The 115,343-nt window shown below is 71.8% G+C and carries 95 protein-coding genes and 2 pseudogenes (1 of these 97 running past the window's edge); 55 read left to right on the forward strand and 42 right to left on the reverse strand.

Annotated elements, in window-relative coordinates; translation table 11 throughout:
* Positions 1-310: 310 nt before the first annotated feature.
* From ACWDVW_RS04810 to ACWDVW_RS04855, 10 genes are all read left to right on the forward strand, one after another.
* Positions 311-1,012, forward strand: coding sequence for a tryptophan 2,3-dioxygenase family protein (locus ACWDVW_RS04810; RefSeq protein WP_449944886.1), 702 nt, complete (start codon positions 311-313; stop codon positions 1,010-1,012).
* Between the two features lie 44 nt (positions 1,013-1,056).
* Positions 1,057-2,316 carry a tryptophan 2,3-dioxygenase family protein gene (locus tag ACWDVW_RS04815; RefSeq protein WP_449944888.1) on the forward strand — a complete coding sequence of 420 codons (1,260 nt, stop codon included), beginning with the start codon at positions 1,057-1,059 and terminating at the stop codon, positions 2,314-2,316.
* On the forward strand, positions 2,313-3,491 hold the full coding sequence (locus ACWDVW_RS04820) for an aminotransferase class V-fold PLP-dependent enzyme (protein WP_449944891.1): 1,179 nt from the start codon (positions 2,313-2,315) through the stop codon (positions 3,489-3,491). The genes ACWDVW_RS04815 and ACWDVW_RS04820 overlap by 4 nt, the downstream gene beginning before the upstream one ends.
* Positions 3,488-4,519 (forward strand): methyltransferase, encoded by a 1,032-nt coding sequence (locus ACWDVW_RS04825; RefSeq protein WP_449944894.1) that lies wholly within the window; start codon positions 3,488-3,490, stop codon positions 4,517-4,519. Before ACWDVW_RS04820 ends, ACWDVW_RS04825 begins: the two co-directional genes overlap by 4 nt.
* 280 nt (positions 4,520-4,799) lie before the next feature.
* Positions 4,800-5,465, forward strand: a complete 666-nt coding sequence (locus ACWDVW_RS04830; protein WP_449944896.1) for a YceI family protein — start codon at positions 4,800-4,802, stop codon at positions 5,463-5,465.
* 139 nt (positions 5,466-5,604) lie between these two features.
* The gene (locus ACWDVW_RS04835) at positions 5,605-6,237 is read left to right on the forward strand and encodes an HNH endonuclease family protein (protein WP_449944899.1); all 633 of its coding nucleotides are present in this window, start codon (positions 5,605-5,607) and stop codon (positions 6,235-6,237) included.
* A gap of 133 nt (positions 6,238-6,370) precedes the next feature.
* Positions 6,371-7,312 carry an AEC family transporter gene (locus tag ACWDVW_RS04840; RefSeq protein ID WP_449944901.1) on the forward strand — a complete coding sequence of 314 codons (942 nt, stop codon included), beginning with the start codon at positions 6,371-6,373 and terminating at the stop codon, positions 7,310-7,312.
* A 277-nt stretch (positions 7,313-7,589) separates the two neighbouring features.
* Complete coding sequence (locus tag ACWDVW_RS04845) at positions 7,590-9,032, forward strand: family 43 glycosylhydrolase (RefSeq protein WP_449944903.1); 1,443 nt, start codon at positions 7,590-7,592, stop codon at positions 9,030-9,032.
* On the forward strand, positions 9,029-12,304 hold the full coding sequence (locus ACWDVW_RS04850; protein WP_449944905.1) for a discoidin domain-containing protein: 3,276 nt from the start codon (positions 9,029-9,031) through the stop codon (positions 12,302-12,304). The genes ACWDVW_RS04845 and ACWDVW_RS04850 overlap by 4 nt, the downstream gene beginning before the upstream one ends.
* 324 nt (positions 12,305-12,628) lie before the next feature.
* On the forward strand, positions 12,629-16,570 hold the full coding sequence (locus ACWDVW_RS04855; RefSeq protein ID WP_449944906.1) for a ThuA domain-containing protein: 3,942 nt from the start codon (positions 12,629-12,631) through the stop codon (positions 16,568-16,570).
* A 60-nt stretch (positions 16,571-16,630) separates the two neighbouring features.
* Here the strand turns inward: ACWDVW_RS04855 and ACWDVW_RS04860 are convergent, their stop codons facing one another.
* From ACWDVW_RS04860 to ACWDVW_RS04870, 3 genes are all read right to left on the reverse strand, one after another.
* On the reverse strand, positions 16,631-18,412 hold the full coding sequence (locus ACWDVW_RS04860; RefSeq protein ID WP_449944909.1) for a sugar ABC transporter permease: 1,782 nt from the start codon (positions 18,410-18,412) through the stop codon (positions 16,631-16,633).
* A 181-nt stretch (positions 18,413-18,593) separates the two neighbouring features.
* On the reverse strand, positions 18,594-19,637 hold the full coding sequence (locus ACWDVW_RS04865) for a phosphatidylinositol-specific phospholipase C (protein WP_449944911.1): 1,044 nt from the start codon (positions 19,635-19,637) through the stop codon (positions 18,594-18,596).
* 114 nt (positions 19,638-19,751) lie between these two features.
* Entirely contained in the window at positions 19,752-21,200 is a 1,449-nt protein-coding gene (locus ACWDVW_RS04870) for a thrombospondin type 3 repeat-containing protein (RefSeq protein ID WP_449944913.1), read from the reverse strand.
* A 131-nt stretch (positions 21,201-21,331) separates the two neighbouring features.
* Between ACWDVW_RS04870 and ACWDVW_RS04875 the strand changes: the two genes are divergently transcribed.
* Positions 21,332-22,762 (forward strand): helix-turn-helix transcriptional regulator, encoded by a 1,431-nt coding sequence (locus tag ACWDVW_RS04875; RefSeq protein WP_449944915.1) that lies wholly within the window; start codon positions 21,332-21,334, stop codon positions 22,760-22,762.
* A 174-nt stretch (positions 22,763-22,936) separates the two neighbouring features.
* Here ACWDVW_RS04875 and ACWDVW_RS04880 read toward each other — a convergent pair whose 3' ends face one another.
* On the reverse strand, positions 22,937-23,884 hold the full coding sequence (locus ACWDVW_RS04880) for an FAD-dependent oxidoreductase (protein WP_449944918.1): 948 nt from the start codon (positions 23,882-23,884) through the stop codon (positions 22,937-22,939).
* A 151-nt stretch (positions 23,885-24,035) separates the two neighbouring features.
* On the opposite strand from ACWDVW_RS04880, the gene ACWDVW_RS04885 reads away from it, so the two are divergent.
* The 4 genes from ACWDVW_RS04885 (at position 24,036) to ACWDVW_RS04900 (ending at position 28,678) form a co-directional block, all read left to right on the forward strand.
* Positions 24,036-26,513, forward strand: coding sequence for a M14 family zinc carboxypeptidase (locus ACWDVW_RS04885; protein ID WP_449944921.1), 2,478 nt, complete (start codon positions 24,036-24,038; stop codon positions 26,511-26,513).
* Between the two features lie 10 nt (positions 26,514-26,523).
* Complete coding sequence (locus ACWDVW_RS04890) at positions 26,524-27,051, forward strand: DUF1772 domain-containing protein (RefSeq protein WP_449944922.1); 528 nt, start codon at positions 26,524-26,526, stop codon at positions 27,049-27,051.
* A 117-nt stretch (positions 27,052-27,168) separates the two neighbouring features.
* The gene (locus ACWDVW_RS04895; protein WP_449944925.1) at positions 27,169-27,960 is read left to right on the forward strand and encodes a hypothetical protein; all 792 of its coding nucleotides are present in this window, start codon (positions 27,169-27,171) and stop codon (positions 27,958-27,960) included.
* A gap of 361 nt (positions 27,961-28,321) precedes the next feature.
* Positions 28,322-28,678: a DUF6193 family natural product biosynthesis protein gene (locus ACWDVW_RS04900; protein ID WP_449944927.1), complete on the forward strand. Its 357-nt coding sequence runs from the start codon at positions 28,322-28,324 to the stop codon at positions 28,676-28,678.
* A 233-nt stretch (positions 28,679-28,911) separates the two neighbouring features.
* Here ACWDVW_RS04900 and ACWDVW_RS04905 read toward each other — a convergent pair whose 3' ends face one another.
* Positions 28,912-29,130: a hypothetical protein gene (locus tag ACWDVW_RS04905; RefSeq protein ID WP_449944930.1), complete on the reverse strand. Its 219-nt coding sequence runs from the start codon at positions 29,128-29,130 to the stop codon at positions 28,912-28,914.
* A 762-nt stretch (positions 29,131-29,892) separates the two neighbouring features.
* On the opposite strand from ACWDVW_RS04905, the gene ACWDVW_RS04910 reads away from it, so the two are divergent.
* The 6 genes from ACWDVW_RS04910 to ACWDVW_RS04935 all read left to right on the forward strand — a co-directional run bounded on the left by ACWDVW_RS04910 (position 29,893) and on the right by ACWDVW_RS04935 (position 36,639).
* Positions 29,893-31,092 carry a helix-turn-helix domain-containing protein gene (locus ACWDVW_RS04910; RefSeq protein WP_449944933.1) on the forward strand — a complete coding sequence of 400 codons (1,200 nt, stop codon included), beginning with the start codon at positions 29,893-29,895 and terminating at the stop codon, positions 31,090-31,092.
* Positions 31,093-31,698: 606 nt separating this feature from the next.
* The gene (locus ACWDVW_RS04915; RefSeq protein ID WP_449944936.1) at positions 31,699-31,938 is read left to right on the forward strand and encodes a hypothetical protein; all 240 of its coding nucleotides are present in this window, start codon (positions 31,699-31,701) and stop codon (positions 31,936-31,938) included.
* 128 nt (positions 31,939-32,066) lie between these two features.
* The gene (locus tag ACWDVW_RS04920; RefSeq protein ID WP_449944938.1) at positions 32,067-33,263 is read left to right on the forward strand and encodes a helix-turn-helix domain-containing protein; all 1,197 of its coding nucleotides are present in this window, start codon (positions 32,067-32,069) and stop codon (positions 33,261-33,263) included.
* A gap of 564 nt (positions 33,264-33,827) precedes the next feature.
* A complete protein-coding gene (locus tag ACWDVW_RS04925; protein ID WP_449944940.1) occupies positions 33,828-34,115 on the forward strand; it encodes a hypothetical protein in 288 nt (95 codons plus the stop codon).
* Positions 34,116-34,237: 122 nt separating this feature from the next.
* A complete protein-coding gene (locus ACWDVW_RS04930; RefSeq protein ID WP_449944942.1) occupies positions 34,238-35,833 on the forward strand; it encodes a diguanylate cyclase in 1,596 nt (531 codons plus the stop codon).
* 275 nt (positions 35,834-36,108) lie between these two features.
* Positions 36,109-36,639: a hypothetical protein gene (locus tag ACWDVW_RS04935; RefSeq protein ID WP_449944945.1), complete on the forward strand. Its 531-nt coding sequence runs from the start codon at positions 36,109-36,111 to the stop codon at positions 36,637-36,639.
* Between the two features lie 3 nt (positions 36,640-36,642).
* Here the strand turns inward: ACWDVW_RS04935 and ACWDVW_RS04940 are convergent, their stop codons facing one another.
* Complete coding sequence (locus ACWDVW_RS04940) at positions 36,643-37,524, reverse strand: LysR family transcriptional regulator (protein WP_396742282.1); 882 nt, start codon at positions 37,522-37,524, stop codon at positions 36,643-36,645.
* A 68-nt stretch (positions 37,525-37,592) separates the two neighbouring features.
* Between ACWDVW_RS04940 and ACWDVW_RS04945 the strand changes: the two genes are divergently transcribed.
* Positions 37,593-38,495, forward strand: coding sequence for an EamA family transporter (locus ACWDVW_RS04945; protein WP_449944948.1), 903 nt, complete (start codon positions 37,593-37,595; stop codon positions 38,493-38,495).
* Between the two features lie 97 nt (positions 38,496-38,592).
* Positions 38,593-40,737, forward strand: coding sequence for an APC family permease (locus tag ACWDVW_RS04950; protein WP_449944951.1), 2,145 nt, complete (start codon positions 38,593-38,595; stop codon positions 40,735-40,737).
* 11 nt (positions 40,738-40,748) lie between these two features.
* Here ACWDVW_RS04950 and ACWDVW_RS04955 read toward each other — a convergent pair whose 3' ends face one another.
* The 3 genes from ACWDVW_RS04955 to ACWDVW_RS04965 all read right to left on the reverse strand — a co-directional run bounded on the left by ACWDVW_RS04955 (position 40,749) and on the right by ACWDVW_RS04965 (position 44,110).
* Positions 40,749-43,139 (reverse strand): ATP-binding cassette domain-containing protein, encoded by a 2,391-nt coding sequence (locus ACWDVW_RS04955; protein ID WP_449944953.1) that lies wholly within the window; start codon positions 43,137-43,139, stop codon positions 40,749-40,751.
* Positions 43,140-43,244: 105 nt separating this feature from the next.
* Complete coding sequence (locus ACWDVW_RS04960) at positions 43,245-43,655, reverse strand: VOC family protein (RefSeq protein WP_449944955.1); 411 nt, start codon at positions 43,653-43,655, stop codon at positions 43,245-43,247.
* 5 nt (positions 43,656-43,660) lie between these two features.
* Positions 43,661-44,110, reverse strand: a complete 450-nt coding sequence (locus ACWDVW_RS04965; RefSeq protein WP_396693755.1) for a helix-turn-helix transcriptional regulator — start codon at positions 44,108-44,110, stop codon at positions 43,661-43,663.
* A 154-nt stretch (positions 44,111-44,264) separates the two neighbouring features.
* Between ACWDVW_RS04965 and ACWDVW_RS04970 the strand changes: the two genes are divergently transcribed.
* Entirely contained in the window at positions 44,265-44,768 is a 504-nt protein-coding gene (locus ACWDVW_RS04970) for a VOC family protein (RefSeq protein WP_449944959.1), read from the forward strand.
* Positions 44,769-44,865: 97 nt separating this feature from the next.
* Here ACWDVW_RS04970 and ACWDVW_RS04975 read toward each other — a convergent pair whose 3' ends face one another.
* Positions 44,866-46,047, reverse strand: coding sequence for a hypothetical protein (locus tag ACWDVW_RS04975; protein ID WP_449944962.1), 1,182 nt, complete (start codon positions 46,045-46,047; stop codon positions 44,866-44,868).
* 165 nt (positions 46,048-46,212) lie between these two features.
* Between ACWDVW_RS04975 and ACWDVW_RS04980 the strand changes: the two genes are divergently transcribed.
* Positions 46,213-47,157 carry a hypothetical protein gene (locus ACWDVW_RS04980; RefSeq protein ID WP_449944965.1) on the forward strand — a complete coding sequence of 315 codons (945 nt, stop codon included), beginning with the start codon at positions 46,213-46,215 and terminating at the stop codon, positions 47,155-47,157.
* Between the two features lie 265 nt (positions 47,158-47,422).
* Positions 47,423-49,141, forward strand: coding sequence for an arginine--tRNA ligase (gene argS, locus ACWDVW_RS04985; RefSeq protein WP_449944968.1), 1,719 nt, complete (start codon positions 47,423-47,425; stop codon positions 49,139-49,141).
* 104 nt (positions 49,142-49,245) lie between these two features.
* On the opposite strand, the gene ACWDVW_RS04990 is transcribed toward argS, so the two are convergent.
* Complete coding sequence (locus ACWDVW_RS04990; protein WP_449944971.1) at positions 49,246-50,013, reverse strand: glyoxalase; 768 nt, start codon at positions 50,011-50,013, stop codon at positions 49,246-49,248.
* Between the two features lie 281 nt (positions 50,014-50,294).
* On the opposite strand from ACWDVW_RS04990, the gene ACWDVW_RS04995 reads away from it, so the two are divergent.
* From ACWDVW_RS04995 to ACWDVW_RS05005, 3 genes are all read left to right on the forward strand, one after another.
* Complete coding sequence (locus tag ACWDVW_RS04995) at positions 50,295-51,746, forward strand: glycoside hydrolase family 43 protein (RefSeq protein ID WP_449944973.1); 1,452 nt, start codon at positions 50,295-50,297, stop codon at positions 51,744-51,746.
* A gap of 170 nt (positions 51,747-51,916) precedes the next feature.
* A complete protein-coding gene (locus ACWDVW_RS05000) occupies positions 51,917-52,144 on the forward strand; it encodes a potassium transporter TrkA (protein ID WP_131053759.1) in 228 nt (75 codons plus the stop codon).
* A gap of 51 nt (positions 52,145-52,195) precedes the next feature.
* On the forward strand, positions 52,196-53,671 hold the full coding sequence (locus ACWDVW_RS05005) for a cation:proton antiporter domain-containing protein (RefSeq protein ID WP_449944977.1): 1,476 nt from the start codon (positions 52,196-52,198) through the stop codon (positions 53,669-53,671).
* 9 nt (positions 53,672-53,680) lie between these two features.
* Here ACWDVW_RS05005 and ACWDVW_RS05010 read toward each other — a convergent pair whose 3' ends face one another.
* The 3 genes from ACWDVW_RS05010 to ACWDVW_RS05020 all read right to left on the reverse strand — a co-directional run bounded on the left by ACWDVW_RS05010 (position 53,681) and on the right by ACWDVW_RS05020 (position 58,543).
* The gene (locus ACWDVW_RS05010; RefSeq protein ID WP_449944979.1) at positions 53,681-54,412 is read right to left on the reverse strand and encodes an MIP/aquaporin family protein; all 732 of its coding nucleotides are present in this window, start codon (positions 54,410-54,412) and stop codon (positions 53,681-53,683) included.
* Between the two features lie 178 nt (positions 54,413-54,590).
* Positions 54,591-56,207, reverse strand: a complete 1,617-nt coding sequence (locus tag ACWDVW_RS05015) for a xylulokinase (RefSeq protein ID WP_449944982.1) — start codon at positions 56,205-56,207, stop codon at positions 54,591-54,593.
* Between the two features lie 5 nt (positions 56,208-56,212).
* The gene (locus ACWDVW_RS05020) at positions 56,213-58,543 is read right to left on the reverse strand and encodes an aminotransferase class III-fold pyridoxal phosphate-dependent enzyme (RefSeq protein ID WP_449944985.1); all 2,331 of its coding nucleotides are present in this window, start codon (positions 58,541-58,543) and stop codon (positions 56,213-56,215) included.
* 123 nt (positions 58,544-58,666) lie between these two features.
* On the opposite strand from ACWDVW_RS05020, the gene ACWDVW_RS05025 reads away from it, so the two are divergent.
* A complete protein-coding gene (locus ACWDVW_RS05025; protein ID WP_449944988.1) occupies positions 58,667-59,860 on the forward strand; it encodes a PucR family transcriptional regulator in 1,194 nt (397 codons plus the stop codon).
* Positions 59,861-59,869: 9 nt separating this feature from the next.
* Here the strand turns inward: ACWDVW_RS05025 and ACWDVW_RS05030 are convergent.
* Positions 59,870-59,989: pseudogene (locus ACWDVW_RS05030) on the reverse strand (DUF4440 domain-containing protein); the annotation flags it as partial.
* 229 nt (positions 59,990-60,218) lie between these two features.
* Between ACWDVW_RS05030 and abc-f the strand changes: the two are divergent.
* Positions 60,219-61,856 carry a ribosomal protection-like ABC-F family protein gene (gene abc-f / locus ACWDVW_RS05035; RefSeq protein WP_449944991.1) on the forward strand — a complete coding sequence of 546 codons (1,638 nt, stop codon included), beginning with the start codon at positions 60,219-60,221 and terminating at the stop codon, positions 61,854-61,856.
* 67 nt (positions 61,857-61,923) lie between these two features.
* Here abc-f and ACWDVW_RS05040 read toward each other — a convergent pair whose 3' ends face one another.
* Positions 61,924-63,111, reverse strand: a complete 1,188-nt coding sequence (locus tag ACWDVW_RS05040; RefSeq protein ID WP_396751708.1) for a beta-1,3-glucanase family protein — start codon at positions 63,109-63,111, stop codon at positions 61,924-61,926.
* Between the two features lie 310 nt (positions 63,112-63,421).
* Between ACWDVW_RS05040 and ACWDVW_RS05045 the strand changes: the two genes are divergently transcribed.
* On the forward strand, positions 63,422-64,372 hold the full coding sequence (locus ACWDVW_RS05045; RefSeq protein WP_449944994.1) for a DMT family transporter: 951 nt from the start codon (positions 63,422-63,424) through the stop codon (positions 64,370-64,372).
* Here ACWDVW_RS05045 and ACWDVW_RS05050 read toward each other — a convergent pair.
* The 3 genes from ACWDVW_RS05050 to ACWDVW_RS05060 form a co-directional block, all read right to left on the reverse strand.
* Positions 64,359-65,405: a zinc-dependent alcohol dehydrogenase family protein gene (locus ACWDVW_RS05050; RefSeq protein WP_449944997.1), complete on the reverse strand. Its 1,047-nt coding sequence runs from the start codon at positions 65,403-65,405 to the stop codon at positions 64,359-64,361. The genes ACWDVW_RS05045 and ACWDVW_RS05050 overlap by 14 nt on opposite strands.
* A gap of 89 nt (positions 65,406-65,494) precedes the next feature.
* Positions 65,495-67,132 (reverse strand): bifunctional 3-(3-hydroxy-phenyl)propionate/3-hydroxycinnamic acid hydroxylase MhpA, encoded by a 1,638-nt coding sequence (gene mhpA, locus ACWDVW_RS05055; protein ID WP_449944998.1) that lies wholly within the window; start codon positions 67,130-67,132, stop codon positions 65,495-65,497.
* Between the two features lie 485 nt (positions 67,133-67,617).
* The gene (locus tag ACWDVW_RS05060) at positions 67,618-70,773 is read right to left on the reverse strand and encodes a BTAD domain-containing putative transcriptional regulator (RefSeq protein WP_449945001.1); all 3,156 of its coding nucleotides are present in this window, start codon (positions 70,771-70,773) and stop codon (positions 67,618-67,620) included.
* A 134-nt stretch (positions 70,774-70,907) separates the two neighbouring features.
* Here ACWDVW_RS05060 and ACWDVW_RS05065 point away from each other — a divergent pair, with 134 nt between their 5' ends.
* Positions 70,908-71,411: a hypothetical protein gene (locus ACWDVW_RS05065; protein WP_449945003.1), complete on the forward strand. Its 504-nt coding sequence runs from the start codon at positions 70,908-70,910 to the stop codon at positions 71,409-71,411.
* 19 nt (positions 71,412-71,430) lie between these two features.
* On the forward strand, positions 71,431-71,907 hold the full coding sequence (locus ACWDVW_RS05070) for an SRPBCC family protein (RefSeq protein WP_449945006.1): 477 nt from the start codon (positions 71,431-71,433) through the stop codon (positions 71,905-71,907).
* 46 nt (positions 71,908-71,953) lie between these two features.
* On the opposite strand, the gene ACWDVW_RS05075 is transcribed toward ACWDVW_RS05070, so the two are convergent.
* The 7 genes and pseudogenes from ACWDVW_RS05075 to ACWDVW_RS05105 form a co-directional block, all read right to left on the reverse strand.
* On the reverse strand, positions 71,954-72,823 hold the full coding sequence (locus tag ACWDVW_RS05075; protein WP_449945009.1) for an STM4011 family radical SAM protein: 870 nt from the start codon (positions 72,821-72,823) through the stop codon (positions 71,954-71,956).
* Positions 72,820-74,145: an STM4012 family radical SAM protein gene (locus ACWDVW_RS05080; RefSeq protein ID WP_449945011.1), complete on the reverse strand. Its 1,326-nt coding sequence runs from the start codon at positions 74,143-74,145 to the stop codon at positions 72,820-72,822. Before ACWDVW_RS05080 ends, ACWDVW_RS05075 begins: the two co-directional genes overlap by 4 nt.
* Positions 74,142-74,945, reverse strand: coding sequence for an STM4013/SEN3800 family hydrolase (locus ACWDVW_RS05085; RefSeq protein ID WP_449945013.1), 804 nt, complete (start codon positions 74,943-74,945; stop codon positions 74,142-74,144). Before ACWDVW_RS05085 ends, ACWDVW_RS05080 begins: the two co-directional genes overlap by 4 nt.
* Positions 74,933-76,030, reverse strand: coding sequence for an STM4014 family protein (locus ACWDVW_RS05090; protein ID WP_449945016.1), 1,098 nt, complete (start codon positions 76,028-76,030; stop codon positions 74,933-74,935). The genes ACWDVW_RS05085 and ACWDVW_RS05090 overlap by 13 nt, the downstream gene beginning before the upstream one ends.
* Before the next feature lies 1 nt (position 76,031).
* Positions 76,032-76,982 (reverse strand): STM4015 family protein, encoded by a 951-nt coding sequence (locus ACWDVW_RS05095; protein WP_449945018.1) that lies wholly within the window; start codon positions 76,980-76,982, stop codon positions 76,032-76,034.
* A 6-nt stretch (positions 76,983-76,988) separates the two neighbouring features.
* The gene (locus tag ACWDVW_RS05100) at positions 76,989-77,861 is read right to left on the reverse strand and encodes an STM4015 family protein (protein WP_449945020.1); all 873 of its coding nucleotides are present in this window, start codon (positions 77,859-77,861) and stop codon (positions 76,989-76,991) included.
* A 505-nt stretch (positions 77,862-78,366) separates the two neighbouring features.
* Positions 78,367-79,755 (reverse strand): annotated as a pseudogene (locus tag ACWDVW_RS05105) (LVIVD repeat-containing protein); the annotation flags it as partial.
* A 235-nt stretch (positions 79,756-79,990) separates the two neighbouring features.
* Here ACWDVW_RS05105 and ACWDVW_RS05110 point away from each other — a divergent pair.
* Both ACWDVW_RS05110 and ACWDVW_RS05115 read left to right on the forward strand, forming a co-directional pair.
* Positions 79,991-80,713 carry a DUF305 domain-containing protein gene (locus ACWDVW_RS05110; protein WP_350694837.1) on the forward strand — a complete coding sequence of 241 codons (723 nt, stop codon included), beginning with the start codon at positions 79,991-79,993 and terminating at the stop codon, positions 80,711-80,713.
* Between the two features lie 86 nt (positions 80,714-80,799).
* Complete coding sequence (locus ACWDVW_RS05115; RefSeq protein ID WP_449945023.1) at positions 80,800-81,336, forward strand: DinB family protein; 537 nt, start codon at positions 80,800-80,802, stop codon at positions 81,334-81,336.
* A gap of 119 nt (positions 81,337-81,455) precedes the next feature.
* Here the strand turns inward: ACWDVW_RS05115 and ACWDVW_RS05120 are convergent, their stop codons facing one another.
* The 3 genes from ACWDVW_RS05120 to ACWDVW_RS05130 all read right to left on the reverse strand — a co-directional run bounded on the left by ACWDVW_RS05120 (position 81,456) and on the right by ACWDVW_RS05130 (position 84,141).
* Positions 81,456-82,181: a DUF2306 domain-containing protein gene (locus tag ACWDVW_RS05120; RefSeq protein ID WP_449945025.1), complete on the reverse strand. Its 726-nt coding sequence runs from the start codon at positions 82,179-82,181 to the stop codon at positions 81,456-81,458.
* A 116-nt stretch (positions 82,182-82,297) separates the two neighbouring features.
* A complete protein-coding gene (locus ACWDVW_RS05125; RefSeq protein WP_449945358.1) occupies positions 82,298-82,900 on the reverse strand; it encodes a response regulator in 603 nt (200 codons plus the stop codon).
* A gap of 104 nt (positions 82,901-83,004) precedes the next feature.
* Positions 83,005-84,141 (reverse strand): sensor histidine kinase, encoded by a 1,137-nt coding sequence (locus tag ACWDVW_RS05130; protein ID WP_449945027.1) that lies wholly within the window; start codon positions 84,139-84,141, stop codon positions 83,005-83,007.
* Positions 84,142-84,298: 157 nt separating this feature from the next.
* On the opposite strand from ACWDVW_RS05130, the gene ACWDVW_RS05135 reads away from it, so the two are divergent.
* The 4 genes from ACWDVW_RS05135 (at position 84,299) to ACWDVW_RS05150 (ending at position 87,793) form a co-directional block, all read left to right on the forward strand.
* Complete coding sequence (locus ACWDVW_RS05135) at positions 84,299-84,769, forward strand: molybdenum cofactor biosysynthesis protein (RefSeq protein WP_449945030.1); 471 nt, start codon at positions 84,299-84,301, stop codon at positions 84,767-84,769.
* A gap of 139 nt (positions 84,770-84,908) precedes the next feature.
* Positions 84,909-86,006, forward strand: a complete 1,098-nt coding sequence (locus ACWDVW_RS05140; protein WP_449945033.1) for a calcium:proton antiporter — start codon at positions 84,909-84,911, stop codon at positions 86,004-86,006.
* A gap of 291 nt (positions 86,007-86,297) precedes the next feature.
* Positions 86,298-87,035, forward strand: coding sequence for a neutral zinc metallopeptidase (locus ACWDVW_RS05145; protein WP_449945036.1), 738 nt, complete (start codon positions 86,298-86,300; stop codon positions 87,033-87,035).
* Positions 87,036-87,145: 110 nt separating this feature from the next.
* Positions 87,146-87,793, forward strand: coding sequence for an HAD family hydrolase (locus tag ACWDVW_RS05150; RefSeq protein WP_449945360.1), 648 nt, complete (start codon positions 87,146-87,148; stop codon positions 87,791-87,793).
* 100 nt (positions 87,794-87,893) lie between these two features.
* Here ACWDVW_RS05150 and ACWDVW_RS05155 read toward each other — a convergent pair whose 3' ends face one another.
* The 5 genes from ACWDVW_RS05155 to ACWDVW_RS05175 form a co-directional block, all read right to left on the reverse strand.
* Positions 87,894-90,449 (reverse strand): ABC transporter permease, encoded by a 2,556-nt coding sequence (locus ACWDVW_RS05155; protein WP_449945038.1) that lies wholly within the window; start codon positions 90,447-90,449, stop codon positions 87,894-87,896.
* Positions 90,449-91,216, reverse strand: a complete 768-nt coding sequence (locus tag ACWDVW_RS05160; RefSeq protein ID WP_449945041.1) for an ABC transporter ATP-binding protein — start codon at positions 91,214-91,216, stop codon at positions 90,449-90,451. The genes ACWDVW_RS05155 and ACWDVW_RS05160 overlap by 1 nt, the downstream gene beginning before the upstream one ends.
* Before the next feature lie 282 nt (positions 91,217-91,498).
* Positions 91,499-92,185, reverse strand: a complete 687-nt coding sequence (locus ACWDVW_RS05165; RefSeq protein WP_449945362.1) for a response regulator — start codon at positions 92,183-92,185, stop codon at positions 91,499-91,501.
* 20 nt (positions 92,186-92,205) lie between these two features.
* On the reverse strand, positions 92,206-93,405 hold the full coding sequence (locus ACWDVW_RS05170) for a sensor histidine kinase (RefSeq protein WP_449945043.1): 1,200 nt from the start codon (positions 93,403-93,405) through the stop codon (positions 92,206-92,208).
* A gap of 79 nt (positions 93,406-93,484) precedes the next feature.
* Positions 93,485-94,399, reverse strand: a complete 915-nt coding sequence (locus ACWDVW_RS05175; protein ID WP_449945045.1) for a RecB family exonuclease — start codon at positions 94,397-94,399, stop codon at positions 93,485-93,487.
* 124 nt (positions 94,400-94,523) lie between these two features.
* On the opposite strand from ACWDVW_RS05175, the gene ACWDVW_RS05180 reads away from it, so the two are divergent.
* From ACWDVW_RS05180 to ACWDVW_RS05190, 3 genes are all read left to right on the forward strand, one after another.
* Positions 94,524-95,726, forward strand: a complete 1,203-nt coding sequence (locus tag ACWDVW_RS05180; protein ID WP_449945364.1) for a site-2 protease family protein — start codon at positions 94,524-94,526, stop codon at positions 95,724-95,726.
* Positions 95,727-95,767: 41 nt separating this feature from the next.
* Entirely contained in the window at positions 95,768-96,736 is a 969-nt protein-coding gene (locus tag ACWDVW_RS05185; protein ID WP_449945366.1) for a tRNA (adenine-N1)-methyltransferase, read from the forward strand.
* 98 nt (positions 96,737-96,834) lie between these two features.
* Positions 96,835-97,407 (forward strand): hypothetical protein, encoded by a 573-nt coding sequence (locus tag ACWDVW_RS05190; RefSeq protein WP_117227855.1) that lies wholly within the window; start codon positions 96,835-96,837, stop codon positions 97,405-97,407.
* 35 nt (positions 97,408-97,442) lie between these two features.
* Here the strand turns inward: ACWDVW_RS05190 and ACWDVW_RS05195 are convergent, their stop codons facing one another.
* The gene (locus tag ACWDVW_RS05195; protein ID WP_350694950.1) at positions 97,443-97,736 is read right to left on the reverse strand and encodes a ferredoxin; all 294 of its coding nucleotides are present in this window, start codon (positions 97,734-97,736) and stop codon (positions 97,443-97,445) included.
* 178 nt (positions 97,737-97,914) lie between these two features.
* Between ACWDVW_RS05195 and arc the strand changes: the two genes are divergently transcribed.
* The 6 genes from arc (at position 97,915) to prcA (ending at position 103,826) form a co-directional block, all read left to right on the forward strand.
* Entirely contained in the window at positions 97,915-99,696 is a 1,782-nt protein-coding gene (arc, locus tag ACWDVW_RS05200; protein ID WP_396751662.1) for a proteasome ATPase, read from the forward strand.
* A 343-nt stretch (positions 99,697-100,039) separates the two neighbouring features.
* Positions 100,040-101,557 (forward strand): depupylase/deamidase Dop, encoded by a 1,518-nt coding sequence (gene dop / locus ACWDVW_RS05205; RefSeq protein ID WP_449945050.1) that lies wholly within the window; start codon positions 100,040-100,042, stop codon positions 101,555-101,557.
* Positions 101,558-101,675: 118 nt separating this feature from the next.
* Entirely contained in the window at positions 101,676-101,891 is a 216-nt protein-coding gene (locus tag ACWDVW_RS05210; RefSeq protein ID WP_111218203.1) for a ubiquitin-like protein Pup, read from the forward strand.
* Positions 101,892-101,961: 70 nt separating this feature from the next.
* On the forward strand, positions 101,962-102,171 hold the full coding sequence (locus ACWDVW_RS05215; RefSeq protein WP_350694810.1) for an endonuclease domain-containing protein: 210 nt from the start codon (positions 101,962-101,964) through the stop codon (positions 102,169-102,171).
* The gene (gene prcB, locus ACWDVW_RS05220; RefSeq protein WP_449945053.1) at positions 102,090-102,929 is read left to right on the forward strand and encodes a proteasome subunit beta; all 840 of its coding nucleotides are present in this window, start codon (positions 102,090-102,092) and stop codon (positions 102,927-102,929) included. The genes ACWDVW_RS05215 and prcB overlap by 82 nt, the downstream gene beginning before the upstream one ends.
* A gap of 63 nt (positions 102,930-102,992) precedes the next feature.
* Positions 102,993-103,826 carry a proteasome subunit alpha gene (gene prcA, locus ACWDVW_RS05225; RefSeq protein ID WP_449945055.1) on the forward strand — a complete coding sequence of 278 codons (834 nt, stop codon included), beginning with the start codon at positions 102,993-102,995 and terminating at the stop codon, positions 103,824-103,826.
* 102 nt (positions 103,827-103,928) lie between these two features.
* On the opposite strand, the gene ACWDVW_RS05230 is transcribed toward prcA, so the two are convergent.
* From ACWDVW_RS05230 to rfbB, 6 genes are read right to left on the reverse strand one after another with little or no spacing between them, the layout of a single operon-like run.
* Complete coding sequence (locus tag ACWDVW_RS05230; RefSeq protein ID WP_449945058.1) at positions 103,929-104,957, reverse strand: glycosyltransferase family 2 protein; 1,029 nt, start codon at positions 104,955-104,957, stop codon at positions 103,929-103,931.
* Positions 104,954-106,252: a lipopolysaccharide biosynthesis protein gene (locus ACWDVW_RS05235; protein WP_449945060.1), complete on the reverse strand. Its 1,299-nt coding sequence runs from the start codon at positions 106,250-106,252 to the stop codon at positions 104,954-104,956. The genes ACWDVW_RS05230 and ACWDVW_RS05235 overlap by 4 nt, the downstream gene beginning before the upstream one ends.
* Complete coding sequence (locus ACWDVW_RS05240; protein ID WP_449945063.1) at positions 106,249-106,950, reverse strand: glycosyltransferase family 2 protein; 702 nt, start codon at positions 106,948-106,950, stop codon at positions 106,249-106,251. The genes ACWDVW_RS05235 and ACWDVW_RS05240 overlap by 4 nt, the downstream gene beginning before the upstream one ends.
* The gene (locus tag ACWDVW_RS05245; RefSeq protein WP_350694802.1) at positions 106,943-107,314 is read right to left on the reverse strand and encodes a DUF2304 domain-containing protein; all 372 of its coding nucleotides are present in this window, start codon (positions 107,312-107,314) and stop codon (positions 106,943-106,945) included. The genes ACWDVW_RS05240 and ACWDVW_RS05245 overlap by 8 nt, the downstream gene beginning before the upstream one ends.
* On the reverse strand, positions 107,311-108,189 hold the full coding sequence (gene rfbD / locus ACWDVW_RS05250) for a dTDP-4-dehydrorhamnose reductase (RefSeq protein ID WP_449945066.1): 879 nt from the start codon (positions 108,187-108,189) through the stop codon (positions 107,311-107,313). The genes ACWDVW_RS05245 and rfbD overlap by 4 nt, the downstream gene beginning before the upstream one ends.
* Positions 108,186-109,187 carry a dTDP-glucose 4,6-dehydratase gene (rfbB, locus tag ACWDVW_RS05255; RefSeq protein ID WP_449945069.1) on the reverse strand — a complete coding sequence of 334 codons (1,002 nt, stop codon included), beginning with the start codon at positions 109,185-109,187 and terminating at the stop codon, positions 108,186-108,188. Before rfbB ends, rfbD begins: the two co-directional genes overlap by 4 nt.
* Positions 109,188-109,271: 84 nt before the next feature.
* On the opposite strand from rfbB, the gene rfbA reads away from it, so the two are divergent.
* From rfbA to ACWDVW_RS05275, 4 genes are all read left to right on the forward strand, one after another.
* Positions 109,272-110,183 (forward strand): glucose-1-phosphate thymidylyltransferase RfbA, encoded by a 912-nt coding sequence (gene rfbA / locus ACWDVW_RS05260; RefSeq protein WP_449945071.1) that lies wholly within the window; start codon positions 109,272-109,274, stop codon positions 110,181-110,183.
* On the forward strand, positions 110,180-110,797 hold the full coding sequence (locus tag ACWDVW_RS05265; protein ID WP_449945074.1) for a dTDP-4-dehydrorhamnose 3,5-epimerase family protein: 618 nt from the start codon (positions 110,180-110,182) through the stop codon (positions 110,795-110,797). Before rfbA ends, ACWDVW_RS05265 begins: the two co-directional genes overlap by 4 nt.
* Before the next feature lie 69 nt (positions 110,798-110,866).
* The gene (gene pafA / locus ACWDVW_RS05270) at positions 110,867-112,225 is read left to right on the forward strand and encodes a Pup--protein ligase (protein WP_131052323.1); all 1,359 of its coding nucleotides are present in this window, start codon (positions 110,867-110,869) and stop codon (positions 112,223-112,225) included.
* 57 nt (positions 112,226-112,282) lie between these two features.
* Entirely contained in the window at positions 112,283-112,468 is a 186-nt protein-coding gene (locus ACWDVW_RS05275) for a hypothetical protein (RefSeq protein WP_449945076.1), read from the forward strand.
* 193 nt (positions 112,469-112,661) lie between these two features.
* Here ACWDVW_RS05275 and ACWDVW_RS05280 read toward each other — a convergent pair whose 3' ends face one another.
* On the reverse strand, positions 112,662-113,774 hold the full coding sequence (locus tag ACWDVW_RS05280; protein ID WP_449945078.1) for a DUF3866 family protein: 1,113 nt from the start codon (positions 113,772-113,774) through the stop codon (positions 112,662-112,664).
* A 170-nt stretch (positions 113,775-113,944) separates the two neighbouring features.
* On the opposite strand from ACWDVW_RS05280, the gene ACWDVW_RS05285 reads away from it, so the two are divergent.
* Both ACWDVW_RS05285 and ACWDVW_RS05290 read left to right on the forward strand, forming a co-directional pair.
* The gene (locus tag ACWDVW_RS05285) at positions 113,945-114,934 is read left to right on the forward strand and encodes a helix-turn-helix transcriptional regulator (protein WP_449945080.1); all 990 of its coding nucleotides are present in this window, start codon (positions 113,945-113,947) and stop codon (positions 114,932-114,934) included.
* Positions 114,935-115,042: 108 nt separating this feature from the next.
* A protein-coding gene (locus ACWDVW_RS05290; protein ID WP_350694786.1) for a helix-turn-helix transcriptional regulator crosses the window boundary here: on the forward strand, positions 115,043-115,343 show its 5' portion. It continues 704 nt past the right edge of the window; 301 of the gene's 1,005 nt are visible here — the first part of the coding sequence; its start codon is at positions 115,043-115,045; its stop codon lies beyond the right edge, outside the window.

Here is a 115,343-nt window from a genome sequence, read left to right on the forward strand (position 1 = left end):
CTGTTCTTCTACCTTGTCCCCGGCCCCGAGCCCCCCCCCGCCGCGCACGGGGGGGGGGGCACGCCCCCCCCCCCCCCCCGCCTCGCGCTGTCCGGCGCGCGATCTGAGCCGGACGGGTTGACTGGTTTTCGTCAATATGATAATTGACCGTCTTATTTGGATGACGACTCTCCTCCGCGCCGCCGACGGTTGACTCTCGGTGATTTTCCGGCGACGTCTAGCGCAAGCCAGATCCACGTTGGATAATATCCGGGCGTCAGTCGCCCAGCATTGCCAATTCGGGCTGTGCCGCCGGTGGAGGGACAATTCCGTGAAGCGTGACCAGTCACCTGTGCTACCTGGCGACGGTGCCACGGACTACGCACGTTATATGCGTACGGAGGCGTTGCTCGGGTTGCAGCGGTCCCCGGCGGAGATGATCCACCGCGACGAACTGCTGTTCCAGGTGGTGCACCAGTCCACCGAGCTGTGGCTGAAGCTGGCGGCGGCGGAGCTGGTCGAGTCGGTGGCTCGGGTGGACGCCGGTGAGGTGGTGGCGGCCGAGGCGTTGCTCGGCCGGGCCATCCTCGGTGTCCGGCTGGTCACCGACCAGATGGAGATGCTCCGGTACCTCTCACCAGCGGATTTCCAGGCCATGCAGCCCGCGCTGGGTAACGGCTCCGGTGCCGAGTCGCCGGGATGGCGGCAGGTCCAGACGCTCAGCCGCCGGCTCGGCCGGGCCTTCCACGACCATCTCGACGCCCGGGGCCTCGCCCCGTCGTCGCTGCCCGACCTGGACCCGACGGACCCGACGCACCGGTTGGCCGAGGCGATGGTCGAGTGGGACGAACGGGTGTCCTCCTGGCGGGTACGGCACTACCAGGTGGCGCTGCGGATCGGTGGCCACCCTCCGGCCGGCACTCCGGGCAGCCCGGCGAACATGCTCGCCAAGCTTGTCGGGCACCGATTCTTCCCGGAATTGTGGCAGGTGCGCCTGCACACCCCCGACGCGGAATCCGCCGCTCTGCACTGACGTTTCCTCGGCCCTCGGCCGACCCGATTGCGATCCTCTTCGGAATGTCGAGGTGCGGTTTCGTGCGCGAATTGACTGGCTGGTCGGCGGACGCAGCCGATCCCGATGAATTTCCCTACGACCAGGTGGTCGACGCATTTCACCGGGTCGGCAAACATTTCGTCGACAAGGAACTGCTCGCCCGGCTGGACGAGGCGCGCGCGAGGGTGACCGGGCACGACGAGCCGGCCCGGCTGCTGCGCGACTTCCTCGACGTCGCGCTGGACAAGTGGGACGGCCGCTACGACTACCGCAGCTACCTCGCGCTGCGCCTGCTCCGGCTGCCCGACGGGACCGACGATCCGCCGCCCGACACCGGGCCCGACGCCCGGCGGGCCCGGGACCGGCTGGTCGTCCGGCTGGTCGCCGACGCGGTCTCCTTCGAACTGTCGGCCGCCGCCAAGGTCACCGGACTGCTGCCGGAGCAGCGCCCGGGGCGGGCGGTGGTGGCCAAGCGCTGCCGGCTCGGCGTCCGCGCCGCTCTGCCCGCCCTGGGCCGCCTCGGCCTGCGCACGACGATCGACGACGACCCGCCCGCCACCGCCGCCACCACGCTGTCCGCCGTCGTCGCCGGCCTGGACACCACCGGCGACCCGTCGCTGCGGCTGAGCATGCTGCCGGTCCACGTCACCCACGACGAATACCTGTTCATCCGGGTGCTCCAGGCCTACGAGTGCGTCTTCGCCGGGGTCGCCGACGAACTCCGGGGCGTGGTCGCCGCCCTGTGCACCGGGCCGCCCGCCCCGGCGGTCGACCGCCTCGGGTACGCCCGCGACCTGCTCGGCACCGCCGGCACGTTGTTCTCGCTGCTGGCCACCATGCAGCCCGCCGCGTTCCAGACGTTCCGGCAGTACACCGAGGGCGCCAGCGCCATCCAGTCCCGGTCGTACAAGCTCGTGGAGTCGCTCTGCCGTACACCCGCACCGGACCGGCTGGACTCGGTGGCCTACCGGTCCGTGCCGGAGATCCGCGCCCGGGTGGTGGACGGCCAGCCGACCGTCGACGAGGCGTACCGTCGCGCGGTCCACGAGGGGCGGCTGGACGAACCGTCGCGCCGCCTGATGGAGGTCGGCATGGGCAGGTTCGCCGAGGCCCTGGCGCAGTGGCGGCGGACCCACTACGGGGTGGCGGTGCGGATGCTGGGCCGCCGGCCCGGCACCGGCTACACCGAGGGCACCCCCTACCTGGCGGCGGTACGCGACCTGCCGGTCTTCGACGCCGTCGGCCCGTACCCCTCTCGTCCGACCGGAGGTCGTCCCGCGTGAACCCCGTCGACCCCCTGCCCGGCCCCGACACGCCGGCCTGCCTCGACCCGGCCGTGCACGCGGCGCTGCGCGCCGAGTTCCCGCTGCTGGGCACCTGCGTTTACCTGAACAACAACTCCACCGGCGCGGTGCCCGCCGGTGCCGAGCGGGTGCTGCACGACTACTGGGACACGCTGCGCACCTGGCGCGACGACGCCTGGCAGGACTGGCACGTCGGCCTCGACCGGTACGCCGACTCGGTGGCCGCCCTGATCGGCGCGCCACCGGGCAGCGTGGTCACCGACGCCAACCTGAGTACGCTGCTGGCCCGGCTGGCCTCCTGCTTCGACTACCGGCCGCCCCGCGACCGGGTGGTCGTCACCGACCTGGAGTTCCCGACGGTCCCGTTCGTCTTTCGGGCGTTCGGTCGCTACGGCGCGCGGCTCGACGTGGTCGGCACCGGCGGACCGGACCTCGACCAGGACGCCCTGGAGGCCCGCCTGGACGAGCGGACGCTGCTGGTGTGCGTCACGCACGCCGCCTTCACCTCCGGCGCCACCGTGGACCTGCCCCGGCTGGTGGAGGCAGCCCACCGGGTCGGCGCGCTGGTGGTGGTGGACGCCTTCCAGACCGTCGGGGTGGTGCCGCTGGACGTCACCGCGCTGGGCGTCGACGCCGTCCTCGGCGGCGCGAGCAAGTGGCTCTGCGGCGTCGGCACCGCCTTTCTCTACGTCCGGCCCGACCTGGTGCCGCACCTGGAACCGGCGGCGACCGGCTGGCAGGCCGGCGACCGGGCGTTGACCTTCCGTGTCTCCACCGGTTGGGCACCCGGCGCGCACCGGTTCGCCGGTGGCACGCCGTACCCGCTGACCTCGCTGGTCTCCCAGGTCGGGCTGGACCTGCTGGCCGGGGTCGGCGTACCGGCGATCCGTCGGCACTCGCTCGCCCTCACCCAGCGGGTCCTGGACCGCGCCGCGCAGGCCGGCATCGCCGTGGTCAGCCCGACCGCCGCGCACCGGCGCGGCGGCGTGGTGTTCCTGGACGTGCCGGACGGCGAGGCGGTCAAGCGACGGCTGGCCGCGCAGCAGTTCATCTGTAGTTGGCGCGGCCACCTGCGGATCGGCCCGCACGCCTACAACACCCTCGACGAGATCGACGCGTTCATGGACGCGTTGGGCAAGGAGTTGGGTCGATGACCGTCACGCTCTCCCCGCGCGCGTTGATGAGCCTGCTCGCCAACGGGCCCAAGGCGATGGACGTGCTGGAGACGGCGCTCACGCTCGGGCTGCTCGACGAGCTGGAGCCCGGTCCGGTCCGGCTCGACACCCTGGCCGACGACCTGAAGGTGCGCCCGCTGCGGCTGTACAAGTTCCTCGACTGCCTGGAGAGTCTGGGTTTCCTCGTGCGGGAGGGCTCGGGCGGCGACATCGGCGCCACCCGCTACCGGGCGGTGCCCGGCCTGCGCGCGGCGGTCGAGGCGGTGGTCGGCCCGGACGCGCTCGAACGCGACCGGGACCGCTACCCGTGGCGGCTGCTGCACGGGCGGCTCGCCGACAGCCTGCGGGGCGAGGTGAGCATCGGCGACGACGACTTCGCGTGGCCGCCGAAGACCGACGAACAGACCGCCGACTTCGAACGCAGCATGGCCGTCGGGTTGGGACCGGTCGTCGAGGCGGTCCGGCGGCACGCCGACCGGCTCTGGTCGGGCCGGCGTCGGCTGCTGGACGTGGGCGGTGGCGACGGCACGCTGGCCGCGCACGTCCTGGACACCGCGCCGGAGCTGCGTGCCGACGTCTACAACCTGCCCGCGGTGGCGCCGCTGGTGGACCGCACCCGCGTCGCCCGGGGCCACCCGGACCGGCTCGGTTTCGTCGGCGGTGACTTCCTCACCGAGGAACTGCCCTCCGGCTACGACGCGATCTCCTTCGTCCGGGTGCTGCACGACTGGCCCGACGAGGTGGCCCGGCACCTCGTGACCCAGGCGTACGCGGCCCTGGAACCGGGTGGCCTGCTGCTGATCTGCGAGGAGTTCCGCACCCCCGACCGGCTGGCCATGCAGTTCTTCTGGAGTTACTTCCTGATCGGCGTCGACACCTGTGTGAGCCGGCTGCGTGAGGCCGAGTACTACACCGCGTTGCTCGCCGAGAGCGGCTTCACCGAGGTGACCGTCCTGCCCGGCACCTGGGAGTTGGTGACCGCCCGGAAACCGATCGTGCAGGGCTGACCGTCATCCGTCGGCGTCGCGGTGGGCGATGCATTCCCTCTCGTACGGCAATCGGCTTCGCACACCATTTGACGACCGATTCGCGGAATCGTCCCCCGCTGCCGGGCGGGCCCGCCGAGGGCGGCCGTGATTGTGCTCACGACCGGCACCCCGCAAGCGTGGGGGAGTGCCTTTGATCTCCCTATGCTGGCCAGACGATCGCCCGTTCCCGCCCGCCCCGCGCGGCGAGGCGGGCAGGTGGCGGGTGCCTTGCGCGAGGCGGGGGAGGAAGTGGCGAGCGATGACCAGCTCCACACGGATCTGGGACGGGCTGTCGATTCCCGCCCCCGGCACCTACCGGCTCGATCCGGCGCACAAGCGGATCGGGTTCCTCGCCCGACACATGATGGTCAGCCCGGTGCGGGGCGAGTTCCGGGACGCCACCGCGCAGATCGTCGTCGCCGAGGATCCGCTTGGATCGACGATCGAGGCGACCATTCAAGCGGGCAGTATCGATACGGCGAGTACGGATCGGGACACGCACCTGCGTAGCGCCGATTTCCTCGATGTGGAGACGTTTCCCACCCTCGAGTACCGCAGTACCGGAATTGCGCGACTGGAGAAGACCGATCCGATCTTCTACTGGGCGAAGCTCAGGAACCACCGCCTCGGCCGACGGCCGGCCCCGGAGGAGTCGGCCCGGCCGGCGAGCCCGGCGACCGCCCGGTTCGTGCTCGGCGGTGAGTTGACCGTCAAGGGGATCACCCGCCCCGTCGACCTCCAGGTCGAGTTCGGCGGTGCCCGGCGTGACCCGTACGGGCAGGACATCTTCGGCTTCAGCGCGACGGCCGAGATCGACCGCGAGGACTACGGCCTGGTCTGGAACGTGGTCCTGGAGAGCGGTGGGGTGCTGGTCGGCAAGAGCGTCCGCATCGAGATCGCCGGTGAGGCGATCCGGCAGGCGTAGCCTTCACGCCGCGTTCACCGCAGATTGACGGCGGATACGCATCCATTGATCGCGATGTCTGCGACAATCCGTCTGTCTCTGCCATCCCGTCAGGTGGGACCCCCGCCCACCGTGGCAGGTGACAGTCAGGAGTCGCCCCGTGGCTCACATCCGTACCGTCGCCCTCGGCGCGGTGGCTGCCGTCGCCCTGTCCCTCGTCGTGGCCCCGTCGCCGGCCGGCGCCACCCCGCCCAACATCCCGTCGCACAGCACGGCGGTGAGTCGGCTCGGCGCGCTCACCGTGGCCGCCGAGTCGCACCAGTCCAGCTACAGCCGGGACCTCTTCCCGCACTGGATCACCATCACCGGCACCTGCAACACCCGGGAGCAGGTCCTCAAGCGGGACGGCAGCAACGTGGTCGTCGACGCCAACTGTTATCCGACCTCCGGGTCCTGGTACAGCCCGTACGACGGGGTGACCCGGACGAACCCGGCCGACATCTCCATCGACCATGTCGTGCCGCTGGCCGAGGCGTGGCGGTCCGGGGCCTGGTCCTGGACCACCGCCCGGCGACAGACCTACGCCAACGACCTGGGCGGTCCGGAGTTGTGGGCGGTCACCGGCAGCGTCAACTCGTCGAAGGGCGACCGGGACCCGGCGGCGTGGAAGCCGCCGCGAGCGGCCTTCCACTGCACCTATGCGCGTGCCTGGATCCAGGTGAAGTGGTTCTACGGCCTCTCCGTCGACAGCGCCGAGAAGTCCGCGCTGGCCGGCATGCTCAACACCTGCTGACCTGGATGTAAGGAAGGGACCCCTACTAACGCCTCGTGTATAGGAAGGGTCCCTTCCTTGCATCCGAGCGGTCGCTTCGCGGTCAGAAACTGAATCCCGTTACCATTACTGCTGATCCACGGAGGGGGGCGGGGTGCAGGGCGTACTCACCGGTTTCGCCGTCATCGCCACCGTCATCGCGATCGGCTACCTGGTGGGGCGCATCGGACTGCTGGGGCCGGAGGGGCCTGCCGTACTCTCCCGGGTCTCGTTCTTCGTCGCGACGCCCGCGCTGCTCTTCGAGACCGTCTCCCGTGCCGACGTGTCCACCGTCTTCTCGTCGGCCCTGCTCGTCACGCTGATCAGCACCACCGTCGTCGCGGCGGTCTTCGTGGCCGTCGCGATGCTGTGGTGGCGACGCCCGGCGCCCGAGGCGACGATCGGCGCCCTCGCCGCCTCGTACGTCAACGCGGGCAACATCGGCATCCCGATCGCGGTCTACGTGCTCGGTGACGCCGCGCTCGTCGCGCCGGTGCTGATGTTCCAGGTGGTCGTGATGGCGCCCCTGGCGTTCGCGGTGCTGGAGTCGTCGGCCGCGCGGGATTCGTCGGCGGTGCGGGAACGTCGGTCGGTGATCCGGGCGGCGGTGCGGCCACTGCTGAACCCGATCACCGTCGCCTGCGGCCTGGGGGTGGCCGTGAGCGTCGCCGGCTGGTCGCCGCCGGAGCCGGTGATGCGGCCGGTGGAACTGGTCGCCGCGATGGCGGTGCCCGCCGCACTGCTGGCCTACGGTCTGTCCCTGCGGGGGGCTGCGCCGCCCGGCTCCGGCGACACCGCGTGGGACGTCCGGCTTGCCGTGGTGCTCAAGACGCTGGTCCACCCGGCGGTCGCCTACCTGGTGGCCCGCTACGGCCTCGGGCTGTCCGCGCCGCTGGTGCTGGCGTGCACGGTCACCGCGGCTCTGCCCACGGCCCAGAACGTCTTCGTCTACGCCGTCCGCTACGGCCGGGGCGTCGTGCTGGCCCGCGACGCGATCCTGCTGTCGACCGCGACCGCCGTCCCGGTGCTGATCGCGGTGGCGCTGCTCGCCGGCTGACCAGCGGCCCCGAAAGCAATTCGCATCCTTTTCGATGCGCGGCCCGAGGGGTCGTGTCGGTCGGAGCGCGCTCGACGACGCCTCGCCGGCCGCGTCACGAGGGCGGCCCGGGAGGCCTTGCCGAAATGGTTTTCGGGGCGCACGCTGTCGGCGGACAGTGATATCTGTCGATCATCTGTCGGTCGACACACACCGCGTCGACCTCGCGCCGGTGCCGCTTCCGCCGGTGCCGGCACACCACCCGCCCCCGTCCCGTCCCCGTCGACTGGAGACCTCGATGCGACGACGACCCGTTGTCCGCGCCCTGGCCGCCGGCTGCGCCGCCGCGCTGGCCGCGACCCTCGCCCTCACGGCACCCGCCACGGCCGCCAACCCCGTCATCACCACCATCTACACCGCCGATCCCGCACCGCTCGTGGTCGGCAACACGATGTACGTCTACGCCGGGCGCGACGAGGCGCCGGTGGGCACCAACAACTTCGTCATGCGCGAGTGGCACGTGCTCTCCACCACCGACGCGGCGAACTGGACCCACCACGGCGCCCGGGTCGCCATCGGCACCTTCGGTTGGGCCGGCGCCGACGCCTGGGCCAGCGAGGTCGAGCACCGCAACGGCCGGTACTACTGGTACACCTCGGTCAACGGCAACGGTCCCGGCTGGATGAACATCGGCGTGGCGGTGGCCGACAGCCCGCTCGGCCCGTTCACCGACGCCAAGGGCGGGCCGCTGATCAGCGACAGCACTCCGAACTCCTCGCCGCTGAACATCGACCCCACTGTCTTCGTCGACGACGACGGCCAGGCGTACCTGTACTGGGGCGGCTACTGGGGTGCCCGGGCGGTCCGGCTGGCCGGCAACATGATCGACACGGTGGGCTCGGTGGTCACCCCACAGGGGCTGACCCACTTCTGGGAGGCCCCGTTCATGTTCAAGCGCAACGGCCTCTACTACATGCTCTACGCGGCGAACGACACCCAGGGCTGCGTCACCTCGTCGAGCTACGCCTGCCAGCGCTACGCCACCGCCACCAACCCGATGGGCCCGTGGACCCACCGGGGCGTCGTGCTCGGCCAGGTCTCCTCGACCACCAACCACGCGGGCGTGGCCCAGCTCAACGGCCAGTGGTACATGGTGTACCACAACGCCAACGCGCCCGGCGGCGGCAACTTCCGGCGCTCCGTCGCGGTGGACCGGATGTACTTCAACGCCGACGGCACCATCCAGCCGGTGGTGCAGACCACCACCGGACCACCGCCCAACCTCGGCGGCGGTGTCGCGCCGCCGACCGGCACCAACCTGGCACCCACCGCCACCGCCTCCACCTCGCACGTCTCCGCCTGGGAGAGCCTGGCCGCGATCAACAACGGCGGGGTACCGGCCAGTTCCGCCGACCGCGGCAACCTGGCCTACGGCAACTGGCCGCAGCAGGGCACCCAGTGGATCGAGTACCGCTGGCCGACCGCGCAGAACATCAACCGCACGGCCGCCTACTGGTTCGACGACGGCCAGGGCATCGACCTGCCCGCCTCCTGTCAGGTGCAGTACTGGAACGGCAGCGCGTACGTCAACGTGCCGAACCAGTCGACCTGCCCGGTGGCCGGTGACACCTACAACGTCACCACGTTCGGCTCGGTCAACACCACCCGGCTGCGGCTGAACATCACCTCCCGTACCGGCTCCTCCACCGGAGTCCTGGAGTGGATGGCGTTCCAGTCATGACCGGGACCCCACGCGCGTACCTCGCCGCACTCGTCACCGCCGTCCTGGTCGCCGGCACACTGGTGCTTCCCGGCACACCCGCCTCGGCCGCCCAGACCATCGGCTATCCCACCTTCTCCGGGCCGGCGGTGCCGGCCCCGCCGGTCGGCTACACCACCGGCAACACCATGCGGGCCATCTACGACGCCGAGAGCGCCGGCACCGACTTCTGGATCGACCGGCTGCTGGCCCGCCCGGGCAACGACCCCGCCGGTCCCTGGCTGATGACCCGGGGACGCGGCCTGTTCATGTACACCCACAACCCGTCGGTGATCGGCTTCGGTGGCAACACGGCCTACTGGGACAACATCAGCAGCCAGGGCGCCTACACCGTCACGGTCGGCTCGGGCACCCTCACCGAGCAGGTGGCGCAGCGATGGCAGGCGCCCAGTCACTGGCGCAGCGTGCACACCGGAGGCTCGCTGCGCGTCGACGTCACCAAGTTCATCACCCGGCAGAACGTCGCGGTGACCAACCTGACCGTCACCAACACCGGCTCGACCAGCAGCACCGTGCCACTGCGGGTCACCTCCCCGTACGCCGCCACGGGCAGCGGCAGCGAGCTGACCGGCAGCCGGCAGGTGAAGAACAACCTCACCACCATCCGGCCCCGGCTCTCCGCCGACGGGTTCACCGTCAGCAGCGGCGGCCTGAGCCGGTCGGTGACCCTCGCCGCCGGGCAGAGCGTCACCACCAAGGTGCAACTGGGCGTGGTCACCGACGAGATCCCCGAGTCGCTGACCGAGTACACCGGTTACCGCACCGCCACCCCGGCCGCCGCCTTCGCCACCCACGTACGCGAGTACCACCGCTGGTGGGCGGAGAACGTGCCCTACATCGACGTGCCCGACCCGGCGATCAAGAAGAACGTCTACTACCGCTGGTGGCTGATGCGCTTCAACCACCTGGACGTTGACATCCCGGGCCAGGACTTCCAGTTCCCCACCTCGATCGAGGGGGTGACCGGCTACAACAACGCCATCGTGCTGACCCAGCCGATGCACGTCGACGACCTGAAGTACCTGCGCGACCCGATCCACTCGTACGGGCCGTGGCTGTCGGTCGGGCAGTCCTCGGCCAACGGCCGGTACGTGGACAACCCCGGTGACCCGGAGAACTGGTCGAACAGCTACACGCAGTACCTGTCCGAGGCGGGCTGGCGGGCGTACCAACTGCACGGCGGGCAGCCGGCGATGCTGCACAACTTCGCCCGCTACGCCGAGATGGACGTGAAGGGTCAGCTCGCCACCTACGACACCAACAACAACGGGGTGATCGAGTACGACTGGGGTGCGATGACCGGCAACGACGCCGACGCGGTGTCGTTCCACTGGCGCTCCGGCAACCTGGACCGGGCCGAGGGCGCGTACGTCTACAGCAACGCCCTGGCCGCCGCCCAGGCGTACACGGCGCTCGGCAACACGGCCAAGGCCACCGAGATGCAGACGCTGGCCAACCGGGTACGGGACGGCATCGTGAACGTGCTGTGGAACCCGAGCCGGCAACTCCTGGAGCACCGGCATGTCGCCACCAACACCCACGTGCCGTGGAAGGAGATCAACAACTACTACCCGTACGCGGTCGGGCTGATGCCGAACACCGCCACCTACCGGGAGGCGCTGCGCCTGTTCGACGACCCGGCCGAGTACCCGATCTTCCCCTTCTATACCGCCAACCAGCGGGACAAGGCCGCTGCGGCGGCGGCCGGCAACCCCGGCAGCAACAACTTCTCCACCATCAACTCCACCGTGCAGTTCCGGCTCTACTCCTCGGTGCTGCGCAACTACCCCAACCAGTGGATGACCGCCGAGCACTACAAGAAGCTGCTCTACTGGAACGTCTGGGCGCAGTACGTGAACGGCAACACCCAGTGGCCGGACGCCAACGAGTTCTGGTCCAACTGGAACGGTTCGTCGATCACCTACCGCTCCTGGATCCACCACAACATCCTGGGCAGCAGCAACTGGACGGTCGTCGAGGACGTGGCCGGGCTGCGCCCGCGCAACGACACCACCATCGAGCTGCACCCGATCCCGATCGGCTGGTCCCACTTCGCGGTCAACAACCTGCGCTACCGCAACGCCGACCTGAGCGTGGTGTGGGACGACCCGGCCGACGGGATCACCCGCTACCCGGGTGTCCCGCAGGGCTACTCCATCTATCTCAACGGCACCCGGGTGGCCACCGTGGACCGACTGACCCGGGTGCTCTACGACCCGGCCACCGGGGCGGTCACCCTGCCGGCGGGCGGCACCACCACCTTCAGCACCGCGTTCGCCGGGCTGCAACTGCCGCAGAACGTCAACCACACGGGTGCCCGGATGGTGGACATGTTCGCCAAGGCCGGCGTCGACCTGACCGCCACCACGCCGAACCTGGCCCAGGGCGCGACCACGTCGGCGTCGTACACCGCCTCGGGCACCTCCACCGGTGCGGCGGTCGACGGGTTCCCGACCAACGCGCCGATCTGGGGGAGCACCGGGTCGTCGAACGCCACCGACTGGTACGAGGTGACCTTCGGCCAGACCCGGACCGTCGACGACGCCTGGCTGTACTTCCGGGACGACCGGGCCGGCAACCGCTACCGCGCACCGGCGTCCTACAACGTCCAGTACTGGAACGGCAGCACCTGGGTCAACGCCGCCAACCAGGTGAGGACCCCGGCGGCGGCACGAGCCAACCACAACCGGGTCCGGTTCACCCCGGTCAGCACCCAGCGGATCCGGGTACAGCTCACCCACGCCTCCGGATTCCGCACCGGGCTGACCGAGCTGAAGCTGTACGCCCGGGGCGCTGGCCCGCCGCCGTCGGGCAACCTGGCCGGCTCGGCGACGCCGTCGGCGTCGTACACCTCGTCCTGGGAATCGGTGGCCGCGCTCAACGACGGCATGGACCCGCCGTCGTCGAACGACACGGTCAACCCGCGCTGGGGCACCTGGCCGAACCAGGGACAGCAGTGGGCGGAGCTGACCTGGCCCGCCGCGCAGACGCTGAGCGCGGCGGAGGTGTACTTCTTCGACGACAACGGGGGAGTGCGGTTGCCGGCGTCGTGGCGGTTGCAGTACTGGACCGGCACCGCGTACGCCGACGTGCCGGGAGTCGCCGCGTACCCGATCGCGCTCCACCAGTACAACCGGGTCACGTTCCCGGCGGTGAGCACGACCCGGTTGCGGGTGGTGTTGGAAAGCGGCGTCGGCTCGGTCGGACTGTTGGAGATCAAGGCGACCGGATAGACGGTCGGTGACGACGCGGCGGGCGGGTGCGACACCCGCCCGCCGCGTCCTGCGGTCGCCCCCACGGCGTCGCCGACGAACGGCCGGCCCGAAAAGCGTTATTCGATCTCGACCCGATCAGTCGCTTGTGACCTGCGGAGATAGCGCTCTCACGGATGGCGTCGGAACCCTTGACGGACCGCTGATGCAGCCATCACGATGAATGTCCTGTCCCGCATCTCGCGGCACCCGGCGACCCGTCGGGCGCGTCGCGACAGGGCAGGACTCCACCTCCATCACCTCACCAGGCGTGATCGGCGCACGCCCTCCTCGGAAGGACGTACCGTGCGCAGATCCCTGAGAGCCTGGCTCGGTGCCGCGCTGAGCGCGGTCCTCGTGCTGGGCGGCCTGGTCGCGGCGGCGCCGGCCGCCGTCGCCGCGCCGTTCAGCGTGCTGGTGTTCAGCAAGACCGCCGGCTTCCGGCACGGCTCCATCGGGCCGGGCATCACCGCCATCCAGCAACTCGGCGCCGCCAACGGGTTCACCGTCGAGACCACCGAGGACTCGGCCCAGTTCACCGACGCCAACCTAGGCCGGTTCGCCGCGGTGATCTGGCTGTCCACCACCGGTGACGTGCTCAACGCCGCCCAGCAGGCCGCGTTCGAGCGCTACATCACCGCCGGCGGCGGGTACGTGGGCGTGCACGCCGCCGCCGACACCGAGTACGAGTGGCCCTGGTACGGCGGCCTGGTCGGGGCGTACTTCGCCTCGCACCCGGCCGACCAGACCGCCACCGTGAAGGTCGCCGACCGGGTGCACCCGTCCACGACGAACCTGCCGCAGCGCTGGACCCGGCTGGACGAGTGGTACAACTACCGCACCAACCCCCGGGGCGACGTGCACGTGCTGGCGACGCTGGACGAGAGCACCTACACCGGCGGGAGCATGGGTGCCGACCACCCGATCTCGTGGTGCCACACCTACTCCGGCGGCCGTGCCTGGTACACCGGGATGGGGCACACCGACGCGTCGTACGCCGAGCCGGACTTCCGCCGGCACCTGCTCGGCGGCATCCTCGGCGCGGCCGGCGCGACCGAGGCCGAGTGCGGCGCCACCGTCGACTCGAACTTCCAACAGGTCGAGCTGGCCAAGGGGGCGGCCGAGACCGGCGAGCCGATGAGCCTGACCGTGCTGCCGAACCGGGGAGTCCTGCACACCTCCCGCAACGGCGTCATCCGCTACACCGACGCGGCCGGCAACACCAAGGTCGCCGCCACGCTGCCGGTCTACACCGGCGACGAGGAGGGTCTGCAGGGCATCACCGTGGACCCGAACTTCACCACCAACCGCTGGGTGTACGTCTTCTACGCGCCACCCCTGGACACTCCCGGCGGCGGTGCGCCGGCCACCGGCACCGCGGCCGACTTCGCCCGCTGGGCCGGGGTCAACCGGCTGTCCCGGTTCACCGTGAACGCCGACCACACCGTCAACCTGGCCAGCGAGACGCTGGTCCTGGACGTGCCCACCGATCGGGGCATGTGCTGCCACGTCGGCGGGGACATGGCCTTCGACGCGGCGGGCAATCTGTACCTGTCCACCGGGGACGACACGAACCCGTTCGACTCGGCCGGGTTCACCCCGATCGACGAGCGGCCCGGCCGCAACCCGGCGTTCGACGCCCAACGCACCTCGGCCAACAGCAACGACCTGCGCGGCAAGGTGCTGCGGATCAGGCCCGGCGCCACCGGCGGCTACACCGTGCCAGCGGGCAACATGTTCGCCCCGGGCACCGCGCGCACCCGCCCGGAGATCTACGCGATGGGCTTCCGCAACCCGTTCCGGATGAGCGTGGACAAGGCCACCGGCGTCGTCTACCTCGGCGACTACGGGCCGGACGCGGGCACCGCCGACCCGAACCGGGGACCGGCGGGCAACGTCGAGTTCGCCCGGATCGACCGGCCCGGTTTCTACGGCTGGCCGTACTGCACCGCCCGCAACGACGCCTACAACGACTACACCTTCCCGTCCGGACCGTCCGGCCCGAAGTTCGACTGCGCGGGCGGGCCGGTGAACAACTCGCCGAACAACACCGGCGTCACCCAGCTCCCACCGGCCGTCCCGGCCTGGCTGCCGTACGGCGGGTCCGGCTCGCCGCCGGAACTCACCGGCGGCGGACTGTCCCCGATGGGCGGCCCGGTCTACCGGTACGACCCGGCCAGCACCTCCGACGTGGCGTTCCCGGAGTACTACGACGGGACCTACTTCGCCGGTGAGTTCGGTCGACGCTGGATCAAGAACATCACGCTCGACTCCGCCGGCCAGCCCTTCAAGATCAACCCATTTCCGTGGACCGGCACCCAGGTCATGGACATGGAGTTCGGCCCGGACGGTGCGCTCTACGTGCTCGACTACGGCACCGGCTGGTTCAACGGCGACGCCAACTCGGCGCTGTACCGCATCGAGTACGCCCGCGACGGCCGCGCACCGAGAGCCGTCGTCTCGGCCACCCCGACCAGCGGGGTCGCCCCGCTGACCGTGCAGTTCTCCTCGGCCGGCTCACTCGACCCGGACGGCGACCCGTTCAGCTACGCCTGGGACTTCGACAACAACGGCACCACCGACTCGACCGCCCCGAACCCCAGCCACACCTACACCACCAACGGGGTGCGCACCCCGACGCTGACCGTCCGGGACAGCACCGGCAAGACCGGCACCGCCAGCACCGTCGTCACGGTCGGCAACAGCGCCCCGGTGGTGACCGTCAACACCCCGACCAACGGGCAGACCTTCGCGTTCGGCGACGCGGTGCCGTTCTCGGTCACCGTCACCGACGCCCAGGACGGCCCGATCGACTGCGCCCGGGTCACCGTGAACTACGTCCTCGGCCACGACTCACACGGCCACCAGCTCGGCAGCGTGCGGGGCTGCACCGGGGTCATCCAGACCTCGGTGGACGGCGAGCACGACACCGCGGCGAACATCTTCGGCATCATCGACGCCGAGTACACCGACCGTGGCGGAGGCGGCCAGCCGCCGTTGACCACGCACACGCAGGCGGTGCTGCAACCCCGGACCCGTCAGGCCGAGCACTTCGGGGACTCCTCCGGCATCCAGATCACCCGGCCCGGCAGCGCGCACGGCGGCGCGGCGGTCGGCTACATCGACAACAACGACTGGATCTCGTTCCGCCCGTACGACCTGACCGGCATCCGGTCGTTCAGCGCCCGGGTCGGCGCACCGGCCGGCGCCGGTGGCACGCTCCAACTGCGGGTCGACTCGCCGACCGGGCCGCTGATCGGCTCGACCACCGTGACACCGACCGGCGGGTACGGCACCTTCGCCACGGTCACCGGCGCGGTCACCGCCCCGACCGGCACCCGCACCCTGTTCCTGGTCTTCTCCGGTGGTGGCGGCATGTTCGACCTGGACGAGTTCACGCTCTCCACCAGCACCGGCGGTGGTCCCGGTCCCGGCCCGGACCCCGATCCGGGCACCAACCTGGCGCGCGGCAAACCGGCCCGGGCGTCCAGTGCCGAAGGCGCCTACGTCGCGGCCAACGCCGTCGACGGCGACCCCGGCACCCGATGGAGCAGCGCGTTCAGCGATCCGCAGTGGATCGACGTGGACCTCGGCGCCACGTACGCGGTCAACCGGGTGAAGCTGACCTGGGAGGCGGCGTACGGCAGCGGCTACCAGATCCAGACCTCACCGGACGGCGTCACCTTTACCACCGTCCGCACGGTCACCGGCGGTGACGGCGGAGTGGACGACCTGACCGGCCTGACCGGCACCGGCCGGTACGTCCGGGTCACCGGCACCGCGCGCGGCACCGGTTGGGGCTACTCGCTGTTCGAGTTCGAGGTGTACGGAAGCAGTGGTGGACCGACCGGCCCACCCGGCGGCAACCTGCTGCTCAACAAGCCGACGACGACCTCCAGCGACGAAGGGGCCGGCATGACCGGTGCCCAGGCGGTCGACGGGGACCTGACCACCCGCTGGTCGTCGGCGTTCTCGGATCCGCAGTGGATCCGGGTCGACCTGGGTACGGCGACGGCGATCGGCCGGGTCAAGCTGAGCTGGGAGGCGGCGTACAGCAGCGCGTACACCATCCAGACCTCGAACGACGGCACCACCTGGACCACGGTGCGGACGGTGACCGGCGCCGACGGCGGAGTGGACGAGCACTCCGGACTCGGTGCCAACGGCCGATACCTGCGGATCCACGCCACTGCCCGGGGCACCGGCTGGGGCCACTCGCTCTACGAGGTCGAGGCGTACGCGAGCTGAACCGTCGACGTGGCCGGCACGGACGCCCGTGCCGGCCACACCCGTCCGGCGCCGGGTCGGTCAGGAGTGCTCCGGTGCTCGACCGACCCGGATCGCCAGCCGGTCGAGGTAGCGCACCTGGAGCACGACCAGCGCGATCAGGAACAGCAGCAGCATCGGCAGCGGGAGCAGCGCGCCGAGGGCCAGTTCGTCGGCGGGGATCCGGCCGGTGGTGCCCTGCGCCAGCGCCTCGACCGGTGCGGTCCGGGTGCTCGGGGTCTGTGCCACGATCCACGGCCACAGCAGTTGCCCGGAGCTGACCAGCCAGGTCACCAGACCGGCCAGCAGCACCATCGGTACGGCCGGGGCGAGCATGGTGCGGCCGAACCCGCCACCCGCCCGCCAGCGGGGCTCCAACCCACGGAACAGCAGCGTGAACAGGAACAGCGCGGGGATGCTGACCCAGCCGGGCGGGATCACCCCCAGGAAGGTGTTGACCTGGTCGAAGTCACGGGTACGCAGGTAGGACTCGACGGCGAGCGGCCCGGTGCCGACGAAGAGCCACGGCGCGAACGGCAGCAGGAGCAGTTCGCTGAACCGGCCCAGGGGGCGCAGCCCGCCGATGGCGAAGCCGCCGGCCACCGCGACGGTGATCGTGACCAGCGCCGCGACCAGCGTCGGCAGCCAGGTCCAGATGAGCATGTCGGACAGAGCGGCGCCCGGCACCGGTCCGAGGTCGTTGGTGAACCGGAGGCTGCGACGCAACCACGGCCACGCCACCCACAGCATCAGGCCGACGGCGACCAGACCCACCACGGCCAGCCCGATCCGGGCCGGACCGCTGCCGCCGCCCGTCGGCCCGCTGCTTCCGCCCGTCGGGGCATCCGGCGGGGTGGACGCCGGCCAGGCCGGCATGGCGGTGGCATCGGACGCGGGCCAGGCCGACCCGCCGGTGCTGTGCGGCGTGCTGACGGCGTCGGACGTGGGCCAGGCCGGTGCGGCGGTCGCTGCCGGCGTGGACGGGGTGCGGCTGTCGGCGGCGTCGGCGAGCTCGATCCGGGCGCGGGTGACCAGCAGCAGCGTGGTCGCGGCCAGGCCCAGCACGGCCAGGACGGCGAGCAGCAGCACCGCGTCGGCGGAACCACGGCCGACGTCCATCCGGGCCAGGGACTGCACCACGATGGTCGTCAGCGGGAGCTGGGCGCGGTTGCTGGCGGCCAGCAGCGGTGCCACGAAGCTCTGCAACGTGGCCGCGACGATCCCGAGCACCAGCAGACCGGCCACGGTCGCCGCTGCGGGCAGCGCGTCGGCCGGGCGGCGACGGCCGCGCAGCGTGGCGAGGAAGGCGGTGGTGGCGACGGCGACGACCAGCCCGGCGCTGCCGACGGCGGTCAGTTCCACGAGCGTCGCGTACGGGCTTTCCACGGCCGCTCGGGGCTCGACGCGGTCGAGACGCCAGCCGAGCAGCAGCGCCACCGGGGCGTACCCGGCGACCGGCACGGCCAGCAGGGCGCGGGCCGCGAGCCGGGGCCCGCGACCGGCCCGGTCGGCGAGCAGGGCCAGCAGCGGGGCGACCAGCAGGGCCAGCACGAGCGGCACGAGCGTCAACAGCAGCGCCATCCGGTACTCGCCGACGACGCCCTGCTCGAAGCGCTGTCGATAGTGCTCGGCGCCGACGTCGGTCGTCGGCCCGAGCAGGTTGTCCCGGGTCGTCGACCGCGCGATCGCCAGCCCGGTGGGTAGCAGATAGGACCAGAGCAGGGCGAGGAAGGCGGGAAGCAGCAGCACGAGCCCGATGCCGACGCGGGCACCGGTGCCCAGCCGGTCGGAGGGCTTCGTCACGGAGAGTACCGGGCTGGTCATGGTGCTCCTCGCTTCGTCGGATCCCGGGCCGGGCCCGACGATAGGCGCAACGATCAAGCCGGGCCACCGGAGCGAAGATCTTTCGTCCGCACGGCCCACCAGCGGTGCCGATGCGGCGGGCCCACGCGCCGATCCGCAGGTGGCGGGGGAGAGAGGCGGCGGTCCGTGCCGGAGCGTCGACTCAGCCGAAGGCGTTGACCGCGATGATCCGGTCGACCAGGCCGCCGCCGGGGAAGTCGAGCATGAGCAGACCGGTACGACGAACCGGCGGGTGCACCTGCGGGCCCTCGTTGAGGTACGTCAGCAGGAACGGGTTGACGCCCTGCACACCGAGCGCGCCACCGGCCACCGCGGCCGGGGTGGCGAAGACGCTGGAGCCGCTGGCGAAGTTGACGTACATCCGGGTCGGGTCGCCGGCACTGGTGGCGTCGAGATGCCGGCGTACCCGGTCGCGTTTGGTGGCGATCGCCCCGACGTTCGGCACCTCGTAGTCGTCCTGCACGTAGGTGGAGGAGCCGTGGCCCCAGCCGGCGAACTGCGCCAGCCCGTACTGGCCGTACCGGCCGCCCTGAGGGCCGTGCAGCACCGCGAGGACGACCCGGCCGCGCACCGCACCGAGGGTGGGTACGGCGGCGCCGCCCGCCCGGTCGACCGACGGCGCCCAGAACAGGCCCGGCCGGGCGGCCCGGTAGCGGTCGAAGATGTCGGCGAAGCCGAGCTGACCGGTGGCGTCGGCACACGAGCCGACCTCGCCGGTGCACTCGTGCTTGAGCCGCATCACCACCGTCTCGCTGGGGCGGGCGGTCAGGAAGGTGCCGAGCACCCGCAGCACGTCGTCGAAGTTGGCCTGCTGGTAGGTGGCGCCGTGGTGGATCGTGAAGGTGTTGCCGCTGTTGATCCGGACCCGGACGTCGATCGCCCGGATCCCGGCGTCGAGCTGGGCGGCGAGGGTGGCGGCGCTGTTGCCGTGGTTCTCCTGGGTCTGGGTCCAGGCTCCACCGTGGATGGAGAGGGAGTCGTGGGTGCCGGGCAGGGAGAGCGAGGCGAGACCGGCGGAGTCGGGCAGGCGGCGCATCCAGTCCGGGTTGACGGCGGTGCGCAGTGAGCGGTAGGCGGGATCGGCGGCGAGCGCGGGAGTGGCCGGTGTCAGCAGCGTCCCGGTGAGAGCGAGCGTGCCCGCGAGGAGTCCGGCGGCGGTGCGGCGGCGGAGCGTGGCGGCGACCATGCGGTGAAGGATATCGATGCTATCCGGCTATCCTCCTAGGACACTCTACGGGGAGTGACCTCCCGCACCGGACAGCGCGCGGCCGGGCGCCGTGACGACGCCCGGCCGGCGGGTTCAGCAGAGGCCGTTGCAGCCATCCGGGTTCGGCGGCGGCGCACCGATCCAGGGCTGGGAGAGGCCGGGTACGTGCTCCGGCTGCGCCCCGCTGATCCGGGGCTCGGAGAAGACCGTGTTGTACGCGTTGGCGGTGTCGTCGACGTAGATGATCCCGCTCAGCTTGTTCTCCGGGATGGTGCCGTTGGCGTACGGCGGCGTCCAGTTCCGGACCGGCGTGATGTTCGCGCCGAGGAAGCGGGTGATGCCGTCGGCGCCGGTCAGCACCGAGATCACGTCGCCGGAGTAGTCGGGGTTGACGTACCCGTGGTCGCCCTCCTGGTCACCGTGGCCGCTGCCGTCGTCGCCCCCGTCGTCGCCGTGCTCGCCGCCGGTGTCGTCGTCGGAGTCGTAGTGGGTGTTGATGCCGTCGCCGCAGTTGCCGCTGGTGTCGCAGGTGGTGACGGTCTGGTTGCCGGAGCTGTGGGTCGAGCTGTTGAAGGTGACGCTCTCCACATGGACGGTGCCGGTCTTCTTCCCGTTCTGGTCATAGAGGTGCACGGTCGTCTCGGAGTGGGTGTCCGACTGGCCGTTCTTGGTGTGGCTCTTGGTGGTGGTCTCGCTGATCAGGCGGCCGTGCGGGTCGAAGACCATGACGGTCTGCTCGGTGTAGAGGTCGCCCGTCTCGCCGCGCTCCTCGTACTGGGTGAAGATGGTGTTGCCCGTGGATCCGTCGGCGTTGACGTGTACCCGCACCGACCCGCCCGGCACCAGGTCGACGTCGTCGCGCGACCCGTCGGCGTAGTGCAGCCGGTAGTCGGAGTCGCCGAACCACGGCTTCTCGGTCTTCACGACCCCGCCGTACGCGGCCGGGCTGTGCGTCGTCTCGCCCGGCTCGAACTCGGCGAACATCGACTCGAACGGCGTGATCAGCGGGTTGCCCTGCTCACCGACGGCCTGCGACCGGGTGCCCCGGCCGATCGCCACGCCGTCGCGCTGCACCGAGAGATTGAGCGCGTCGAACTGCTTGAGGTCGACGCCCAGCCGGGTGTAGGCGTCCTGCCGCACCGGAAGCGCGAAGACCCCCAGGCTGGGCAGGTTGGTGGTGGTCTCCCGGAGTTTGATCAGCTCCGCCGGGAACGCGATGAAGCTGCCCCGCCCGTACCCGAAGGACGGCAGTTTGTTCACCGAGGCCAGTTCCGCGGCGACCTCCAGGCTGGGCCGGCTCGCCGGGTCCCACGGGTCGGTGCCCGCCGCCACCTCGTCGGCGTCGCTGAAGCCGTCCTTGTCGCTGTCCACCACCCGCCAGGACAGGTAGCAGCCGGTCGGGTCGCAGATCCGGGCGTACGACAGCTTCTTGCGCGGCGGCTTGTCGGCGGAGGCGGCGGTGCTGCCGGCGGTCAACGCCAGCGGTATGGCGAGCAGCGGGGCGACGACCATCGCCACTCGCCTGCGGTTACGAAGGATCATGAGCGGTACCGTCGCACCCGCCGGGGCGCTCTCCAGTCGCTGAGTCGGCAATCAGTCGCCGGGTCGCGGCACCCTGGGGGGATCCCCAGCTAGGGTGTGGCTGCTGCGCTGGTACGACGAAGGTGACGGACGTGGACATCGACCGGTGCGGCCATCGGCCGGAGGACGCCGACCGACTGCTGGCCGCCGCCGATCGGGCCGCCGACCCCGTGACCGCCGCCCGGCTGGTGGCGGAGGCGTTCGTCGCGGTGTCCCGGACCGCCGACCCGACCGTCCTGCCGCCGATCGTCGCGCGGCTGGCGCGGCTGCGCACCCACCCACCCCGTCCCGAGATCGAGTTCCTGCACCACGCCGTCGGCTGCGCGGTGGGCGCCCGGACCGGGCGGCGGGTCGCCGTCCGGGAGACCGACGAGGCGTTGCGCCTGTTCACCACCGCCGGCTCGCACGACGATCCGCTCCTTCTGGAGTGCGCGATGATCGCCACGTTGAGCGCGCTGCGACCCGACCAGGTACGCCCGAGGTTCGCCGCCCTCGTCGAGCGCTGGGTGTCCGGCGAGGCGGCGACCGACCCCGCGCGGCGGGCCCGGTTCACCACCATGCTCGGGATGGGCGACGCGTGGTCCGGGGACCTGCTGCGCGGCCGGGCGACGCTGCGTCGTGCCCAGGCGTACGCGGTCGAGGCCGGACGGCTCGACCTCCAGGCCGAGATCGTGTCGTGGCTGGCCAAGTGCGAGGCGCTCTGCGGTGACCTGGCGCAGGCGCGGCGCTGTCTGGACGAGGCGCGGGTGCTGGCGGCCCGCTCGGGGTCGGCCTGGGTCGGGTTCCACATCGCCGAGTGCGCCGCCGCGCTGCACCTGGCCTCGGGCGACGTCGAGGCGTGGGTCGGTGTCGTGGGGCGGCTGGTCGCCTCGGCGGTCGGCAGTAGCTCCGGGCTCGTCTTCGAGCACCGGTGGGAACTCGCCACCCACCACGCGCTGGGCGGCGACGCCGAGGCCGCGCACGCCGTCCTCGCCGCCATCGCGGACCCGCCGCTGGACTGGCCGGGTGCGCCGGCCCTACCGGCCTGGCGGGCCTGGATCGCCGACCCGGCGGACCCGGCCGCGATGGGCTGGCTGGAACAGGCGCTCGCCGGGCTCAACCGGCCGGTGGAGCGGCTCTCCCGGGCCCGGCTGGCCTGGCTGCTCGGCGCCCAGCACGCGCGCCTCGGCCGGCGGGTCGACGCGATCCGGCTGCTCGAACTGGCCAGCAGCGAGTACGCGGCGACCGGTGCGGCGGGCCTGCTCGCCCGCGTCGCCGTGGACCTGGACGCGGTCACCGCCGGCCCGGTCGGTACGCCGTGGCAGTCGACCGGGCGCGGCCGACCGGCCGGTGCCGAGGCGGAGGTCCGGCTGACCGCGATGGAGACCAGAGTGGCCGGTGCCGTCGCCGACGGACTGAGCAACCAGGAGGCGGCCCGGCGGCTGTCGGTGTCGGCCAAGACGGTCGAGTTCCACCTCGGCAACATCTATCGCAAGCTCGGCGTCCGCAACCGCACCGAACTCGCCCGGCACCTGTCGCGCTGAGGCGTGGCCGGGCCGCCGAGCTGAAAGGAAGGGTCCCCGGCTAACGCCTCGTGCATAGCAGGGGACCCCTGCTAACACCCGCGCGCCCCGGCCTGTGGGTCGCGCCGGCACCGCCCCGGGTCCCTGCCCGCCGGTGCCGCCGGGTCCCTGCCCGCCGGTGCCGGCGCGGCCCGGTCAGTCGAGCGCCGCCACCAACTCGGTGACCTCGGCGGCGCAGCCGTAGGAGAGCGTCACCCCGGCTCCGCCGTGGCCGTAGCAGTGCACCACCGGGCCGTGCGCGGTCCGTTCGGTCTCCAGCCGGACGCTCGGTCGGGCGGGACGCAGCCCCACCCGGTGCGCGAGGACGCGGGCCGCGCCGAGCGCGGGGACGAGCGCCGTGCAGCGGGCCACGATCGCCTCCGCCGTCTCCGGGCGAGCGTGCCGTTCCTCGTCGCCCTCCTCGGCGGTGCCGCCGAGCAGCACCGTGTCCGTCCGGGGCACGACGTACCGCAGGTGTCCGGGGTCGGTCTGGTCGAGCAGCCACTCGTCCAGGCCGACCTGGGCGACCACGACGACCTGTCCGCGTACCGGGGTCAGGGAGGTGTCGCCGGTCAACTCCCGCGCCGCCAGGCCGGTGCAGTTCACCACGGCGTGCACGCCGTCGGTGAAGGCGTCGGCGAGGGCGGTCACCCGGCCGGGTCGGATCTCGACGCCCGCGCGCACCGACCGGTCCCGCAGCCAGGGCAGGTGCCGTGCCATGTCCACCACCGGCACGGTCAGCTCGTATCCGTCGACGTAGCCGGGCGGCAGCCGGTCACCGGTAACCCGGTCCAGTGTGGGCACCGCCGCCCGCCACCACGGCTCGGCGGTGGGCCGGCGGAACAGTTCCCGACCTCGCCGCAGCCGGACGCCGGTCGTCGGGTCGTCGGCCAGGCCGCACAACACCCGGTAGGTGGTGGCCGACCAGCCGGTCACCCGGGCCCGGGGGTGGGCCCGGTAGGGGTACCAGAGCGCGGCGGCGACCGACGACGTGGTCTGCTCACCCGTCCCGGCGGCGACCACGTCGACCCGGTGTCCGTCCTGCGCCAGGCGCAGGGCACAGGTCAGGCCCACCACGCCCGCACCGACGACCCTGACCCTCATACCCGGAGATCACACCACACCGTCGGGGTCGTGGGGAATCCTCAAGGTTTCCTCAACCGGGCAGGTCAAAATCCATCGATCCGCTCCGGCGCCGCTAGTTTCACCGCAACCGATGGACGTGCGTGACACGCCACAAGCAGGAGGAGGGGAGATGCGACGCACACGACTGCGCCTCGCGCTCTTCGCGCTGCCCGCCCTGGTGGGCGGAGTTCTCATGGCGGCGGCATCGCCCGTGCCGGTGGGCGCGGTGCCCGCCGGTACGGGTGGTCCGGCCGACACCCATCTCGACGAACCCGACCACGTCGGCCACGTCCGCGTCCACATGACCGGCGCCGACATGCTGGACAAGGTGGTCGCCGCCGGATTCGACCTCGAACACGGCCTCACCCGGGTGCCGGACGGCATCGAGGGCGAGGCGGCGGTGACCGCCGAGGAGCGCACCGCGCTGGAGGCGATGGGCGTACGGATCCTCGCCGACGACGAGGGCTTCGAGTGGAGCGACGAGGCCGACGGGGGCCTGCCGGCCGTCGCGGCCCGCACCCTGGCGGCGGCCGGCGAGGACAACGCGGTCCGGATCGCCCGCGCCGACTGGTTCACCACCAAGGGCCAGGGTTTCCTGTACGTCGAGGCGCGCACCACGCAGGGCCAGCAGACCACGCCGATCGTCGGGATGCAGGTGGAGAACGACTCGGGCAAGGGCACCGAGTTCGGCTTCGCCCGGACGATGAGCCGGTTCGTCGACTCCGGGCAGTACATGTTCCACCGGAACCTGTTCAAACTCGACACCCGCCCGGACCAGATCCGGGTGACCAGTTCGACCGGCGGCGTGGTCACCGGCCCGGTCTCGAACTGGCTGGAGGACGGTGCCCCGCCGCTGACCGCGAACCCCGGCTACCGGTCGGACTTCGTCGACGGCTACCAGCACCCGCAGCAGCTCTTCGCCCGGGCCAAGGAGATCGCCCGCGAGTACCCGCAGATCGCCGAGATCGTCTACTTGCCGCACCGCACCAACGGCTACCAGCGCAAGGCGCAGGCCACGATCGGGGGGACCGGACAGTCGGCGGTGGTGGTCAGCACGGCGGCGTGGGGGCACGAGGGCGGCAACGACGTCACCGTCGAGTTCGCGCACCAATCGGGGGAGAACCTCCCGCTCACCGTCGAGGTGACCGGCACGGCGGTCCGCGTCCTGCTGGGCACCGACGCCACCGGCGCGGCGGCGAGCACGGCCACCGAGGTGGCGCAGGCGTTGCGTACCCGGTCGCAGGGGCTGATCGACCGGGCGCACCCGTACCGCAGCAATGCCGGAACCGGCGTCGTGGCGGCGACCACCGGTCCGGTGGCGTTGACCGACTTCCTCGACCAGAAGCGGGTCGGCGCACCGGAGGGTGAGGTGCCGCGCGGCCCGGCCACCATTCCGGTGCTGCGGATCGGCAAGCACCGCGACGGCCGCAACCCGGGCGTGCTGATCCAGGCGCAGGACCACGCCCGCGAGTGGGTGCCGCCGACGACCACGCTGGAGACGGCCGAACGGCTGGTGCACAACTACCGCACCGACAAGGAGACCAAGAAGATCGTCGACAACACCGACGTCTTCCTGATCCTCTCCAACAACCCGGACGGCGCGAACTACAGCTTCTACAACTTCGCCTCGCAGCGCCGCAACATGACCAACCACTGCGCGGACGACAACGCCGACCCGGCCCGCCGCAACGCCTGGGGCGTGGACCTGAACCGCAACTACCGGGTCGGTTCGGGCCACGACGGGTACGCGGGCGGCTCGACCAGTTGCGTCAGCGACACGTTCCAGGGGCCGGAGAAGCTGTCCGAGCCCGAGTCGAAGAACGTCATCTGGCTGGTCGAGACGTACTCGAACATCAAGTTCATGATGTCCGTGCACTCCAACGGCGGCCAGTTGTTCTGGCAGCCCGGCGCGTACATCGCGAACGGGCGGATCACCACGCCCCGGCCGCCGCTGGGTGACGAGGCGTTCTACTGGCAGTCGGCGGCGCGGATCCTGTCGCAGGTGAAGGCGCACCGGGAGACCGTGGTGACGCCGCAGAACGTGGGCGGTTCCTCGGACGTCCTCTACTCCTCGGCGGGCAACGTCCGGGAGGACCTCTACCACACGTACGGCATCTACTCGTTCGGCTGGGAGGTCGGCGGCTCGATCTACAACCCGGCCACCGGCAACTGGCAGGGCGGCTCGTTCCAGCCGCCGTGGGTGGGCAACCCCGAGCTGGTCAGCGGGCACGCCGAGACGATGGAGTACGCCAACGGGATCATGGAGATGTTCCGGATCGCGGCGGACTGGGGCAAGGACAAGAAGAAGCCGACGTCCACGCTCGTGCCCGGCGGCGGCCGGTACGCGGGCCCGGTCGACGTCCGGTTCGAGACCAGCGAACCGGCCACCATCTACTACACGACCGACGGCAGCCGTCCGACCCTGGACTCGCCGCGCTACCAGGCGACCGAGTTCCGGGAGCCCGGTCAGGTGTTCCGCGTGACCGAGACGACCACGTTCCACTGGTTCTCGGTCGACACGGCGGGCAACGTCGAGAAGGGCTACGACCCGACGAAGAACGACAAGCGCAACAACTTCCGCAAGGCGACGGTCACCATCACCCGGTAGCCGGTCTTCGGTGACGCCTCGTCGGTGCGGGTCACCCCGCGCCGACGGGGCGTCGTCGTGCGCGCGTCGACGTGGACCGTCGCCGACGCGCGTCGGGAACACCGCACCGGGTACGCCCACGGGCGACCCGGCCCGCGCCTGCGGGCGGCAGACGGTGCGGGCCGCCGGACCCAGCGACTACTTCCCGCCGCTGGGTGCCTCGGTGATCCTCGGCAGTCTCGCCGCCACGGCGCTCACCTGGCGCGACCGGCGGCTGCGCTGGTGGGTGGCGGCCGCGACGGCGGTCTTCGTGGTCTGCGAGTTCCTCTTCTCGGCGGTCTTCTTCTGGCCGCGCAACGAGATCATGTTCGTGGAACCGGTGGGCACCCACTCGCCGGAGTACCTGCGCCAGGTCGCCGCCGAGTTCGTCGCCGGGCACCGGGTACGCCTCGCCGGCGGCGCGGTCACGGCGGCGCTGGCCTTCACCGCGCTGCTGCGTTTCGCCCGCGACACCGGCCGCGCGAGTAGTGACCACGGGGCGGTCCGGGCCGTCTCCTGACGGTCTGCGGGAGAGGATCGGCAGGCCAGCGCGGTGATGGGCTCGACGGCACGTGCTAGGAAGTAGGCGTGAATCGTGATCGTCTTTCCGCCGTGCCGCCGGTCCCGGTGACGACGCATGGCTGAGCGCAGACTCCGGACCGGCCTCGCGTTCGTGCTCGGTCTGACCGTGCTGTCCGGGTGCGCCGTCAACAAGGGCAGCGCCCTGGCCGCCGACTTCGAGGCCGACTGGGCCGGTACGCCCGACGTGGCGACTATCCACGCCACCGAGGAAAACACCCTGCCCTTCTTCGGCACGTCGACCGGCACCCTGACCGTGCAGGAGGGCACCTCGGCCGACCGGGTCAGCGAGCTGGCGGGCGAACTGCGGCAGTACGTCGCCGGCCGCGACGACGTCTCGGGCAAGATCAACGCTGCCGACATCACCTTCACCGTGGTCCCGGACAGCGCCCGCACCGACGAGGTGGTGTCGTTGTGGCGGTCGATGAGCACCGACTCCCAGGTGACGTCGGCCCACATCTCGCGCCCGTCCCGGGCCGACGTAAACCGATGGCGGATCGTCGGCACCGCGCCCAACGTCGTCGGCGCAATGGAACTCTTCGACGACCTGACCACCGGCGGCGGCCGACACGGCACGCTGACCGGCGTCACGACGGTGCTCATCGCCACCGACCGCACCGTCGAGCCGGCCGTCTCCGTGGAGACCGGTGCGGACGGTGCGGTCCCGGTCGAGGCGATCGCCGCGTTCCGGGCGGTCGTCGGCAGGTATCCGATGGTCCGGGCGTCCCTGCGGGTCGACCGGGTCAGCATCGTCCTGACGCGGCCCGAGGACCGGTCGGCCGCCGAGGAGGTGGCCAGGGCCCTGGCACCGAACCTCGGCACCGTCGAGGTGACCAGCCAGAACCGCTGAACCACGGCGGCCGGACCCGAGCCGGTGACGGTTCACACCGAAGAGATCACTGCTTCGATCCCAGGATCGCCCGCAAGTCGCCAGGTGTCCCCTGCCCGCAGAATGTGCGGACCAGGGGGCCTTGTCATTCCTGAAGATCCGCGCAACTTCAGCGATACTGCTGTCTCCGAGGGCACCTGAGGCAGCAGTATCCGTGAAGTTGCGCCTCAGGGAGCCGAGCCCCCGGATGCTCCACCTGCGGTGGTTCGCGTACGGGCTCTCGTATCGGCATGACAGGTTTGCCAAGTTGACTTTGTCGGTTACGGCCGGTGTTTCCAGCGGGAGAGACTCAACTCAACGACCAGGCGGTAGCCTCGCCAGCGTGCCCGAAGCGTCAGACATTCCGACTGCCTGGCGGCAGTTGCGGGAGATAAACCCGAACACTCGCCAGGGAGATCCGCTGATCATCGAAGCGGCCTACGCCCAACAACGCCTGCGTGAGCTCTATCCGTTCCCGACGCATGGAACCCTGCACTTTCTCCGCACCGCACCGCCTTGGAAGCCTGAGGACAAGGCTCTCGCCCTCATTGTCTGTGGCGAGCCGCCGTATCGGGTGTACACCGCCGGGTACGACCAGCTACTTGGCCTGGCGGCAACACCGGAAGAGGCAGTCGCGATCGTTGTTGCCCATCTGCCAGAAGCTTCAGCAGCCGAACCGGATGGTGAGGGTGCTAGTTGATCAAGGATGTATGGCCTGAACGTACGGTTGGTCGTGCGGGGCACTTCGGTAAGGAGCTTGATCGCCTCGTGGACGCGGAAGGCGACGTTTGCGTCTTCGACGGTCGGGTTCGACCGGCGTGGAGAAACGCTCCAAGCTGAAGCAGACTGCCGCATTTCTCGGTGAGAGCGGAAGGGGACCTGCTTGTCTACGTGCTGGCGGCGGCGATCAACCGAGGCATGGGCATGGGGTGACTACACCTCACTCCTGCTGGCGATGAGACCGACGATCGCACCGAACCCCAGCTTGAAGGTTGTCGAGCAAGCCTCCGCGAGGGTCGCCGCCTGCTCCGTCTCGATTCGCAGTACCACCAAGATGGCCTGCAAAGCAAGGGACAGCAGGGTGAGGGAGAGAACCGCGATAAAGATCAGCTTGAAACGCGGAGTGAGATCCGATCGGTTCTTTGTGGGCATGCGGACAGACCCCTTCGGGGCTATCCGACCGCGCCCCAGATCGATCGGAATCTTGCCGCAACCGCGACGAGGCAACCTAGAAGCGACTTTACAGGATCATCGAACAGGGAGCACCTGGGTCTTTCCCGTGAGGCGGGCCTTCTCGAACGGCTCCCGCAGGAGTCGAGCATCCAGGATCCCGGTGGTAAGCATCGTGATCCGTTTAATCCTGCTCGACGGATCGGCCATGCCAGTCCGAAGAAGCCGGCGGCTGCTGGTGGTCATGTGGTCCCCGTCCACCCGTCTGAAGTGCCGAGGGCAAACCTCAACCTCAAGGTCACCTGCAAAGTCCGCAGGTACCACTGCCTCGATCCTGTTGCCGGAACGCTTGGAGACCCAGATGCCGGCGGGGTCACCCGGAAGGCGTGGTGCGATCGCCTCAATGGTTCCGAGTAACTTGCCGCAACCTCGGGCACCGCAGCGAACCTCGACCAGGCGCACCGATCCTCCAAACAGCCGTAGCTAGGCCGCCGCCAGGCCGACAGGCGACGAAGGACTTTGAGCAATGTCGACCCTTGGTGACCCTGTCAGCCGAGTTTGCCATGAGTGGCCGCGCTGAGAACCGACCACTATGACACGGCCCTACCCGCACCCTCCTGGTAGTTGCGGTAATAGCCGTCGTGGTGGGGCGCGTGGGTGCGGTGGGCGGGGGTACCGTCGACTGTGGTGGTCTTCCGGTGTAGTGACTGGTGGGCCGCTGCCCAGACCGCTACCTGGGAGACGATGATGAGCGATTCCGCGACCTTTGGTGCGCGCCTTCGGATGTATCGCGAGCGTGCGGGGAAGACTCGGCCGGTTCTCGGCGGGCTGGTGGGGCGTAGCGCGGAGTGGGTCAAGGCGTTGGAGAATGGGCGGCTGCTGCCGCCCCGCCTGCCCATGCTGCTGCGGCTGGCCGAGGTGCTCGACATTTCGGATCTTGCGGATCTGACCGGTGATCAGTCGTTGCCGGTCGCGTCGGTGACCAGGGCCGGGCATTCCGAGGTCGGGAAGGTGGCGGCGGTGATGCAGCGGGCGTCGGTGCCGATGGGCGCGGTGACGCCGGTTGTCGTGATGCGCGACCTGGTGGATCAGGCGTGGGCATTGTGGCATCGGTCGACGACCGAGCGTTCGGCGGTGGCGGCGGTGCTTCCGGGGTTGCTGACGGATGCGCAGCGGAGTGCCCGGATGCTCGGTGGCGGGGACCGTCGGCTGGCGTTCGTGGAGTTGGCGCGGGTGTATCACCTGGTGCAGTTGTACCTGGCACACCAACCGTTGCCGGAGTTGGTGTGGCTGGCTGCCGACCGGGCGATGTCGGCTGCCCAGGACGCTGACGACCCGGCGGCGATGGCGGTGGCGGCCTGGTACTACGCGCACGTCTATCGGGGTGCGAACCAGATGGATGCCGCCGAGCAGGTGCTGGTCGAGGCGGCGGGTCTGGTCGATCCGGCGGCGGGTGGTGAGCAGTTGGCGCGGTGGGGTCAGGTGCAGCTCGGTATCGCGCTGGGCCACAGCAAGGCGGGCCGGGCCGGTCGGGCGTGGCGGGCGTGGGATGCCGCCGACTCGGCCACGAGCCGGCTCGGCGGTGGGTACGTCCATCCGTGGCTGATGTTCGGATCGGCGGCGTGTGCGGCGTACGCGGTCACCATCGAGACGGACCTGTGTCGTACGGGTGAGGCGGTGCGGAGGGCCGACGCCACCGACTACCGGGCGTTGCCTTCGCAGACTCGCCGGGCTGCCGCGCTGATCGATGCCGCTCGGGCTCACATGTTGGACCGTGGGGAGGTCGCGGCGGTGCACCTGCTCGGCCGGGCGCTGCGGGAGAGCGTCGACACGGTGCGCCACAACCCGTACGCCCGCACTGTCGCCCAGGAACTGTCGAACCGGCCGGGCACGGTCGGCGAGGACGCCCGAGAGTTGGCCCTCGCCATCGGCATGATCGGGTAACCCTCCCTCAGGTACAAACTCTCCCTCCCACAGCCGGTGACCGCTCGTAGCGTTCCCGTCACTGGCGGCGGCGAGCCTGTGCCTGCCTGAGACCCGATAGGGCCGGACGGAGTCTCGTCGCCGCTTCCTGTTTCGCGATCGAGGGGGCGAGTCTGTGGCGACCTGGTCTGACCTGCGCGCGTTGATGCGGTGGGTGTTTCGGCGGCCTCAGCCGCCGCCACCGCCCGGGACCGGGCAGCGCTATCAGGACGTCGAGCAGGCGGCGGCGCAGCAGCGTCTCCTCGACCACGCGAGGCAACTGCGGCGCTGCCAGGGCCATCACGAATCAGCCAGCACACGCCGACCGAAGGGCATCCGGTGACCCGACGCGTGGACATCGTCCGGCCAGCCAACCGTGAGCACCCGGCGCGTGTCGTATGGCGAGTACATCTCGGCCACCGCGTTGACCTTCGCCCGGCGGCATCGGCCGGTGTGCTCCTGGCAGCACTGGCGGCGCATCTGCAACTGCGGAGCCGACCTGCCGTGCCGAGCCCGGCACCGGATACCGATCAACCGAGGGCACTGGCCGCAGGCGGAGAATCAGCGGTGAGTAGCCACGGTCCGGTCATGCCGATCTGGAGCTGCGGGGGCTGTGACCTGCCGTGGCCGTGTCCGACGCGGCGGCGGGAGCTGCGCGCGGAGTACGCGGACGCGCCGGTGTCGCTGTCCCTCTACCTCGGGGCCTACCTCGTCCAGGCCGCCGAGGACATGCCCTGGGCACCCGCCGGCACCCTGCACCGCCGCTTCATCGGCTGGACCAGACAGCCGTCGGAAGCACAGCAGCGAACTACAGGTCGCGGACACTGACGGACCCCGCCGGACGGACGCTCAGAACTTGCAAGCGAGGGGTCCTCCACGCGCGACGTGTCGGGGTACCGTCCGACGAGGTGGTGACCGTTTGAGGTCGCCTGGCCTCTTGAGCTTGGAGCGGCGCTATGGCCTCGTCCGTCGACCCGCGCTTCGGTTTAGTCCTGCGTGAGTTTCGGGAGCGGCGGGGTCTGTCGCTTCGCGCCCTCGGGCAACTCGCCCATCGGAGTAAGAGCCATCTGCACGAGTTGGAGGCGGGGCTCAAGGCTCCGACTGTCGATACGGCTCGTCACCTGGACCGTGTTCTCGACGCGGGGGGTGTGCTTGCTCGGTTGGTGGAGGCGCCGATCGACCATGCGGCTGAGGCTGGCGAGTTGCGGGCGAGAGTCGCCGCCAGTGATGTCAGCGGCGATGTGCTCGATCGGATCGAGCAGGGCGTCGATGATCTTGCCAGTTTCTATCCGACGTTGGCCCCGGCGGATCTTCTGCCGTTGGTGCGGCGGCATCTCGCCTATGTCGGGCGGTTGTTGGACGGGCGGGTCACGCTTGCTCAACAGCGGCGGCTGTTGGTTGCCGGTGGCTGGTTGGCGGTGTTGCGGGCGACCGTGCACATCGACCTGCGGCAGAGGACCGCTGCGGCTGCCCACTTGCGAGCCGCCCGTGATCTCGCCGAACATGCTGAGCATGGCGAGATCCAGGCATGGTGTCTCGAAACCCGAGCCTGGGACGTGCTGACTCAAGGTGACTACCGGACGGCGCTAGATCTTTCCCGGCAGGCACAGCGGGTCGCTCCGAAGGGGAGTTCTGCCCGCATCCAGGCGACTGCTCAGGAGGCTCGTGCGTGGGCTCGGATCGGGGATGTCGGTGCGACCCGACGAGCGTTGGACCGGGTGGAGCGGCTGACGGCGAATCTGCCTGTTCCTGAGCGGGCCGAGCACCACTATCGCTACGACCCGGCCAAGGCCGCCGCGTACACGGCCACGACTTTGGCGTGGGCGGGGGACCCCGGTGCCGAGCAGATAGCGCGGGCGGTGCTGGCGGATCTGGATCCGTCCGGCGATGGGGGAGCGCGACCGCGCCGGTCCGCGTCGGCCCGTCTCGACCTTGGTCTTGCCCTGGTCGCTGCCGGTCAGCCGGATGAGGCGGTGGCTCTGGGTGCGCAGGCGGTGGCGTCCGGGCGGGTGGTGCCGTCGAACTGGTGGCGGGCTGCGGAATTGCTGGCCAAGGTGGAGCAGTCGGGGACACCAGAGGCGGCGACGTTGCGGGAGGCGTGCATCGAGTACGCACCTGGGCGGCGACCATCAGCGGACAGCACACGTAGTTAGCGGACGCTCACCCTCTGGCTCGGTGAGCGTGTCCGGCGTGACGCTGGACCTCACTGAAACCGGGCGCGGACGAGGCACCTCAGCAGGTGCCCTCCATGCCCTGAGGACGGAGGGCCGGCCACATGACGGTGAAGGTTCGACTCCTGCGGAGCGTTGTCAGCCGGTTCTTCCCGTCGTCGCCGTCGGCGGGTTGTGGCATCGGAGAACGCATCCAGGCGATTGAGCAGGAGGCCGCCCGACGACGGTTGTTGGATCTCGCGCGAGGCATACCACCGCACCCGGCGTTGGGCGGGGATGCCTTGTCCAAGCGGCGCATCTCGTACGACGAGTATCTGTCGGCCACGGCTCTGACCCTCGCCCGCCGGCATCGGCCGGTCTGGTGTTGGCGGCGATGGCGGCGGGTCTGTCGGTGCGGAGCCGACTTGCCCTGCCAGGCCCAGCACCGAATCCCGATCGAGCGCGGCCACTGGCCCGGGACCGGTGAGCGGTGACCAGCGGCGCGGAGCTGGCGATCCTGGCGGATCACCTTCGAGTGCGCGACGGCTGGTTTCTGGGCGGTGTGCGGTGACCGCCCATGGCCCGGTGATGCCGATCTGGAACTGCGGCGGCTGCGACCTGCCGTGGCCGTGTCCGACGCGACGGCGGGAACTACGCGCGGAGTATGCGGATGCGCCGGTGTCGCTGGCCCTCTACCTCGGGGCCTACCTCATCCAGGCCGCCGAAGACATGCCCTGGGCACCTGCCGGCACCCTGCACCGCCGCTTCATCGGCTGGACCAGACAACCGCCGGACATGCAGCAACGAGGCGCAGCAACCATGCGAACCGAAACCGAACGCCACCAGACCGGATGACCTCGTACGACACCCGATCCGACCGGCCTGCCGTGATCACATACCGAACGGCGGCGGATCGTGATGGCGGATTCATGTCGTAACATCGTCCTGTTTCTTTCCTGGGCGGTGCGGAGGACCGCATGGACGATGTGACCCTCCGGGCGCTGCGACTCGTCGAGGAGGCCCAGACCGGCGCCGCCGCCCCGGCGTTGGCGACCGCCGAGACGACGCTGCGCGAGGCCACCGGGGAGATCGCCGACGGACCGGCGGCGCTGCACTTCGCCCGGGTCGTGGCGCTGACCCGGCTCGGTGAGCTGCGGGCCGCCGTGGCCGCCGCCGACCTGATGCTGGCCGCTGCGGACCGCGAGGGCAGCGCCGGATGGCGGTCGTGCGCGCTGTCGCTGCGCGCCACCCGGCGGCTGCGCGTCGGTGACAAGGACATCTCCGAGTACGACGTGGAGACGGTGCTGCGGGATCTGGTCAGTGCCGAGACCGCCCTGCTCGTCGACGAACCCGATCCGGTGATCATGGGCAACGCGCACACCGGGATCGCCATCGGCTACGCGCAACTGCGGCTCTACGAGTTGGCTGCACCGCAGTTCGAGGCGGCCTACGAGACGACGCGGCACCCGGACTACCCGGACAACGGCAACCGGGCCATGTGGCTGTGTAACCTCGCCGAACTCAACCTGCTGTGGGCGCTGGAGTTGTACCAGGTGGGTCAGGTCGCGGTGGCGGAGCGGCACACCACCACCGCCGAGGCGCACGCGACCCGCGCGGCGATCGAGGCGTCCGGCCCTCAGGCAAGGGTGTGGCGGCTGTTGGCGCTGCTGTATGCCGCCTGCGCCCGCGCCGACCGCCAGGACCCGGCCGGTGCGGCGGCCGACATCCCCCGGTACGCGGCCCTGCTGGAGGACTCCGGTCTGCGACAACACCAGGAACTGCTGCTGTGTCGACCGTTCCACGCCGTCGCGTTGCGCCGCTCGGGGCGACCGGGTGAGGCGCTACGGGTCATCGAGCAGGCGGTGTCCGCCCTGCCGGTCGAGACCGACTGGCTGATCTCGGCGGCGCTGCACCGGACGCATGCGGTGCTGCTGACCATCAACGGGTCGTCGGATGCCGTACCGGGGCTCACCTACGGTGACGCGCTCGCCGAACTGCTCTGGCGGCAACGGCACCGCTGGCTGCACACGGCGATGACCATGCAGTCGTACGACGTGTTGCGCTGGCAGCACGAGCAGGCCGAACGGGCGGCGCAGACCGACCCGCTCACCGGCGTCGCCAACCGTCGGGGACTCGACGTCTTCCTGCGGAACCTGGCGGCCTCCGGCACCCCCGCCGACCGGCTGGTGGCGGTGCTGGCGGTGGACATCGACCGGTTCAAGCACATCAACGACTCGCTGGGCCACGCGGTCGGCGACGAGGTGCTGCGCGCCGTCGCGCAGGCGCTCACCGCCAGCGTCCGCAAGGGCGACTTCGTGGCCCGGCTCGGCGGTGACGAGTTCGTCGCGATCCTGCCCGACGCCGACACCGCCGACGGCACGAAGGTCGCCCAGCGGGCCGTGGACGCGGTGGCCGGGATGGCGGCGTGGCGCGCCCGGGTCAGCGTCGGCGTGGCCAGCGGACCGGCGTACTCCGTCGGCGACGCCCTCACCCAGGCCGACCGTGCCATGTACGCGGCGAAACGCGCGGGCGGCAACCAGGCGACCTTCCGCCCGGCGGTCGTCGAGCAGTGATCCGCGAACCGTTGGTCGACGGCGGCGACTACCGTGTGTGCGACAGTCGGCGACAGAGGAGGACCACGTGAAGCCCTGGCACCTCACCGCTGTGGTGATCACCGTGGCGCTGCTCGGATTCGTCGTCTGGGGCGTCATCGCGTTCCTCCAGGGTCGACGCGGCGGTCCGTCGGACCGGTGACGCCGGGCCGGTCGCCGTCCGGGCACCGGGCGGCCGGTGTGCTGACGCCGGGCCGCCGGTGCGGCGCGTCGGTCGCGACCGCTACCCTGCGGCGGTGGCTGTCGACGCGGAACGGTTGGCGGCGTCGTTGGCGGTCCGGCTCGACGCGGTCACCTTCACCGACCTGACCGTCGACCAGGTCACCGCCCGGCTGATCGACGAGGTCGTGCACTGGGCGGGGGAGCGGGGCTGGCGGGTCTATCGGCGCGCGCCCAGCGTGGTGCCGTTGCCGCCGCCGATGTCGGACCGGCAGTCGGTCCTGGACGTGGCGTGTGCCCGCCCGGACGGGCCGCCGGTCGTCGTCGAGGTCGACCACGGCACCCGACGGCGTACCTGGGACAAGCTGCTCGCCGAGGCCGACGCCGGGCGCGTACCGCTGTGGGTGCGGTGGGGTGCCGGCCGGTTCACCGCGCCGCCGCCGCCGATCCTGATGGTGACCTGCGAGGTGTCCGGGCGGACGGACCCGACCGGGGCACGTCTGCACAGCCGGCTGCCGCGCACCGACATGCGTCCACCGGCGCACTCCGCCACGCCGGTCGGGGAGGCGTCCCCCGTCGAGCTGCCGCTCCCGCCGCCCGGCTCCTGAGGGCTATCCGGCCTGCTCCGCTGCGGGTCGGCCGCTGCGGTACGCCTCGCACGCGAGAGTGACCAACTCGGTGAGGTGGGCCGGCGGGTCGTCCTTCCACCAGGCCAACCAGACCGGGATCGGCGGGGTGTCGCGGACGGCCCGGTACGCCACCCCGGGGCGGGGATTCTGGTTGGCGGTGGCCTCCGAGGTGATACCGACCGCCTGACCGGCCGCGATCAGGGTGAGCCACTCGTCGACGCTGTGCGTGGTGCGGATGGTGCCGGGTGCCGCACCCGGTGGGAACAGGGCGGGGGTGGTGGTGCCGGTGCGGCTGTCGATGGCGAACGGGTACCGGATCAGGTCGGTGACGCGTACCGACCGTCGTCGGGCCAGCGGGTTGTCGGTGGCCATGGCGGCGTAGCGGGACTCCGTCCCGAGCAGGGCGCTGTCGAAGCGGGGGTCGGTGAGCTGTCGCCGGACCACGGCGACGTCGGCGGTGCCCTCGCTGAGCCCGGCGGTCGGGGTGTTGCAGTGCACGAACATCAACGGCACCTGCGGGTGGGCGGCGGCCCAGGCGCGTTGCAGCCGTCGGGTGTGCTTGCCCAACGCCGCCCAGGCGTAGCCGAAACGCAGCTCGGCGCGGGACTCCTCGACGATCCGGTGCAGGTGGGCGACATCGTCGAGGACCCGGCGCGCGGCGGCGAGGACGCGGGTGCCGGTGCCGGTGAGCGAGACGTGCCGGGTGGTCCGCTGGAGCAGCCGGGCGCCGAGCGTGGCCTCCAGCGCGCCGATCGACCGGGAGACGGCCGCCTGGGAGACCCCCAGGACCCCCGCCGCGTCGGTGAACGTCCCGGCGTCGACGACCGCGACCAGCGTACGGAGCTGACGTAACTGCACATCCATACGCTCAGCGTATAGGTGAAGCGGTCGATGCATTTCCGGTATGAGTCGGGGCGTTCGACACTGCCCTCATGACGGTACGGACAGTGGAGCGCGACGACGTCACCCCGAGCGACGGTCGGGTGGCCGATGTCGGCCGAGGGCCGCTGGTGCGCGGGATCGCCACGATGACCGCCAGCGCGGCGAGCAACCAGGTCGGGGCGGCCCTGGGGGCGCACGCCTTCGGTGCCATCGGGCCCGCCGGGGTGGTGGCCGTGCGGCAACTCGTCGCGGCGGCGGTGCTGCTGCCGACCGTACGCCCCGACCTGCGTCGCTTCACCTGGGCGCAGTGGTGGCCGACCCTGCTGCTCGGGGTGGTCTTCGCCGCGATGAACCTCAGCCTCTACAGCGCGGTCGACCGCATCGGCCTCGGCCTGGCCGTCACCCTGGAGTTCCTCGGCCCGCTCGCGGTCGCGCTGGCCGGCTCCCGGACCCGCCGCGACCTGCTCTGCGCCCTCGGCGCCTGCGTCGGCGTCTACGTGCTGGTCCTGCCGGGCCCGGCCAGCGACCTGTTCGGGGTGGCGCTGGGTCTGCTGGCGGCGGCGTGCTGGGCGGCGTACATCCTGCTCAACCGGCTCGTCGGGGCCCGGCTGCCGGGGTTGCAGGCCCCGGCGGCGGCGAGCCTGGTCTCCGCCCTGCTCGCCCTGCCGATCGCGGTCACCCTGCTCGCCCAGGGCCGGCTGGCCGGCACCGCGCTGCTGTTCGCCGTGGCCGCCGGTGTCCTCGCCTCGGTGGTGCCGTACGCGGCCGACCTCGTCGCGCTGCGCACCGTGCCGGCCCGGTTCTTCGGCGTCTTCATGAGCATCCACCCGGTGCTGGCGGCGCTCGCCGGTCTGCTGCTGCTCGGCCAGGTGCTCCGACCGCACGAGTGGCTCGGCATCGCCATGGTCGTGACGGCCAACGCGGTGGCCGTCCGGTCCGCCACCACCGGCTGACACCACGAGCCGGTGTCGCTTGCGCCGATCGGCGTTGCCCGCACCGGGTTCCTGGAATGGTCGGTGGTGCGGGCAGCGGGCACGAGGCGGAGGCACGGTGGGCAGGTCGGGGCAGGACCCGGAGCAGGCGGCGGGGTCGGCGACCTTCAGCCCCTCCGCCGAACTGCCGCCGCCGTCTCCGGCCGACCTCGACGTGCTGCGGCGACTCGGCGCGCGGTGGCGGGTCGACGACACCGTACGGGCGCTGCCGGTGGATCCGCAGGCGGACGAGGTGCGGACCGTCGAGGGGGCGGGCCGGCACCGGGTGCTGTTCGTGCCGGACGAGGCGGGTCGGCTGACCGCCACCCCCACCGCCGAACGGCAGGACACCGTGGAGGGGCGGGCACTCGGCCGCCTGCGTCGACTGCTGCTCGGGCCGCCGCTGACCAGCGGGGCGATCCTGCGCGAGCGGATGCCGAAGTTCCTCGCGCTGCCGGTGCTCGCCTCCGACCTGCTCTCCTCGGTCGCGTACGGGCCGGAGGCGATGCTGACCGTGCTGGTCCTCGCCGGCAGCGGCGCCCTCGGGCTGTCGTTGCCGATCGCGGCGGGACTGGTCGTGCTGATGCTGGCGGTCGGCACGTCGTACCGGCAGACCGTGTACGCGTACCCGCACGGCGCCGGGTCGTACCTGGTGGCCAGCGACACCCTCGGGCCCCGCGCGGGCCTGGGCGCGGCGGCCGGTCTCGTCCTCGACTACGTGCTCACGGTCGCGGTGTCGGTGTCGGCCGGTGCCGCCGCGATCACCTCGGCGCTACCCGCCCTCGCGCCGTACAGCGTGCCGTTCGCGCTGGTCGTCATCGGCCTGCTGCTGACCGGCAACCTGCGCGGCATCCGGGTCGCCGGCAACGTGTTCGCCGCGCCGACGTACTTCTTCCTGGTCGCCGTGTTCGGGCTGATCGCCGTCGGTCTGGTGCGGGCCGCAGCCGACGGGTTCACCGTCGTCGCCCCACCGCCGACGCCGGCCGTGGAGGGGCTCGGGCTGCTCCTGGTGCTGCGGGCCTTCGCCTCCGGCGCGACGTCGATGACCGGCATCGAGGCGGTCTCCAACGCGGTGCCGGTCTTCCGTCCGACCGAGTGGCGCAACGCCCGTACGGTGCTCACCTGGATGGTCGGCATCCTGATCGCGATCTTCGTCGGTCTGGTGGTGCTGTTCCACCTCAACGGCCTGACGCCCCGCGCCGACCAGACGCTGCTGTCCCAACTGGCCCGACACACCTTCCCCACCGGCCCCTGGTACGCGCTCGTCCAGGCCGCCACCGCCCTCGTGCTGCTCCTGGCCGCGAACACCGCCTTCAACGACCTGCCGCGCCTGCTGTACTTCATGGCCCGCGACGGTTACGTCCCGCGCCGTTTCCTGCACCTGGGGGACCGGCTGGCGCTGAGCAACGGGCTGATCGTGCTCGCGGTGGCCGCCGCGGCGATCCTGGTCGCGTTCGGCGGTCGCACCCATTCGCTGATCCCGCTCTATGCGGTCGGTGTCTTCCTCGCCTTCACGCTGTCCCAGACCGGGATGGTCCGGCACTGGCGGCGACACCGCGAGCGGGGCTGGCGGCGGCGCGCGACCCTCAACGGCATCGGCGCGGCACTGTCCGCGCTGGTGCTGGTGACCGCCGCGGTCACGAAGTTCACCGAGGGCGCCTGGGTGGTGGTGCTCGCCGTACCGCTGTTGATCCACCTGTTCCGCCGGATCCGCCGCCACTACGACCACGTCCAGCAGGCCCTCGGGCTGCATCCGGTGGCACAGACCGGCCGTGCGGGGCCGACCGGGGACGAGCCGCCGTCGATCGTCCCGCAGCAGGTCCGGCACCTGTTCCTGGTCCCGGTGGCCCGGCTCAACCAGGCGGCCCTGCGTACCCTCGCCTACGTCGGCTCGCTCGGCCAACCGGCGCTCGCCCTGCACGTCAGCCCGGAGCGGGTCGAGGCGGACCGGTTCCGCGCGGAGTGGGCCACCTGGGGCGACCACGTCCCGCTGGAGACGATCCTCTCGCCGCACCGCGTGATCATCCCGCCGCTGGCCGGGTACGTCAGCGCGCTGCGGCGCAGCCGTCCCGACCTGACCCTCACCGTGGTGGTGCCCGACGTGATCGTGGAGCACCCCTGGCAGCGGCTGCTGCACTACCGCACCGAGCAGCGCCTGCGCCGGGCCCTGCGCCGGCACCCCGGCATCGTGGTGACCAGCATGCCCACCCACCTGACCCGCTGAGCCACCGACGGTCAGCGGCCCACGTAGGCCGCCAGGTGCTCACCGGTGAGGGTGGAGCGGGCGGCGACCAGGTCGGCCGGGGTGCCCTCGAAGACGATCCGGCCGCCGTCGTGGCCCGCGCCCGGACCGAGGTCGATGATCCAGTCGGCGTGCGCCATCACCGCCTGGTGGTGCTCCACCACGATGACCGACCGGCCGGCGTCCACGAGCCGGTCGAGCAGGCCGAGCAGGTGCGTGACGTCGGCGAGGTGCAGGCCGGTGGTCGGCTCGTCGAGGACCCAGACGCCGCCCTTGTCGCCCATGTGGGTGGCGAGCTTGAGCCGCTGCCGCTCGCCGCCGGAGAGCGTGGTGAGCGGCTGCCCGAGGCTGAGGTAGCCGAGGCCGACGTCCGTCAGCCGCCCGAGGATGGTGTGCGCGGCCGGGGTACGCGCCGCACCGGCGCCGAAGAACTCCCGGGCCTCGCTCACCGGCATCGCGAGCACCTCGCTGATGTCCCGATCGCCGAGCCGGTACTCCAGCACCGAGGCGTCGAACCGTCGGCCCTCGCACTCCTCGCAGGTGGTGGCCACACCGGCCATGATCCCCAGGTCGGTGTAGAGCACCCCGGCGCCGTTGCAGGCCGGGCAGGCGCCCTCGGAGTTCGGGCTGAACAGGGCGGGCTTCACGCCGTTGGCCTTGGCGAACGCCTTGCGGATCGGGTCGAGCAGGCCGGTGTAGGTGGCCGGGTTGCTGCGGCGCGAACCCCGGATCGGCGTCTGGTCCACCGACACCACGTCCGCCCCGGGCGGGATCGAGCCGTGCACCAGCGAACTCTTGCCGGAGCCGGCCACCCCGGTCACCGCCACCAGCACGCCGAGCGGGATGTCGACGTCGACGCCCCGCAGGTTGTGCGAGCGCGCGCCCCGGATCTCCAGCGTGCCGGTGGGCTTGCGGACCGACTCCTTCAGGGCGACCTTGTCGTCCAGGTGTCGACCGGTGACGGTGCCGCTGGCCCGCAGCCCCTCGACGGTGCCCTCGAAACAGACCGTGCCACCGTCCGCGCCCGCGCCGGGGCCGAGGTCGACCACGTGGTCGGCGATCGCGATGGTGTCCGGCTCGTGCTCGACCACCAGCACCGTGTTGCCCTTGTCCCGCAGCCGCAGCAGCAGGTCGTTCATCCGGGCGATGTCGTGCGGGTGCAGCCCGGTGGTGGGCTCGTCGAAGACGTACGTGGCGTCGGTGAGCGAGGAACCCAGGTGACGGATCATCTTGGTGCGCTGGGCCTCGCCACCGGAGAGCGTGCCCGCCGGCCGGTCGAGCGAGAGGTAGCCGAGCCCGATCTCCACGAACGAGTCCAGGGTGTGTCCCAGGGCGGCCAGCAGCGGGGCCACCGAGGGCTCGGCCAGGCCACGGACCCACTGCGCCAGGTCGCTGATCTGCATCGCGCAGGCGTCGGCGATGGAGACACCCTTGATCTTCGAGGAGCGGGCCGCCTCGCTGAGCCGGGTGCCACCGCAGTCCGGGCAGGTGGTGAACGTGACCGCCCGGTCCACGAAGGCCCGGATGTGCGGTTGGAGCGACTCCCGGTCCTTGGCCAGGAAGGAGCGCTGCACCTTGGGGATCAGCCCCTCGTAGGTGAGGTTGACCCCCTCGACCTTCACCTTCGTCGGCTCCCGATAGAGGAAGTCCTGCATCTCCTTCTTGGTGAACTTCCGGATCGGCTTGTGCGGGTCGAGGAAACCGGACTCCGCGTACGTCCGTACCGTCCACCAGCTGTCCGACTTCCAGCCGGGGATGGTGAACGCCCCCTCGGCGATCGACTTGGAGTCGTCGTAGAGCTGGCTCAGGTCGATGTCGGAGACCGAGCCGCGTCCCTCGCAGCGCGGACACATCCCACCGGCACGGGTGAAGGTCTGCCGCGTCGTCTTGCCGGCCCCCCGGTCGACGGTGATCGTGCCGCTGGCCTTGACCGAGGCGACGTTGAAGGAGAACGCGTTGGGCGAGCCGATGTGCGGTTTCCCGAGCCGGCTGAACAGGATGCGCAGCATGGCGTTGGCGTCGGTGGCGGTGCCGACCGTGGACCGGGGGTCGGCCCCCATCCGCTGCTGGTCGATGATGATCGCGGTGGTCAGCCCGTCCAGCACGTCCACCTCGGGCCGGGCCAGCGTCGGCATGAAGCCCTGCACGAAGGTGCTGTAGGTCTCGTTGATCAGCCGCTGTGACTCGGCCGCGATGGTGTCGAACACCAGCGAGCTCTTGCCCGACCCGGAGACCCCGGTGAACACCGTGAGCCGGCGCTTGGGGATCTCGATGCTGACATCCGCCAGGTTGTTCTCCCGTGCGCCGTGCACCCGGATCAGGTCGTGGCTGTCGGCGACATGCGCCGCGCCCGCCTGCGAGCGGCTCTTCGGGACCGTGCTCATCGTGTCTCCCTCTGTCTCACCGACCGGCGGCTGTCTCACCGCACCGGCGGCCGTGGCGCGCCCCGCTCCCGGCCGTCGGGCGTCGGCTCCCGGCCGGAGCGCGGCTCAGGCGATCTGCTGGATGCGGATCAGGTTGCCGGCGGGGTCGCGGACGGCGCAGTCGCGGATGCCGTACGGCTGGTCGGTCGGCTCCTGCACGACGTCGGTGTCACCGGCCTGCAACTGCTCGAAGGTGGCATCGACGTCCCTGGTCGCCAGCACGATGCCGGCGTACGTGCCCTTGGCCATCATCTCGGCGACGGTGCGCCGCTCGTCGTCGGTGACGCCCGGGTCGGCGTGCGGCGGGTGCAGGACGATGGAGGTGCCGGGCTGGTCGGGTGGACCGACCGTGATCCAGCGCATCCCGCCGTACCCGACGTCGTTGCGGACCTCGAAGCCGAGCGTGTCCCGATAGAAGCGCAACGCGGCGTCCGGGTCGGTCTGCGGGAGGAAGCTCGCGTGAATGGTGATGTCCATGCCGGTCACGTTAGTTGCGGCTGCCTGACCTGTGCTTCTCGATTCCTGATCGGTCTGGTGACCTGCTTCGACAGGCACGCCGGGATGCCCGCCGTCGCCTGGGCCGCCTCGCGCCGGTAGACGCTCGGCGGCACACCGACCAGCTCGGTGAAGCGGGTGCTGAAGGTGCCCAGCGAGGCGCAACCGACCGCGAAACAGACATCGGTGACGCTGAGGTCGCCGCGTCGCAGCAACGCCATGGCACGCTCGATGCGCCGGGTCATCAGATAGCCGTACGGCGACTCGCCGTAGGCGAGGCGGAACTGACGACTGAGGTGCCCGGCCGACATGTTCACCCCACGGGCGAGCGCCTCGACGTCGAGCGGCTGGGCGTACTCGCGGTCGATCCGGTCCCGGACGCGGCGCAGCCGCGCGAGATCGCGCAGGTGGGCCGCTTCGGCGGCGCTGCTGGTCACCCGCCGAATGGTGCCACGTCCCACCGACGTTGCCCAACACCGACAGCGCCGCGAGGGCCCGCGCCCGCGCTGTCGGGCCGGGCCTGGACCGGTGGGTCGCCGGTATGGTCGGGCGCGTGTCGCGGCCTGCGGTGCCGCGCCGAGGAGGAGGGGGATGACCGTGACGAGTCCGGGTGCGGTGCCGCCGGTACGCCAGTTGCGGCTGGTGGTCGAGGCCGAGGACTACGAGGCGGCCGTCCGGTTCTACCGTGACGTGCTGGGCCTGCCCGAGCAGGCGGCGTACTCCGGCGGCGACGGTGCCGAGGTGGTGATCCTGGACGCCGGACGGGCCACGTTGGAGATCGCCAACCCGGCGCAGAAGCGGATGATCGACGACGTCGAGGTGGGCCAGCAGGTCGCCCCGCGCATCCGGGTCGCGTTCGAGGTCGACGACGCCCGGGCCACCACGCAACGGCTGGTCGACGGTGGCGCCGCCGAGGTGGCCCCGCCGACCACCACGCCCTGGCAGTCGGTCAACGCCCGTCTCGACGCGCCGGCCGACCTGCACATCACCGTCTTCCAGGAGCTGCGCACCCTCGACGAGCGCGCCGCGCTCGACGGGTTCGGCACCGACGACGGCCCGGCACCGGTCGCGGACGACCCGCCACCGGCCCGCTGACCCCGCACCGGCCCGCCAACCGCGCCACCGGCCCGCTGTCCCGCCGCTGGTCCGCCGGCCACGCCACCGGCCGTGGTGCCGGTGGCGTGGCCGCCGCTCAGAGGCTGCGGTTCGTCCAGCTCCAGTAGCTGCCGTTCCACCATCGGCTCCACAGGTTGCCGGCGGTGTCCCTCAGGAAGATCGCCGGTCGGGTGGAGTTCTGCGGCGCGAGCACCGCCGTACCGGTCAGGGCGGGCCGGAACGGCGGACTCTGGTCACTCCAGTACCAGTTGGACCCGTCCCAGTAGTTGATCCACAGGCCGCCCCCGTCGGTGGCGAAGAAGGAGAACGGCGAGGTGCCGTTCACCGAGAGGGCACCGAGCGTGCCCGGGACCAGTTGCTCCGGCGGTGAGCCCAGGTTGTGCCACTCCCACTGGGTACCGGTCCACCAGCGCAGCCACGCGTTGTCGTCGCTGCCGGTGGCGAGCAGGTACGGCCGGGCTTCCGGTGCGACCTGCACCGCGCTGCGGGCGCCGAAGGGCGTACCCGCGTCGGTGAGCCAGACGCCAGGCGGCTGGCCGAGGTCGACCCAGGGCGCGGCCGTGTCGTCGAAGCGGGTCGTCCAGAGCCGGCCGACGTTGCTCACGGTGTAGACCTGCGGCGTGCCGTTCTCCAGCAGCACACCGACCGGGCCGGTGGCCGCGATGCCGTCGGGCGGCGAGCCGATGTTCGTCCAGTTCCACACCGCCCCGTTCCACCAGTTCACCCACACCGTCTCGTCGCCGTCGCTGCGGACGAAGAGGTACGGGCTGGTGTCGGCCACCGCGACGGCGGTGAAGCTCGGCCAGCTCACGAAATTGGCCCCCGGCGGACTGCCCTGGTTGCGCCACTGCCAACTCGTCGCCGACCGCCACAGGCTCCAGACGTTCTGGTCGGTGCCGAGGAGGAAGGCGTACGGGCGGGTGAAGCCGTCGACGATGGTCACACCGATCGGCATGCGCAGGCCGACCCCCGGCGGTGTGCCCATGTTCGACCAGTTCCACTGCTCGGACTGGTCCTGCCAGTTGATCCAGAGGTTGCCGTCGGTCCCGATCACGAACACGTACGGATACCGGTCGCCCACCGCGACCGCGCCGACGATCTGCCGGGTCGCCGGAGCCGTGCTCGCGGCGGCTGCGGTGAGCTGCTGCGTGCCGGCGGCGGCCGGTGCCGCAGCCGCCGGTGTGGCCGCCGACGCGACCCCCAGCGCGATCGTGGTCGCGACGGCCAGGAACCGGCGCGTGATGGTGCTGACTCGCATGCTGTCCTCTCGTGGCAGGAGCATTCCCCGCAGGGAGTATGAGCGCCGCTCGTCTTCCCGCTGCCGGGAAGGCGACCGGATCGCTTTCCCGACAACGGTTTGCGGTCCCGTCCACCCCGATCTCCCGCCACCGCACCGGAATCGGCGACTGCATAGGGTGGGCCGATGCTGCGGATCGGCCTACCCGGGGTGCTCGCCCTCGCGCACTGCACCGACGTCGACGGTGACCTGGTCGTCGTCGGCCCCGACGGGGGCGACGAGTTCGTCGTGGTCTGGGTGACCGAGACCGGCGTACGGGTGGTCGACCTGGACGTCACGCTCTCCGAGGCGCAGCGGTACGCCAACCCGACCGTGGTGGCGCACCCGGACGGCGGGGTCGTGGTGTTGGCCGGTGTCGACCGCGCCGTCTTCGTCGCCGGGCCGGACGCCGCACCGGTGCCGCTGCGGGTGACCGGTCTCGACCGGCTCGCCACCGTCCGTCCGCTGCCCCTGATGCACGGCGGATCTGCCGTCTCCGACAGCCCGGTCTGGCACCTCGTGCTCTCGCACGGCAACCTGATGGGCGATCTGCGGTACGCGGCCCCGCTGCGGGTCGACCTCGCGGAGCGCGCGGTGCACTGGGAGGCCGCGCCGTGGCAGCTCGCTCCCGACGACTTCCCGGTCGACCTGGCGGGCATCCCGGAGCGTGACCCGCACGTGTCGCTAAGCGCGACGCTGCTCCGGGCGGGCGTGCGCTACGTCTGCTCGGAAGGCTCCCGGATCCGGAACAACATCGGCTCCGGGGCGGACTTCTTCGGCTGCGTGACGCTGGCCGCAGACGGCACGGTGGCCGAGTGGATCCACCAGGCCGCCGGGTGGCGGCAGATCAGCGGCAAGTGGGCGATCCGGGGCCGGTTCACCGGCTGCGGCGAGTACGTCTTGCTGGCATCGGTCTTCCGTCGGCTGTGGAACGGGCGTACCCGGGTGCTGCGGCTGGCCGACGGCGAGCTGCTGACGCCACGGCTGCCGCGCGGCCTGACCACCGCCGAGATCCTCGACCACCACCCCGACCGGGGCTGGTGGCTGCGCCTGGACGACGAGGTCGTGGCGGTGCCGGACATCGTCGGTTGACGGGTCGCGCTCGGATGGGCATGACCGGTACGCCGGTCGCGACGGGTGGCGTGACCGTCGCCGCGTACACTGGTCGGCACCTGGCCGCGCTTCGCGGCCCTCGCGCGAGGCGGTGATGGACATGGTGCTGGTCACCGTCCGCCGCTCGCGCCTGCGACGACGATAGTCGTCCGCTTCTCCGCGCGTTCCATCCGTCGTGCCCGCCTCCGCGCGTGCGCGCGACGTGTCTCGTGACGATCCTGCTCGATCCCCACCGGGAGTCCCCGTGACCGTGCCTTCGCTGGCCTCGTCCTTGTCCGCCGCCGTCACCACCGCCGCCGCCGAGCTGCCGGGATTCGTCCCGCTGGTGCGCCGATCCGACCGGGCCGACTTCCAGGCCGACGGGGCGCTGGCGGCGGCGCGGACGCTGCGACGCAACCCCCGGGACGTGGCGGCGGAGATCGTCGCGGCCCTGCCGGCCGGTGGTCTGGTGGCCACCGCCGAGGTCGCCGGGCCGGGCTTCGTCAACCTCGCTCTGACCGACACGGTGTTGCTGTCCCAGGTCGCCGGTCGGCTCGCCGATCCCCGGCTCGGCGTCGGCACCCCCGAGGCGGGCGTCACCACCGTGGTCGACTACTCGCAGCCGAACATCGCCAAGGAGATGCACGTCGGTCATCTGCGCTCCACGATCATCGGCGACGCGCTGGTGCGGATCCTGGAGCACCTGGGCGGGACGGTGGTGCGACGCAACCACGTCGGCGACTGGGGTACCCAGTTCGGGATGCTGATCCAGTACCGGTCCGAGCATCCCGCGCCGGACGCGGAGGAGGCCACCATGCGGGGGCTGGCTCTGCTCTACCGTCGGGCCCGGGCGGCGTTCGACGCCGACCCGGCGTTCGCCGAGCGGTCCCGGCGGCGGGTGGTGGCGCTCCAGGGCGGCGACCCGGAGACGACGCACGCGTGGCGGCAGATCGTGGCCGAGTCGACGAGGTACTTCACCGAGGTCTACGACCTGCTCGGCGTACGGCTGACCGCCGCCGACGCGGTGGGGGAGAGCGCGTACAACGCCGCGTTGCCCGGGGTGGCCGCCGACCTCGCCGCCCAGCGGACGGCGGTGACCAGCGACGGCGCGCTCTGCGTCTTCTTCGACGACGTACGCGGGCCGGACGGCGAGCCGACGCCGCTGATCGTGCGCAAACGCGACGGCGGGTTCGGGTACGCCGCCACCGACCTCGCCGCGCTGCGGCAGCGGGTCAGCGAGCTGCACGCCGACCGGCTGTTGTACGTGGTCGACGCCCGGCAGGCCCTGCACTTCCGGATGGTCTTCGACACCGCCCGGCGGGCCGGCTGGCTGCCACCGGACGTGCCCGCCGCCCACGTCGCGTTCGGCACCGTGCTCGGCGCCGACGGGCGGCCGTTCAAGACCCGGGCCGGAGACACCGTCCGCCTGGTCGACCTGCTCACCGAGGCGGTGGACCGGGCCCGCGAGGTGGTCGCCGCCAAGAACCCCGGCCTCACCGACTCGGCACGCGACGAACGGGCCCGGCAGGTCGGCATCGGCGCGGTCAAGTACGCGGATCTGGCCACCAGCCGGACCCGGGACTACACCTACGACCCGGACCGGATGCTGGCGCTGACCGGCAACACCGGGGTCTACCTCCAGTACGCGCACGCCCGGGTGCGGTCCATCCTGGGCCGGGCCGACGGCGCCGACGAGACCGTCGACCCGGGTGTCGCGCTGGACCCGGCGGAACGCGCGCTGATCCTCGACCTGGACGCCTTCGCCGACGTCCTCGACGAGGTGGTCGCCGGGTACGAGCCGCACCGGCTCTGCGGGCACCTGCACCGGCTGGCGCAGAGCTTCACCACGTTCTACGAGCGGTGTCCGGTGCTGCGGGCCGAGCCGCCGCACCGGGGCAACCGGTTGGCGCTGTGCCGCCTCACCGGCGACACCCTGCGTACCGGCCTGGGTCTGCTCGGCATCGACGCCCCCGAACGGCTCTAGCGTCTCGTGCGGCGCAAGCGTCGTCGGGGTAGGGCTTCGGTGTAAGGAGGGGTCCCCTGCTATCGCCTGGTGTATAGCAGGGGACCCCTCCTAACACCCAACGCTCAGCGCGGCGCGGAGAGCCAGGGGTCGAGGCTGTCCGGTGCCGCGACGGCCTGCCGGACCCGCTCCTGTTCCGCCGAGGTCAGACGGAGGGACCGCAGCCGCTCGCCCCACTCGGGTACCCGCTCCGGCTCGTCCAGCGCGTCCGACAGCTCGATCAGGCAGGCCAGCGCCACCGCCTGCTCCACCGGTGGCGCGGCCTTGCCGTGCCGGCGCAGTCCCGAGTCGAGCGCCCGGAACGCCGCCCGGTCGTCGCGCTTGAACTCGCGCAGGATCCGCGCGTTGTCCAGCACCCGGGCCAGTCCGGTCAGCTCCTTCGCACCGCCGTAGTCGAGGTCCGCCGGCTCGTCGCGGCGGATGAAGATGACGGTGTTACCGGACGGGTCGACGATGCTGAACCGCGAGGCGCCGGGCCGGTAGCGGGTGATCCGGGGCAGTCCTCGGGAGAGCACCTTGCCGTAGGCGCGACGCATCGCCTCGGTGAACGTCGCGTGGTAGGGCGCGACCGAGTCGACCAACACCAGACAACTGCCGGTGTTCTCGGCCGCCGGGTCGAGGCCGCGCGGTGCCGGGCCGTAGTGCAGCTCGAAGCCGCTCCACCGGAAGGCCAGATAGACGTACGGCTTGCGCTGCTCGTACGTCACGGTGAAGCCGAGTGCCCGCCAGAAGGCGAGCATCTCCTCCGCCGAGGTGCAGGGCAGCAGGGGCACGGTGGTCTCGTTCGGGCGGACGCGGTCGTCGGGTTGCTCCTGCGGGCTCGGGTGCGACATGCCGGCAGTGTGCCAAGAGCGGCCGGGCCGGGTCGGCACACCTGGTGGTGCGGCGGGCCGACGCGATCTGATCTCGGGGCGGTCCGACGGGTGCTGTGGTGCACGCTCACACCGCCGTGTCGAGCGCGGCGCACGGCCGGGTCGACACCCGTCTTGACAGTCGGCGAAGGGGCGTCGAGACTTCGAAACAAGCCCGAAACAGTGATTCTCGCCGATCGGTTTCGAGTGGCTTGTTAACGCTCACAGTCGTTTCGATCCGGTGTGTCCGAGGAGAGTCGCCGATGCCGAGAGTCCTGGCCCGGGTGAGCGCCCTGCTCACCGCCTTCCTGCTGATGGTGTCCGCCGCGCCCGCGCCGCGCGCCGACGCCGCCGCACTCGACCCGTTCACCGGATACCTGATGGCGCACTTCATCGGGGAGTCGGCGAACGGCGAACAGCTCTACCTCGCCCACAGCCGCGACGGGCTGACCTGGCGTGACCTGAACAACGGCGCGCCCGTCCTGCTCTCCACGATCGGCACGAGGGGCGTGCGGGACCCCGCCCTGGTCCGCTCGCCGGCCGGTGACCGCTACTGGATCGTCGCCACCGACCTGCGCATCGCCAGCGGCACCTCGTGGAGCGACGCGGCCAACCGGGGCAGCACCAACCTGGTCGTGTGGGAGTCACGCGACCTGGTGAACTGGTCCGCCCCGTGGCTGATCAACGTCGCCGGGGCGATCCCCGGCGCCGGCAACGCCTGGGCACCCGAGGCGATCTACAACGCGGCCACCGGCGACTACGTCGTCTACTGGGCCACCAACTCCGCGCGCAACGGCGTCACCAAACACCGCATCTGGTACGTGCGGACCACCGACTTCCGCAGTTTCACCGCACCCCAGCTCTACATCGAACGTCCCGGCACCCAGGGGTTGATCGACACGCAGATCGTCGAGGTGCCGAACAGCGTCGGCGGCTACCGCTACTACCGTGCCTCCGCCGACGGGCACATCACCATCGAGGCCAGCAACTCGATCCTCGGCTCGTGGACCACCCTGGGCAACCTGTCGCACCTCGGCATCTCCAACGGCACCGGCGGCGGCAACGTGGTGGAGGGGCCGATGTGGGCCCAGTTCAACGGCCGCAACGAGTGGGCGCTCTGGCTGGACCAGTACGCCACCGGGCGCGGCTACATGCCGATCACCTCGACGAACCTGGGCAGCGTCAGCAACTTCCGGACCCGCACCGACTATGCCATGGGCGGCACCCGCAAACGGCACGGCTCGATCCTCAACCTGACCGCGGCCGAGGAGAGCCGGGTGCTCGCCCGCTGGGGCACCAGCACGCCGGTCAACCGGATCCAGGCGTACACCCACCAGGACCGGTACGTGCGGCACGTCAACTACGACGTCCGCATCGACCCGAACGTCAACCCGGCCCAGGACGCCCAGTTCCGGGTGGTGCCCGGTCTGGCGAACGCCTCCGGGAACGTCTCCTTCGAGTCCGTCAACCACCCCGGGTACTACCTGCGGCACTACGGTTTCGACTTCGTGCTGGCGGCCAACGACGGCAGCGCGGTGTTCGCCGCCGACGCCACCTTCCGGCAGGTCGCCGGGCTGGGCAATTCCTCCTGGAGTTCGTTCCAGTCCTACAACTACCCGGACCGCTACATCCGGCACTACGACTACCAGTTGCGGCTCGACCCGGTCGGCGACACCCAGGCGCGCAACGACGCCACCTTCCGCCTCACCTCCTGACCGGGCGGTGACAGGGGCCGTCGGCCCCGGCGCCACGACGGCGTCGGGGCCGACGGCTCGCCGTGGCGGACGAGCAGGTGGTGAATCCACCCTGCGGTCTATGTGCCACGGGAGGCCGGCGGGCTCGTACGATTGCCCCGGGATCGTGGACAGGACAGCGGGGAGGGGTCATGGGCAAGGGCATCTACGTGCAGGAACTGCCGGGCATCGGCAAGCGGTACGACGTCGACCTGGGCAGCAACACCCAGCGCATCTCGATCGTGGTACGCCGCGACGGCAACCGCGACCTGTACGTCTTCGCCGCCGGCGCGGACGATCCGGTGGCCGTGATCGAGATGTCCGAGGAGCAGGCCCGCAAGGTGGGCGCGCTGCTCTCCGGCACGTACTTCTCCGAGTAACCGGCGAACCGCCCGCTCCGCTCCGTCTAGCCCGCTCCAGGAGTCCTCACCGTGCACGCTGACCTCGTGGGCTTCGGTGCCCTTGTGCTCATCGCCGGGTTGCTGGCCCGCTTCGGTCGGCGGATCAACCTGCCGACCGTGCCGTTCTTCATGCTCGCCGGCATCCTGTTCGGGCCGGGCACCCCGGGCCCCGTGCTGGTCGCCCATCCCGAGGACCTCAGCCTGCTGGCCTCGCTGGGTCTGGTGCTCCTGCTGTTCCACCTGGGCGTGGAGTTCCCGGTCGAGCAGGTGCTCGGCAGCGGCAAACGGCTGTTCGTCGCCGCCGCCGCGTACATCGCCCTGAACGTCGGCGCGGGACTCCTCTTCGGGTTCGCGCTCGGCTGGGGCGGCTACGAGGCGTTCGTGATCGCCGGGGCGCTCGGCATCTCCTCGTCGGCCATCGTCACCAAACTGCTCATCGAGTTACGCCGGCTGGCCAACGCCGAGACACCGGTGATCCTCGGCATCATCGTGATCGAGGATCTCTTCCTCGCGCTGTATCTGGCGCTGCTGTCGCCGCTGCTCTCCGGTGCCGGGTCGGCCGGCGAACTCACGCTGCGCATCGGGCTGAGCTTCTCGTACCTGGTCGTCCTGTTCGCCGTCGCCCGGTTCGGTGCCCGCCTGGTCGGCAAGCTGATCGACAGCCACGAGGACGAGCTGCTGGCGGTCCTGATGGTGGGGCTGGTGGTGCTGGTCGCCGGCATCTCGGCCGAGATCGGCGTCTCCGACGCCATCGGCGCGCTGATGATCGGGCTGGTGGTGGCCCGTACCCCGATCCGGGAACGGGCCGAACGGCTGGTGCTGCCGCTGCGGGACGTCTTCGCGGCGGTCTTCTTCGTGGTCTTCGGCCTGAGCATCGATGTCGGCGACTTCGGCTCGGTGGCGCTGCCGGTGCTGGCGGCCGTCGCGCTGACCATCGTCACCAACGTGCTGGCCGGTCTGATCGCCGGGCGGCTGTTCGGGCTCAACCAGCGGGGTGCGGCCAACGTCGGCCTGACGGTGCTGGGGCGGGGCGAGTTCTCGCTGATCCTGGCCACCCTCGCCCTCGGCGCCGGCCTGGACGAGCGCCTCGGCCCGTTCATCGCCCTGTACGTGCTGGTGCTGGCGGTGGCGAGTCCGCTGCTCGCGGCGAACTCGCGCTACCTCGCCCGGATCATCCCGGACCGTTTGCTGCACGCCAGTTGGCGGTACGTGCGGGAGGAGACGATGAGCACCGCCTGCACCCACCTGGACCGCATCCAGATCACCGAGAGCGACGCCGAGGCGTGCCCGCAGTGCCTGGAGACCGGTGACGACTGGGTGCAACTGCGGATGTGCCTCACCTGCGGCGCGGTCGGCTGTTGCAGCGACTCGGCCAACAACCACGCCGAGGAGCACTACCGGCAGACCGGCCACCCGTTGATCCGCTCGCTGGAGGAGGGGGAGGACTGGCGGTACTGCTACATCGACGGCGCGCTGGTCCGGGCACCGATGGGCGCCGACCGGTGAGGCGGACGCTCAGCGTCCCGCCGGTCGGGGCGTACCGACCCGGGTGACGCCGGAGCCGTGCTCGACCAGCGGCGCGACCAGTGCGGCGAGGACCCCGCCGAGCAGCGGGAAGACGATGAACACCCAGAGCTGGCGGAGGGCGGTCCCGCCCTCGAAGATCGCCGGACCGAAGGCCCGCGCGGGGTTCACCGCCGCCCCGGTCAGCGCCACGCCGACCAGGTTCGCCACGGCGAGGGCCATCCCGATGGCCAGGCCGGCGAAGCCGGACAGGTCCGTGCTGCGCTTGCCCACCACCAGCACGACCAGGACGAACAGGAACGTCAGGACGGTCTCCAGCAGCATCGCGCCACCGGCGTTGATGTGCGTGCCGTAGCCGTTGGCGCCCAGCACACCCGTCTGGTCGGTCACTCCGCCCCAACGGACCAGCACCCAGAGCAGGAACGAGCCCAGGGCGGCACCGGCGAACTGCGCGATCCAGTACGCCACCGCCCCGACCGGTGAGATCTTGCCGGAGAGCAGGACGCCGAGGGTCACCGCCGGGTTCACGTGGCTGCCGGAGAGCTGCCCGATCGTGTAGACCAGCGCCAGCATGACGAACCCGAACGACAGCGCGACCACCACCACGCCACCCTCGACGCGGGCCGCGACGGCGCTGCCCACACCGAGGAACACCAGCAGGAATGTGCCGATGAACTCGGCCACGTACCGCCTGACGTCGACCATGGCGTCAGTCTCACCCACCCGGTCACCCGACACACCCGTTTTCCCTGATCACCCGCACTCCCACCCGGCCTGCTCCTCGTCGATCATGGAGTTGTGGTACCCCGCGAGATGCCCTACACCGGTGCAATTCGCTGACCACAAGTCCATGATCGACGGGGCGGGTGCCGGGCCCGCGCAGGTCTCGGTCGGGCGCGGGTCAGCCTCGGGGTGCGCGCAGCCGGTCCGGGCGGTTCAGTCGCCGGTAGACCGGTGCCAGCCGCCGGTGCAGTTCCCGGTAGTCGGCAAAGATCTCGTCGTAGGTGGCCCGCAGAGCCCGGTCCGGTGTGAAGATCCGGTCGGTCCGCATCAGGCCGGGGATGTCGGCGAAGGTGAGCAGTCCGGTGCCGACCGCGCCGATCCAGCCCGCACCCCGGGCGTTGACCGCCAGCGGCTGGGCGTCGCGCCGGATCTCCACGTCGAGCACGTCGGCGAAGATCTGGCACCAGGAGTCCGACAGCGCGCCGCCGCCGGTGATCGCCATCGAGGTGACCCGCGCGCCGAGGAACCGGTCCACCGCCCCGGCCAGCCAGCGGGTGTTGAAGGCGACCCCCTCGAAGACCGCCCGCAGCAGGTCGGAGCGGTTGGTGTCGAGCGAGATGTTGAGGAAGGCGGCGCGCAGGTTCGGGTCGTCGACGGGGGCGCGTTCGCCGTACAGCCAGGGGGTGTAGAGCACGCCGTTGGCGCCCGCCGGCACGGTCGGGATGATCGCGTCGAACGCGTCGAAGATGGTGCCCTCGTCCCGACTGACGTGCCCGGCGGCGAGCAGCGGGTCGTCGTACTCCACGATCTTGTCCCGGAGCCAGGTCAGGTTGGCCCCGGCGGTGGCCTGGAGGGCGGTCATCAGGTAGCGGTCGCCGATAGCGCACGGCACCGACGCGATGCCCGCCGCCACGTCGGTCTTCTTGCCCGGCACGTGCGCCGCGATCCAGGACGAGGTGCCGAGATACAGGTGGGGTTCGTGGTCGCCGGTGGTGCCCGCGCCGATGGCCGCCGCGGTGTTGTCGATCGCGCCGGCCACCACCTCGACCGAATCCGGCAACCCGAGGTGCGCGGCGGCGGCCGGGGTCAGCGTGCCGATGACGTCGGTGCAGGCCACGATCGGGGGCAGCTTGTCGGCGTCGATGCCGCAGTCGGCGACCAGGGCGGGGGAGTAGCGGATGTCGCCGGGCCGCCGGTTGTCGGTCACCCACGAGGTGAGGATCGAGTCGACGGTGGCCACCGTCCGCCCGGTCAGCTTCAGGTTGATCCAGTCGAGCACGTTGAGGAACGACGCGGTCCGCGCGTACACCTGCGGCATCTCGTCGCGGACCAGCAGCATGTGCGCGGCCGGGTCCTTGCCGGTGGGCGAGGGCATCCCGCCGGTGAGCCGCAGCCACCGCGCGATGCGGCGCACCGACATCCCCTGGTACGCCGGGAAGCCGCCGAACTGTCGACGCAGGTGGGGTGCGCCGCGCATGTCGAGCCAACTGATGCACGCCGTCAGCGGGTCCCCGGCGGCGTCCACCGCGATGGTGCCCTCGCCCTGCGTGGAGGCGCAGACCGCGCGGACCGCCCGCATCTGCTCCGGATGCGCCCGACCCAGCTCGGCGGCGACCTCACCGAGCGCGGTCCACCAGGCCACCGGGTCCTGCTCGGCACCGCCGCCGGGCAGCACGTGCAGCGGCACCGGCCGCTCGGCCCACCCGGTCACCGTGCCGTCGGCGGCGACCAGGGCCGCCTTCATCCCGGACGTGCCGAGGTCGATCGCCAGGATCTGCGGTGCGCTGGCGGCCACCCGCCTCAGACCCCCTCGACCTGCGCGAAGACCCGGTCGAACCGGGCCAGCGCGTCGTCGATCACCTCGTCGGTGTCGGCCATCGAGGTGTACATCCGGGAGCCGGCCAGCGTGACGATGCCGTGCGCGGTGTACGCGGCGCCCATCTGCTCCATGAGCCGCTTGCGGGCCTTGTTCTCGCGCAGCAGCTTCACCGGGTTGCGCATGTCCAGCAGCATCACGCCGCTGCACTCCAGGTGCACGATCGAGCCCTGGTTGTACGCGACGTACGGCAGACCGTACGTGTCGATCAGCCGTTGCAGGCCCCGGGTGAGCCGGTCACCGGCGCGGCCGGCGATCACCGGAGCGTTGGTGCGGGCCATCTCCTCGATCGCGAAGTACCCGGCCGCGCAGGACAGCGGGTTGGCCGACAGCGTGCCGCCGACCTGGATGTGCGCGCCGCTCTTGCCGTCCAGCCCGGAGCCGAAGACCGCCATCACGTCGGAGCGTCCGCCGACCCCACCGGCCATCGGGTACCCGCCGGAGACCGCCTTGCCCAGCACGGTCAGGTCCGGGGTGACGCCGAAGTAGCCGGCCGCGCCGCCCAACCCGAGGCGGAAACCGGTGACCACCTCGTCGAAGACGAGCAGCGCGCCGAACTCGTCGCACAGCTCGCGGACCGCGGCGTTGAAGTCGCGGGGTGCCGGCCGGGTGCCGGACTCCGGGCCGACCGGTTCCACCACCACCGCCGCCGTGCCGCCGCGCAGCCGGTTCTCCACCAGCTTGCGCTTGAGCTGCCCGAGGTCGTGCGGGAACGCCTCCCGGGTCCGGCTGGTCGCGCCGAACGGGATGCCCTTGGCGTTCATCCGGTACGTGCCGGGCACCCGTAGCCCGTACACCATCGTGTCGGACCAGCCGTGGTACGCGCCGCCGACCTTGATCACCATCTTCTTGCCGGTGAACGCGCGGGCACCCCGGACCGCCGCCATCACCGCCTCGGTGCCGGACCCGAGGGAGCGGTACATCTCCACGTGCGGCATGTATTGGTGGATGATCTCGGCGAGCTTGAGCTCGTACTCGTGGAACAGGCCGGTGACCGGCCCGGAGGCGCGGACCACCTCGGCCACCCGATCGTTGACCGGGCCGTAGTTGCTGCCCAGGATCGTCGGCCCACCGGCCTGGAGGAAGTCGATGTACGTGTTGCCGTCCCGGTCGACCAGGTACGCCCCGTCAGCCTTCTCGACCGCCAGCGGGAACGGGTAGTTGAAGGCCAGGTTGTGCTGCACCCCGCCCGGGATGCGCAGCTTGGCCCGGTCGGTGATCTCCCTGCTGGCCCGGCACTTGGTCTCGAAGTAGTTCAGCACGTCCAGCATCGCGTCGTGGCGTAGCCCGCGCAGCGGCTGGGCGGTCAGTGCCTTGAGCCGGCGCATCACGTCGTCGACGTCCGGGTACTCGCTGATGGCGTACCCGAGTCGGGCGGACTCCGCCCCCGGTGCCTCGACCTCGGCGGCGGCCCGGGCGTCGGTCGCCCCGGCCTCGGCTCCGGCGGCGTTCTCGGCCTCGGTGTCGGTCCGGGTGGCCTCGGTCCGGGCGGCGGCTGCGGTCTGGGCGGCGGCGGTCGCGTCGGCGCTGGGCAGGTCCTCGTCGGCGGGTACCCGCAGCGGCTCGACCGCCTCGGTGATCTGCGCGGCGATCCGCTTCTCGTCGGCGCGCAGCTTGCCGAAGGCGATCTCCCGGATCGCGGTCGGGATGGTGTAGACCTTGCCCGTCTCGCTGGTCAACGCCAGCAGGTACGCGATGGAGACCTTCTCCAGCAGCGCCATGTTGAACACCGCCCGGTCCGGGTCGGTGCCCACGGCCACCACGCCGTGGTTGGCGATGATGAAGGCGTTGTCCCCGCTGGCCACCTTCTTCTGCACGTTGCGGGCCAGGAAGCCGGTGCCGGACGGGGCGTAGTCGATGATCGCCACCTCCCGGCCGAGGAAGCGCACCTGCTCGTCGGTGAGCGCCGGGATCGGCTTGCGCAGGAAGGCCAGCGCCGACGCGTACGGCTGGTGGGTGTGCACGATCGCGTTGACGTCCGGGCGCTCCCGATAGATGTTGGCGTGCATCCCGCACTCGATGGACGGCTTGAGGTCGGCCCCGGAGCCGTCGGGCACGTGCTTGCCGTCGAAGTCGACCAGGCAGATGTCCTCGACCCGCATCCGGTCGTAGTCGTAGTTGCTCGGGGTCACCGCGTACAGCCGGTGGCCGGGCACCCGGACCGAGACGTTGCCCTCGGTGGCCTTGAGATATCCCCGGGCGAGCATCGTCCGGCACATGTCGACCACGTGCTGTCGGGAGAGTCGGTGCTGCACGGTGCGCTCCTCGGTCGGATCGGCGGCGTGCCCCATCCTCGCCTGGGGACGCGGATCGAAACACCGTCCCGTCGGCAGCGAGAATCAGCGGCTCTTTTATCCCGACGTGACAAAATCGGCCCGGTGAGCGCCCCCGTCTCCGCCACTCCCTGGCGGCGTCTCCCCGCCGACCTGGCCGCCTCCATGCGTCCGCACCTGCCCTCCACGGTCGCCGCCGTGGCGGGCGCGGTCACCGAGGCCACGCCCGCCTTCGCCGGCATCGCCGACGACAAGTTCGCCCGCGACGTGCACACCGCCGTGCAGGTGGCCCTCGACCGCTTCCTCGACCTGGTCGGCACCGACGAGCCCGCGCTGCCGCCCCGGATCCGGGAGGTCTTCGTCGCCCTCGGCGCCGCCGAGGCCCGCGAGGACCGGGGGCCGGAGGCCCTGCTCGCGGCCCTGCGGATGGCGGCCCGGCTGCTGCTGCGGACCGCCTCGCAGTCGCTGGCCCGGCTCCGCCCGGTCGACACCGAGGAACTGATCGACCTCTCCGACGCGGTCAGCGCGTACGTCGCCGAACTGGCCGCGGCGAGCACCGACGGGTACGCCCTCCAGGTACGCGAGCAGGCCGGCGAGGGCGACCGCCGCCGGCAGCTCGCCGAACTGCTGCTGCGCGGCGACGGCATGCCCAGCGCGGTGGCCGCAGCCGCCGCCCGGATCGGCTGGCCGGAGCTGGACACCGTGGTGCCGGTGCTCCTGCCGCCCGACCAGGCCCGCGACGCCCGGTTCCGCTACGGCGTCGACGGCCTGGTCATCGAGCGCGGCCGGGACGCGGTGCTGCTGTTGCGGGCCGGTCCCCGAGCGGCCCGCGCCCCGCTGGCCGAGGCGCTGGCCGGTCGGCGGGCCGTGGTCGGCCCCGAGTTGGACTGGCCCCAGGTGCCGGCCGCCGTACGCCTCGCCGAACTGACCGCCGGCCTGGTCGGCCCCCACCCCGGCCCGGTCTTCGCCGACGACCACCTGATCCCGCTGACCCTGCGCGGCGAACCGGGCGCCCTGGCGGTGCTCACCGCCCGCCGGCTGGCGCCACTGGCCCACCTGCGCCCGGCCCAGCGGGACAACCTGCTGGTCACCCTGCACTCGTGGCTGCGGCACTGGGGCTCGCGGGCCGAGGTCGCCGCCGTTCTGTTCGTCCACCCGCAGACGGTCAGCTACCGGCTCAAGCGCCTGCGCGACCTGTACGGCACCGACCTGGACGACCCGGCGACCCGCTTCGAGCTGCTGGTGGTGCTCACCAGCCACCTCAACGCCCCACCGCCCCGCGTCGGCCGACCGGATTGAACGGCGTGGGGTCGTCGGCGTGACGAACTCCGGTTGGTCGAGCACGCGCAGCCAGGAACCGTCGGGCTGCCGTCGGACCACCTGGGCGCGGGCACCCGCGCCGTCCCCCGGCGGGGTGGAGATGAGGGCGAATTGACGTGCGCGACCATGCTGTGCAGTTGTTAGGCTGGCTGGGCGCGGGTCAGCCGCGCGTACGCGGAACGAGGAGCGCGACATGCTGTCGGGGGACGACGACATCTCAGGGTGAGTGTGCCCGCCGCCGACCGGCCACTGCCGGGGCGGCCTGTCACGTCACCGCCCTGTCTGTCCGACCGGGGCGCCGGTCGCGTCCCGGCCTTCCTCCCGAGGTCTCACTGCCATGTCCGACGTCTGCGTCGTCTGCACCAACCTGTCCTTCTCCTGGCCCGACGACACCCCCGTGTTCCAGGATCTGTCCTTCACCGTGCCGCCCGGCCGCACCGGCCTGGTCGCGCCGAACGGCGCCGGCAAGTCGACCCTGCTGCGCCTGATCGCGGGGGAACTGGCCCCCACCGGGGGCGGGGTGACGGTCGAGGGGGTGCTCGGCTACCTGCCGCAGGACCTCCCGCTCGCCGGTGAGCTGACCGTCGCCGAGGTGCTGGGCGTCGCCCCGACCATCGCGGCGCTGCGGGCGATCGAGGCCGGCGACGCCAGCGAGGAGAACTTCACCGTCGTCGGCGACGACTGGGACGTCGAGGAACGCAGCCGCGTCGAACTCGACCGGCTCGGTCTGGACGAGGTGGCGCTCGACCGGCCGCTGCACACGCTCAGCGGCGGTCAGGTCGTCTCCCTCGGCCTGGCCGCCCAACTGCTGCGCCGCCCCGACGTGCTGCTGCTCGACGAACCCACCAACAACCTCGACGTCGACGCCCGGCACCGGCTGTACTCGGTGCTGGAGAACTGGCCCGGCTGCCTGCTGCTGGTCAGCCATGACCGGATGCTGCTAGACCGGATGGACCGCATCGCGGAACTCGACGGCGGGCAGGTCCGGTTGTTCGGCGGGAACTTCACCGCCTACGAGGAGGCCGCCCGGGCGGCCCGGGAACTAGCCGAGCGCACCGTGCGCAGCGCCGAGGTGGAGGTCAAGCGGGAGAAGCGGGAGATGCAGCAGGCCCGGGAGCGGGCCGAGCGCCGGGCCGGCAACGCCGCGCGCAACCTCGGCAACGCCGGCCTGGCCCGGATCGTCGCCGGTGGACTCAAGCGCAGCGCGCAGGAGTCGGCCGGCCGGGCCCAGCAGGCGCACGCCAGCCGGGTCAGCGATGCGCAGGGACGCCTCGACGAGGCCAGCCGGGCGCTGCGCGACGACCAGGCGCTCACGCTGGACCTGCCGGAGACCGACGTACCCGCCGGTCGCACGCTCGTCGAGGGGCAGCGGATGCAGGTGCGCCACGACGGCCGTCCACTGTTCCCCGGTGACGGTCTGGAGCTGACCATCCGGGGCCCGGAACGGATCGCGCTCACCGGCCCCAACGGCGTCGGCAAGTCCACCCTGTTGCGCCTGCTCACCGGCCAGACCGCGTCCGAGGGCGGGCAGGTGCGTCGGGCCGACGGCCGGATGGCGTACCTGTCGCAACGGCTGGACCTGCTCGACCTCGACCGTACGGTGGCGGAGAACCTCGCCGCGTACGCCCCCGAGCGACCGCAGTCGCAGCGGTTGAACCTGCTGGCCCGCTTCCTGTTCCGGGGCGCCCGGGCCCAGTTGCCGGTCGGTGTGCTCTCCGGCGGCGAGCGGCTGCGGGCCACCCTCGCCTGTGTCCTCTATGCCCAACCCGCCCCGCACCTGTTGCTGCTCGACGAACCCACCAACAACCTGGACCTGGTCAGCGTGGCCCAGTTGGAGCAGGCGTTGAACGCCTACCGTGGCGCGTTCGTGGTGGTCAGTCACGACGAGCGCTTCCTGCACGCCATCGGCGTACGGCGGTGGCTGCGCCTTGACGGTGACGGCCTGCGCGAGGTGCCGGCCCCGGACGCCGAATGAGTGAAGGTGGGTGGATTTGTTGTCGCTAGAGCGACAACAAATCCACCCACCTGAGGGTCGGTCGGGATCAGAACGGGCTGAGTACCAGGCCGGCGGCGCGCGGGTCGCCGTCGTGCACCAGCGACTCGAAGGCGCCGACGTCGTCGAAGGCGAAGGCGTACGCCTTACCGTCGCGCATGTTGGCGTGGATGATCCGGGCGTACTGGTTGGTCGGGTTGCTGCGGTAGAACTCGGCGGCGTTGGTGCTGGGCTGGGTGTGGATGGTGCCGAGGGTGCCCCGGTTCAGTGCGGCGCAGAGGGTGCGGGAGATCGGCCCGACCACCTGGTCGTTGGGGGCGGGCAGGTCGCCGTCGCAGCCCCAGACGCTCGCCGACGAGGGGCGGTTGAACGAGGCGACGACCTGTCCGGCGCTGTTGGTGAAGGTCATCACCCGGCCCGAGGTGCGCCCGAAGTAGCGGACGTCGGGACGGTCGCCGAACGGCACCACGGTCAGCGTGCGGCTGGTGTACGCGTTCCACGCCGAGGCGATGTAGGAGTCCAGGTAGGTGCTGCTGAACAGCCCCGCTCCGGCGGCCTTGCCCGGTGCCAGCACCCGCAGCACGGTGCCGTCGGCGCGGGTGTACACGGTGTTCGCCCAGCCGGACTGCGACCGTACGCCGTTGATGATCGCGGTGCGGCCGTTGGCGACGACGTCGCCGGTCCGCTTGGTGACGCCGTTGGCACCGGTCACGGTGACGGCGTGCGGCACCGCGAACATGTCCACCTGGGAACTGTTGAGCCAGAGCCCGGCGTCGTTGTAGGTGAACTCGCTCCAGTCGAACAGGATGTCGCGGTTGGCGTCGCCGGCCGCCCACGGGGCGGGCTGTACCAGGCCGGTCGGGGTGAGGAAGAACTTGAGCTTCTCGCCGAAGGAGAAGTAGACCCGGCCGGAGAAGCCGCGCGGGAAGCGGACGGTGGCGCTGGCACCGTTGGTCGGACCGGGGATCGAGGCGTCGGGCGCGGGTGACGGCGGGATCTGTCCGCCGGACCAGGGGATGAACGTGCCGGCCTGGTTGACGTAGCCGAGGCGGCCGGAGGAGAGCTGTACGCCGATGACGTACACGTGGACGGCTCCGGACCGGCCGGTGTTGTTGGTGACGGTGACGGGCAGCAACGCGGGGCCGACGGCCTGGGCGGGCGCGGCGGCGACGAGCGCGGTCGGGACGGCGGTGATCAGGGCGGCGGCGACCGCCAGCAGTCTTCTTCGGACAATCACGGGTACTCCTCCGTTCGGTGGTGACACGGGGTGAGAGAGCGCTCTCTCAGACTCTGACTGTTAACTACGTTTGTCAATAGATGCACGGCGATGCCGTACGGTCGGGGGCGGATCCCTCACGGCCGGTAGCGGCCCGTGTGCGGACCGGGCGGTACGCTGCGCCGGTGACCTTCTCCGTCGCGTCGCCGCCACCCACCCGGTAACGGCGTTCTCGCCGACCCGGCTCTGACGATTCGAGCCCGGGGGCGTCCGTGCTGCCCGGGCGGTGACGACAACGGAGAATCCTGTGCACACCACCATGCCCCCGTCCGTGGGACGGGGAGTCTCGTACATCCTCATCGCGGCGGTCGCCTGGGGGACCGGCGGAGCGGTCGCCGCGATCCTCTACGACATCAGCGGAATGGGACCCGTCGCGGTCTCCTTCTGGCGGTTCGCGGGCGGCGTCCTGCTGCTCGCCGCCGGGCATCTGGTGCTCCGCCGGCGGCGTCCGGGCCGATCGGTCGGCACGCCCGCGCGGGCCGCCGGTCATCGACCGGACGACCGCTGGCGCACGCTGGTGACCACCGGCATCGGCCTGGCCGTCTACCAGACCGCCTACTTCGCCGCCGTCGGGTACGCCGGCCTGGCGGTCGCCACCGTGGTGACCCTCGGCGCCGGGCCGGTGTTGATCGCCGTCGGATCAAGGCTGACGATGGGGGAGCGGTTGGGGCGTACCGGTGCCCTCACCGTGGCCTCGGCGCTGATCGGACTGCTGCTCCTCGTCGGCGGCGGCAGCGCGAGCACGGCATCCGCGCCGCTGCGCGGTCTGGCCTGCGCGTTGCTCTCCGCCACCGGGTACGCCCTGGTCACCCTGTTGCACCGCAGGCGTGGCCGGGACGGCACCGGGGCAGCCGCCGGCACGACCGCGTTGGGCGGCTTCGCGGTGGGGATGCTCTGCCTGCTGCCCCTGGCGTTGATCGAGGGGATCCTGCCCACGGCCGGCGACGTCGGCCGGGTGCTGGGTCTGCTCGCCTACCTCGGGGCGGTGCCCACCGCGCTGGCGTACGCGCTGTTCTTCGCCGGCCTGGTCTCGATCCGGGCGACCACCGCATCGGTGATCGCCCTGGTCGAACCCGTCACCGCTGCGGTCATCGCGGTGCTGTTCCTCGACGAACGGCTCACCGCGGCGGCCACCGTCGGATCGGCGGTGCTGCTCGGTGCCGTCGTCGTGCTGACCCTGGGTGAACGGCGGGCGGCGTCGGCCGGTGTCAGGGCCGGATGAGACACATCCCGCCACCGGTCGGACCGTCCATGGTGGCCAGCGCGTGCGGCACGTCGGCGAGCCCGATGGTGCGGGTGACCAGCGCGGCCGGCCGCAGCACCCCGGCGGTGACGAGCCGGAGCAACTCCGGATAGGCGTGCGCCGGCATGCCGTGGCTGCCGCGCAGCTCCAACTCGTAGGCGATCACGAGATCCATCGGCACGACCGGGTGTCCCTGGGCGGCGGGCAGGAGCCCGACCTGCACGTGTCGTCCCCGGCGGCGCAGGCTCCGGACGGAGGCGGTGCAGGTGGCGTGACTGCCCAGCGCGTCGAGAGACAGGTGGGCGCCGCCGCCGGTCGCCTCCCGGACCGCCTCGGCCACCGCGTCCGGCCCGTCCAGGGTGCGCCCGTCCAGACAGACCGCCGCGCCGAGGCGCCGGGCGAGGTCGAGCGCACCGGGCGCGACGTCGACGGCCACCACCCGGGCCCCGCACGCCAGCGCGATCATCACCGCCGACAACCCCACCCCGCCGCAGCCGTGTACGGCCACCCACTCGCCGGCCGCGACCCGTCCCTGCGTGACCACGGCCCGGAACGCGGTGGCGAACCGGCAACCGAGCGCGGCGGCGGCCGGATGGTCCAGCTCGTCGGGGAGCCGGACCAGGTTGACGTCGGCGTCGCGGACGGCCACCTGTTCGGCGAACGAGCCCCAGTGCGTGAAACCGGGCTGGCTCTGCCGTTCGCAGACCTGCTGGTCGCCCGCCTGGCACGACGGACACCGCCCGCAGGCGCAGACGAAGGGCGCGGTCACCCGGTCACCCGGTCGCCAGCCCCGCACGCCGGTGCCGACGGCGGCGACGACACCGGCGAACTCGTGCCCGGGTACGTGCGGCACGACGATGTCCGGATCGTGTCCCTGCCAGCCGTGCCAGTCGCTGCGGCACAACCCGGTCGCCTCGACCCGCACGATCGCGCCACCGGGCGGCGGCGTCGGGTCCGGCACGTCGCGGACCTGCGGCGGGGCACCGAACTCGTCGAAGATCACGGCACGCATGGCCGCATCCTGGCACGTCACCGGTCCGTCCCGGAACACCCGGCCGGCAGGACCGCGCCCGGACCGGGCGGGCCGGCGACGTGACGCGGCTAACCGGTGGGCTGGCGGGAGGCGGTCGCGCCGAGTTCGACCGCGAGCGTGCGGGTCACCTGGTCGATGCCGCCGGCCTGCGCGGTGGCGAAGACGAACCGGTCAGGTCGCAGCAGGACCGCGTCCGTCCGGTGCCGCCGTAGCCAGGCGTCGACGGTCCCGTCCAGGTCGACGACGTGGACCTGGGCGGCGGCATCGCTCGCCGGCAGGCGCGCCGGGTCGGTGCCGGCCGGATGCGTCACGACCACCCGCGCCGACCTCGGCAGCCCGGGCAGTTCCGCCGGGAGGCCACGCCCGACCAGTGCGAAGCCGTCGCCGAGCACATCGTCGAGCAGGCGGGGCGTCGGATCGTCTCCGACAGCCACCCGGGGCTGCGGGAACATCGCCCCGACGGCACCGTCCCGCCGGCCACCCGCGAACAGCCCCCGCTCGTACGCGGGCAGCGGCTTGAACTCGAAGTGCCGCACGAATCGGCGTACCCGGGGCACGGTCTGCACCGCCCGCAGCACGCTGTCGCGGACCCACGCGGCCCGCCGACTGCGGGCCAGGAACACCCGACCCAGACGGACGCTCGTCTCCGCCATCGCCGCCGTGTGCGGCCGACGTTCCGTCTCGTACGTGTCGAGCAGCGCCGGGGCGGCCCCGCCGGACAGCACCAGCGCCAGTTTCCAGGTCAGGTTCGCCGCGTCCCGCAGTCCACTGCACAGCCCCTGCCCGAGGAACGGCGGCATCTGGTGGGCGGCGTCGCCCAGCAGGAACACCCGTCCCTCCCGCCACCTGGCGGCGATGAGGTGGTGGAACGTGTAGACCACGGCGCGGGTGACGGTGAAACTGTCCGGGTCCACGTACGGCGACACCAGCTCGGCGATCTTCGCCGGTTCCCGCATGTCGGCCTCGGTCTCGCCCGGTTGGAGCATGAACTCCGCCCGATAGCTGCCCCGCGACCCGGGGGAGACGAACGCGGGCCGCCGCCAGTCACAGACGAAGGTGGTGTGCGGCGTGCGGATCCCGTCCGGGGCCACGTCACCGGAGACCGCCAGCCACGGCTCGGCGTAACTCGCCCCCGCCAGCGGGATCCGCACCGCCGTGCGGGTGGTGCTCCGCGCACCGTCGCAGCCCAGCACGAACCGGGCCCGCACCGGGTACGACCGGTCGGCCACCACGTCCCGCACCACCAGATCCGCGCCGTCCTCGTCCTGCCGCAGGTCGACCAGTTCCGTGCCCAGCCGCAGCGTCACGTGCGCGAACCGCTCCAGGCCGGTACGCAGCGCCTGCTCCAGCAACGGCTGGTCGAAGAAGTTCAGCGGGGCGTGCCCGAACCCGAAGTCCACCTCGTCGAAGGCGATGGTGGCGAAGCGCCGGCCGGCGGCGTTGACGTAGTCGGCGCGTACCGGTTGGTGCAGGTCGCCGACGATCCGGTCCAGCAGGCCGGCCTGCTGATAGATGCGCAGCGCCTCGTCGTCACAGGAGAACGCGCGCGGCTGCCCGTGCGGTTCCGTGCTCCGCTCCACGACGAGCGTCCGGACGCCCCGCATGCCGAGCAGGTTCGCGGCCAGCGCACCGACCGGACCACACCCGACGATGACGACGTCGACCTCCTGGACCTCGCCGGGCGACGACGACTGGGCCGGGTTCATCTCGTTCCTCCACACCTGGCCGCCCGGGGTGGCCGGGCGGGGACTGTTGACTGGTTCAGCACAGCGGGCGGGTGTGGAGGTTTCGTAGATTTCCGGTTGGGGTTCTGGTTTCTCGTGGGTGGGGTTTCCGGCAGGCCCGACCCGCGTGTGGTGGGTTTTCGGCGGGTCCGAGCCGCTTGCGGTGGGGTTTCCGGCATCCCCGACCCGCTCCGGGCGGTCAGGCTTGATCCCTGCGCGGGTCGGGCCTGCCGGAAACCTGACCTGGTTGGTCTGGGGTGGACGGCTCGGCGCCGAGACACTCGGCTGCAACGACCGGGTGGAGCTGGCGGGGTTGCGGCGGCTTGCCGGAGATTCTGATTCGGTGGGTCTGGGGCGGACGGTTTGACCTGTGGGAATTCTGATCTGGTGGGGGCTGGCGTCAGGGGCTTGGTCGGTCGGGAGTCTGCTCTGGACGGTCTTGGTCTTGGGCTTGGTGGGGTGGGTGGTCAGGGGTGGGGGTGGGTGGGGAAGCGGGATTGGAGGAGGGTGTTGCCTTGGGTGGCGGCCAGGTGGGCGCCGGTGGCGAGGGCGGTGGGGTCGCGGCGGGCGATGCCGCGGATGCGGTGCAGTTCGGGGGCGAGGACCGACTCGCCGAGGCGGTCCGCGACCGACAGTCCCTCGTCGGCCAGCTCCGCCGCCGTCGACGGATCACCCGCCACCAGGTACGCCTCGGCCATCGCGCTGTACGTGACGGTGCGGGTGGCCCGCAGCCCGGGGCGGTAGATGCCCTCCACCGCGGCCCGCATCGCCGGGAGCCGGTCGTGCTCGCCGCCCCGCGCGGCCGCCCACTCCAGGAAGAAGCCACCCGTGGTCACGAAGTGCGGCATGCCGTTGGCGGCACCGATCTCGCGGCACCGGTGCGCCGCCGCGCGTACCGCCGCCACGTCGCGTTCCTGCATCCCCATCCAGGCCGCGAAGAGTGCCGCGTTCGCCCGGCCGTACGGGTCGGCGAGCCGCTCGGCCAGCCGCTCCGCCTCGGCGATGTCCCGCCGGGCGTCCTCGGTCGCACCGCGCAGCGACCGGACCAGGGCCCGGAAGTTGTACGCGGCCAACACCGGCAGCCGACCGACCTGGCGGCCCAGCAGATCCGGGTCGACCGTGCGCAGCCGATCGACGGCGGCGGTGAGCCGCTGGTCGGCCTCGACCAGCGCGCCGGTGAAGTAGCCGACCACACCCCGCAGGTACTCTCCGGCCGCCGCGATCAGCCCGGTGCCGTCGTCGGCCCGGACCAGCCGCTCAGCCAACTCCCCGCAGCCGGCGTAGTCGGCCTGGTTGGCGGCCAGTTCGCCGAGCGCCCACAACGCGGGCCGTACGTCGGTCTCCGCGCCGACCAGCGCCAGCAGCTCCCGGGCCCGGGCGCAGACCTCGTCGACGGCGTCGGCTCCGACGCCGACCGTCATCTGCAACAGGGCAGCCCGGTGCAACTGGACGGCGAGTTCGGTGGCCGCCGCCGACGGTGCGGTGCCGGCGAGCGGCGACAGTCGCCGGGCCGCCCGGTCCAGGTGGCCGAGCGCGTCCTCGTACGCGAACCGCCGCGTCGCGTCGTCGGCCGCCGCCAGTGACCAGCGCAGATGGTCCTCGCCGTGCCCGAGTCCGATCGCCTGCCCGAAGTGGTGGGCCAACTCGGCCGGGGCGACACCGCCGATCCGCTGGTACGCCAGGGCCAGCCGGGCGTGCAGCGCGGCGCGTCGGGGTGGCGGCAACTGCGCGTACGCGACCTCGGCGAACAGCGGATGACGGAACCGCACCGCACCCGGCCCGGCCTCGGCGACCAGCTCCGCGGCGTACGCCGCCGTCAGCCCCTCGGTGAGGTGCGCCGCCGAGACCTCCAGCACCGTCGCCATCGTCTGCGTGTCCAGGTCGCGTCCGGCCACGCCGAGCAGTTCCAGGCAGTCGCGGGCCGCGTCGGGCAGGGCACCGAGGCGCAGCCGGACGGTGTCCCGGACGCTCGGCGGCAGGTCCGCGTCGGCCGGGTCGGTGCCGGCGCGCAGCAGCTCGGTGATGAAGAACGGGTTGCCCCCGGTCCGGGTGGTCAGGCGCGCCGCCACCTGCCGCTGCGGGGGCGTGCCGGTGCGTCGGCGGACCAGGTCGGCCACGTCGGTGTCGGTCAGCCCGGTCAGCCGCAGGTGGCGGAAGCCCGCACCACGGGCCAGGTCGGCCACCGTCGCCACCAGCGTCGGGTGGTGCTCGTAGGGGCGCATCGTGGCCAGCACGAGAACCCGGGCGTCGGCCAGGGTGGTGGCGAGGAACCGCAACAGCAGTAGCGAGTCCGGGTCGGCGGCGTGCAGGTCGTCCAGCACCACCAGCAGGCCGTCCGCACCGGCGACCGTCCGCACCAGGTCCGCCACCGCCTCGTACGCGCGGAACCGCGCCGTCGGGTCGGGTGCCGCGTCGCCGGTCGACCCGTCCGCCGGTCCGGCCGCGAAGCCGTCCAACCGGCGCGTCGATCCGGTCGTGCCCGCCTGCGGCATCGCCGCCAGCGTCCGCACCACCTGGTTCCACAGCCAGAACGGCGGCGTCTGCCCGACGTCGGGGCAGCGGCCCCACACCGCCGGTACGCCCCGCGTCCCGGCGAGCGTGGCGGCGAGCGTGGTCTTGCCGATCCCCGGCTCGCCCACCACGACGGCGACCCGGCCACCACCGCCGGTGGCGGCCTCGGTCAGCGTCGTCATCAGCTCGGTCAGTTCGGCGTCCCGGCCGACCAGGGAATCCGAACGCGCCGCCGGAGCCGGTCCGACCACGCTGGTCGTCCCGTGGGCCGGTCCGGGCTGGTCGGCCGGAGTGGACGCGGACGGGCCGACCACCCCGGTCGGCGTGGCGTCCGGCGCGACAGCGGTAAAACCCGTGGCCGTCGGCGGCGGCACGGACTGGGTCAGGATCCGGCCGTGCAGCCCGCGCAGCTCCTCGCCCGGGTCGATGCCGTACTCGCCGGCCAGGACCCGACGGCCCTCGTCGAAGGCGGCCAGCGCCTCGGTCTGTCGCCCGGACCGGTAGAGCGCGAGCATCAACTGGGCGCGGGCGGTCTCGCGGACCGGGTTCGCGGCCACGAACTGGCGCAGCTCGGCGAGTACGGCGGTGTGCCGTCCGGCCGACACGGCAGCCGTGAACCGTCCCTCCTCGGCACCGAGGCGTGCCTCGGTCAGCCGGGCGGCCTCGGGACGCACCGCCGTCAGCTCGGCCGCGCCGGTCAGCGGCTCGCCCCGCCAGAGCGCCAGCGCCTCGACGTAGCCCCGTTCGGCCGAGTCGGCGTCGCCCGCCGCGAGCGCGTGTGCCGCGTACGCCGCCAGCCGCTGGAAGCGGACCGCGTCGATGGCCTCCGGCTCGACGCGCAGTTCGTACCCTCTGGGGTGGCTGCGCAGCACGCGGGCCGGCTCGCGGTGGCTGCGCTGCGGTTCGACCGCGCGGCGTAGTCCGGCCACATAGGTGCGCAGCGTCATCTCGGCGCTGGCCGGCGGCCGTCCGTCCCAGAGCGCGTCGACCAGCCAGTCGGTGGCGACGAACCGGTTCGGGCGCAGCAGGAAGAGCGCGAGCAGCGCCCGCTGCTTCGGCCCACCGAGCGGCACGGTGTGCCCGTCCCGGACGGCCTCCAGCGGTCCCAACATGCGGAACTGCACCTGACCACCACACTGTCCGGTCCCCACCTGGTCGGGTCGAGTATGCCAGTCCTCCGCACCTCGACCGGTGTGCGCTGCCGGCCGGAGGCCGGTGTCGGTGCGATATAACGGTGGCCGTGGATATGGCGGAGATCGAGACCGAGGTGGCGGACCTGGACGCCCGCTACCGCTCGGTGGCGAACAAGCCGGTCGACGTCACCGCACTGGACCGGATGGCGGATCTGGGCGCCATTGTCGACGCGGAGCTGACGGCGCTGGGTGTGCAGGACCGCGCCGAGCGGGTGCTGCGCGCCATCGTCGACAGGTACGCCGCCGACGAGACCGCCCGGGTCGAAATCCGGCGGATGTTCGACCGGTACCCGTCGTTCCGCTGGGCGGCGCACCTGCCCACCGACTGCCGGACGGCCGAGGAGTTCCGGGACGACCTCGTCCATCTCTCCGCCCGTGACCAGGGCGCCGACACCCGCGACGAGATCATGGCGTTGCAGGCCGTGTGCGACCGGGCCCGGCGGGCCGGGATCGACGTGGATCCCGTCCTGGCGGAGGTGGCCGCGATGTCCAGCGACGAGGACCGGTACGGGATGGGCTCCCTGCGCGACATCATCCTGCGCCACCGCACCCGGTGAGGGCGTGGCAGGATGAGGCGTGCCCGATGATCGGAGACCGTCGATCACGTTCGAGACGAGCTGTGTCGTCGCCGCGTCGCCGGACGAGGTCTACCGCCACCTGACCGACCCGCACAGCTACATCGGCTTGTCGCCGCTGATCGTGGCGGTCTCCGACGTGCGGACCGGCCGGGACGCCGACGGCCGCGCGGTCACCGACTACGTCGCCGTCGAACGGTTCCGGATGGTCGGCCCGCTGCGCTGGGACAACCACATTCGGGTGCGGATGGTGGCGACCCGTCCCGGCAGCCAGATCGTCAGCGACGTGCGGAGCCCGGGGTGGGTGTGGCTGCGCGCGGTGGTCGACCTGACGCCCGAGACCGACGGTACGCGGATCCGGGAGTCGGTCACCGCCGGTGCCCCGCTGCTGCTGCGGCGCTTCGTGGCGGGACAGGCCCGTCAGGTCGCGGCGTTCCGGGCGACCGAACTGACCCGCCGGATGGCGACCCGACCCTGATCGCAGCGGCCTCCGCAGTGTTCACCGTCGGCGGTGACGCTCCTGGTCAGACCGACCCGGCCGGCCTTCCCGGCCACCCGGCCGGGATGCGTTCCAGCACCCCGCCCGCAAAGACGTCCCGCAACCCCAGCGGCTTGAGGTGGACGTAGCCGATGTGGCAGTCGCAGATCGCGTTGCTGCACGGCCGGGGCGCCAGCGCGGCCCGCCACGACCCGTCGTACAGGTTGCCGATCGGGGTGTCGATGAAGTGGCAGCGGCGGACCGTGCCGTCGCCGCGCACGGAGATCGCGGTCTCTCCGGCGTGGCAGGGCCGGTCCAGGGACAGGTGCGGGCGCACGCTGTAGCCGAAGTGCGGGTCCAGCTCCGTCCAGGTCGCCGCCTCGGCGGCGTCGTAGCGACGTCCCTCGGCGGCGTTGACCCACAGATAGACCTCGTCGGGCAGCAGCGCCCGCAGCGCCCGCGCCTCGGCCAGGTGCTCGGGCAGCCCGACCACCCCGACCGAGTACCGGACACCCAACTCGGACAGGCGGGCGCAGCGTCGCAGGAACCGTTCCCGGGTGACCTGCCCCGGGTGGTACGTGGTCCAGAGCGCGGCGGCGCTCGGGTCGGCGTCGTCGAGCCAGTCCACCCGGGCCGCCAGGTTGGTCTGGATGACCACCCGCTCCACGTGCGGCAGGTGGGACAGCGACACCATCGCGTCCCGGTACCAGCGCCGGGTCAAGCCCTCGCCCCAGGGCGTGAACAGCACCGACAGGCGTACGTCGGTGGTCGCGCCCACCCAGTCGGTGAACCGCGCCAACGCCTCCCGGTCGGCACGGAGCAGCTCCGGCGGGTCACGGCGCTTGGCGAACGGGCAGTACGGACAGTCGTAGTTGCAGCTCGCCAGCGGGCCACGATAGAGGATCGCCAGGTTCATCGCGGCACGTACCCGGCCATCGCGTGCTGCACCTCGGCGGAGGTCAACCAGGGGCCGACGGCGTCGGAGCGGGCCAGCCCCGAGGGGGTGAGGCGGAGCCCGCCGTCGGTGGCCCAGCCCCGCTCGACCAACCGGTCGAGCTGCGGGAAGTCCTCGCCCGGCGGGCGACCGAACCGGGCCCGGTAGGCGTCCGGGTCGACCCCGTCGACGCGCAGCAGCGACTTCAGCAGCCACCGACGGCGCTGCTCGGTGCCGTCGAGGTGGTACCCGAACTCGGCGTACCGGAAGTCGTCGGCCGGTCGGGCCAGGTAGTCGTCGAGCACCGCGCGCACCTGCGAGACGCTGACCGCGTAGTCGAAGGAGTAGTGCAGCGCGGTGGTGTACGAGCGGGCGCCGCAACCCAGTCCGACCATGCCGTCGTCCTGGCAGCAGTAGTCGGGGCCGTCGGGGGCCGGCACGTCGGCCCGGCGGAACTGGCGCATCGACTCCTGCCGGTAGCCGGCCGCGCCGAGCGTCTCCACCGCCTGCCGGTAGAGCGCGAGGCGCTGCGCGTCCCAGTCCGCGCGGGCGTGCGTGCGCCGGCCCAGACCGGTGAGCGGCCGGACGTAGAGCGGATAGAGGTACAGCTCCTCGGGACGCCACGTCAGCGCCGCGTCGAGGCTCTCCCGCCAGGTGTCGGCCGTCTGCCCGTCGATGCCGTAGATCAGGTCGATGTTGAGCACCGGGACACGGGCGTCGCGGATCGCCGCCAACGCCGTCTCCACCTCCGTGCGCCGTTGCGGTCGACCGGCGGCGCGGGCCTCGACGTCGAGGAAGCTCTGCACCCCGATGCTGACCCGGGTGGTGCCGTACGCGGCCAGCACCGCGAGCCGGTCCGGCGTCGCGGTGGCCGGTGACGTCTCCACCGACAGCGGTACGCCGGGCAGCCGCGCCCCGAGGGTCGTGGTGGCGATGTCGAACAGCTCGGTCAGCTCGTCGGCGGTCAGATGGGTGGGGGTGCCGCCGCCGAAGGCCGCGCGGGCATACCCGGTCGAGCCGCCGAGCGCCTCGGCGACCTGCTCGGCCTGCCGACGAAGCTGCCGCAGGTAGGCGGTGACCTGCTCGGCGGGTGCGTTGGCCCGGGTGAACAGGTTGCAGAAGCCGCAGCGCATCTCGCAGAACGGCACGTGCAGATAGAGGAAGAGGGCGTCCCGTGCCTGGTCCCGCCACACGTCGGTCAACGACGGGCGGGGGCGCAACGCCCGGTACGAGGTCTTGTGCGGGTAGGCGTAGAGATACTGCTGGTACGGCGAGCCGTCGAGACTCGCGTCGGTGCTGGTCACCATTCTCCAGGGTGCAGGGTGAAGTGCGCGTACGGGACGGTCCACACCACGTCGTGGCCGATCCGGTGCCCGGTGTGCCCGTCCTCGCCGTACGCGGTGCCGTGGTCGGAGCAGATGATCGTGAACACCGGCCGCCCTCGGCCGGTGACCAGGCCGAACAGTCGCTCCATCCGGCCGTCCACGTACTCCAGGGCGGCGGCGTGGCTGGCCAGGTCGTCGTCGGCGGCGCCGGGCAGGTGGTGCCGGTTCGGCTGGTGCAGGGCGGCCACGTTGAGGAAGGTGAACAACGGCCGGGTCGGCGGCAGATCGGCCACCACCGCCGCCAACCGGTCGAGCTGGGCGTCCACGCAGGTGGGCGACGTGACGCCGAACTCCGGCTCCCAGTGCGCCTCGCGGAACAGCCCCGGCAGGACCGCCCCGAGCGGGCTGCGTCGGTTGAAGAAGCCGACGCCGCCCAGGCACAGCGTGTGGTAGCCGACGTCGGCGAGCGCGGTCGGCAGGTCCGGCGCGTCGAACACCCACGTGTCGGCACCGGAGGTCTCGCTGCCCGGAAAGGCCGCCGCGTACAGCCGTTCGTGTCGACCCGGGGGCACCGGCGTGGGCAGGAACCCGGCGAAGAAGGCGTGGTGCGCGGCGTAGGTGAAGCTGGCCGGGGAGTGCCGGCGTTCCCACCGGCCGCCCGGCAACGCCCGCGTCAGGTGCGGCGTCCGGCCGGCCGCCGCCAGCTCGGCCGCCACGTCGTAGCGCAGCGTGTCGAGGGTGACCAGCAGCAGGTCGTGGTCACCGATCAGGCTCCGCATCCGACCACCTCCGGCGACGCGGCCGGGCCCGTCCGACCGGGACGCCACCCAGCGCCGGTCAGGGCGTGCACCTGGGCGGCGTAGCTGTCCCGGCCGTCGGCCAGCACCCCGGGCAGCAGGTCACCGAACGCGTTGACCTCGGCCACCGCGTGCCGCCGCCAACCGACCAGGAACATCAGGTCCACGCCGACGTGCAGCGAGTCGGGGAAACAGGCGGCGGCCCGCTCGCACGTCTCCATCGCCGCCGACCACTGCCGGGCCCCGGCCGCCCGCCGCACCTCGTCGAGATCACCACGCGCGTTGCCCAGGTGCAGGTTGGTCAGCGGCCCCCGCGCCGCCCGGACCACCACGTGGTCGGGCCGACCGGCGATCACCAGCACCCGCAGGTCGACCACCCGGTCACCGATCCCGGCCTTGGGCAGCCACTGCTCCACGTGCAGACCTTCCGGCGCGAGCCGGTCCACGATGGCCGCGATCTGCGTCTCGTCGGTGTAGCGGCGTAACCGCAGCGAGTTGAACAGCGCCTCGGGGGTGTGCTCGATGGTGGTGACCGCCTGCACCCGGCCGGCGCCGACCGCCAACGCGATGATCCCGGCGGCCGAGGAGCCGTGCGCCGGCTTGACGAACACCCGGCCCCAACCGGCCTGCGCCATCGCCGACCGCAGCTCGGCGTAGCCACCGACCTGCGGCAGCGCGTCCGGCACCGGCACCCCGGCCGCCGCCAGCCGCGCGTGGCAGCGCCGCTTGTCGCAGAGCACCGCGACGTCCTCCGGCGGGTTGAGCAGGGTCGCGCCACCGGCGGCCACCCGGGCCATGCCGTCCACCAGACCGGCGTACCCGTCGGCGAGGCCGACCAGTTCGCCGGGCCGCGCGACGGTGGCCGACCGGCGCAGCAACTGGTCGACCCGGGCGTCCTCCCCGGGCGAGTCCACCCGCACCAGCGTGCCGGCCGGGGGCGGTGCGGCCCCGGTCAGCACCTCGACCCAGGGCAGCACCTCGGGCCGGGGCAGACCGGCGGCCAGCACCGCGTCGGTGAACATCGACACCCGACGGTTGCCGGGATTGCCGACCACGGTCAACCGCATGTCACTCCGAGACCGCGGTGTAGCGGTAGCTCTCGCCGTCGTCCTCCTCGTCCGCCTCCTGCGGGTCGGAGACGTTCACCCGGACGTCCGGCAGGGCGGCGACCACCGACGCGGCGACCTCCTCGGACAGATAGTGGTGGTGCAGGTCCAGCACCGTCAGGTGGGTCAGCGGCTGACCGGCGAGCAGCGCCTCCGCCCCCTCGTCGCTGAGAGTGCCGTTGGACAGGTCCAGCACCTCCAGGCGGCGCACCACGGGTGCGGTCGCCAGGGCCCCCGCGATGTCGTCGGTGATCATCGAGTTGCACAGGCCCAGCCGGCGCAGCGCCGGGAAGCGCTCGTCGGCCAGCAGCGGGGCGAGGTCCGCCAGCTCGGTGGTGCCGCCGTAGTCGTCGGTGCCGAGCCAGAGTTCGAGGTCGGCCAGCTCGGGCAGGTCGGAGTCGAGCACCGCGCCGACGAACTCGCGGGACAGCCCGCCGCTCTGCACCACCAGTTCGCGGAGGTTGTCGTGCTTCACGGGGGAGAAGTCGAACTCCTCGCCTCCGCGCACCCACAACACCTCCAGGTCCGGGTACGCCGTCAGCAGCGGACTGACGTCGCCGACCTTCATCCAGGAGACCTCGCACTCCTCGAAGATCATGTCACCGAGGAACAGTGCCCGCAGTGCCGGCAGTCGATCGGCCGCCGCGCAGATCTGTGCGATCGGCGCGGGGTTGAAGGCCGCGTACCCCCAGGCGCCGATGACCAGCGACTCCACCGTGTCGCCGACCTGCGCGACGAACCGCTCGAAGGTGGCGGCGAACTCCTTGGAGAGCGCGCCTTCCTTGGTGTCGTCGAACTCCGGATGGGTGACGCGCCACGAGACCGGGCCGGTCACGGTCGGCAGCGGCCCCTCGAGCGGAAACTCGACCACCGGACGGTCGGCGAACTCGGCGAGGTGCGAAGAGAACGTCATGTCTGCTCACTCCCCGACTGCGGTGAAGCGGTAGGTGCGGCCGCTGTACACGTCCGGGGTGCGTCCCTCGGACACGTCCACGCGTACGCCGGGCAGGGCCGCGACGACCCGCTGTTGCGCCGGCTCGGACAGGTAGTGGTGGTGCAGGTCGAGCTCGGTCAGGTGGGTCAGCGGCTGCCCGGCCAGGAGCGCCTCCAGACCCTTGTCGGTGAGGTTGCCCATCGACAGGTCGAGCACCGAGAGTCGGGGCACCACCGGTGCGGTGGCGACCGCTCCGGCGACCACGTCGGCGATCTCGGCGTTGCGCAATCCCAGTCGCCGCAGCTCCGGCAGTCCGGCACCGGCGAGCAGCGGGGCGAGGTCGTCGAGGGTGGTGTCGCCGCCGTAGTCCGATCGACCCAGCCACACGTCCAGTCGCTCCAGGGTCGGCAGGTCGCACTCGCCGACCGCCCGCACCACCGCGCCGGGCAGGCCACCGGACTCGAACCGCAGCTCCCGCAGGCCGGTGTGCGTGACGGCGTCCAGCCGCAGACCCTCGCCGCCGCGCACCCACAGCGTCTCCACCTGCGGGTAGGCCGCCAGCAGCCCGGTGATGTCGTCGTGGGTCAGCCAGGAGAGCTCGCACTGCTCGGAGACCAGGTCGGCGAGGAAGAGCGCCCGGAGCCCGGTCCACTGCGAGGCCGCGTTCACCAGGAGGTCGACCGGCAGCGGCCGTTCGTACGCCATCCCCCACTCGCCGACCACGACGGCGCGGACCGACTCGGCCGGGACCTCCTTGAGCATCGCCTCGACCAGCGCGACGAACACCTCGGGCTCCGGCTCGTCGTCGAGATCCCCCACCTCGAGCCGCCAGGCCACCGCCGACGGATCCGCCGGCATCTCCATTCCCGATGTGAACGGGAGCACCGGAAGACCGGCGAACGACGACACGTGCGTTCTGAACACTCTCAACCTCCGACCTGACCGCGATGGCGGCGAGACCGTAACAGGCCGCTCCGACAGGTCCGGTCCGGTAGGTCCTCCGCCGTCCCCGGGGTGGGACGGGCTCCGGCCCGGCGGAGACCGCCGGGCCGGAGGTGGTGCGGTGCACGGGGTGTGCGGATCAGCTCGTCCGCACCGACCCGTTGACCTTGGTGTCACGGATGGTCGCGCCGACGGCGTTCACCGAACCGTTGACCCGGCTCTCCACGATCGAGACCACCGAGGCGTTGTGCGCGTGGATCGCGCCGTTCAGGTTCGAGTTGAACACGATCAGCCCGGCACCCGGGTTGACCTTGATCGCGCCGTTCTGGGTGACCCCGTCCATGCAGGTGATGCCGGTCTTGATGGTCATGCTGCCGTTGTGCCGACCGCGCAGGACGGTGGTGCACTCCGGGTAGCTGGGCTGGGTCTGCACGTTCAGCTCGTCGAAGGCGACGACCGCGCGGGCGTTGTTCGTCAGCGGGTCGTCCAACTTGAGGACGTCAAGTCCCTTCTGGATGTCGTTGGAGTAGATGTAACCGTTGTGGTAGTACGTCGACCAGGCGCCGCCGAGGATCCGGCGGGTGTCCGACAGCGGGCCCCGCTCCCAGAAGGCGATCTCGACCGGGTTGGCCGAGTCGGTGAAGTCGATGACCGAGATGCCACCCTGGTACCACGCCTGGACCATGATGTCGCGGCCCATCGCCGGGATCAGCGAGCCGTTGTGCGCCACGCAGTTCTCGAGGGCGGAGTTCTCCCGCGGGATCTTGAAGTAGCTCTTGAAGACCAGTCGACGGTCGGCACCGGAGCCGACGATGTCGTACAGCGCGTTCGCGCCCTGGTTGGCCCGGTAGGCCGGGGTGCAGATGGCGCCGCTGCCGCCGCCGAGCTCGTCGGTGAAGACGACCTTGGTGCCGGCGTTGTTGAACGTGGCCGAGTGCCAGAACGCGAAGTTGGTGTCGCGCACCTGGCTCAGGACCACCGGGTTCACCGGGTCGGAGATGTCCATCAGGACGCCGTCACCCATGCAGGCGCCGGCGGCCAGGTCCAGGTCCGGGTAGGCGGTGATGTCGTGGCAGCCGCTGGTGTTGGTGTTGCCGCCGTCCGGGAAGAGGACCGGGGTGGCGACCACGGAGGCGCTGGTCGGGTTGTCCAGCGGCACGTCGATGATGGAGATCTTGTCGTGCGGCGGCTTGCAGTAGAACGCGTTGTTCGACGGGCTGTACGACTGGACGTACACGTAGACGCTCTTGTCGTCCTTGCTCGGCACCAGCGTCAGGGTGTGCGAACCGCAGTCGGTACGGACCGACTTGATGTAGCGCGGGTTCGCCTTGTCGCTGATGTCGAAGATCCGGACGCCCTCCCAGGCGCTCTGCTGGGCCACCGAGCCGGCGCTGCTGCTGCACGAGTCGTCGCTGCGGGGCGAGTCGACCGCGAGGAACAGCAGGTCCCCGTAGACCGACGGGTCGCCCTGCGCTCCGACGCAGACGACCTGGCTGACCACCTGGGGTGAGGCCGGATTGCTGACGTCGAAGATGCTGAACCCGTTGTAGTTGCCGGCGATGACGTGGTTGTCCTGGAACGCCAGGTCCGAGTTGTACGCGGCCTCGCTGGCGAACCCGCCGAACTTTGGGACGTTGGCGATCTGGGTGAGGTTGGGGCTGCTGACGATCTCGTCGACGGCCGGGATGGTGTTCGCGGTCTCGGCGGCGCTGCTCGATGGCGCCACCGCGACACCGGCGACGAGAAGGGCACCTGTGGCGGCCAGGCTGATTCCCAGCCTTCGGCTCCCTCGTGGGGTCGGTCTGAACATGTAGGAACACCCTTCGTCAGGGGTGAGCAGGGTTAGCGGAGGTTAACCCTGCGGTGGGTGCTCGATCGTCGGCCATGTGGTCACGGTTCAGCAACACGACCGCCGATGTCTCGGCGCAAACTGCCGCAGGTGGGGCTAAGCGATCGTTCTGCTGTTCGCAACCCTCCCGTCGCAGCTCAGGCCCGCGCTACCATCCCGGCCAACTGTGAACGGCGGGAGTCGAGTTGTGCTAGGTGTGCGGATCCGTGGGCTGCTGCGGCAGTCCCGGAAGCTTGTGCTGATCGAGTTGGCCGTGCTCGCGGTGCTGGCCGTCGGGATCGCGGTGGCCGTGTCGTGGCCGGACAGCGAGCCCCCGGCGCCGACGGCGCAGACGAACGAGCCACCGCCGCTCGACCTGCCCGGCATCCCGGACGCCACCGCACCGGTGCTGATGCCGGGCGGCCCCGGCGAACCGGCGAAGACCCTGTCGGCCAACGAGATGTCGCCGATGGCCCGGCCTCCGCACAACAACGCCGACACCCGGTTCGTCACCATGATGATCCCGCACCACGAGCAGGCCCTGGTGATGGCCAAACTGGTCGGTGACCGGGCCGAGAACTCGAACCTGAAGATCATCGCGGACCGGATCCTGGCTGCCCAGGACCCGGAGATCAAGACCTTGGAGACCTGGTTGACCGACCGGGGGCTGGACCGCAACTCCGGCGACGGGCACCGCCACGAGATGGCCGGCATGCAGACGGCGGAGGCGCTGAACCGGCTGACCGCCGCCCGGGGCGCCGAGTTCGACCGGATGTTCGTCACGATGATGACCGAGCACCACCAGGGCGCCATCGCGATGGCGAACGAGGTCCTGACGCTGGGCACCGACATCATCATCAACGAGTTCGCCAGCAGCGTCGTCGTCGAGCAGGGCGTCGAGATCAACCGGATGCGCGAGGTGCTGACCGGCCGCCGGTAGCCGTGGCGCGGTCCCGCCCGTCCGACGTCCCGGAGTTGTCGGTGGTCACCGATAGCGTCGGGCGGACGCCGACGAAGGGACCAGCCATGGCGGGGAGCAGCCCACACTCCGAGAGCAGCCTGTCGCCCGAGCGCGCGGACCTGCTACAGGCCTTGCGTCAGCAACGCTTCTTCCTGCGCAACACCGCGCGGGAGCTGACCGACGCGCAGGCGGCGACGTGCAGCACGGTCAGCGCGTTGTGTATCGGTGGTCTGATCAAGCACGTCGCGGACGTCGAACGAGGCTGGGCCGACTTCATCGTCGACGGCCCGGCCGAGGCGCCGGACCACAATGACCCCGCCGTCCACGAGCGCCACGCACAGTCGTTCCGGCTGCTGCCGGGCGAGACCCTGGCCGGCGTGCTAGCCGCGTACGACGAGGTCGCGGCCCGCACCGACGAGCTGGTCCGGAGCCTGCCCGACCTGGACGCCAGCCAGCCGTTGCCCGCCGCACCCTGGTTCGAGCCGGGCGCCCGCTGGACGGCCCGACGGGTGCTGGTGCACGTCATCGCCGAGACGTCGCAGCATGCCGGGCACGCCGACATCATCCGGGAGGCGATCGACGGCGCGAAGTCCATGGGCTGAATCGGCGGCTCGACCTCAGCAGCGGTCTCCGCCCGCCACCGTTCGCGCCCGGCCCGTCCAGGTCCGGCCCGTCGGCGTTTGGCCTGTCCGCGTCTTGCCCGTCCGGCGGGCCGGTCCGCTCACGTTCGGCCCGTCTCCGCTCGGCCCTGGAGCGTTTCGCCCGTTCGCGTCCGGCCCCGGCGCGAGACGGCCGGCGCGGGGGATGCCGGTCCCGCCGCTCCGGCGCGGATGATCCACTCGGCCACCGCCAGGTTGATCAGCCAGCCGGCGGCGTGCAGCCACGCCCGGGTCAGCTCGCCCGGCGGTTCGGCGACCACGAGCCACGGCAGATGGGTCAGGAACTGGGTGCCGGCGCCCTGACCGATGGCGTACCCACGGATCATCCACGCGCGGTGCCGGCTGACGTCCCGCCGCAGGATCGCGCCGAGACCGAGGACGATGCAGCCGGCCATCGCGCCGCCGAAGAACAGCCGCAGACCGATGAGGAACGCACCGTCGATGGGCATGAGGGGATAGCACGCGGCCATCCACATGCCGGAGAGCGCGGCGAGGATCCCGGCCGGCACCAGCAGCCGACCCGCGACGCGGTGCCATCCCGGTCGCCGACGCCGGAAGCCGGGCATGAACTGGAAGGCGCCCAGCAGGCAGTACACGCTCGCCGTGACGATGTGCACCAGCACCGGCACCGGATCGGCGACGAAGCGGGCGTTGGCGGGCGTGACCGCCGGATCGCCGGACAGCTCGACGGTCCGGACGGCCCCGGCGACCACCGGGACGAGCGCGAGCAGGATCAGGCCGGTGGGTATCGCCCACTCGTGTCTGCGGAGGAAGCGGTTCGTGGACATGAATCGATGCTGGGTTCGCGACGGCGCGAACTCGTCGGTGCATGGGCTCGGGCCCCGTCGGTCCTCGGAGTGAGCCGACGCTCGTACTTACGGCGTCCGCGCCGGCCGGCGGAGCGCTACCGGCCGCGTACCCGGTGCGTCTCGTACGCCCAGATGGCGATCTCCACCCGGTTCCGTGCGCCGAGCTTGGCCATCAGACTCGCCACGTGCGTTTTCACCGTGCTGAGACTGACGTGGAACTCGCCCGCGATCTCGCTGTTGGTCCGCCCCCGGGCCACCGCCGTCAGGATCTGCTCCTCCCGGTCGGTGAGCGGGTCGACGGGTTGCCGGGGCGGCGCGGCCGGTCCGGCGTCGGCGAAGGCGCGCAACAGGCGGGTGGTGACGCTGGGCGCGATGAGCGCGTCACCGTCGGCCGCGGCGCGGACCGCCTGGGCCAGCAGCGCCGTGCCGGCGTCCTTGAGCAGGAAGCCCCGTGCTCCGGCGCGCAGCGCGGCATAGACGTACTCGTCGAGGTCGAAGGTGGTGATGACGACGACGGCGAGCGGTTCGGTGACCCGGGGCCCGGCGAGCCGCCGGGTCGCCTCGATACCGTCCACACCGGGCATCCGGATGTCGAACAGGCACACGTCGGGACGCAGCCGCCGGGCCAGTTCCACAGCGTGGTGACCGTCGGCGGCCGTACCGACGACCTCGATGCCCGGCTGGGCGTCGAGGATCATCGTGAGTCCGCTCCGGATGATCTCCTGGTCGTCCGCGACGACCACCCGGATCCGCCGGTCGCCGTCGTCGCCGGACGGGTCCGGTCGTCCCGTGGTCGGTCGGGTCACGCGGGTGCCCCGGCCCGGGGCAGCACCGCGTCGACGATCCACCCCTGTTCGGGACCGGGTCCGGCGGCACACCTGCCGCCGAGCAGCGCCGCGCGTTCGGCCATCCCGGCGAGTCCGTACCCGGAACCGGGAAGCGGTCCGGCCGGGCTCTCGCCGTCGTCGCTGACACGTAGCCGTACCGAGGCGTCGTCCACCTCGACGCGTACCCGGATGCGGGTCGCGTGCCGCGCGTGCCGGCGGGCGTTGGTCACCGACTCCTGCACGAGCCGGTAGACCGCGCGGTCCACGGACGGGGCGAGGCTGCCGGCGTCACCGACGATCTGCACCTCCACGACCGGGCCGTCCGGTGCGTCCGCCGCGAACCCGGCCAGGTCCGCGATGCGCGGCGTGGGCGCCAGCGCGGCGGGCTCGTCGGTCCGCAGCACCCGGACGAGGCCGCGCATCTCGGCCAGCGCCCGCGACGCCTCGGCCTCGATGAGCTGCAACGCCTCGATCGCCGCCTGCGGATGGGTGGCCGCCACGGCGAGCCCGGCCTGGGCCCGGATCGCCATCGCCGACACGTGGTGCGCGACGGTGTCGTGCAGGTCTCGGGCGAGACGTTCCCGTTCGAGCAGCGTGACCTGGTCCAGCTCGCGCTGCCGGGCCCGCGCCCGGTACCGCACGCTGGTGCCCAGCGTGGCGGCGGCGAACAGGACGACGAAGGCGGCGGCGGTGTCCGCGAGACCGGCCTGACCGGCGGCGACCCACAGTCCCAGCTTGCCCACCACGACCAGACCGCCGAGCACGACCTCCTGCCCGGAGCCCCAGCGGAACAGGGCATACACCAGCAGCAGGACGAAGGCCAGGACGTCCTGTTGGAGAGCGTCCCGGTCGGTCAGCAGCGGAACCAGCCCGCAGACGCCGAAGGCGAGCGCGACCATCGGCAGCGGCCGGGTCCGGCGCCAGAGCACCGTGGCCGTCAGCGCCACCGCCACGGCCACCGACAGCGGTCGCCAGGCCAGCTCGGGCCGGACGATCCCCTCGACGAGCGCGACCGGCGCGAGAATCGCGAGCAGCAGCCAGTCCCGCCACACGCGACGCGGCGCGCCGGGCGGGGCGGGTTCCTCCCACACCGAGCGCAACAGAGCCGACACGAGTCCATCGTAGGAACGGGACGGCTCCGCCGGATCGGCCCAAAGTACGAGCGGCCGAATCGTTCACGTCCCCGGCCTCGGGGATCCGAAACGGTGTGCCCCAGCCAGATCCAACGGTCGGCGCGGGGTGGGCGTCGCCCGCCCGTACAGTCGTGCCATGCCGGAGATCGTCGAGCTGCTGGCCTCGCCCACGCACCGTTACGTGGGGCGACCCTCGGACGGGCCGGCGCCCGCGCCCGACGGCGAGTCGGTCGACGAGATCCGGGTACGCGCGGAGCTGGGCATCGTGGGCGACCGTTACTTCGGCAAGCCGGCACACCGTGGGGCGAGCGTGACCGTCATCGCGGTCGAGTCGTTGCCGCCCGGCGCGGGGCTGACGCAGGTCCGGCGCAACGTCCTGATCCGTGGTGTCGACGTGGACGGCCTGGTCGGGTCGGTGCTGGTGCTGGACTCGGGGCAGGGACCGGTCCGGCTCCGGGTCAACCGGCCGGCGCACCCGTGCGCCTGGATGGACGTGACGATCGGTCCCGGCGCGTGGCGCGGGCTGCGCGGGAAGGGCGGCGTGCGCTGCACGCCGCTGACCGACGGCGTGCTGCGGCTCGGCCCCGTCGATGCGCGGGTCGAGTGAGGGCCGCGTGTAAGGAAGGGCCCCCTACTAACGCCTCCGGTATAGGAAGGGTCCCTTCCTAACATCAGGGCCGGGCGCGGTCGGGGGAGTCTTCGCCGGTTCGCCGCTCATGATCATTGTTGCTGGCAGGATCCAGATCATGCCCGCGTTGCGCCGCGCCATGACCACCTGGACCGTCTCGGTGCCCATCGCCGCGCTCCTGGTGCTGGGGCTGACCTGGGACCGCAAGCTCACCGGCGTGATGGTCATCGTGGTGGCGCTCTTCCTGGCCGGCGCGGTGCTGGCGGCCGTGCACCACGCCGAGGTGGTCGCGCACAAGGTCGGCGAGCCGTACGGGTCGTTGGTGCTGGCGGTGGCCGTCACCGTCATCGAGGTGGCGCTGATCGTCACGCTGATGATCAGCGGCGGGGAGAAGACCGAGTCGCTCGCCCGGGACACCGTCTTCGCCGCCGTGATGATCACGTGCAACGGCATCCTCGGCCTGTCGCTGCTCATCGGCGCGTTGCGCCGCCGGCTGGCCGTGTTCAACCCGGAGGGGACCGGTGGTGCGCTGGCCACCGTGGCCACCCTCGCCACCCTGTGCCTGGTGGTGCCGACGTTCACCATCGGTCGTCCCGGGCCGCAGTTCAGCCCCGCCCAGCTCACCTTCGCGGCGGTCGTGTCGCTCGCGCTCTACGCGCTGTTCGTGATGGTGCAGACCGGTCGCCATCGGGACTACTTCCTGCCCGTCGGCAGTGAGGGGGAGGTGCTGCCGGAGGAGGCGCACGCCGACCCACCGTCGACCCGGCAGGCCATGGCGAGCCTCGGGCTTCTGCTGGTCGCCCTGGTGGCCGTGGTCGGCGACGCCAAGTCGGTCTCCCCGGCGATCGAGGCGGGTGTGGCCGCGGTGAACCTGCCGCCGGCGTTCGTCGGCGTCATCATCGCGTTGCTGGTGCTGCTGCCGGAGACGCTCGCCGCCGCCCGCGCGGCCCGCCGGGACCGGGTGCAGATCAGCCTGAACCTCGCGCTCGGCTCGGCGATGGCCAGCATCGGGCTGACCATCCCGGCGATCGCGATCGCCTCGATCTGGCTGGAGGGGCCGCTGCTGCTCGGCCTGGGCGGTACCCAGGTGACCCTGCTCGCGCTGACCGTGGTCACCGGCGTCCTGACCGTGGTGCCGGGTCGGGCCACCCTGCTTCAGGGCGGGGTGCACCTGGTGCTCCTGGCCGCCTTCGTCTTCCTCGCCGCCAGCCCCTGAGGCCAGGCCGCCGACCCTGCGGACGAGACGCGAGGCCCGGAGGCCAGACCGAAAGGCCCTGCGGCCCAGCCCTGCGGCCCAGCCCTGCGGCCCAGCCCTGCGGCCCAGCCCTGCGGCCCAGCCCTGCGGCAGCCGCGCCGCCAGCCCTGAGGTCACGTCGCGCACGGCGGAAAGGATCAGGTGGACGGTGCGCCGGTGAACCGGACCGGTCGGTACGGCGTACCAGACGGTGACGGGCGTGACGGTCCTACCGTCGGGGTACTGGTCCGGCGTCGAGGCGGGAGGCACAGGGTGCGGGTAGGTGCGGGGCAGCGAAGCCGGGGCAGGCTCGCCGGTCTGGCGGTGGCGCTGGTGGCGGCCACCGCGTGCATGGTGGAGCCGGTGGGCGCGCCGAACGAGCCCGCCGAGCCACCGGCACCGGCGTCGCCGAGCACCGAGGTGACCCGGGCCGACGGCACCGACACGGTCGAGGAGTTCGAGCAGGACATGGCCGACGCCACGCGCCTCGCCGAACGGTACTGGGCCGAGTACTTCCGGGCCTCCGGCCGGTCGTTCCAGCCGATCCGCCGCATCATTCCGTACGAGCGGGACGGTGAGATCTCCTGCGGCGGGCAGGAGGTGCCCCGCAACAACGCGGTCTACTGCACCGTCAGCGACTACATCGCCTACGACGTCAACTGGTCGTTCCGGGCGTTCCGGCAGATCGGCGACGCGTTCGTGTTCTATCTGCTCGGGCACGAGTACGCGCACGGCGTCCAGACCCGGCTCGGCATCCGCTACGAGTTCACCATCCAGCAGGAGTTGCAGGCCGACTGCATGGCCGGGGCCTACCTCGGGGATTCGGTCCGCGCCGGCACGCTGACCCTCGACGAGGGTGACCTGGACGAGTTCAACGAGGGCCTGCTGGCCGTCGGCGACGACCCCGGCCAGCCGTGGTTCGCCGAGGGCTCGCACGGCACCCCGGAACAGCGCTCCGAGATGTTCTTCCGGGGTTACGAGCGCTCCCTGGCCGCCTGCGATCTCGGTTGACGAACGTCACCGTGCCGGGCGTCGCGCGACAGGCGGCTCCGGCGGGCTGGAAGGATCGACCGGGTACCCGACCCGAGGAGGATCCGGTGAGCAGCGCCCGACCGGCCGCAGTGCTCTTCGACATGGACGGCACGCTGGTCGACAGCGAGCGGTTGTGGGACGTCGCCCTGCAGGAGCTAGCGGAGAGCTACGGCGGCACCCTCTCCGCCGAGGCCCGTCGCGCGATCGTCGGCACCGGGATGGCCGACTCGATGCGTATCCTGCACGACGACCTGAGGCAGCCGCACCGGGATCCACAGGTGAGCGCCGAGTGGATCAACGCCCGCATCCTGGAGCTGTTCCGCACCGGCCTGCAGTGGCGTCCCGGCGCGCTGGCGCTGCTCGGCGCCGTCCGGGAGGCCCGGATCCCGACCGCGCTGGTCACCTCCAGTGGCCGGGCCCTGGTCGAGATCGCCCTGGACACCCTGGGCCGGGACAGCTTCGACGTGGTGGTCTGCGGTGACGAGGTGGACTCCACCAAGCCGCATCCGGAGCCGTACCTGACGGCGGCACGGTTGCTCGGCGTACCGATCGAGGAATGTGTGGCGATCGAGGACTCGGCTACCGGGGTGGCCAGCGCGGTCGCCGCCGGGGCGGCGGTCCTGGCCGTGCCGGCCGAGGTGCCGCTGAGCCCTCGCGACGGCGTACACCAGTTGGAGAGTCTGCTCACCGCGGACCTGGACCTGCTCGCCGCGCTGCTGGTGCGATCGCGGGCCTGACACCCGCGCCACGGGAACGACCGGGCCGGACGCCCGCGCCACGGAGACGACCGGGCCCCGACACCACGTCGCCGTGGTGTCGGGGCCCGTGACGTGCCGTTCAGTCGTGGGCGATCGCGCCCAGGACGTTGATCCGGGCGGCCCGGATCGCCGGCAGGACGGCGGCGATCACCCCGATGATCGCGGCCAGGCCGAGGAAGAGTCCCATCTGGCCCCAGGGCAGCACCAGCTTGTTGATGCCCTCGCTGCGCAGCGCCTCGACCACCGCGGCACCGAGGCCGGTGCCGACCACCACGCCGAGCAGCGCGCCGAAGACCGAGATCACCACCGCCTCCACGGTGATCATGCCCATGGTCTGCGACCGTCGCAGGCCGATGGCGCGCAGCAGGCCCAGCTCGCGGGTCCGCTCCAGCACCGACAGGGCAAGGGTGTTGATGATGCCGAGTACGGCGATCACGATGGCCAGCGCCAGCAGGATCTGGATCATCGTGAGCAACGTGTCGAGCTGACCGGCCTGCTGCTCCACGAAGGCGTTCAGGTCGACCACCGACACCTCGGGGCTGTCCGCCAGCAGCGTCTCGATACGTGGCTGGACGTCCGCGACCGACGTGCCCGGTTCGAGCTGGATGAATCCCTGGCTCGGCTGCGGCACGGTGAAGTTGCGGGCGATCTCCGTCGGCAGCACCATCTCCACACCGGTGAACAGGGGAGTGTCCTCGAAGATGCCGGTCACCGTGTACGTGCTCGGCTCGCCCCGGGCCAACTGCACGGACGTCGTCGAACCGACCGACAGCCCCCGCTCCTTCGCGGTCTCCTCGCTGACCAGCATCTGCCCCGCACCGATCCGGTCGATGTCACCGGCGGCGGCGTTGAGGCTGTAGACCTGGCGCAGGGCGGCCGGCTCGGTCACCGCACCGACGAAGGTGCGCTCGTCGTCGACCATGGCCAGGTCGCCGTAGAGACCGTCGGCGACGCGTACGCCGGGGATCGCCTTCGCCTCCTCCAACACGGCCGGGTCGAAGGTGGGCGGACGGGGTCCGCTCTGCGCCCCGGCGATCACCAGTTCGGCCTTGATGCTGTCCCGGGCCAGGCCGCTGATGCTGCTCTTGGCCGAGTCCAGGATCACCGTGATGCCGGTGACCAGCGCGATACCGACCATCAGCGCGGCGGCGGTGATCGCGGTGCGGCGCGGGTTGCGGCCGGAGTTGAGCCGGCCCAGCTTGCCCGGCACCCAACCGGAGAAGACCCAGCCGAGCGCCGCCACCACCGGCTTGCTGATCAGCGGCGTCAGCAGGGCCACCCCGATGAATGCGAACAGCACGCCACCGAGGATGGTGGCCAGGGTGTTGCCGCCCGCGTGACCGCCCAGCCCGAGGAAGAGCAGGACGGCACCGATCCCGGTCACCAACGCCCCGGCGATAGTGATCTTGGTGAGCGGGCGGTCCGGGGTCGCCACGTCCTGCATCGCCGCGATCGGGGGGATCCGGGCGGCCCGCAGCGCCGGCAGCAGCGCCGCCAGCACGGTGATCACCAGACCGACCGAGAACGCGCCGATCACCGCCGAGGCGGGCATGCTCAACCCGGTCAGTTCCAGCCCACCGGCGACGGAGCTGAACAGGTACGCCAGCAGCGCGCCGACGCCGAAGCCGGCCGCCAGGCCGAGCACCGAGGCGATCAGGCCGACGGCGATCGCCTCCAGCACCACCGAGCCGATGATCTGCTTCCCGCTGGCGCCCACCGCCCGCAGCAACGCCAACTCGCGGGTCCGCTGCGCCACGATGATCGAGAACGTGTTCAGGATGAGGAACGTGCCGACCAGCAGCGCCACCGCGGCGAAGCCGAGCAGGATCCGGTTGAAGAAGGTCAGCCCCTCCTTCAGCCCGGCGGCGGCGTCGGCGGAGAGCTGCTCGCCGGTCTTGACCACGTAGTCGTCGCCGAGCGCCGTGGCCACGCTGTCGCGCAACGCGTCGTCGGTGACGCCCGACGCGGAGGTGACCGTGATGCTGTTGAACACGTCCGGCTCGCCGAGCATCAGCCGTTGGGCCGTCGGGGTGGTGAACATGACCTCGTTGACGCCACCGAGGGAGTCCCGGTCACCGCTGTAGCCGAAGACGCCGACGATGGTGAAGTCCTGCCGTGGGCTCAGCGTGAGCACGCCCACCCGGTCACCGACGGCGACCTTGCCCGCGTTCGCCAACGACTGGTTGATCACGATCTCGTCGTCGGCCTGTGGCCCGCGCCCCTCGCGCAACCGCACCAGGTCGCTCTCGCCGAGCCAGTTGCCACCGAGCTGCGGCGGCCCGAACGAGGCGACGACCTTGCCGTTGCTGCCGATCATCCGCGCGCCGTCGGAGACCACCACACCGGTGGCGTCGGCCACGCCCGGCACCGCCCGGACGGTCTCCACCGTGTCGGCCGGGAAGGGTGCCTGGACCTGCTCGCCCTCCATCTCGTTGACCGCGAGCTTCGGCTTCGCCGACACGCTGACGTCGACCTCCTCGTACGCCTCGGCGAAGAGTTGGTCGAAGGTGCGCCCGAGCGTGTCGGTGAGCACGAAGGCGCCGGAGACGAACATGACGCCGAGCACCACGGCCAGGCCGGACAGGACCAGTCGGACCTTCCGCGCCAGCAGGCTCTTCAGAGTCGCCCGGAACATCAGCCGGCCACCTCGGCGGGCGTGTCCAGCTTCTTCATCGTGTCCAGCACCGTGTCGGCCGTCGGCTCGATCAGCTCGGAGACGATCTGACCGTCGGCGAGGAACACCACCCGGTCGGCGTACGCGGCGGCGGTCGGGTCGTGGGTCACCATGACGATGGTCTGGCCGTGCTCACGCACCGAGTTGCGCAGGAAGTTGAGCACCTCCGCGCCGGCCCGCGAGTCGAGGTTGCCGGTCGGCTCGTCCGCGAAGATCACCTCGGGACGGGCCACCAGCGCTCGGGCGCACGCCACCCGCTGCTGCTGACCGCCGGAGAGCTGCGCCGGCCGGTGGTCCAGCCGGTCCCGCAGGCCGACCGTGTCGATCACCACGTCGTACCAGGCCGGATCGGGCTTGCGGCCGGCGATCGACAGCGGCAGCAGGATGTTCTCCTTGGCGGTCAGCGTCGGCAGCAGGTTGAACTGCTGGAAGATGAAGCCGATCTTGTCCCGGCGCAGCTTCGTCAGGCCCGCGTCACCGAGACCGGTGACCGTCGTGTCGCCGACGTGCACCGTCCCCCGGGTGACCGTGTCCAGCCCCGCCAGGCAGTGCATCAGCGTCGACTTGCCGGACCCGGACGGGCCCATGATGGCCGTGAACCGGCCACGCTCGAACTCGGCGCTGACCCCCCGTAGCGCGACGACCTGGGCCTCGCCGCTGCCGTACACCTTCCACACATCGCTCGCCCGGGCTGCGGCCGGTGCCGACTGGCCTGTCGTAGCGGTCACGTCTCGTACCTCTCCGTCGGTCTCGAATCGCGCCGCCCCCGCTGGTCCGGCACGAGTCCATCTTCTGTGCTGCCCGACGCGGATCCGTCCGACTCCGGGCGGAGACGAGGCGGATTTCCGGGTGCGGGTACCCCCTAAGCGCCGTCAGGGTTGCCCCCGACGCCGCGCCGCTCGGCCACCCCCTCGCGGCCAGGCGAGATCATCGTGAACGGTGCCGCCGGGTGAGGGTCAACCCTTTTCCGCCACCGGCGGTCACTGTAGGTGACCAATGCAACGCGGGCGTTACGCGCCGGGCCGGACCAGACCCGACTCGTAGGCCAGCACCACCGCCTGCACCCGGTCGCGCAGCCCGAGCTTGGTCAACACGTGCCCGACGTGGGTCTTGACGGTGGTCTCGCTCACCGACAGCGCCCGGGCGATCTCGGCGTTGGACAGCCCCCGGGCGACCTGCACCAGCACCTCCCGCTCCCGCTCGGTCAGCGTGCTGAGGCCCTTCGGGGGCGTCGCCGCCGGGTCGGGCAGGGCCTCGGCGAAGCGGTCCAGCAGCCGCCGCAGGATGCGCGGGGCCACCACCGCGTCGCCGGCGGCCACCGTACGGATCGCGGTGACCAGGTCCTCGGCTGGTACGTCCTTGGCCAGGAAGCCGCTCGCGCCGGCCCGCAGCGAGCCCACCACGTACTCGTCGAGGTCGAAGGTGGTCAGGATCAGCACCCGGACCGGCAGCCGCGCGTCGACGATGGCCCGGGTCGCGGTGACCCCGTCCATCCGGGGCATCCGGATGTCCATCAGCACCACGTCGGGAAGCAGCCGCCGGGACAGGTCCACCGCCTCCGCACCGTCGCCGGCCTCGGCCACGATGTCCAGGTCGGTCTCCGCGCCGAGCACCATCCGGAAGCCGGTACGCAGCAGCGGCTGGTCGTCGGCGAGCAGGATCCGGATCGGTCGGCGCGACGGCGTCGCTTCGGTCATCTCGTCCTCCACGTTCGCCGTCACCTGGACGTCCCCGCGTCCAGCAGGGTCTCCACCGGGATCCTCGCGTGCACCCGGTAACCACCGCCGGGCCGCGCGCCGGTGCGCAGGACACCACCGTAGAGGGCGACCCGCTCCCGCATCCCGACCAGTCCGTGCCCGACCCGGTCGGTGTCCGGCGTCGGGCCCCGACCGGTGTCGGTGACCTCGACCTCCACCGCGTCGTCGGCGAAGCTCACCCGGACCTGCGCGGTGGCCGTTCCGGCGTGCTTGAGCGCGTTCGTCAGCGCCTCCTGCACGATCCGGTACACGGTCAGCGCCTCGCCCTCCGCCAACGCGGCGGGCGCGCCCCGCACCGTCAGCGTCACCGGCAGACCCGCCTCGCGGACCTGCTCGGCCAGCGCCTCGATGCCGGCGATCCCCGGCTGCGGGGCCAACTCGGCCGCCGGCTCCGCCTCGGTACGCAGCACGTCGAGGAGCCGGCGCAGCTCCCGCAGGGTGGCCCGGCTGGTCTCCTCGATGGTGCCGATCGCCTCCTCGGCGGCGTCCGGGTCACGCCGCAGCACCCGCCGTACCCCGGTGGCCAGCACGCCCATCACGCTCACGTGGTGGGCCACCACGTCGTGCAGCTCCCGGGCGATGCGCCGCCGCTCGTCGGCGACCGCCTGCTCGGCCAGGGCGCGCTGGGTGGCCTCGGCGATCCGGGCCCGCTCCCGCAGCGCCTGGGTGCTGGCCCGCCGGGCGTGCACCGTGCGGCCCACCGAGAACGACACGATGCCGATCAGGAGGTTGTTCGCCACCAGGTAGGCGGAGTTGACCTGCGGCATGGCCTCGAAGGGCGTCAGCGTGGCCACCAGCGCCACCGGCAGCCAGAGCACCACCGCCGCGACCACCGCCGGGCGCACCGGCCGGTACGCGGCCATCGTGTAGGTGAGCACCACGAAGGTGAAGCTCTGCGTCGCCGGGGAGATCTCCAGCGTGAGTGGCAGGGCCAGGGTCGCCAGCGAGGCCAGCACCGCCGGCCACGGTGCCGTCCGGCGCACCAGCACCGGCGCAGCGCAGACCAGGCTCCAGCCCAGCGCGGCGAAGAGCGGCCGGGGCCAGAAGTCCCGGGGCGTCAGCAGGGTGAGCACGACCTCCGCGACCGCCAGCCCGACCACCAGCAGCCCGTCGGCGGCCAGCGGGTGCCGCCGCAACCAGTCCCTCGGATCCGTACCCACGCTCCGACGCTATCCGCCCGTTCGGGCGAAAGATCGTCTCCTGCGGTGACCTGGTCTCCTCCCTGGGGAGGAGAGGTCCCTACTCGTCGGCGCCCGGAGTTGCCGGACGGGACCGGGCGTCGCGCAGCGGGTCCGCCGCCGCCACCTGCTCGGGAAAGGGCGGCGGGGTGCCGCCGAAGGTGGGGCACAGGGCCTGGTGGCTGCACCAGTCGCAGAGCCGGCTCGGCCGGGGACGGAAGTCCTGGTTGGCGGTGGCCTGCTCGATCGCCCGCCACAACGCCACCACGGTGCGCTCGAAGCGCACCAGCTCCTCGGCGTCGGGCGCGTAGTCGCACACCTCGGCGTCCTTGAGATAGAGCAGCCGCAGCACCTTGGGCACCACGCCCCGGGTCCGCCAGAGCACCAGCGCATAGAACTTGAGCTGGAACAGGGCGCGGGCCTCGAACGCCTCCCGCGGTGCGCCGCCGGTCTTGTAGTCGACCACCCGCAGCGCGCCGTCCGGCGCCACGTCGAGCCGGTCCAGGTAGCCCCGGATCAACAGCTCGTCGTCGACCACCGCCGAGATCAGACTCTCCCGCTCGGCCGGCTCCAGGCGGCGCGGGTCCTCCACCGTGAAGTAGCCCTCCAGCAGCGCCGCCGCCGAGGTCAGGAACTGCGTCACGGCGGCCGGTTCGTCACCCTCGAAGATCCCGGACAACTCCGGCTGCTCGGTGACCAACCGGTCCCACTGCGGCGCCACCAGGTCACCGGCCGCCTCCGGGGTACGCCCGGCGGACGGCAGGTCGAACAGGCGCTCCAGCACCGCGTGCACCAGCGTGCCCCGGGCCTGCTCCACGGTGGTCCGCTCGGGCAGGCGGTCGATGCTGCGGAAGCGGTAGAGCAGCGGGCAGGTCTTGAAGTCGGCCGCCCGCGACGGCGAGAGTGAGGCGCGCACCGCCGCCGGCAGTTGCGTCGGAGTCGGGGCCTGTCGAGTGATCACCGGATCCGCCGTCATGCCCGGAAGGTTAGGGCACGAGTGTGACAGGACCACCGGCACCGCACCGGGAGGTGATCTCCCGCCGCGTAGCATCGGGCCGGTGGAACAAGGGAGTCGACCGCGCGCCGGCCGGCGTACCGGCATGCGGGTGGGCCGGGTCTTCGGGGTGCCGCTGTACCTGAACGCCTCGATCCTGCTGCTCGCCGTGCTGATCATCGTGCTCTACGGGGAGCTGGCCGGCCAGCGCCTGCAACTCTCCCCACTCGGCGGTTACCTGGTCGGCGCCGGGTTCGTCGTGTCGCTGCTCGGCTCGGTGCTCCTGCACGAACTCGGGCACGCCCTCACCGCCCGACGCTTCGGCATCGGGGTGCGCGGGATCACCCTGGAACTGCTCGGCGGGTACACCGAGATGGACCGCGACGCCCCGTCCCCCCGGGTCGACCTGTACGTGTCCCTGGCCGGTCCGGCGGTCTCCGCGGTGCTCGGTGCGATCGCGGTCGCCGCCACGCTGGCCCTGCCCGACCGCACCGTGGCCGACCAACTGGCGTTCCAACTGGCGGCGAGCAACATCATCGTCGCGGTCTTCAACATCCTGCCCGGCCTGCCGCTGGACGGCGGGCGGGCACTGCGGGCGGTGATCTGGGCGGTCACCCGCAACCGGCACGCCGCCACCGAGATCGCCGGCTGGGCCGGGCGGATCCTCGCCGTCGGCACCGCCCTGCTGGTGGCGGTGCTATACGCGGTGGACGTGCTGAGCCTGCTCGCCCTGCCGCTGACGGCACTGGTCGCGCTCACCCTCTGGCACGGCGCCGGGCAGTCGATCCGGATGTCCCGGATCGGCCGACGGCTGCCCCTGGTCGACCTGGCCCGGCTGGCCCGACCGACCTTCGGCGTACCCACCGGCACCCCGCTCGCCGAGGCACAGCGTCGCGCCGCCGAGGCGGCGGCGCAGCGGTCCGCGACGGTGCAGCCGCACGCGACCGGGGTGACCTCGCCGGACATCGCAGCGTCGACCGCCGTCGGTCCCGACGAACGCCCGCGAGGGTCGAGTGCGGCGCTGCTGGTCACCGACTCGGCGGGCCGGCCGGTGGCGGTGGTGGACCCGGCCGCCGAGGCGGCCGTGCCGGAGGCCCGCCGCCCCTGGATCGCCGTCGACGCGGTGGCGCGTTCCCTCGCCGACCTGCCCACCCTGCCGGTCGAGACCGACGGGGAACGGGTGCTGGAGGGGGTGCAGGCCCACCCGGCCGCGCAGTACCTCGTGACGGCAGGCGAAGATGTCGTCGGCATTCTGCACATCGCGGATCTGGCGCGACTGCTCGAACCTCACCGGAAGATGAACACGTGACCGTGACCCACTCCGCCGGCCCGGCCACCCCGGGCACCGAACTGCCCGCCGAGAGGGCGGAGCCGCCCGCCGTGCACCGTGGGCCGTTCCGCCCCGGTGACCGGGTGCAGTTGACCGACCCGAAGGGCCGGATGCACACCGTCACCCTGGAGCCGGGCAAGGAGTTCCACACCCACCGGGGCATCCTCGCGCACGACGCGCTGATCGGCCTGCCCGACGGCAGCGTGGTCAGCACCTCCGGCGGGGGCACCGCCTTCCTGGCGCTGCGGCCGCTGCTGTCGGACTACGTGCTGTCGATGCCGCGCGGCGCCCAGGTGATCTATCCCAAGGACTCGGCGCAGATCGTCGCCATGGGCGACATCTTCCCGGGCGCGAAGGTCCTGGAGGCGGGCGCCGGCTCCGGCGCGCTGAGCTGCTCGCTGCTGCGGGCCGTGGGCGCCTCCGGCGAGTTGCACTCGTACGAGGTGCGGGACGACTTCGCCCAGATCGCCCGGCGTAACGTCGAGGCGTTCTTCAACGGGCCGCACCCCGCCTGGCACCTGCACGTGGGCGAGGTGGCCGGGTGTCCGGAGACCGGCTTCGACCGGATCATCCTGGACATGCTGACCCCGTGGGAGAACCTCGACATGGTCGAGCGGGCGCTGCTGCCCGGCGGCGTGTTCATCGGCTACGTGGCCACCACCCCGCAGTTGTCCGAGCTGGTCGAGGCGCTGCGCGAGCGGGGCGGCTGGACCGAGCCGCGGGCCTGGGAGTCGCTGGTGCGGGACTGGCACGCCGAGGGGCTGGCGGTCCGGCCCGACCACCGGATGATCGCCCACACCGCCTTCCTAGTCTCCGCGCGTAAGCTCGCCCCCGGAGTCACCGCCCCGCCCCGCCGACGCAAGCCCAGCAAGGGCAGCGAGGCGTACGCGCAACGGCGCCAGGCGCTGCGCGCGGCGGAGGAGGCGGCCCGACAGGCACCGACCGACGGTGCCGAACCCGACACGACGCAGGAGACGGACAGGCCGTGACGGCGGATTGGGGCGGCGCGGAGTGAACGGGCTGATCCTCGACGCGGGTCGACGTGGGCCGGTGCCGCCGGTCCGGGCCGGCGGGGTGGGGTGACGGCATGAGCCGTCCCGGTTTCGGCGGTGGCGACCTGCCGGCGGTCTTTCCGGACTGGTCCCCCTACACCGACCTCGAATCGGCGGCCCGCGCCTACCTGCGGGACCCCGACGTGGCCCTGGAGGCGCTCGGCGGCGTGCTGCGCGGCGCCTCGGTGCTCGGCTTCACGCTGGAACGCTTCGTCAACGAGGTCAACGGGGTGTGGCAGGAGGTCGTCGTCTGCGACGGCAGCCGGCTGGTGCTCTGGCACGGCGAGGACGTGCCACCGGGGGAGGGCCCGCCCGGTTCGATGACCTCGTCCCTGCGGGTGGTGCCGGTCTCCTCGGTCACCGAGGTGGGTTGCCGACGTCGGCTGTTCCGCCACGACAACGGTGAGATCCGCGTCGACAGCATCGACGTCTACCTGCTGCTGACCTCGCTGGACGAGTCACCGCCCAGCGAGGAGGCCGCCGGTGGGCCCCGGCACGACGCGCTGCGGTTCGGCAAGACGCTCGACGACGGCGGTGCCGGGCAGATCGCCCGGCTGGAGGAGTTCGCCCGGCTGGTCGCCTCGGTGGTCGGCCGGCCACTGCTGTAGCGGCCGGTCGACCGGCCGTCGCCGTGCCGGGCCGGTCAGTCCTCGGCGTCCGGGCCGGCCACCTCGACGCCGTCGCTGCCGCGTACGACGTGGATGCACTCGCCCGGGCACTCCTTCGCCGAGTCGATCACCTCGAGGCGCAGGTGCTCCGGCACGTCCACCCGGGCGCCCGGGGCCTGTTGGAGCTCGCCGTCGGGGCCCTTGACATAGGCCAGGCCGTCGACGTCGAACTCGAAGACGTCCGGCGCGTACTGCACGCACAACCCGTCACCCGTGCACAGGTCCTGATCCACCCAGACCTGCAGTTGGTCGGTCGCGACCTCGACCACCGGTGCACCCCCCATGTTCTCCCGTCCCACCCCACGACGGTACCCGAATGCCCGTACCCGCCCAGCTACCCACCCTTGGCGATCAAGCTTCGGTGACGGGCGCGTTGCGGAGGACCGAATCGGGCTCATAGCGGCTAGTGTTAGGGCAGAACGTTCGAGCCCCCCGGGGAGGTGGGACGTGGCACGCAGCGACGACGCGGACTCGCGCGCCGCACGGTGGGAGAAGGAGGCCCACGATCTCTCCACGCAGGTCGCGTTCCTGCAAGAGGAACTCGCTCTCGTGCGGCGCAAGTTGACCGAAAGCCCCCGACACGTCCGGCAGCTCGAAGAGCGGCTGGCGGCCACCCAGGCGCAGTTGGCGCGGCTGACCGAGAACAACGAACGGCTCGTGGGCACCTTGAAAGAGGCCCGCGCGCAGATCGTGACGCTCAAAGAGGAGATCGACCGTCTCGCCCAGCCCCCCAGTGGCTACGGCGTCTTCCTGGCCCGGCACGAGGACGGCACGGTCGACGTCTTCACCGGCGGGCGCAAACTGCGCGTGGCCGTCTCACCCTCGCTGGACGTGGGTGAGCTGCGACGCGGCCAGGAGGTCCTGCTCAACGACGCACTCAACATCGTCGACGCGTTCGGGTTCGAGCGGGTCGGCGAGGTGGTCATGCTCAAGGAGGTGCTGGCGGGCCCCGACGGTGTCCCGGGTGACCGGGCGCTGGTGGTCTCGCACTCCGACGAGGAGCGGATCGTGCACCTGGCCGAGACTCTGATCGGCAGTGCGATCCGGGCCGGCGACTCGCTCATGATCGAACCCCGCTCGGCGTACGCGTACGAGCGGATTCCCAAGAGCGAGGTCGAGGAACTGGTCCTGGAGGAGGTGCCGGACGTCGACTACGCCGACATCGGCGGCCTGCAGTCCCAGATCGAGCAGATCAGGGACGCGGTGGAACTCCCGTTCCTGCACGCCGACCTGTTCCGGGAGCACCAGCTCCGGCCGCCGAAGGGCATCCTGCTCTACGGTCCGCCCGGCTGCGGTAAGACGCTCATCGCCAAGGCGGTCGCCAACTCGTTGGCGAAGAAGATCGCCGAGCGGCGGGGTGAGGAGAAGCACACCAGCTTCTTCCTCAACATCAAGGGTCCCGAGCTGCTCAACAAGTACGTCGGCGAGACCGAGCGGCACATCCGGCTGATCTTCCAGCGGGCGCGGGAGAAGGCCGGCGAGGGCACTCCGGTGATCGTCTTCTTCGACGAGATGGACTCGATCTTCCGGACCCGGGGCTCCGGTGTCTCCTCCGACGTGGAGAACACCATCGTCCCGCAGCTCCTCAGCGAGATCGACGGTGTCGAGGGCCTGGAGAACGTCATCGTCATCGGTGCCTCCAACCGGGAGGACATGATCGACCCGGCGATCCTGCGGCCGGGTCGGCTCGACGTGAAGATCAAGATCGAGCGTCCGGACGCCGAGGCGGCCAAGGACATCTTCTCCAAGTACATCCTCTCCGGCCTGCCGCTCTCGGCGGACGACCTGGCCGAACACGGTCAGGACGCCCAGGCCACCGTCGCGGCGATGATCGACGCGGTGGTGCTGCGGATGTACTCGGAGACCGAGGAGAACCGCTTCCTCGAGGTCACCTACGCCAACGGCGACAAGGAGGTCCTGTACTTCAAGGACTTCAACTCGGGCGCGATGATCCAGAACATCGTGGACCGTGGCAAGAAGATGGCCATCAAGGAGTTCCTCACCTCCGGTCGCAAGGGACTCCGCCTGCAGCACCTGCTCGACGCGTGCGTCGACGAGTTCCGCGAGAACGAGGACCTGCCCAACACCACCAACCCCGACGACTGGGCCCGCATCTCCGGTAAGAAGGGCGAGCGGATCGTCTACATCCGCACGCTCGTCTCCGGCGGCAAGGGCGCCGAAGCCGGTCGCTCCATCGAGACCGCGAGCAACACCGGTCAGTACCTCTGACCGGTCGCGCCACCGGGGCCCGTGACGTGATGTCACGGGCCCCGTCGCGTACCTTCCCTTCGTCGAACCGGGTCGGACCTGGCAGATGCTGCACGCGACGCCCCGGCCGGATCCGTCTGGTGGCCACCGACTCCGGCGCGCGCTCCCGGGCCGGAGGACCGCTGCGTTCGCTGCCCGAGACACGCGAGCGGGCCACCATCGAGCCCATGATCGTCGAGCGGTCCGGGGGCGCAGCGGCGCGACCCGCGGCGTTCCGACCCCACCGGCACGCCCCCGCGTGCGCGAGCGGCGACTACGCTCGACGTGACGGGGGACCGGTCGGGCAAGCGAAGCGGGTAGGTCGATGAGCGTAAGACGGATCATGGGCACCGAGGTCGAGTACGGCATTTCCGTGCCCGGTCAGGCCGGTGCCAACCCGATGGTCACCTCCTCCCAGGTGGTGAACGCCTACGGCGCCCGCCCGGAACTCAACCGGGGCGGTCGGGCCCGGTGGGACTACGAGGAGGAGTCACCGCTGCGGGACGCCCGCGGCTTCACCTACTCCGGGGCCGCGTACGACCCGGCCGAGGCGCTCGCCGACGACGACCTCGGGCTGGCCAACGTGATCCTCACCAACGGGGCCCGGCTCTACGTCGACCACGCGCACCCCGAGTACTCCACTCCGGAGGTGACCAACCCTCGGGACCTGGTGCGCTGGGACAAGGCGGGGGAGCGGGTGATGGCCGAGGCGGCGCGCCGGGCGGCCACCATCCCGGGCAGCGCGCCGATCCACCTCTACAAGAACAACACCGACAACAAGGGCGCCAGCTACGGCGCGCACGAGAACTACCTGATGCGCCGGCAGACCGCCTTCGCCGACATCGTGGCGTACCTGACCCCGTTCTTCGTGACCCGGCAGATCGTCTGCGGCGCCGGTCGCGTCGGCATCGGGCAGGACGGCGGCCAGAGCGGCTTCCAGATCTCGCAGCGGGCCGACTTCTTCGAGGTCGAGGTCGGGTTGGAGACGACGCTCAAGCGGCCGATCATCAACACCCGGGACGAGCCGCACGCCGACGCCGACAAGTACCGCCGCCTGCACGTCATCATCGGCGACGCCAACCTGTCGGAGATCTCCACCTATCTCAAGGTGGGCACCGCCGCGCTGATCCTCACCATGATCGAGGAGAAGGCGCTCGGCCCCGACCTCGGCATCGCCGACCCGGTCGGTGAACTCCGCGCGGTCAGTCACGACCCGTCGCTGACCCACCGGATGCGGCTGCGCGACGGCCGCCGGTTGACCGCGTTGGACGTCCAGTGGGCGTACCTGGAGCGGGTGCGGGCCTTCGTGGAGGACCGGTACGGCAGCGACGTCGACGAGCAGACCACCGACGTGCTGGACCGGTGGGAGAACGTGCTGGACCGGCTCGGCCGCGACGTCATGCTCTGCGCCGACGAGCTGGACTGGGTGGCCAAGCTGCGGCTGTTGGAAGGCTACCGGGAGCGGGAGAAGCTCGGGTGGGGCTCGCACAAGCTCCAACTGGTCGACCTGCAGTACTCCGACGTCCGCCCGGAGAAGGGGCTCTACCACCGCCTGGTCTCCCGGGGGGCGATGAAGACGCTGCTGCCCGAGGCCGAGACGCAGGCCGCGATGACCGAGCCGCCGGAGGACACCCGCGCCTACTTCCGGGGCCGCTGCCTGGCGCAGTACCCCTCCGAGGTGGTCGCCGCCAGTTGGGACTCGGTGATCTTCGACGTCGGACGGGAGTCGCTGGTCCGGGTGCCGATGATGGAGCCGGAGCGGGGCACCCGGCAGCACGTGGGCGCGCTGTTCGACAAGTGCGCCAGCGCCAAGGACCTGCTGGAGACGCTGACCGGCGGCTGAGCCGTACCGGCCGTGCTCTCGTTCGGTGCTCGCGCGCCGGTCCGGTACCGGCGCGCGACGGGCGTTTCGTCGTTCCCGCGAGGTAAGTTCATCGCAGGCGATCGTGGAGGAGGCAACAGTGGCCACTCGTGACAGCGGCGGTCAGTCGCAGACGGGCAAGTCCCGTCAGGGTGAGGAGATCGAGGACGTCACCGTCGAGGCGAACCCGGAGGTCGCCGAGCGGCACGCCGAGATCACCGAGGACGTGGACGATCTGCTCGACGAGATCGACTCCGTCCTGGAGGAGAACGCCGAGGAGTTCGTGAGGGGGTACGTCCAGAAGGGCGGAGAATAGGATCTAGTGTCCGGTTCTCCGGCCCTGCGGCAACCGCTGCGCGGTCTGTGGTGAACCCGATCCGGAACTTGTGGACCACGATCATCGCACCGGGTGGGTGCGCGGGATAATCTGCTTCAACTGCACCGGTGGTCTTGGCCAGTTCCGGGACAGTCCTACGAGGCTGGCCAGGGCCATCACGTACCTGAGAGGAACCACGTGGCAGCGGGTTTTGATCCATCCGGGCGTCTACCAGATGTGTTCACCAACGCGGGGACGTCCTCCTTCACCACGTTCCTGAGCAAGGTGGCCCCCGAGTTGCTGCCCGGCCGTCGGCCGCTGCCGCCGGGCATGGCCGCCGACCTGGCCCCGCACGCCACCACGATCGTCGCCATCGTCGCCGACGGCGGTGTGGTGATGGCCGGCGACCGGCGGGCCACCATGGGCAACCTGATCGCGCAGCGCGACATCGAGAAGGTCCACCCCGCCGACGCGTACTCGCTGGTGGGGATCGCCGGGACCGCCGGGATCGGCATCGAGCTGATGCGGCTGTTCCAGGTGGAGCTGGAGCACTACGAGAAGATCGAGGGCGCCATGCTCTCGCTCGACGGCAAGGCCAACCGGCTCGCCGCGATGATCCGGGGCAACCTCGGGGCGGCGATGCAGGGGCTGGCGGTGATCCCGCTGTTCGCCGGGTTCGACCTGGCGGCGAAGGACCCGGCGCGGGCCGGGCGGATCTTCAGCTTCGACGTGACCGGCGGCCCCTACGAGGAGACCGGCTACGACGCGATCGGCTCGGGCTCGCTGTTCGCCCGGTCCGCGTTGAAGAAGCGGTTCCGGCCCGGACTCCCCGTCGACGACGCGGTCCGGCTGGCGGTGGAGGCGCTCTACGACGCGGCCGACGACGACACCGCGACCGGTGGCCCCGACCTGACCCGGCGGATCTTCCCGGTGGTGATGACCGCGACGGCGGAGGGGACGTACCGGCTGACCGACGCGGAGACGGCGGCGCTCGGTGAGAGCGTGGTCGCCGGTCGGATGGAGAATCCGGGCGGCTGAGCCCGTCCCCACCCCACCTGAACGCAGTTCCCCCAGCACAGCGCCCGAAGGAGAGCCGCCGCCGTGGCCATGCAGTTCTACGCCTCGCCCGAACAGATCATGCGCGACCGTTCCGAGCTGGCCCGCAAGGGCATCGCCCGGGGACGCAGCGCGGTGGTCCTGAGCTACGCCGGTGGGGTTCTCTTCGTCGCGGAGAACCTCTCCAGCACCCTGCACAAGGTCGGCGAGATCTACGACCGGATCGGCTTCGCGGCCGTCGGTCGCTACAACGAGTTCGAGAACCTGCGCCGGGCCGGGGTGCGGATGGCCGACCTCAACGGGTTGAGCTACGACCGGCGTGACGTCACCGGCCTGGCACTGGCCAACACGTTCGCGCAGATCCTCGGCACGATCTTCACCGAGCAGTCCAAGCCGTTCGAGGTGGAGATCTGCGTCGCCGAGGTGGGTGCCACGCCGGCGGACGACTCGCTCTACCGCCTGACCTATGACGGTTCGGTGACCGACGAGCCGGGCCGGATGGCGATGGGCGGGCAGTCCGACGCCATCTCCGGGGTGCTCAAGTCGAACCACCGGCCGGACATGTCGCTCGGCGAGGCGGTGAAGGTGGCGGTGCAGGCGCTGGGCAGCGTCGGTGGCGAGGGCGGTGCCGCCCGGACGATCGCCGCCGACCAACTGGAGGTGGCGGTCCTGGACCGCAACCGGGTGGGGCGTACCTTCCGACGGATCACCGGTGCGGCGCTGACCGGGCTGCTCGACGGCGGCGCGGAGGGCGAGGCGGCGGCGGAGGGTGACCGGGCGGAGACCCCGACCACCCCGACCGAGGAGGCGCACAAGCCGACCACGTCGGCCGGCTCGGCGGACCTGGAGGACAAGCCGGGCGACAAGCCGGACGCCTGACGCCGTACCCGATTCTGGAGTTCCCCGGCGCCCGACAGTTCCGACTGTCGGGCGCCGTGCCGTTCCCGGAGCACCCGATCGTGACCTTCGTCGGGCGGTGGCTCAGCGACGCGCGAGCAGCGGCCGCACCAGCGCCCACCAGGCGGCGGCGAGGGCGTTGAAGACACCCGTTCCCGGGGGAGCGGCCACGTTCGAGGGGGCCACCCGGGCGGTCATCAGGTCGGCGATCACCCCGTCGCCGACGGTGCGCTCCGACTGCAACCGGCGGCGACGGGCGCGTACCCAGTCGCGGTGCCGCCAGAGCCAGCCCCAGCCGCGCGTCTTCTGCCGGGACCAGCCGCCGGCGAGCGCGGCGGCCAGCATGGCGACCTCGGTGAGCAGCAGCATCGGCGCCAGCAGCGCCAGGGTACGGCCCTGGTAGGCGGTGAGCAGGGTCAGCAGCCGGTTGCGTTCGACCAGGTAGAGCTTGAGATCGTTGCGGGAGAACTCGTAGTGGTGCCGCACCACGGCGTCCGGCACGTACTCCAACCGCTGGCCGCGTTGCCACAGCCGCAGGCTGAGTTCGGTGTCCTCGTGGTAGGCGAAGTACTCGGTGGGGAAGCCACCCAGATCGGTCCAGCGGGACCGGCCGATCACGAAGCAGCAGCCGCTCAGCGACGGTACGACGGTCCGGCGGGCGTGTTCGCTCGCGGGTTCGCCGTTGCCGCCGGCCCAGGACAGGCCGGTGAAGTGCAGCGGGTTGCCGGAGGTGTTGATCAGGTCGGGATCGTGGGCGAGCCGGATGGAGGCCATCGCGGCGCCCACGCCCGGTTCGGCGGCCACCGCGACCACCTTCGCGAGCGCGTCGGGGGCGACGACCGCGTCGGAGTTGACGAAGGCGAGCCAGTCGCCGGTGGCCTCGGCCGCGCCGACGTTGCACCCGCCGGAGTAACCGGTGTTCTCGTCCGGCCGGATCACCTGGACCCCCGGCAGGCCCTTGACCACGTCGATGCCGTCACCGGTGCAGCCGTTGTCCACCACGACCAGGTCGAGGTCGACGCCGGTGCTGGCCAGGACGGCCTCGGCGGCGTCGACCAGCCAGGGCTCGGGGCCGTAGGCGAGCATCACCGCGGTCACGCGGGGTGGGCTCATCGGATGCCTCCGGGGGTGCTCGCGGACACCGGGACCGCGACGGGCGGGGTGGGGGTGGTGCCCCGACGCAGCCGGGTGAGCATCACCGCGACGACCACCAGGGAACCCACCGTGTAGCCGAGTTCGACGCGCAGCGCGACACTCAGCGGGGCGAGGGTGGCGACGACCAGCGCGGCGACCCCGACGATCCACGCGACGGCCTGCGCCTGGTGCTGGTCGCGGGCGAGCAGCGCCTGCCCGAGGACCATCGCCCACAGGTAGGCCAGAGTGGCCAGGCCGAGCCAGGCGAAGTCGCCGTGACCGAGGACGTCCGGGGCGTCGAAGAGGACCTGGACCAGCCACGGGCCGAGCAGCGCGGCCAGCACGCCGCCGAGCACGCCGAGCGCGGTGACGACGGCCAGGGCCCGGCGCAGCAGGGTGCCGAAGGCCGCCTGGTCGCCGGTGGCGGCGGCGGTGGACAGGCCGGGCAGCAGCGCGGCCTGCATCGAGCCGAACACGAACAACGGGATGCGGACCAGCACCAGCGCGGAGAGCAGCGCGCCGGCGGTCGCCACGTCGGCCGGGGCGAGCAGCCGTACGTTGATCACGCCGACGTTGACCACGACCTGGGCGAGCAGGCTGGAGACGGTGAGCAGGGCCAGCCCGCGCAGCAGGGCCGGCCAGGGCAGGGCCGCGCCGCCACCGGCCGCCCGGATCACCGGTGGCACGGTCGACGCGACGCCGACCAGCGGGGCCACGACCAGCACCAGTGCGTACGCCATCGGCGAGTCGACCCCGGCCAGGCCGAGGAGGGCCACCAGCCCGATGCGCAGCCCGCCGTCGATCCCGAGTTGGCTGCCGTACCAGCCGAACTGCCGCAGCCCGGAGAGCACGCCCCGGGTGGTGTGTGCCACGGCCAGCGCGGCGAGAGCGCCGCACAGCGCCCACACCAGCCCGGTGTCACCGGCGAAGAGGCGGTCGGCGAGCACGTCGGCGGCCGCGACGCAGACCAGCACCAGCAGGCCCAGCGTGACGGCGGCGACGGCGGCGCCCCGCGCCAGCACCGGGCCGGGCGGCAACCCACGGGTCCGGCGGGCGGCGACCAGCCGGGCCATTTCCTGCTCGACCGGCAGGAACACGCCGAGGCCCACGGTGAACACGAAGGACCAGAGCACCGACAGCGACGAGTAGTCCCCGGCGGTGAGGTTGTGCCCGGCCACCGCCAGGTGCACGTACGCGGCCAGGCCCACGATGGCCAGACCCGCGCCGACCGGGACGGTGCCGGGCGGGACGAGACGGAGCAGGCGACCGATCACCGGCGGATGAGGGCCAGCGTGAGCACGGCCAGCGCCCGGCCGAGATAGATCATCGCCCGGGCGGGGGAGTGGCTCGGGGTGCCGGCCATCCGCCGCCGCATCGCCACGGGCACCTGGTGGATGCGGTAGCCCCGGCGGGCGGTGTGCACCAGCGTCTCGACGGTGTCGCCGAGGTACTCGGCGGGGTACCACTGGGCGAACATCGCGATCATCCGCCGGTTGGCCGCGCGGAACCCCGACGTGGTGTCGGTCAGCGTGGTGCCGGACAGCCTGGAGAGCACCATCGACAGCATCCCCATCGCCCAGCGTCGGGGCCCGCGCACGGCGTACTCGCCCTCACCGGCGAACCGGGCACCGATCACCAGGTCGTGCTCGTCGAGCAGGTCGACCAGCTTCGGCACGTACCGGGGGTCGTGCTGGCCGTCGGCGTCGATCTGCACCGCCACGTCGTAGTCGTGGTCGTACGCGTACCGGTAGCCGAGGCGCATGGCCCCGCCGACACCGAGGTTGTACGGCAGCCGGGCGACCCGGGCACCGGCGGCGGCGGCGACCGCCGAGGTGCGGTCGGTGGAGCCGTCGTCCACCACGAGGACGTCGACGCCGGGCAGCTCGCCACGGACCTCGCGGACCACGTCGGCGATCGACCCGGCCTCGTTGAGCGCCGGGATGACGACCAGGAGGCGCTTGCCGTTAACCATCGCGGGACACCAGCTCGTCCCGTGCCGCCCGGTCGGCCTCGATCTCGGCGCGGATCAGCGCGATCTCTTCGGCGAGCGTGCGGGTCTCCTCCTCCAGCGCACTGACCTCCCAGCTCAGGTGGATGCAGACGAGCAGGAGGAAGACGATGCCGAGGAAGAGCACGAGGCTGACGCCGGAGGCCACGCCGAGCAGGTCGGCGACGCCGTCGAGCAGCCGGGGGAACAGCGACAGGGGGATGACCACGAACAGCAGCCCGAGCCAGAGCATGCCGTACTTCTCGCGGAGCTGTCGACGGCGCAGCAACTCGACGATCGTGGCCAGCAGGACCAGACCGGTCAAGCCGGTGACCAGGGTGAGCCTCATGCGACCTTCCACGGGGAGGGTGGAGCGGCGAGGGCGAGCGCGTCGCCCAGTGTGGTGTGCCAGTCCGGGAGAGGTGACAACCCGGCGGCGGCCCATCGGTCGTGCCCTAGCACACTGTACGCCGGTCGGGCGGCGGGACGCGGGAAGCGGTCGCTGGTGGTCGGCCGGATCCGGTCCGGATCGAGCCCGTGCAGGGCGAACGCGGCCCGGGCCAGGCCGTACCAGGTGGTCTCGCCGGCGCAGGTGCCGTGGTAGACGCCGGGGGCCGCCTGACCGGCCAGGGCCGCCCCGGCCAGGGCCACCAACTGCCGCGCCAGCGCGTACGACCAGGTGGGCTGGCCCCGCTGGTCGTCCACGACGTCGAGGAACTCGCGCTGGGCCGCCAGGTCGAGCATGGTGCTGACGAAGTTGCGGCCGTGGGTGCCGTACAGCCAGGCGGTGCGGACCACGTGACCGGCGTCGGGCAGGAGCCGGGTCACGGCCCGCTCCCCGGCGAGCTTGCTCCGGCCGTACGCGTTGATCGGCGCGGTGGGCGTGTCCTCCTGGTACGGGGTGGCCGCGTCGCCCGGGAAGACGTAGTCGGTGGAGAGGTGGATCAGGCGGGCGCCGTGCGCGGCGCAGGCCGTGGCGAGGTGCGCCACCGCCACGCCGTTGACGAGGGTGGCCGCCGCCTCGTTCGACTCGGCGCCGTCCACGTCGGTCCACGCGGCGGTGTTGATCACCACGTCGTGACCGGCCACCGCGGCGTGCACGGCGGCGGCGTCGGTGATGTCGAGGTCGGCCCGGGTGGCCGGGGTCACCCTGTGCGCGGCGGTGAGGACCTCCACCAGGTCCCGGCCGAGCATCCCGCCGGCACCCGTGACCAGCGCCCTCACGCGGACTGCGCCCGGGTCAGCGGTTCCCACCAGGAGCGGTTGTCCCGGTACCACCGGACGGTGTCGGCGAGGCCGGCCTCCAGCGGGATGCTGGGGGCGTACCCCAGCTCTTGGTTGATCTTCGAGATGTCCAGCGAGTAGCGACGGTCGTGGCCCTTGCGGTCGGGCACCGCCACCACCCGGTCCCAGTCGGCGCCGCACGCGTCGAGCAGCAGCGCGGTCAGCTCCTTGTTGGTCAGCTCGGTGCCGCCGCCGATGTGGTAGATCTCGCCGGCGCGGCCCTGCTGCTGCACCAGCGCGATGCCCCGGCAGTGGTCGTGCACGTGCAGCCAGTCCCGCACGTTGCCGCCGTCGCCATAGAGCGGCACGGTCCGCCCGTCGAGCAGGTTCGTCACGAACAGCGGGATGACCTTCTCCGGGTACTGGTACGGCCCGTAGTTGTTGGAGCAGCGGGTCACCACCACGTCCAGACCGTGGGTACGGTGGTACGCCAGCGCGAGCAGGTCCGAGCCGGCCTTCGACGCCGAGTACGGCGAGTTGGGCGCCAGCGGCCAGTCCTCGGTCCACGAACCGTCCGCGATCGAGCCGTACACCTCGTCGGTGGAGACGTGCACGAACCGTCCGGTGCCGTGCCGCAGCGCGGCGTCGAGCAGCGTCTGGGTGCCCAGCACGTTGGTGGTGACGAACGGCGCGGCCCCGGCGATCGAGCGGTCGACGTGCGACTCGGCGGCGAAGTGCACGATCACGTCATGCCCCGGAACGACCTCGTCCACCACCTCGGCGTCGCGGATGTCGCCCCGCACGAACCGGAACCGTGGGGCGTCGCGGACCGGATCGAGATTGGCCGGGTTGCCGGAGTAGGTCAACGCGTCCAGCACGGTGACGCCCGCCGGCTGCACCGGGGAAACTCCCTGCGTGCTGCCGCCCGGCACGCCCAGCAGCAGCCGGACGTACTCCGAACCGATGAATCCGGCGCCGCCGGTGACCAGGATCCTCACGGATCCGAAAGTCTACGCGAAACAGCCGCAAACCAGCGGTTGCGCCGCGTGCCCTGTGCCGGTTCCTCCCGGTACGCTCCGCAGGTGCGTGGAATCCTGCTCGCCGGTGGCACCGGAAGCCGACTGTGGCCGATCACTCGGGCGGTGTCGAAGCAGCTCATGCCGGTCTTCGACAAGCCGATGATCTATTACCCGCTCTCCACCCTGGTGATGGCCGGGGTGCGGGAGATCCTGGTCATCACCACCCCGGAGGAGCAGGGCCAGTTCCAGCGCCTGCTCGGTGACGGCAGCCAGTTCGGGCTGCGCCTGGAGTACGTCGCCCAACCCCGCCCGGAGGGCATCGCCCAGGCGTTCGTGCTCGGCGCGGACTTCATCGCCGACGAGGCGGTCGCGCTGATCCTGGGCGACAACATCTTCCACGGCGTCGGCCTGGGCGGTCAGCTCGCCGCCGCGGGCGACCCCGTCGGCGGGCGGATCTTCGCCTATCCGGTGGCCAACCCGCAGGCGTACGGCGTCGTGCACTTCGACGACGACGGTCGGGTGCTGTCGATCGAGGAGAAGCCGGTCCGGCCCCGGTCCCGGTACGCGGTACCCGGCCTGTACTTCTACGACAACCGGGTGGTGGAGATCGCCCGTGGCCTGACCCCGAGCGCCCGGGGCGAGCTGGAGATCACCGCGGTGAACGAGGCGTACCGGCGGGCCGGGGAGCTGTCGGTGACCGTGCTGGACCGGGGCACCGCCTGGTTGGACACCGGCACCTTCACCTCGCTGATGCAGGCCGCCGAGTTCGTCCGGGTCATCGAGGAACGGCAGGGCATGAAGATCGGCTGTGTCGAGGAGGTGGCCTGGCGGGCCGGTCTGATCGACGATGCGCAGCTGCGGAGGCTGGCCGAGCCGTTGACCAGGAGCGGCTACGGCGACTACCTGCTCGACCTGCTCGCCCGCGAGCGCGGCGACCTGATCGACCGGACCGTGCCGGTGCAGGTGACCCCGTGAAGATCCGGCCACTGGGCATCGAGGGAGCCTGGGAGATCGTCCCGCAGCAGCACGGCGACGCGCGCGGGCTGTTCCTGGAGTGGTACCGCTTCGACCGGCTCGCCGAGGCGGTCGGGCACCCGCTGCGGCTGGCGCAGGGCAACCTCTCCGTGTCGGCCCGCGACGTGGTGCGCGGCATCCACTTCGCCGACGTGCCGCCCGGGCAGGCCAAGTACGTCACCTGCGTCCGGGGCGCGGTGCTCGACGTGGTGGTGGACCTGCGGATCGGCTCGCCGACCTTCGGCCGCTGGGAGGGCGTACGCCTGGACGACGTGGACCGACGCGCGGTCTATCTGGCCGAAGGACTCGGCCACGGCTTCTGCGCGTTGACCGACGACGCGACGCTCAGCTACGTCTGCTCGACCACCTACAACCCCACCGGCGAGCACGCGGTGCACCCGCTCGACGAGGAGCTGGGCATCGAGTGGCCGACCGGATCACCGCAGCTCTCCGCCCGTGACGCCGCCGCGCCGAGCCTCGCCGAGGTGCGGCGACGGGGGCTGCTGCCGGACTACGACACGTGCCGCGCGTACACGGCGGGCCTGGCCGGCGCGGGGCTTCCCGGGGCGTCCTGACCTGGCCTCATCGACGCGTACGGGCCGCGACAGTGACGAACTGGGCCCCGGTACGGCTAATGTCTCATCATGGAGCGGCGAATCTTCGGTCTGGAGACCGAGTACGGCGTCACCTGCACCTACCGTGGGCAGCGGCGGCTGTCCCCTGACGAGGTAGCCAGATACCTGTTCCGCCGAGTGGTGTCCTGGGGCCGGTCGAGCAACGTCTTCCTCCGCAACGGCGCACGCCTCTATCTCGACGTCGGCTCGCACCCCGAGTACGCCACCCCGGAGTGCGACTCGGTGGTCGACCTGGTCGCCCACGACCGGGCCGGTGAGCGGATCCTGGAAGGGCTGCTCATCGACGCGGAGAAGCGGCTGCACGACGAGGGCATCGCCGGTGAGATCTACCTGTTCAAGAACAACACCGACTCGGCCGGCAACTCCTACGGCTGCCACGAGAACTACCTGGTGTCCCGGCACGGGGAGTTCGGCCGGCTCGCCGACGTCCTGATCCCGTTCCTGGTCACCCGGCAGTTGATCTGCGGCGCCGGCAAGGTGCTGCAGACACCGCGCGGTGCCGTCTACTGCCTGTCCCAGCGGGCCGAGCACATCTGGGAGGGCGTCTCCTCGGCGACCACCCGCAGCCGCCCGATCATCAACACCCGGGACGAACCGCACGCCGACGCCGAGCGGTACCGCCGCCTGCACGTCATCGTCGGCGACTCCAACATGAACGAGGTCACCACGCTGCTCAAGGTCGGCACCGCCGACATCGTGCTGCGGATGATCGAGGCCGGGGTGGTGATGCGCGACCTCACCCTGGAGAACCCGATCCGGGCCATCCGCGAGGTGTCGCACGACATCACCGGTCGCCGCAAGGTGCGGCTGGCCTCCGGCAAGGAGATCAGCGCCCTGGAGATCCAGCAGGAGTACCTGTCCAAGGCCATCGAGTTCGTCGAGCGGCGCGGCGGCGACCAGACCGCCAAGCGGGTGGTCGAGCTGTGGGGCCGCGTCCTCAGCGCGGTGGAGTCCGGTGACCTGGAGCCGGTCTCCCGTGAGATCGACTGGGTCACCAAGCTCCGGCTGATCGAGCGCTACCAGCGCAAGCACGACCTGCCGCTGTCGCACCCCCGGGTGGCGCAGATGGACCTCGCCTACCACGACCTGCGGCGCGGGCGCGGGCTCTACGCCCTGCTGGAGCGGCGTGGCGACGTGGATCGGGTGGCCACCGACCCGGAGATCTTCGAGGCGAAGGAGACGCCGCCGCAGACCACCCGGGCCCGGCTGCGGGGCGAGTTCATCCGGCACGCCCAGGAGAAGCGGCGGGACTTCACCGTCGACTGGGTGCACCTCAAGCTCAACGACCAGGCGCAGCGCACCGTGCTGTGCAAGGACCCGTTCCGGGCGTACGACGAGCGGGTCGAGCGGTTGATCGCCAGCATGTGACCGGTCCCGCCCGGGCCTGTCCGCGCGTCGGACGGGCCCGGGTAGGCTGGTCGGGCCATGCTTCCTCCCGAACCCCCCACCCCCGGCACCGAGCGGCAGAGCTGGATCGAACGCCGCCGCGAGAAGGTGCGCGCCGAAGTCGAGCGCAACCGTCGAGGCGAGTACACCGTCCCCACCTGGGTGCTCGCGCTGGCGCTGGCCGCGATGATCGGCGGCTGGCTAGCCTTGATCATCTTCGCTTGAGGTGTACGCCTGAGGTGTAAGGAAGGGCCCCCTGTTAACGCCTGCGGTATAGCAGGGGACCCCTGCTAACACGCTCTGCGAATCCCGCTCACGCCGTTGTCCGCGTGGGATGCCAGCAGTCGCTGGCGCGATCCGTCTCGCCGCGCCTCCCGGCCCCGGGTGCCAGCACGATGCGCTGGCGGCATCGGGTGCCTCAGGAGGCGGTGGGTGGTGGGGGCGTCGTCGACGTGAGGCGGGCCGCGTACCGGCCGGCTGCCGCGGCGGCCAGGAAGTAGGCATGATCGGCGTCCAGGCCGCGTCCCATCGTCGACAGCGGCACCGGGCTGCGCCGCAGCGCCGCGTCCAGGCCCGCGTCGTCGACCCGTACCAGCGTGTGCCGGTCGGCCAGCGGCGCCAGCGCGGCGTCGACCTCGGCCGTGAGCGTCGGGTCCAGGCCGTCGGGCACCACCAGATCCGCACGGGCCAGCGCCACCCGCCCGTACGAGGTCAGGCTGTGGTGTGAGACGCCCCGGTGTCGGGGGCGGGGGTCGGCGTCGGAGATCCGGAGTGAGCCGATCGGCCGCCCGCCCAGCGCGGCGATCGCGTTGACCGCCTCGCCCACGGCGACCCCGGAGAAACCCCAGCGGGTGCCGGTGCCCAGGTTGCCCGGGCCCTGCGCCACCACGGCGACGTCGGCGTGCAGGACGTACCGGGCCGCGAGCAGCCCGCTGTGCAGGGTCGACGCCTCCAGGTCGCCGCCGAATGCCTGCCCGACGCTGATCGTGCCGACCAACTCGTCGCGCAGCCCGGCCAGCGTCCGGGAGAACCAGGCGGGCAGCGCCCCACCGTCGGTGAGCAGGTACGCCACCCGCGCGTGCGGCGCGTCGGCCCGGATGCCGGCCAGGATCGCCGGCAACGCCGAGTGCAGGTCGGCGGTCACCACCGGCAGGCCGCCCAGATCCTCGGCGGCGGCCAGCACCTCGCGGTACGGCGACGCCTCCTCGTCGACTCCGAGCAGGATCGGCTGCAACGGGGTGTAGCGCGCCTTGACCAGGTGGCCCGCGTCGCGGGAGTCGAGAGCCTGCGGCGGGTCCGGCGGCAGCCGGTCGGGCACCGCCACCACCAGGGCGTACCCACCGGTGCCCAGCCCCATCAGCAGTGCTCCGGCGTTGAGCAGCACCCGGTCACCGGGCTCGGGCTCACCCACCAGCTCCGGGTACGCCAGCGCGCGCATCGATGTGCCGTCGGTCAGCTCGACGTCGAGTTCCACGGCTCCGGTCCACCGTCGCCGCAGTGCCGCCACCACGCCCGCCCGCCATCGCACCATCCCCGAACGCTAACCTCCGTCCCGTCGCCCGCTGACGTCCGGGTACGGATGTTAGGAAGGGACCCTTCCTATGCACGAGGCGTTAGTAGGGGACCCTTCCTTACATCCGGAAGCATCCGGGGGCGGCGCGGGTGCGTGGCGGAAGCGGCGCGGCTGCTAGCGTCTACGCCGTGTCGCGAAGTCGCACCGAACGCCTGGTCAACCTGGTGATCTGCCTGCTGTCCACGCGGCGGTTCCTGACCGCTGCGCAGATCGCCGCGACCGTGCCCGGCTACGAGCACCACCCCGACGACGCCCGGGAACACGAGGCGTTCCAGCGCAAGTTCGAGCGTGACAAGGCCGAACTGCGGGAGCTGGGCGTACCGCTGGAGACCGGGACGGCGAGCGCCTTCGATACCGAGCCGGGTTACCGGATCGCCCAGCGCGAGTACGCCCTTCCCGACATTCCCCTGAAACCGGACGAGGCCGCCGCGGTCGGCATCGCCGCCCGGCTGTGGCAGCACGCCGGTCTGGCCGCCGCCGCCTCCTCCGGGTTGGCGAAGCTGCGTGCCGCCGGGGTGGACGTGGACCCGCAGGCCACCCTCGGCCTGGAACCCATGGTGACGGTTGACCCGGCGTTCGCCCCGCTGACCGCCGCCGCGCGGGACCGGCGCGAGGTCCGCTTCGACTACCGGGTACCGGACCAGGACGCACCCACCCGCCGCCGGCTGCAACCGTGGGGGGTGGTCTGCTGGCGTGGCCGGTGGTACGTGGTCGGCCACGACCTGGACCGCGACGCCACCCGCTGCTTCCGGCTGTCCCGAGTCGCCGGTGCGGTCCGGGCCACCGGCTCCTCGGGCGCCTACCAGCCACCGGCCGACGTCGACCTGATCAGCCACGTGGCCCGCTGGTTCGGCCCGACCGAACGGCCCGGTCGGGCCACCGTGCTGGTGGCTTCGGGGCGGGCCGCCGGGCTGCGCCGCTGGGCGGTGGAGGTGACCGCCGGGCCGGAGGGCGACCGGCTGGTCCTGCCCTACGCCGACGCCGAGTCCCTGGCCGGGCACCTGGTCGGCTACGGGCCCGACGTGCGCGTGCTCGACCCGCCGGAGGTACGCGAGGCGGTCATCCAGCGCCTCAAGGAGATCGCCGTCCGGCACGACGACATGGCGGTCTCGCGGTGAGCGCGAGGAGTGAGCTTGCGAGCCCCGCAGTCGTGAGCGGAGGGTCGGTTCGGTGAGCGCGAGGAGTGAGCTTGCGAGCCCCGCAGTCGCGAACGGAAGGCCAGCTCAGTGAGTGCGAAGACCTCTTCCCGTACTTCCGCCGACCGGCTGGCCCGGCTGCTCAACCTGGTGCCGTACCTGCTCGCCCGGCCCGGCATCGAGATCGCCGAGGCGGCCGGCGACCTGGGCGTCACCGAGCGCCAGCTCCGCGAGGACCTGGAGCTGCTGTGGGTCTGCGGGCTGCCCGGGTACGGCCCGGGTGACCTGATCGACATGGCCTTCGACGGCGACCGGGTGACGATCACCTACGACGCCGGGATCGACCGGCCGCTGCGGCTCACGCCCGACGAGGCGCTGGCCTTGGTGGTGG

Source organism: Micromonospora sp. NPDC003241 (assembly GCF_053589795.1).

What these genes read in the sequence shown, in the direction of transcription:
- ACWDVW_RS04815 (WP_449944888.1), top strand. Translation starts at nt 1,057, where the DNA reads ATGTCGAGGTGCGGTTTCGTGCGCGAATTGACTGGCTGGTCGGCGGAC.
- ACWDVW_RS04825 (WP_449944894.1), top strand. Translation starts at nt 3,488, where the DNA reads ATGACCGTCACGCTCTCCCCGCGCGCGTTGATGAGCCTGCTCGCCAAC.
- ACWDVW_RS04830 (WP_449944896.1), top strand. Translation starts at nt 4,800, where the DNA reads ATGACCAGCTCCACACGGATCTGGGACGGGCTGTCGATTCCCGCCCCC.
- ACWDVW_RS04845 (WP_449944903.1), top strand. Translation starts at nt 7,590, where the DNA reads ATGCGACGACGACCCGTTGTCCGCGCCCTGGCCGCCGGCTGCGCCGCC.
- ACWDVW_RS04850 (WP_449944905.1), top strand. Translation starts at nt 9,029, where the DNA reads ATGACCGGGACCCCACGCGCGTACCTCGCCGCACTCGTCACCGCCGTC.
- ACWDVW_RS04860 (WP_449944909.1), bottom strand. Translation starts at nt 18,412, where the DNA reads ATGACCAGCCCGGTACTCTCCGTGACGAAGCCCTCCGACCGGCTGGGC.
- ACWDVW_RS04865 (WP_449944911.1), bottom strand. Translation starts at nt 19,637, where the DNA reads ATGGTCGCCGCCACGCTCCGCCGCCGCACCGCCGCCGGACTCCTCGCG.
- ACWDVW_RS04870 (WP_449944913.1), bottom strand. Translation starts at nt 21,200, where the DNA reads ATGATCCTTCGTAACCGCAGGCGAGTGGCGATGGTCGTCGCCCCGCTG.
- ACWDVW_RS04880 (WP_449944918.1), bottom strand. Translation starts at nt 23,884, where the DNA reads ATGAGGGTCAGGGTCGTCGGTGCGGGCGTGGTGGGCCTGACCTGTGCC.
- ACWDVW_RS04885 (WP_449944921.1), top strand. Translation starts at nt 24,036, where the DNA reads ATGCGACGCACACGACTGCGCCTCGCGCTCTTCGCGCTGCCCGCCCTG.
- ACWDVW_RS04895 (WP_449944925.1), top strand. Translation starts at nt 27,169, where the DNA reads ATGGCTGAGCGCAGACTCCGGACCGGCCTCGCGTTCGTGCTCGGTCTG.
- ACWDVW_RS04905 (WP_449944930.1), bottom strand. Translation starts at nt 29,130, where the DNA reads ATGCCCACAAAGAACCGATCGGATCTCACTCCGCGTTTCAAGCTGATC.
- ACWDVW_RS04910 (WP_449944933.1), top strand. Translation starts at nt 29,893, where the DNA reads ATGATGAGCGATTCCGCGACCTTTGGTGCGCGCCTTCGGATGTATCGC.
- ACWDVW_RS04915 (WP_449944936.1), top strand. Translation starts at nt 31,699, where the DNA reads ATGCCGATCTGGAGCTGCGGGGGCTGTGACCTGCCGTGGCCGTGTCCG.
- ACWDVW_RS04920 (WP_449944938.1), top strand. Translation starts at nt 32,067, where the DNA reads ATGGCCTCGTCCGTCGACCCGCGCTTCGGTTTAGTCCTGCGTGAGTTT.
- ACWDVW_RS04930 (WP_449944942.1), top strand. Translation starts at nt 34,238, where the DNA reads ATGGACGATGTGACCCTCCGGGCGCTGCGACTCGTCGAGGAGGCCCAG.
- ACWDVW_RS04940 (WP_396742282.1), bottom strand. Translation starts at nt 37,524, where the DNA reads ATGGATGTGCAGTTACGTCAGCTCCGTACGCTGGTCGCGGTCGTCGAC.
- ACWDVW_RS04945 (WP_449944948.1), top strand. Translation starts at nt 37,593, where the DNA reads ATGACGGTACGGACAGTGGAGCGCGACGACGTCACCCCGAGCGACGGT.
- ACWDVW_RS04955 (WP_449944953.1), bottom strand. Translation starts at nt 43,139, where the DNA reads ATGAGCACGGTCCCGAAGAGCCGCTCGCAGGCGGGCGCGGCGCATGTC.
- ACWDVW_RS04960 (WP_449944955.1), bottom strand. Translation starts at nt 43,655, where the DNA reads ATGGACATCACCATTCACGCGAGCTTCCTCCCGCAGACCGACCCGGAC.
- ACWDVW_RS04970 (WP_449944959.1), top strand. Translation starts at nt 44,265, where the DNA reads ATGACCGTGACGAGTCCGGGTGCGGTGCCGCCGGTACGCCAGTTGCGG.
- ACWDVW_RS04975 (WP_449944962.1), bottom strand. Translation starts at nt 46,047, where the DNA reads ATGCGAGTCAGCACCATCACGCGCCGGTTCCTGGCCGTCGCGACCACG.
- ACWDVW_RS04980 (WP_449944965.1), top strand. Translation starts at nt 46,213, where the DNA reads ATGCTGCGGATCGGCCTACCCGGGGTGCTCGCCCTCGCGCACTGCACC.
- ACWDVW_RS04990 (WP_449944971.1), bottom strand. Translation starts at nt 50,013, where the DNA reads ATGTCGCACCCGAGCCCGCAGGAGCAACCCGACGACCGCGTCCGCCCG.
- ACWDVW_RS04995 (WP_449944973.1), top strand. Translation starts at nt 50,295, where the DNA reads ATGCCGAGAGTCCTGGCCCGGGTGAGCGCCCTGCTCACCGCCTTCCTG.
- ACWDVW_RS05000 (WP_131053759.1), top strand. Translation starts at nt 51,917, where the DNA reads ATGGGCAAGGGCATCTACGTGCAGGAACTGCCGGGCATCGGCAAGCGG.
- abc-f (WP_449944991.1), top strand. Translation starts at nt 60,219, where the DNA reads ATGTCCGACGTCTGCGTCGTCTGCACCAACCTGTCCTTCTCCTGGCCC.
- ACWDVW_RS05050 (WP_449944997.1), bottom strand. Translation starts at nt 65,405, where the DNA reads ATGCGTGCCGTGATCTTCGACGAGTTCGGTGCCCCGCCGCAGGTCCGC.
- mhpA (WP_449944998.1), bottom strand. Translation starts at nt 67,132, where the DNA reads ATGAACCCGGCCCAGTCGTCGTCGCCCGGCGAGGTCCAGGAGGTCGAC.
- ACWDVW_RS05060 (WP_449945001.1), bottom strand. Translation starts at nt 70,773, where the DNA reads ATGTTGGGACCGCTGGAGGCCGTCCGGGACGGGCACACCGTGCCGCTC.
- ACWDVW_RS05065 (WP_449945003.1), top strand. Translation starts at nt 70,908, where the DNA reads ATGGCGGAGATCGAGACCGAGGTGGCGGACCTGGACGCCCGCTACCGC.
- ACWDVW_RS05075 (WP_449945009.1), bottom strand. Translation starts at nt 72,823, where the DNA reads ATGAACCTGGCGATCCTCTATCGTGGCCCGCTGGCGAGCTGCAACTAC.
- ACWDVW_RS05085 (WP_449945013.1), bottom strand. Translation starts at nt 74,945, where the DNA reads ATGCGGAGCCTGATCGGTGACCACGACCTGCTGCTGGTCACCCTCGAC.
- ACWDVW_RS05090 (WP_449945016.1), bottom strand. Translation starts at nt 76,030, where the DNA reads ATGCGGTTGACCGTGGTCGGCAATCCCGGCAACCGTCGGGTGTCGATG.
- ACWDVW_RS05095 (WP_449945018.1), bottom strand. Translation starts at nt 76,982, where the DNA reads ATGACGTTCTCTTCGCACCTCGCCGAGTTCGCCGACCGTCCGGTGGTC.
- ACWDVW_RS05100 (WP_449945020.1), bottom strand. Translation starts at nt 77,861, where the DNA reads ATGCCGGCGGATCCGTCGGCGGTGGCCTGGCGGCTCGAGGTGGGGGAT.
- ACWDVW_RS05115 (WP_449945023.1), top strand. Translation starts at nt 80,800, where the DNA reads ATGGCGGGGAGCAGCCCACACTCCGAGAGCAGCCTGTCGCCCGAGCGC.
- ACWDVW_RS05120 (WP_449945025.1), bottom strand. Translation starts at nt 82,181, where the DNA reads ATGTCCACGAACCGCTTCCTCCGCAGACACGAGTGGGCGATACCCACC.
- ACWDVW_RS05125 (WP_449945358.1), bottom strand. Translation starts at nt 82,900, where the DNA reads ATGATCCTCGACGCCCAGCCGGGCATCGAGGTCGTCGGTACGGCCGCC.
- ACWDVW_RS05135 (WP_449945030.1), top strand. Translation starts at nt 84,299, where the DNA reads ATGCCGGAGATCGTCGAGCTGCTGGCCTCGCCCACGCACCGTTACGTG.
- ACWDVW_RS05140 (WP_449945033.1), top strand. Translation starts at nt 84,909, where the DNA reads ATGCCCGCGTTGCGCCGCGCCATGACCACCTGGACCGTCTCGGTGCCC.
- ACWDVW_RS05155 (WP_449945038.1), bottom strand. Translation starts at nt 90,449, where the DNA reads ATGTTCCGGGCGACTCTGAAGAGCCTGCTGGCGCGGAAGGTCCGACTG.
- ACWDVW_RS05165 (WP_449945362.1), bottom strand. Translation starts at nt 92,185, where the DNA reads ATGACCGAAGCGACGCCGTCGCGCCGACCGATCCGGATCCTGCTCGCC.
- ACWDVW_RS05175 (WP_449945045.1), bottom strand. Translation starts at nt 94,399, where the DNA reads ATGACGGCGGATCCGGTGATCACTCGACAGGCCCCGACTCCGACGCAA.
- ACWDVW_RS05180 (WP_449945364.1), top strand. Translation starts at nt 94,524, where the DNA reads ATGCGGGTGGGCCGGGTCTTCGGGGTGCCGCTGTACCTGAACGCCTCG.
- ACWDVW_RS05190 (WP_117227855.1), top strand. Translation starts at nt 96,835, where the DNA reads ATGAGCCGTCCCGGTTTCGGCGGTGGCGACCTGCCGGCGGTCTTTCCG.
- dop (WP_449945050.1), top strand. Translation starts at nt 100,040, where the DNA reads ATGAGCGTAAGACGGATCATGGGCACCGAGGTCGAGTACGGCATTTCC.
- ACWDVW_RS05230 (WP_449945058.1), bottom strand. Translation starts at nt 104,957, where the DNA reads ATGAGCCCACCCCGCGTGACCGCGGTGATGCTCGCCTACGGCCCCGAG.
- ACWDVW_RS05240 (WP_449945063.1), bottom strand. Translation starts at nt 106,950, where the DNA reads ATGGTTAACGGCAAGCGCCTCCTGGTCGTCATCCCGGCGCTCAACGAG.
- ACWDVW_RS05245 (WP_350694802.1), bottom strand. Translation starts at nt 107,314, where the DNA reads ATGAGGCTCACCCTGGTCACCGGCTTGACCGGTCTGGTCCTGCTGGCC.
- pafA (WP_131052323.1), top strand. Translation starts at nt 110,867, where the DNA reads ATGGAGCGGCGAATCTTCGGTCTGGAGACCGAGTACGGCGTCACCTGC.
- ACWDVW_RS05275 (WP_449945076.1), top strand. Translation starts at nt 112,283, where the DNA reads ATGCTTCCTCCCGAACCCCCCACCCCCGGCACCGAGCGGCAGAGCTGG.
- ACWDVW_RS05280 (WP_449945078.1), bottom strand. Translation starts at nt 113,774, where the DNA reads ATGGTGCGATGGCGGGCGGGCGTGGTGGCGGCACTGCGGCGACGGTGG.